This is a genomic window from Novosphingobium sp. PhB57 (genome assembly GCF_004342985.1).
Taxonomy (GTDB): Bacteria; Pseudomonadota; Alphaproteobacteria; order Sphingomonadales; family Sphingomonadaceae; genus Novosphingobium.
In genome coordinates this window covers 1-115343 of sequence record NZ_SMBO01000007.1, presented here as the reverse complement: position 1 = coordinate 115343, position 115343 = coordinate 1, and the positions used below count along the sequence as shown (strand labels likewise).

Below are 115343 nucleotides of genomic sequence, written 5' to 3'. Positions count from 1 at the left end.
CCTACACCTTCGACGGCAACTGGAAGATGCAGATGGAGAACGGCTGCGACGGCTATCACGTCAGCTCCGTTCACGAAAACTACCAGTCCACCATGGGCCGCCGCGCCGAGGGCGGCACCAAGGCGGTGGACGCCAACGGTTGGTCCAAGGCGCCCGCCAGCGGCGTCTACGGCTTCGAGCATGGGCACATCCTGCTCTGGACGCAGGTGATCAATCCGGAGGTCCGGCCGATCTGGAACCACAAGCCGGAACTCGACGCACGGTTGGGTGAGGATCGGGCGAAGTTCATCATCGAGCAGACGCGCAATCTGGCGCTCTATCCCAACGTGTTCCTGATGGACCAGTTCTCGACGCAGATCCGCGTCGTCCGCCCGATCGACGTGCACACCACCGAAGTGACGATCTACTGCTACGCCCCCAAGGGCGAGAGCGCCGAGGACCGCGCCCACCGCATCCGCCAGTACGAGGATTTCTTCAACGTCACCGGCATGGGCACGCCCGACGATCTGGAGGAGTTCCGCTCCTGCCAGAAGGCCTACGAAGGCGCGGGCGAGCTGTGGAATGACCTCAGCCGCGGCGCCACCCGCTGGATCCACGGCGCGGATGCAAACGCCAAGGCCATGGGCATGAACCCGCTGCTTTCCAGCGAGCGCAGCGAGGACGAGGGGCTGTTCGTCCGCCAGCACGAGTTCTGGGCGCAGATCATGCTCGACGGTCTGGCCAAGGACGCGGCCGATCAGCCGCCGATGATGGAGGCGGCGGAATGAGCACGCTCGATATGACCCGTGAGGCCCTTTCCTACCGCGACATCTGCGCCTTCCTCTACCGCGAGGCGCGCCTGCTGGACGATCGCCGGTTCGACGAGTGGCTGGAATGCTATTCGCCGCAAGTCGAATACTGGATGCCCGCCTGGACCGACGACGATGAACTGTGCTCTGACCCGCAGACCGAAATCTCGCTGATCTACTACGCCAATCGGCAGGGTCTGGAAGACCGCGTCTACCGCCTGAACACCGAGCGCTCCTCCGCCTCCACGCCCGAGCCGCGCTCGGCGCATTTCATCGGCAATGTCGAAGTGCTGGAGAGCCGGGAAGGGCAGGTGGACCTGCGCTACAACTGGCACACGCTCAGCCACCGCTACCAGCAGACGCAGCAGTTCTTCGGGACCACGTTCCTGACGCTGGATACTGCGGATGAGACGCCGTTGATCCTGAAGAAGAAGATCGTCCTGAAGGACGACTACATTCATCAGGTCATCGACATCTACCACGTCTGAGGAGGTGGATATGTCGGTTCACTCACTCTCTTCGCGATCGTCCTCCTCCCAACCTTCGTCATTGCGAGGAGGCGAAGCCGACGCGGCAATCCAGAGCGGCGCAAAACCGCCCCTGGATTGCTTCGCTACGCTCGCAATGACGAAGGGTGCGGTGTCATGATCTTCGCAGGACGTTTCGCAGGCAAAGTCATGGTCGTGACCGGCGCGGCGCAGGGCATCGGGGCCGGTGTCGCGGCCCGCGCCGCTGCCGAGGGCGCGAGCGTGGTTCTGGTCGACCGCGCCGAATTCGTGACCGAAGTCGAACAGGCCATCGTCGCCGAGGGCGGAAAAGCAATCTCCATCTGCTGCGACCTTGAGACCTACGAAGGCGCGGCGGTGGCGATGGCCAAGGCCGTGGAAGCTTTCGGTCGCATCGACATCCTCATCAACAATGTCGGCGGCGCGATCCGGATGCGGCCCTATGCCGAGTTCGAGCCTGCGCAGATCGACGCGGAAATCCGCCGCTCGCTGATGCCGACGCTCTATTGCTGCCACGCGGTGCTGCCGACCATGCTGGAGCAGGGCGCGGGCACGATCGTGAACTTGTCCTCCAACGCCACGCGCGGCATTCGCCGGGTGCCCTATTCGGCGGCGAAGGGCGGGATCAACGGCCTCACCCAGAGCCTTGCGATGGAATATGCGGAAAGCGGCATTCGTGTCGTGGCGACGGCACCGGGCGGCACCAGCGCTCCGCCCCGCCGTGTCGCCCGGAACGCCGAAGGCGACAGCGCGCAGGAGCAGGCGTGGATGGCCGAGGCGGTCGCGCAAGTGACCGATTCCGCCTTCCTGAAACGCTACGGAACCCTTGAGGAGCAGATCGCCCCGATCCTGTTCCTCGCCTCGGACGAGGCCAGCTACGTGACCGGCACCGTATTGCCCGTCGCGGGCGGCGACCTCGGTTAAGGAGACACGCGATGTCGAAAATCTACGACAGCCCCCGCAGCGCTCTCGATGGCCTGCTGTTCGACGGCATGACCATCATGTCCGGCGGGTTCGGCCTCTCGGGCAATCCCGAGAGCCTGATCCCCGAAGTGCGCGCGGCGGGTGTGAAGGACCTCACGGTCATTTCCAACAACGCGGGCGCGGACGGGTTCGGCCTGTGGATGCTGCTGGAAAGCCGCCAGATCCGGAAGATGATCTCCTCCTACGTGGGTGAGAACAAGCTGTTCGAAAGCCAGTACCTCTCGGGCGAACTCGAACTCGAACTGAACCCGCAGGGCACGCTGGCCGAGCGTATCCGCGCAGGCGGCGCGGGGATTCCGGCGTTCTACACCAAGACGGGCGTGGGCACCGTGGTCGCCGAAGGCAAACCGGTCGAGGTGTTCGAGGGCGAGGAATACGTGCGCGAAACCTGGCTGCGCGCGGACCTGTCGATCATCAAGGCCTGGCGCGCGGACGAGGAGGGCAACCTCCAGTTCCGCAAGACCGCGCGCAACTTCAACCCGAACATGGCGACGGCGGGCAAGGTCACCGTGGCCGAGGTCGAGGAAATCGTCCCCGCCGGCACCTTCGATCCCGACTGCATCCACACCCCCGGCATCTACGTCGACCGCGTGGTGCTTTCGACCATCAACGAGAAGCGCATCGAGAAGCGCACTATTCGGGAAAGGGAGGTCGCCTGACATGGCTTGGACCCGCGATGAAATGGCCGCCCGCGCCGCGAAGGAACTGCGCGATGGGTACTATGTGAACCTGGGCATCGGCATCCCGACGCTGGTGGCAAACCATGTGCCGACCGGCATCAAGGTCACGCTCCAGAGCGAGAACGGCATGCTGGGCATCGGCCCGTTCCCCTATGACGACGAAGTCGATCCCGACCTCATCAACGCCGGCAAGCAGACGATCACCGCGCTGCCCACTTCCAGCTTCTTCTCCAGCGCAGACAGCTTCGCGATGATCCGCGGCGGCCATATCGACATGGCCGTGCTGGGCGCGATGGAAGTCTCGGCCGAGGGCGATCTCGCCAACTGGACGATCCCGGGCAAGATGGTGAAGGGCATGGGCGGGGCGATGGACCTCGTCGCGGGCGTGAAGCGCGTGGTCGTGGTCATGGACCATGTCTCGAAGAATGGCGCGCCCAAGATCCTGCCGCAATGCAGCCTGCCGCTGACCGGCAAGGCCTGCGTGGACCTGATCGTCACCGACCTTGCCGTGATCGCCGTGGACCGCATTCGCGGCGGACTGACGCTGGTCGAACTCGCCCCCGGCGTCACCGAAGCGGAAGTCGCCGAGAAGACCGGTGCGCCGCTGGCCCTGCCGGAAGCGGCGTAAGACAGGACTGTTCCGTGCCTAGACTGATCGTCGTCGACCGTTCGGGAGACGAAACCGCCATCCATGCCGAAGAGGGCCGCTCCGTGATGGAAGCGATCCGCGACAACGGCTTCGATGAACTGCTGGCGCTCTGCGGGGGCTGCTGCTCCTGCGCCACCTGCCACGTCTTCGTCGACGAGGACTGGACCGCCGCGACCGGAGCCATGTCCGAGGATGAGAACGACCTGCTCGATTCCTCCGACCATCGCGGCGCCCGGTCGCGCCTGTCTTGCCAGATCGCCATGACCGCCGCGCTTGACGGGCTGCGTGTCGCCATCGCCCCGGAGGATTGACCCATGGCCTTCACTCACGTTCCCGGCGCCAGCCTCTACTGGAAGCGCGACGGCCGCGACCACGCGCCGGCACTGGTGCTGCTCAATTCCATCGGCACGGACATGGACTTGTGGGACGCGGTCCTGCCGCACTTGCAGGACCGTTTCGCGCTGCTGCGCATCGACACCCGCGGTCACGGCGCTTCGGTGGCGGAGCCGGGTGACTTTTCGATGGCACGACTGGCCGAAGACGTGCTGGCGGTGGCCGACGCCGCCGGGATCGCGCGCTTTTCGCTGGCGGGCGTGTCGCTGGGCGGCATGATCGGCATGGAGCTGGCCCTGCGCGCGCCGCAGCGGCTGGAAAAGCTGGCGCTCGTCTGCACTTCCGCCACAATGGACAGCGCCTCGTGGAACGACCGCATCGGCACCGTGCGCGCCGAAGGCATGGCCGCCATCGCCGACCTCGCCATGGGCCGCTTCCTCTCGGACGCCGCCGCGCCCGCACCGTTCGAAAGCGTGCGTCGCCAGCTCCTCGGTATGGACCCGCAAGGTTACGCCGGTTGCGGCGCGGCGATCCGCGACATGGACCTGGCCCCGCGCATCCCCGCCATCGTCGCGCCCACCCTGGTCGTCACCGGCACGCGCGACAGCTCCACGCCTTTCGCCGGGCACGGCGAGCACCTCGTCCAGAGCATTCCCGGCGCGGCGCATGTCTCGCTCGAAGCTGCTCATCTTGCCCCCCTGGAAGCGCCCGAGGCGCTGGCAGGGGCACTCGCCTCGTTCCTGGAAAGCTGAAGATCATGGCCGAAGCCTTCATCTGCGACGCCGTGCGCACCCCTATCGGCAAGCTGAACGGCTCGCTTGCCGCCGTGCGCGCCGACGACCTTGCCGCGCTGCCGCTCAAGGCGCTGATGGCGCGCAACCCGGATGCCGACTGGGGCGCGATAGACGATGTGATCCTGGGCTGCGCCAACCAGGCGGGCGAGGACAACCGCAACCTGGCGCGCATGGCCGTGCTGCTGGCCGGGATGCCCGAAGGCGTGCCCGGCGTGACCGTCAACCGGCTGTGCGCCTCGGGCCTCAATGCGCTGGGCATGGCGGCGCAGGCGATCCGCGGCGGCGATGCGGACTTTCTCATTGCCGGGGGCGCCGAGAGCATGACCCGGGCGCCCTATGTCATGGGCAAGGCCGGCAGCGCTTTCGGCCGCGACCAGAAGATCGAGGACACCACGCTGGGCTGGCGCTTCGTCAATCCGGCGATGAAGGCGGCTTACGGCGTCGACACGATGCCGCAGACCGGCGAGAACGTGGCCGAGCAGTGGCAGGTGAGCCGCGAGGAGCAGGACCGCTTCGCCCTCGCCAGCCAGGAAAAGGCCGCGCGCGCGCAGGCCGATGGCAGGTTCGCCGCCGAGATCGTTCCGGTATCGGTCCCGCAGCGCAAGGGCGATCCGGTGATCTTCGCGCAGGACGAGCACCTCCGCGCCACCAGCCTCGAAGCGCTGGCGAAGCTCAAGCCGGTAGTGAAGGCGGACGGCACCGTGACGGCGGGCAATGCCTCGGGCCTCAACGACGGCGCGGCGGCCATGCTGGTCGCCAGCGCGGAGGCGGCGAAACGCCACGGCCTCGTCCCGCGCGCCCGCGTGGTCGGCATGGCGGCCGCGGGCATCGCCCCGCGCATCATGGGTGCAGGCCCGATCGAGGCGGCGCGCAAGGTGCTGGCGCGTCATGCGCTGGGCGTGGACGACCTTGACGTGATCGAGCTGAACGAGGCTTTCGCCAGCCAGGCCATCGCCACCTTGCGCGATCTCGGCATCGATCCCGGCGACCCGCGCGTCAATCCCAACGGCGGCGCCATCGCACTGGGCCATCCCCTGGGGATGTCCGGCGCGCGTATCGCGCTTTCGGCGGTGGAGGAACTGCATCGCACCGGCGGCCGCTTGGCGCTGGCCTTCATGTGCATCGGCGTCGGGCAGGGCCTGGCCGTGCTGCTGGAGCGCGTGTGACCATGGCGGAGCGTGCAGACGTCGTTATCGTGGGAGCCGGGCACGGCGGTGCGCAATGCGCGATCGCCCTTCGCCAGAACGGTTTCGAGGGGACCATCACCGTCATTGGCCGCGAGCCGGAGCATCCTTACGAGCGGCCGCCGCTCTCCAAGGAATATTTCGCGCGGGAGAAGACCTTCGACCGTCTCTACATCCGCCCGCCGACGTTCTGGGCCGAGAAGGAGATCACCTTCAAGCTCGGCACCGAAGTGACCAAAGTCGATCCGGCGGCGCAGGAACTCGCGCTCTCGGACGGTGAGACTTACGGCTACGGCAAGCTGGTCTGGGCGACGGGCGGCGATCCGCGCCGGCTGTCGTGCTCGGGCGCGGATCTGGCCGGGGTCCATGCCGTGCGCACCCGCGAGGATTGCGACACGCTGATGGCCGAAATCGATGCGGGCACGAAGAACGTGGTCGTGATCGGCGGCGGCTACATCGGCCTCGAAGCGGCGGCAGTGCTCTCGAAGATGGGCCTCAAGGTCACGCTGCTGGAAGCGCTGCCGCGTGTGCTGGCGCGCGTGGCAGGGGAGCCGCTCTCGGAATTCTACCAAGACGAGCACCGGACGCACGGCGTCGATCTGCGCACGGGCGTCGCGGTCGATTGCCTGGTGGGCGATGGCCACAAGGTCACCGGCGTGCAGCTTGCCGGCGGCGAGGTCCTGGGCGCCGAGGCGGTGATCGTGGGCATCGGCATCGTCCCGGCGGTCGGGCCGCTGATCCTGGCCGGCGCGGCCGGAGCCAACGGCGTGGACGTGGACGAATATTGCCGCACTTCGCTGCCGGACATCTATGCCATCGGCGACTGCGCGGCTTTCGCCTGCGACTTTGCGGGCGCCACGGTGATGCGCGTGGAATCGGTGCAGAACGCCAACGACATGGCGACGTGCGTGGCCAAGGTGATCTGCGGCGATGCCAAGCCCTACAAGGCGTTTCCGTGGTTCTGGTCCAACCAGTACGACTTGCGGCTGCAGACGGCGGGCATCAACCTGGGCTTCGACCAGACGGTGATCCGCGGCAATCCCGAGGACCGCAGCTTCTCGGTGATCTACCTCAAGGAAGGCAAAGTCCTGGCGCTCGACTGCGTGAACGCGGTGAAGGACTACGTCCAGGGCCGCAAGCTGGTGGAAGCGGGCGCCTTGCCGAATGTGGACCGCCTTGCCGATGCGGGTGTGCCGCTCAAGGAACTGCTCGCCGGGTGAACGCCGCCGGGGCTACCGGGCGGCGCAGTCGGTGCCTGCCCGGGCCTGCCACTGGTAGGTGCCGGACACCGTTTCGCCGCGTGGCAGGTAGACGATGCGAAGCTGCTGCCCGCCGCGCTCGACCTCCAGCGTGACTTCGGCTTTCTGGTCGCCCTGGAGAGCGTCCTGCGGGAAGCGGTTGAGAATGCGGTCGCCGTTGCGCAATCCCGCCGCTTCGGCGTTGGAACCCGGCTTGAGCCCCGCCACGATCCGGTCCTTGGTGACGAGGATCAGCGGATCGAAGCCGAGATCGAAGCGTTTCATCGGGCGCGTCACGCGTTCGAAGCAGGGACCGAAGGCATCGGAAGGCGGCAAAACCGTGCCGCCTGCCAGCATGGCGTCGAAATCGGCCAGCCCCCGCGCGCCGAGTTCCTGGCCGAGCAGCCTCTTCCAGAGCGCCAGGTCCATAGGCCGGCCTGCGCGCCGCTCCGCCAGCATGTGGCGGACGAGATCGTCCAGCGAGCGCTTGCCCTGCGAGGCAGCGCGGATCTGCGCGTCCACCGAGGCGAAATAGAGCGAGCCGCGATCGTAAGGCAGCACGCGGATGCGCGTGTCCTTCCAGAAGCCTTCGGCGATCTGCGCGTTCGGCGTGGCGATCAGGGCATTGGTGTAATAGCGGCCCGCCGTGGAGTTGAGATCGTCAAGGAAGGCTTGCGAAGAGATCAGCCCGGCGCGGAAGGGCAGGATGCGCTGGTAGTGGACGGCCAGCCCTTCGCCGAACCAGGAAAGCCCCAGCCCGCCGGGCGCATCCATGGAATCGCCGAGCGAATTGATCCAGGCGTGCACCATCTCGTGCGCCAGCAGGCTTTCGAGATCGGCGATCGGGGTCTTTTCGCTGAACGTGAAGGCGAAGCTGTCGGTCAGGCCGATGCCGCTGCCGGGATTGACGTGGTTGGTCCGCGCGAAGACGCCGAAGCTGGCCGGGCGCTGGTCGAAGAACGTGCCGTAGAAGGCCTGGAGCCGGGCGGCCCAGTCCATCAGGTCCGGTCCGTTGAAGCCGAAGCGGCCCTGCCAGATGCCGAAGAACGTGCCCTTGGCATATGTGCCGACCTGCCCGGCCATGTAGTAGCCGCCGGCGATCTGGTCCGCCCGCAGGGGACGGCTGCTGCGGCTGTCGCCCACGCCGATGCTGGAAACGCCGCGCGCGTCCTTGCCGGCGCGCGCGAGGTCCCAGTGCACGACGAGGTCGCGCGGCAGGGTGTCGGCAGGGAGGACGAGGAAGGCGTTGCCCGCGCCGGACAGGCCGCCGTCGCTGGCACGCAGTTCGTACTGCGGCTTGGCCTGTTCCGGCTGCGCGGGATCGATCGCCAGCCGGTAGGAGACGGTGACGGCACCCTCGACCGGGCGCAGCGGTTTCCACGTCCGGTCCCGGTTGTCGCCGTCCCTGGCCGCGTCCCGCGCTTCCACGGGCAGGGCGCCCTTCGCATCGGAAAAGGCCAGCGCTTCCATATGGCCGGCAGACGTCTCGACGGTATTCGCGGTGAGGGCGATCGCGGCCAAGGCATCGCCTTGCGGCGGGGCCTCGAAACGGATCGCGACATCCATGCGGGTAAGCGCGCCCCGGGGATCGGCGACGGGCGCGAGGGTGATCGAGAGATCGGGCGCATCGTCTGCCCGCGCCGCCGCGAAAGGCGCCGATGCGATGAGGACGGCGGGAAGCGCGGCGATGAAGGCGATGCGATGCGAGGTCATGGCACGAGGCTAACAGTCCGTTCCGAAGGATAATGTGCAAAGAGCATGGCGCCGGCCCGCCGGCGCGCATGAAATATGCTCGTCGCTGCGATCGGCGGCGGGCTCCGCCTTGCGGTCAGCCCGGCAGCGAGGGCAGCGGCAGCCGGTGCGTGCACTTCAGTTCGGACAGGGTGGCGGTGGAACGCACATCCTCCACGCCGGGCAGGCGCAGCAGCGTGCGGAACGTGAAGTTCTGGTACCAGGCGATGTTCGGCGCGAGGACCTTGAGCATCACGTCCATCTCCCCGAACAGCGTATAGGCTTCCAGGATTTCCGGCGTGGCCTCCACCGCGTGGACGAAGCGGTCGCGGTCCTCGTCGGACAGGCGGGACATCTTGAGCTGGGCGAAGATGAACATGCTCTCGCCGAACTTCTCGCGGTCGAGAACGGCCACGGTATGGCGCACGTAGCCTTCTTCCTTCAGTCGCTGCATCCGGCGCCAGCAGGGCGATTGCGACAGCCCCACGCGGTCGGCGATTTCGCTGGAGGATTCCGAGGCGTCGATCTGGAGGCGATCGAGGATCTTCATGTCGAGCCGGTCAAGTTCGGCGGGCAAGATTATGCTCCCTGTTATGGTTTGTTGGTTTGAACATGCCACGCAAACCGGATCGAGCGCAATAAAGGCGGAGATATTTCCAGGCGCGGCGCTATCACTGATGCTCGACGCAAACCGATAATCGGCAACAGGGACGGGTCATTCTATGAAACGAGGCGAACTGGCGATCTTCGATGCGGAGGACGTGCGCGCGCTGCTCGACTATCCCTCTTGCATCGCGGTTGTTCGAGAGGCGATGAAGGCGCTGTCGCTGGGAGAAACCCGCCAGTTGCTGCGCACCATGATCCACATGGGAGAAGGGCGGACTTTCGGGCTGATGCCGGGGGCGCTGTCCGAACAGGGGATGTTCGGCGCCAAGCTCATCAGCGTCTTCGCGGAGCCCGACAATCCCGGCGTGCGCCGCCATCGCGGGGTGGTGACGCTGTTCGAACCCGTGGAAGGCCGCCCCGTCTGCGTGGCCGATGCCGAGGAGATCACGCATATCCGCACGGCCGCCGCCACCGCCGTCGCCACGGCGGCGCTGGCGCGGGACGATGCCGAAGTGCTGTTGCTGATGGGCACGGGCGGGCAGGTCCATTCGCACCTCGAAGCCCTGCCGTTGGTCCACCGCTTTTCGCGCATCCTGATCTGGGGACGCGATCCGGCCAGGGCGCAGGACGTGGTCGACGCCTGGAAGGACCGCTTGCCGGTGGAAGTGGCGCTGGACGCGCAAGCGGCGGCGGGCGAGGCGGACGTCATCTGCACGCTCACCGGTGCGCGCCAGCCGATCCTGCTGGGCGCCTGGCTGCGACCGGGCACGCACGTCAACGTCGTCGGCTCCAGCGGACCGGGGCCGGTGGAAGTGGACAATGCGCTGGTCGTCGCCTCCCGCTTCATTGCCGACAGCAAGGCGTCCGCCCGCGATGCCGCCGCCGAGTTCCTGGTGGCGAAAGAAGCCGGCCTGGTGGACGACGCGCATATCGTCGCGGAGATTGGCGAAGTCCTGCTGGGCCAGGTGGCCGGGCGCCGCAACGCCGAGGAAATCACCGTCTACAAGTCGCTCGGCCATGCGGTGCAGGACCTGGCATCGGCCGCCCATCTCTACGAAGCACACAGCCACAAGATCCACGGAACCCAGAACCGATGACGATGAGACCGACCGCCGGCCTGCGCTGCCTCGCCTGTTCCGCCCTGGCGCTTTCGGCCGCCGCGCTCCACGCCGAGACCCAGCGCTTCGCGGTGATCGACAATGGCGAGAACGTCGGTCATGTCTTGGCCGATATCGAGGGCAATACCGTCTCGATCGACCACGACGTCAAGAGCAACGGCCGCGGCCCGACGATGCACGAGACGATCGTGCTGGGCGCCCGGGGGCTGCCCACGAGCTGGACCCTGCAAGGCACGTCGACGTTCGGCAACAAGGTGGATGAGCAGTTCACGGCCAAAGGCAAGCGGCTTTCCTGGGTCGACACCACCGGCAAGGGCGCGATGGCGGCCAGGGTGCCCACGCTTTACGTGGCGCAGGAGGGCAGCCCGTTCTCGCTCGGCCTCTATGCCCGCGCGCTGCTGGCCGATGCCGACCATGTGCTCGCGGCGGCACCGGGGGGAACGCTCTCGCTGGAGGAAGAAGCGCCGGTCACGCTGGGCGGCACGGCCTATCGCGCGTTCCTGGTCAAGGGCATCGGACTGACGCCCAGCGCGATCCTGCTCGACGACAAGGGCGCGCTTGTCGCGGCCTATTCGCCCACGAACGCCACGGTGCGCGAGGACCTTTCCTCATTCGCCGGGGATCTGGCGAAGATCGCCGCCGTGCGTTCGGCCGAGCGCTTCGCCGCGATCCAGAAGAAGGTCGCGCACACGTTTACCGCACCGATCCGCATCCGCGACGTGCGCGTCTTCGACCCGGCGAGCGGCAAGATCGGCGATCCGGTCTCGGTGGTGGTCTTCGGGGATCGCATCGCCTCGGTGGAGCCGCTGGACAGCCCTGCCTCACCCGGCGAGGCGACCGTGGAGGGTGCGGGCCGCGTGGTCATTCCCGGCCTGCACGACATGCATGCCCACGTCTCGCTGCAGTCCGCCCTGCTCTACATCGCCTCGGGCGTGACCAGCGTGCGCGACATGGGCAACGAGAACGCCTTCCTGATCGACCTGACGCATCGCATCGATGCGGGCGAAGTGGCCGGGCCGCGCATCGTGCGCAACGGCTTCCTGGAAGGACGCAGCCCCTACAGTTCGCGCAACGGCTTCATCGCGGGCAGCGAGGCGGAAGCGCTGGACGCGGTGCGCTGGTACGGCGCGCGCGGCTATTGGCAGGTGAAGATCTACAACAGCTTCAATCCCGCATGGGTGCCCGGCGTGGTCCGGGAAGCGAAACGCCTGGGCATGGGCGTGACCGGGCACATCCCGGCCTTCACCAACGCCGATGCCATGATCGCGGCGGGTTATGACGAAGTGAGTCATATCAACCAGCTCATGCTGGGCTGGGTGCTCGATCCCAGGGAAGACACCCGCACGCCGCTGCGCCTCACGGCCATGCGCCGGACGGCAGGGCTGGACCTTGCCTCTCCGCGCGTCGCCGCCACGCTCGATACGATGCAGGCGAAGCACATCGCGCTCGACCCCACGGCGGTGACGCTGGAACTGCTGATGATGAGCCGCGACGGCAGGATCAGCCCGGCGGTGGCGGGCTATTTCGATCACTTGCCGGTGGGCGTGCAGCGCAATCGCCGCCAGGGCATCGCCCCGATCAAGACGCCCGAAGATGCCGCCGGTTACGACGGCGCCTTCGTGACGATCAAGGCGCTGCTGCTGGACATGTACAAGCGCGGCATCACGCTCCTGCCCGGAACCGACGACGGCACCGGCCTGTCGGTCCACCGCGAATTGCAGATCTATGCCGAGGCCGGGCTGCCCACAGCCGAAGTGCTGAAGATCGGCACGCTTGGCCCCGAGCGCTACATGCACCGCGACCAGTCCTACGGCTCGGTGGAGAAGGGCAAGTATGCCGACTTCGTGCTGCTGGACGGCAATCCGCTGGAAGACCTGTCGGCGATCCACCGCATGGCGATGGTGGTGAAGGGCGGGACGGTCTACTTCCCCTCGGAAATCTGGCGCGAGGTGGGGGTGAAGCCCTTTGCCGAGGCGCCCCGGATCGTGGCGCCCGTGGCCGAGGCGAAGCCGGTGGCGCTGACCAATGGATCGGGCGCCGAAGCCCACGAGGACCTCGCGTTCTGAGCCGGTAGAGGGCGCGGGCAGGGGGCGATCGGCCGCCTGCCCGCGCCTTCCTCAACGTCCCCGGCGCGCGAAATACCAGATCGCGCCGATGCCGCCCCAGACCAGCAGCAGCACGTAGGGCCGCCAGTCCGCCTCAAGGCCCACGGCGATCAGGCCGAGCGCGCAGACCGCGCCGGCCAGGCCCAGGACCACCATCGTCCGGCGCGCCGGCCTGAAGCCCGCGCCTTCGTGAAGCTGCGGGTGGCCATGGGCGACGCGGGCGGCGGAAAGGCAGATGCTGCCGTATTTCACCAGGTTCGGGATGTTCACGGCCAGGAACAGGAACGTCAGCTCCATCGGCATCAGCAGTCCCACGCAGCCGATGCCGAAGACGGCGAACAAGGCCATGTGCGGAACGTGCGAGCGGGGATGCACGCGGGCGATGATCCGCGGCAGCACGCCCGCCTCGGCCATGGCGAAGAGGCTGCGGCTGAACATCGTGAAGATCGCGTTGAGGCTGGTGCCGATCGCGGCGACGGCGGCCAGCATGATGACCGGCACGGCCAGGGGCCCCATGAAGCGTTTGGCCGTGTCGAGGATCGGCGCCTCGCTGCCGGCCAGGGCTTCCGGTCCGAGGACGGTGAGCGCCACGAAGGCGACGGCCACGTAGAGCACCGTGGCCGAGCCGATGGCGAGCGCGATGCCGGCCGGGATGTTACGCCGGCTGTTCGCCACTTCGCCGCCGGCTTCGGTCGCGGCTTCGATACCGAAGAACAGGCCCATCAGCAGCGGCGCGGCGGCGAGCGCGCCGTGGAAGCCCTTTGGCAGGAACGGTTCCAGCCGCGCCGGTTCCGACGCGGTGAAGCCGCCCCAGGCCACGAACAGGCCGAACAGCACGATCAGTGCGGCCACCATCGCGGTCTGCGCGCGGGCGGCGACATGGACGCCCACGAGGTTCGCCAGCAGCGCCAATACCAGCACCGCGAACATCGTCGGCTTGACCGGCAGCGGCACCAGCATCGAGACATAGCGCACCAGCACCAGCGCCAGCACGACCATGGCGCCCATGTTGGCGATGATGCGCATCCAGGCGATGAAGAAGCCCAGGGTGGGATGAAGATAGCGGGAAGGCCATACGAAGCTGGCGCCCGATACCGGATCGGCCGATCCGAGATAGGCATAGCTGACGGCGATCAGGTACATCGGCAGCGCCGCGATCACGACCGAGAGCAGCATGCCCGGCCCGGCCAGCCCGGTGGCGGGGGATACGGCGGAGAAGATCGACACGCCCACCGCCGTCCCCAGGCCGAGCGAGACGACGCCCCAGAGACCTATGCCCTTGCGCAGGGCCTGTTCGGCGTCGCTCACTTGCGCGCCTCCCCGCAGCCGTCGGCCGCGATGAATTCGGCAAGATCGGACTGGAACCGCGCGCGGCTGCCGTCATCGGAGTAGAAGACGTGCCCACCGACGTAGCGGGCGTTGCGATAGCGCTCGCGGGGCAGGCTGGACTGCGCGAAGAGGTAGTCGGCCGCGCCGATGGTGGTGGTGGTGTCGTAGATCCCGGTGCCGACGAACAGGCGCAGGCAGGCGTTGCTGGCGGCGTGGCGCTCCACGGTGGCCATGAACGGCCAGTCCGCGAAAGGCGAATCCTCGGCGCCGTAGCTCCAGCTTCCCTCGAAGCGCGCGATCACCTTGTAGGCATCGGCGCCCGGCGCCTTGAGCGTGCCGGCCAGATAGTCCTTCATCGCCTGGCCGAAAGCCTCGGAGATCGACGAGGACGGATCGCCGGGCATCATCGTCGTGACGTTGTCGGGCCGGTCGGCCAGGTAGCGCGCGTCGTAGCGGCCCATGACCTTGCCTTGCGCGCGCAGGAGTTCGACGCGGAAGCGCTCCTTGGAGATGCGCAAGTCGTTGGCGAGGTAGAATCCGGCGGGAATGCCGGTGAGTTCGGCCAGCCGCGCGGCCAGGCGTTCACGCTCGGCCTGCGGCAGGTCGCGGCCAAGGTAGAGCGCGGGCAGGTATTCCTCGCGGGCGAAGCGGGCGGCCTGCGCCGTCACGCTTTCGGGCGTGCAGGGGGCCTTCACCATGCCGTGATAGCAGGCGATGGCGGCCAGCGTCGGCAGCGACACCGCATACGTCACCACGTTGTCGGGCCGCTGCGAAGTCTCGATCATGTTGAGCGCCTGGCCCAGCAGGACCACCCCGCGCACGTTCTTCCCAAGGCCCTGCCGGTCCAGCGCATCGAGCATGGCCACAGCGCGGATCGTGCCGTAGCTCTCGCCCAGGATATAGACGGGTGCGCCCAGGCGGTCATGGCCGCGCAGCCATTGCCGCACGAGGTCGGCGGCGGCGTTGGCATCGCCCTCCACGGTGTTGTAGGGCGCCGCGGCTGCCCCTTCCGGGCGGCTGGAAAAGCCGGTTCCGGGCGGATCGATGAACACTACGTCGGCGAGGTCGTAGAGCTTTGCGGGGCCGGGGCCGCTGCCGCCGGGGCGGGCATCGCGGCTCGCCGGGTCCTGCGGGACATGGGCAAGCACGGGGCCGAGCAGCCCCATGTGCAGATAGGCGGCAGAGGCGCCGGGGCCGCCGTTGAAGGCGAAGATCACCGGCCTCTCGGCCGAACGGGCGACCTTGCGCGAATAGGAGAGGTAGCCGGCCGTGGCCGGGGAACTGTCCGCGCCGGCTGAAACAGGGACAAGTCCCAGCTCGGCGCGGACAGGATGCGCGGGATCGGGTTGCGATACCCGCGCATCGATGAGGACCCGTTCGGCCGGCGGCGCGGCCGCGAGCGTCGGAAGGGGTCCGGCAGACGCCGCTGACAGTGCGATCCCCGTCAGCACCGAAAGGCGCAGCGGAGACTTCTTTTTGCGACCGAAGGGCTGCGGCGGCGTGAACTTCATGGCGTTTCCAGCTGCTTGTTATGTTCCCGATAGGTGATGAGGCCGTCGGTCAGGGCCTGGAGCCCGTAATCGAGGCGCGACGGCTCCATGGCGAAGCCGAGGCGGACATGTCCGGGCGCGCCGAAATATTCCCCCGGCGCCACCAGTACGCCGCAGCGATCGGAAAGCCAGCCGGAGAAGCGCTCGGTATCCCCGATCCCGACAAGGCGGGGGAAGGCGATGCAGCCGCTTTCCGGCAGTTCGCCCTCGGCCAGGCCCTCGGCCAGCCAGTAGGCATGGTAGGATTCGATGATCGGCCGCGCCTTGGCCAGCACGGAGAACGTATTGTCCAGAAAGCGCGCGGGATGCTCGACGATGAGCGCGGACACTGCGTGGGCGAGGTTCGAGATCGCGAAGTCCACCTCCTGCGCCAGTTCGCGCACGGGATTGACCACGCTCTCGTCCCCGACGATCCAGCCGCAGCGCAAGGTGCTGAGACCGAAGATCTTCGTCAGGCTGTTGACCGAGACCAGCCGCGGCGAGGCGCCGAGCGAGGCGGCCGGGCGGATCCGCGTTCCGGCGTAAGGCGCATAGACTTCATCCACGACGACGAGGAGGTCGTGCCGCTCGGCGATCTCTCCCAGCGCGGCGATCGTGGCATCGTCCACCGCCATGCCCGAAGGGTTGTGCAGGTTGGAGATCACGATCATCCGCGTCTCCGGTCGCAGGCCGGCCTCGACCGCGCCCGGATCGATGGCGAAGCGCGGTGCCGGGCGCTCGAAGGTGTCCACTGCGATGCCGCTGGCCTGCGCCAGGTTGCCGAACAGTTCGAAGCTGGGGTTCTCCACCAGCACGCGGTCGCCCGGCGAAAGCAGCGCGCGGTAGATCAGGGACAGCGCCCCCGTGGCGCCGGTGGTCGTCAGCACCTGCTCCTCGCGCACGCCGTAGTCCCGCGCCAGCGCGGCCACGAGGTAGGGATTGCCCTTCACGAAAGTGCTGGCGTAGCGCGAGGTCATGCCCGCCTCGAAGCCTTCGAGCAGCACGTCGCGCAGCAGGTCGCGCGGCTCGGGGACGGAGCTTTCGAACAGGCTGACGAGGAGGCTGCGGGAATTGCTGTTCCGGATGATCGAGCGCCTGACCCATTGGGCGTAGGACTGCGAAGTCTGGTCGTCTGGGCGGGAAGCCATTGTCTCGTATCTGCCGGGTAATGCCGAGTGCGTCGGGTGGCGGCGGCGCCGGGAAGGGAATGTTCCCCGGCGCCGCCGGAACCCGTCACATCTTCAGCTTGGCGCCGATCCAGAATCGGCGGCCGAGGATGTCGCCATAGGCGATCTGCGGGTAGGAAGGTGCTTCGTCGGTGAAGTTGTCGATGCCGGCGCGGAAGGTGATCGCGCCCGCTTCGACTTGCGCCGAGATCGAGTGCGTCAGGTTGCTGTCCAGCATCGGGTTGGGGTTGGTTTCGATCGTGGCGTCATAGGCGGCACGGGTCTTGTCGAGGTAGTAGGCCTGGTAGCTCACCCGCACCGGACCCCTGGTCCAGTCCAGGTTGAAGCGGCCTTCCCAGGTGGGTTTCTCGTACGTGTTGTCGGTGCGGATATAGTTCTCGCCGGTGACCGAAGTGGTCAGCAGCGTGTTGTGCGTGGCGTTGACGCCGACGTGGAAGGCGCCGATCCGGCCGGGCTCGAAGGTGTAGTCGATGGCGTAGACTTCGCCGCGATACTTGACGATGCCGGCGTTGAAAGTGGTGGTGGTGCCGGCCAGGATCGTGCCGCCCGGGCTCACGCCGTCCGAGGCGGCAATGCGCGAGAACGCATTGCAAACCGCCGGATCGGGGGTGGTGTTGTCATAGCAGGCGGCCGTGAAGTCCTCGGTGGTGAAGGCCGAGAGACCGTCCTTGAGGTCGATCTCGATGCGGTCCGCACTGATCGTCAGGCCGGGGATGAACTTGGGCTGGAGCACGATACCGTACGTGAAGGTATCCGAGATCTCGTTGCGCAGGTTCGGGTTGCCGCCCGTGGTGATGGTGGCGCGCTCGAAGTTCTCGGCCGGGTCCTGGAACCGGGCGAGGCGTTCGGCGGGGCTGAGGCCCGCATTGGTGCCGTCGGCCTCTACGCCGTAGTTCGCGTTCGCGGTGAAGGCGGCCAGGCAGTTGGCGTAGCGTACCGACGGGTTGGCGCCGCTGTTGATGCGGTCGGCGTCGCAGGGGTCGTAGCCCACCGAACCGAGCGAGGTCGTCGTCGGCGCGAACAGCATCGCCAGGGTGGGCGCGCGGAAGTTGCGGCTGCGGCTGACGCGCAGGGTCACGCCGTCCACCGGCTGCCAGCGCAGGCCGAGATCCCAGACCTGCTCCTTGCCGGCGATCGAGTTGTCGACCAGGCGGCCCGCCGCGCTGGCTTCCAGCATGTGCACGATCGGCACGTTCATCGCGCTGTCGATCAGCGGGATCAGCAGTTCGCCGGAGAGTTCGTCGGTATTGTACCCGGCCGACTGCGCCATCTCCAGCGTGCCGCCGCCGAACAGGCCCTGCTGGTTGGCGGCGAGCGGGTTGTAGGAAACCTGCTCGTCGCGGTGCTCGTAGGCCAGGCTGAACTTCACCGTGCCGCCCGGCAGGCGGACCACGTCACCGCCGAGCGTGGCGAGGATGTCGGTCTGCTCGTTGCGATAGTCCAGTCCGGCGCGCACGCTTACGTACTTCTGCGCGGCCTTGGAGACATTGCCGTTGCCGAAGGGGTTGATCGGCGCGCAGGCCGCGTCGTCGTTAGTGGCATCGGCGTCGGCGTTGATGCCGCAGACGATCTGGCCTCCCGAGAGCACCGCGTCGATGGCGTTCGCGTACTTGGCGTTGTCCACTTCCCAGCGGCGCTGCGAACCGTCGACCCGGGCATAGCTGCCGGAAACCGACCAGTAGAAGTTGCGGCTTCCGGCCGAGAATTCACCGTCCACGCCGAGCAGGGCGCGATAGGTGTCGGTCTTGTAGCGCTGGAGATTGTCCGGCGTCAGGTCCTGGAAATACTTGGACAGGAACAGCGGCGCGCCGGCCGCGAAGGCCGGGCGGGCGGCGGAAAGCGCGGCCTTGGCCTGGTCGGTCAGGTAGGGGTTGTCGATCGTGAAGACCACCGGCCCCGCGTAAGTGCCGAAGTTCAGGATCGTGCGGCTCTGGCCCTGCGGGATCTCGGTGCCTTCGGTATGGGCATAGAGCAGTTCGGTGCGCAGGGTGATCGCGTCGGTCAGGTCGTAGTGCGCGATCAGGTTGCCGGTGAAGCGCTGGACGCCGGTGCGCAGCCCCGCCAGGTCGCGATAGGCGAAGCCCTGTCCGCCGCTGGAGAAGGGAATGCCCACGCTGGTACCGGGATCGTAGGGCACCACGTTGCCGCTGGAATCGAACTGCAGCGGCGTGCCGTTCGACTGGGTCAGGAAGCGCGTGAAGGGGGCGGGCGTGTTGAACAGCACGCCGTTCGAGTTGAATTCCCAGAAGTGCGCGTCGAGCAGTTCCTTGACCGAGGGAACGCCGTCGCTGGGGCCGGTATCGTCCGGGTTGCTCACCGTCAGGCGGCCCAGCGCCGAAAGCGGGCGCGCGGCGAACATCAGCGTAGGCGACTGGGCATAGTTCAGGTCGATGGCGACATTGCCGCGTCCGTCCGCGAAGTTCTTGCCTGCTGTGCCGCGCAGGCTGTAGGTGTGATAGTCCCCGCGCGAGGAAATGCCGTTCTGGCCATCGAGTTCGAGGCCTTCGAAGCTTTCCTTCAGCACGTAGTTGACCACGCCGGCGATGGCGTCCGATCCATAGACCGCCGCGCCGCCGCCCTGCACCACTTCCACCCGGTCCAGCAGGCCGAGCGGAATGATGTTGGCATCGACTTGCGCATCGCCCAGGCCCGAGGAGCTGGTCACCATGCGGCGGCCGTTGAGCAGGGTCAGCGTGCGACCGGCGCCAAGGCCGAAGAGGTTGGGGAATTGCTGGCCGGAGCCGCTGCCTTCGCCGCTGCCGTCCGCCTGGTTGAGCATGGGGCTGTTCGAAGTGAGCTGGTTCAGCGCTTCCGAGGCGCTGATATAGCCGCGATCCGCGATCGTCTGGCTGTCCACGACATTGAGCGGGGCGGTCTCGTCCGAGGCGTCGCGGCGAATGCGCGATCCGGTGACGACGATGTCCACGGCGGAGGCGCTGTCGTCGGCAGCCGGCGCGAGGTCCTGCGCGAAGGCCGGGGCGGCGAACAGCGCGGCGACGGCGGTGGAAACCATGAGCGCCGCCAGGCCGGCCCTCTCCATGCGTGACTGGATCATCGAACTACCCCTCATGTGCTCTATGCGTTTTTAATCCCTGAGCGAGAGACTAGCGCAGGCGGGCAGCGAGGGGGTTGCGTTGTGCGATGCGCGGGTGAGGCTGTTTGAATTGAAATTTCGCACCGAAGCGGAATCGCGAAATTTCTAGCCTCACTTTGCCGCGGGTTGTGAATTGCGGAAGAAGGCGGACAAGTCGCTGGCGAATTGCACCGCCTCTGCGGGTTCCTCGTACATCATGTGGCCGCCGCGATAGCAGTGCGCCGTGATCCGCTCCGCCAGGGCGGCGGGAAAATCGGCGGCGGCCTGCCGGTTGGCGGCGCAGCCGTTGAGCGAATCGTAAAGGCCGGTCGCCACCAGGACCCGCAGGGCAGGCGCCTTCTCCAGAGCGCGCTGGACCCAGGGCTGCGATGCGCTGGGCGGGCCTTCGCCGGCCATGGCGCGGGCGAGCGATTCTTTGGTGATGGGCGATTGGTCGTATTGCCAGTCGTTGCCTACCGGCAGCTCCGGAATGTCGATCCCGGCGTATTGGCCCTGCCGATAGCCCAGCGTCTGGCGGTAGAAGGCCAGGATTGCGGCATCGCCGGTCTTGTCGTCGGCCGGCGGCGCGGTGCGGCGCATGTCGAAGATGCCCAGCGTCTTGCCCTCCGATGCCAGCAGCCTGGTGCGGAAGTCCCGCGGCGATACCCAGAGCGTCTTCGCGTCGATCGCGGCCGGTGCAAGCCCGGTATAGCGCGCCAGGCCGGCTACCACGCGGGCGCGGTCGCCGGGGGCATCGGGATGGGCCAGGGCGGGATACCAGACTTCCCGCGCCCATTGCTCGGCAGCGGCAAGGGTCCTGGCCGGCTTTGCCGCCAGCGCCGGGTCGAGCTTGCCGAGGGCCAGCGCCGTTGCCGTGCGATTGGGCAGGGTCAGCGCGCGCATCAGCGCCCGGTCGCGTTCCGCGCCCATCGGTATCCCCCCGGAAACGAGCGCGATCCCGGCGACCGGCTGGCCCGCGTCGATCAGGGCTTCCGCCACGCCGGCCGCGCGCCAGGTGCCGAAACTTTCGCCGACGAGATAGACCGGCGCCTTCTCGCGCCCCCGGCTCTTGAGGAAGTTCAGGATGAACGCCGTCGTGGCGGAGAGGTCTCCGGTGGTCGAATAGAGGCTCTTGGCCGCACGTTCGGAAGCGGCCCGGCTGAAGCCCGTGCCGGCGGGATCGAGAAATACCAGGTCGGCCGCGGCCAGCGGGCTGCCGGGATTATCCGCCAGCGCCGCGCCCCTGAGCGTTCGCGGGCCGAGGGCATGGAACTGCAGCAGGCGCGAATCCGCGCCGGGCCCGCCGTTCCACACGAAGGCGATGGGCCGCGTTTCGGGGCTTGCGGCCTTTGCGAAGTAGGCAGTGTAGAACAAGTCGGCCTGCTTGCCGGTCTGGCGGTCGCCGATCTCCATGGTCCCGGCGCAGGCGGCATAGTCCATGCGGCCGAGCCGGGCCGAGGCACCGGATTCCGCAGGGGTGCAGACGCTGCCCGCCGGTTCGGCATGGGCCGGGATGCTGTTACCCAAGGCGGGGGTATTGGCCCCCAGTGTGGCGGCGATCAGGGCGGTGAAGATCCGTGCCGGGCGAGGCAGGCGGTTGGGCTTGGCAGGCATCTGGGACCTTTCACGGGGATCAGCTTCCCGCCGACCCTAGCCGAGTTGTGGAGGCAAGTTTATGCGCGAAGGGGGACGTCGCGCGATCACCTTCGGCACCCGCCCTTGACTGCCGATGCAGCAACGCCCGAAATGCGCAATTCTTATGCGCAAGCCTTTGCCTAGGATGCGTAAATGATCCAGCGATCCGATTCGCCCGCCGAAACCGCACTTTCCCGCCGCACCTTGCTGCGCGGCTCGGCGCTCCTGCCGCTGGCCCCGGCAATGGCGGGAGAGGCCCTTGCGGCCGCGCCTGCCGCGGCCGGTTCGCTTTCGCGGGCGGGCGACTTCGCGCCCATGGCCAAGGTCTACCTCGATTCCGGCACCATGCATCCGGTGCCTCTGCCGGCCAAGGCATCGGTGGACGCCTATTTCCGGACCCGCACGGAAATGCGCGAGTGGTCCAGCCACGATACCGAAGTCCGCATCAAGTCCGCCTTTGCCCGCCTCATCAACGCGGCCCCGGAAGATCTCGCGTTCGTCCAGAGCACGACCGCGGGAGAGCAATCGATCGTCGATGCGCTCGACCTGCCGGCCGCCAAAGGCAGCGTGGTGACTGATACGCTGCATTTCTTCGGCTCGTTCTGGCTTTACGACCAGCTTGGCAAGCAAGGCGTGGACGTGCGCTGGATCCGGCCGACGGACGGCCGGATCGATCCCGATGCCTACGAAAAGGCGATCGGTCCCGATACGAAGCTGGTCAGCCTCTCGCTCGTCTCCACTTACAACGGCTTCGAGCATGACCTGAAGCGCATTTGCGAGATCGCCCATGCCCGCGGCGCGCTGGTCTATGCCGACATCATCCATGCGGCGGGCACCGTGCCGATCGACGTCAGGGCCACCGGCGTCGATTTCGCGGCGACGGCCAGCTACAAGTGGCTCATGGGCGATTTCGGGCTGGGCTTCCTCTATGTCCGCCCGGACCGGCTGCCGCGCCTCAAGCGCAAGCGCTTCGGCTACTATCAGCTCGATGGCTTCAACCCGCACGTCTATCCCTACGACCAGCCCGGCGAGACCATCGCCGACATGACGCCGCGCAGCGACGTTGAAGGCCTGTTCGCCATGGGCACGCATTCGCACGCGGTGATGGCCCAGCTCGACTGGTCCCTGGCGAAGCTGCTGGAGCTGGGCGTGGACAATATCATGGCCCATCGCCAGCCCCTGCTGCGCCGCCTGCACGAGGCGCTGCCCGCCAAGGGTTACACGGTCGTCACGCCGCGCGACTGTCGCAGCCCCTTGCTCACATGCGTCCTGCCGGATGCACACAAGGCGCTGGCCGAGCCACTGAACCGGGCCGGGGTGGCGATCACGCTCAGCCGCAACCGGTTCCGCATCTGTCCTTCGTGGTTCAACACGATGGACGACATCGAACGCCTGATCGCCGCGCTGCCGGCTTCCTCCTGATCTGGAACCAGACCCCATGTCCGCCAAGAAGACCGTTTTCCTGCGTTCCAGCCTGCTAGCCCTGTCCGCGCTCCTGCCTGTGGCCGCGCTCCTGCCCGCGGGTCCGCTGCTGGCGCAGGACGAAAGCCTGCCGATGCCGCCGGTATTCCTCAAGGCCATGGAGCCGATGGTGGAGCGTCCTGCCGCCAGCGACAGGGTCGTGCTCACCCGCCACCAGGGGACCTTCGGCGGCCGAAAGCTGGGCTATGACGCGATCGTCACCGAAACGCCGGTGGCGAACGCCAAGGGGCAGACGGCGGCGGTGGTCGTCACTTACGCTTATGTCGCGCGCAATGCGGCCCATGCGAAGCACACCGGGGTGAGTGCGAAGCGGCCGGTGCTGTTCTTCTTCAATGGCGGCCCCGGCGCATCGTCCTCGCCGCTGCACCTCAACGCCTTCGGTCCGCGCCGGATCGTCGGCAAGGGCGATGCCGCGCGGCTGGACGACAATCCGCACAGCCTGCTCGACGTGGCCGACCTGGTGTTCATCGATCCGCCGGGCACCGGCGCCTCGATGCCGGTGAAGGGCGCCGACGCCACCAGCCTGTTCTCGGTCTCCGGCGATGCCGCCGCCGTGGCCGACGTGGTGCAGCGCTGGCGCCGGGCCAATGGCCGCACCGATGCGCCTTTCGCGATCGTGGGCGAAAGCTACGGCACCGCGCGGGCGCTGGCCATGCTCGATGCCGAAAGCAAGGCGAAGCTGCCGCTGCCCGACGGCGTGGCGCTGTTCTCGCTCTCGCTGGGCGACAACGACGGCCCCGTGATCTCCGACGTTTCGCTCCTGCCCACGCTCGCCGCGGTCGCCTGGTACCACCAGGCCGTCGACCGCAAGGGCAAGTCGGTGGCGGAGCACTTCGCCGAAGCCCGCGCCTTTGCGGAGAACGACTATGCCCGCGCCCTCATCGCCGGCGCGTCGCTGCCGGAGGCCGACCGGGCGAAAATCGCCGCACGCATCTCGGAACTGATCGGGATCCCCGCGGCGACGCTGGAAAAAGACGGGCTGCAGCTCGACCGGCAATCCTTCATGCTCGGCCTGCTTTCCGCCAAGGGCCTGCGCACCGGCCAGCTCGACGGCCGCGCGACGCGGGCCATTGCCGAATCCAACATGCACCCGCCCTTCGACGATCCTTCCATGACGCTGGGCGGGGAGACCGGCCATCTGATCGCCGATTACATCGGCAAGGACCTGGGCTATCCCTTGCCGAGCGCCTATCGCACGCTCAACCTGGGCATCAACTTCAAGTGGGACTGGGGCCGCGGCGAAGTCTATCGCACCGTGCGCTTCGCGCCCTTCCTGGCCAGGGCCATGGCCGACAAGCCGGACATGAAGCTGATGACGGTGGGCGGTTACTACGACATCACAACGCCGGTCGCGGCGGGGCAGTTCGCGCTCGACCATGCCGGGATCGGGCCGGATCGCCGCACCTCGAAGACTTATGCGGCGGGCCATTCGGTGTTCGAGGACGAAGGCGAACTGACTCGTTTTGCCGCGGACATGCGTGCCTGGGCCGGAACGCTGGGCCGCTGAACGTCCGGATGTGCCGGGCCGGGTGCGCTGAAGCGCCACACCGCGCCCGGCGCAGCGGATATCGTCAGAGCCCGAGTTCGCTGAGGCCGCGGTGCCCGTCCGGACGGCGCCCGAGCGGCCAGTGGAACAGGCGGTCGGCCGCGGCGATGGGGGCATCGTTGATGCAGGCCAGGCGCCTGCGCATCAGGCCATCGGCGTCGAACTCCCAGTTCTCGTTGCCATAGGAGCGGAACCAGTCGCCCCTGTCGTCGTGCCATTCGTAAGCGAAGCGCACGGCGATGCGGTTTTCGCGGAAGGCCCAGAGTTCCTTGATCAGCCGGTAGTCGCGCTCGCGCTGCCATTTGGCGGTGAGGAAAGCGACGATGGCCGGCCGTCCGTTCAGGAATTCGGCGCGATTGCGCCATGCGCTGTCAGGCGTATAGGCCAGCGCGACCCGGGCGGGGTCGCGGCTGTTCCAGCCATCCTCGGCCAGGCGTACTTTCTCGGCCGCGCTTTCGGCAGTGAACGGCGGCAGCGGCGGGCGCGGGTTTTCCATCATGCGTGTCCTTCTTCCAGGCGGCTGCGCAGGGCTGCGTTCTCCGCCTCCAGTTCGGCCATCCGCTCGTGAAACGGGCGGACCGCCTGTTCGATTTCCCGCTCGGTGAAGCGGGGCGTGATGTGCTGGGGGCAGTTCCAGTCGAACGCCGCCAGCCGCAACCGGAAGATCCGCTCCGGCCGCGCCTTGTAGCCGGGGTCCATGACGAGATCGGTCAGCGCCGCATCGGCGTCAAGCGAGAGCTTCTCGACATGGGCATAGATCTTCAGCCGCATGCGGCGCGGATAGTCCATCAGGATCAGGCAGGCCCGGTCGTTCGCGGCCAGGTTGCCGGTGCTGATGTACTGGCGGTTGCCGCGATAGTCGGCGAAGGCCAGCGTCCGTTCGTCCACCAGCTTGAGGAAGCCGGCGGGGCCGCCGCGATGCTGGACATAGGGCCAGCCATCCTCGGATACGGACCCCATGTAGAAGCTGTCGCGCGCGGCGATGAAGGCCGCCTCGTTCGCGGTGAAGCGGTCGAATTCGCGGTCTCCCTCGAAGTGGGCCCATTGCCGGTCGGCGCCCATTTCCGCCTGGGCCGCGCGAACGCTGGGCGTCATGGCGATATCCAGAAATCCGTAGGACATGGTCCATCTCCAAAGCGATGATGGGTGGGACAGGGTGCCGGGCGGGTGCCCGGCCCCTTGCGGCCCGGATCAGCGGGTCGCCACCTCACGGTCGAGGAAGCTGCGGATGAGCGGCGCCATCTCGTCCAGCTTGTCCTCGAGGGCGAAGTGCCCGGTGTCGAGGATGTGCATTTCGGCCTGGGGCAGATCGCGCAAGTAGGGATGAGCGCCGGATTCGGGGAAGATCGTGTCGTTCTTGCCCCAGACGATCAGCGTCGGCGGCCTGCGTTCGCGGAAGAACTGCTGGAACGCGGGATAGAGCGGCACATTGGTGCGGTAGTCGTAGAACAGGTCGAGCTGGATCTCGCGGTTGCCCGGCCGGTCGAGCAGGGCCTGGTCGTGGACCCAGTTGTCCGGGCTGATGCGGGTGACGTCGCGGACGCCGTCGGTGTACTGGAAGCGGGTGGCTTCGGGCGTCACCAGCCAGGCCTGCGCCTCGCGGTCCTCGGCCGATCCGCTCTGCCAGTAGGTCTTGATCGGGTCCCAGAACGCGCCGAGCCCCTCGTCATAGGCATTGCCGTTCTGCACGATCAGTCCGGTGACGCGCTCGGGGTGCTTCAGCGCCAGCCGGTAGCCCACGGGCGCCCCGTAATCCATGACATACATGGCATAGCGCGCGGCGCCGATCTGCTCCAGCAAGGCGTCGACCAGGTCGGCATAGTGGGCGAAGCTGTAGTCGAAGGCGGTGTGGTCCGGTGCGTCGCTCTGGCCGAAGCCGGGATAGTCCGGCGCGATCACGCGGTAGCCGTCCGCCAGTAGCGGGATCAGGTTGCGGAACATGTGCGAAGAGGTGGGGAAGCCGTGGAGCAGAAGCACCACCGGAGCGTCCGCCGGGCCGGCTTCGCGATAGGCCATCGTCAGGCCTTCGACCGTGGCGGTGCGGTAGTGGATGGCGGCGGAGGCCGCATTGTCGGAGGCGGCGGAGGCCGCATTGTCGGAGGCGGCGGAGGCCGCATTGTGGGCGGCGGCTTGGAACGTCTGGGGGAGCGGAGCGGGGATCAGGGGCTTGGTCATGTCTTCCACTTTCGTGAGAGCGGCCGAGCGAGCTGCGTCAGCCTCTGATGGAAGAAGTAGTTCTTATGCCCGATCTCGATAATCGGGTGTCTGCGGAAATCATTGTTCCTGTTTGAGGAATAATGGCCCCATCACTGCAACAAGCCGTTGCCGCGCAGGCGCTGGACGGCCAAGTCCACGAAAGCCCGCACTTTGGCGGTGGCATGCCGCCCCTCGGCATGGACGACGTGGATCGGCATCGGGCTTTCGGCATGATCGTCCAGCACGGACTGCAGGCGCCCCGCCGCCAGCGCCGGGCCGACCTGGTAGGACAGCACGCGGGTGATGCCCCAGCCCTGCTCGGCGGCGGCGATGGCGGCCTGGTTGGTATTGCACAGCAGCCGCGGGTGCACGGTCACGCGGGTCCGTCCGTCCGGGCCGAAGTGCCACTCCGGGGAGACCCAGGCGCCGGTCGGCACGATCACGCGGTGATCCGCGAGATCGGCTGGGGAGCGAGGCACGCCGTGCCGCTCGAAATAGGAAGGCGCGCCGCAGATCGTCCGCCGCACCCAGCCCACGCGCGTGGCGCTGAGGCCCGAGGCGGGGAGATGCCCGATCCGCACGGCGACATCGATCCCTTCCTCGACGATGTTGACGCCCCGGTCCACGAAGAGGCTGCGGCCGGTGACGCTTGGGAACATGTCGAGATATTCCAGCAGGATCGGCAGGACGTGCATCTGCCCGAACATGATCGGCCCGGTGACGATGAGCGTGCCGGTGGGATTGCCGTGCGATCCCGCCGCGGAAGCCTCCGCTTCGGCGATGTCGGCCAGGATGCGGCGGCAATCCTCGAAATAGCGCTGGCCGGCTTCGGTCATCTTCACCGATCGCGTCGTTCGCGCCAGCAGCCTGACCCCGATGTCCTCTTCCAGGCCCGACACCGCCCGCGTGACGGCCGGCGGGCTGAGATGCATCTGCCGGGCCGCCTCGACGAAACTCGCCGTTTCCGCCACCCGGACGAAGATCCTCATGGCTTGCCACCGGTCCAATTCCACATCCTTCAGCCATGCAACGCTGGGCGGACGATGCGCGGAACAGGGCCTGCCGGTCAACGCCTTGCGGCCTTCAGCCGATGTGTGCCGCTTGCATGGGCCGGTTTAATGCTATAGCCAATAGCTAAATCTTTGGGAGAATCCACGCCATGAAGTTCGAGCGCATCAATCCGCTGACCGGCGACGTCGCCTCCAGCGCAGAGGCCATGACGGCCGAACAGATGCCTGCGATCGCCGCCCGGGCCGGCGCTGCGCAGCCTGCCTGGGGCGCGCTGGGGCCGAATGCGCGCCGCGCGGTGCTGCTGCGGGCCGCCGATGCGCTGGAAGCGCGCAAGGAGGCGTTCGTCGATGCCATGATGGGCGAGATCGGCGCGACCGCGGGCTGGGCCATGTTCAACCTGACGCTGGCCGCCGGGATCGTGCGCGAGGCGGCCGCGCTGACCACCCAGATCACCGGCGAGATCATCCCCTCGGACAAGCCGGGCTGCCTGGCCATGGCGATCCGCGAGCCGGTGGGCGTGATTCTGGGCATTGCGCCGTGGAACGCCCCGATCATCCTGGGCGTGCGCGCGATCGCCGTGCCGCTGGCCTGCGGCAATGCCGTGATCCTCAAGGCCAGCGAGCAATGCCCGCGCACCCATGCCCTGATCATCGAGGCTTTCGCCGAGGCCGGCTTCCCCGAGGGCGTGGTCAACGTCGTCACCAATGCCCCGGCCCAGGCGGCCGAAGTGGTGGGCGCGCTGATCGATGCGCCCGCCGTGAAGCGCATCAACTTCACCGGCTCCACCGCGGTCGGCAAGATCATCGCCAAGCGCGCGGCCGAGCATCTCAAGCCCTGCCTGCTCGAACTGGGCGGCAAGGCGCCGTTCGTTGTGCTGCACGACGCCGACCTGGATGAGGCGGTCAAGGCCGCGGCATTCGGCGCCTTCATGAACCAGGGCCAGATCTGCATGTCGACCGAGCGGATCATCGTGGTCGATGTGGTGGCGGACGCCTTTGCGGAGAAGTTCGCCGCGAAAGTCTCCACCATGGCCACGGGCGACCCGCGCGAGGGCAAGACCCCGCTCGGCGCCGTGGTGGACCGCAAGACCGTGGACCACGTCAATGCGCTGATCGCCGATGCCGCCGACAAGGGCGCGCGCATCCTCACGGGCGGCGCGGCGGACAGCGTGCTCATGCCCGCGACCGTGGTGGACGGCGTGACTTCGGCGATGAACCTCTACCGCGACGAGAGCTTCGGCCCGGTCGTCGCCATGATCCGCGCGCGGGACGAGGACCACGCCGTCGAACTGGCCAACGACACCGAATACGGCCTTTCCGCCGCTGTCTTCACCCGCGACACCGCGCGCGGGCTGGGCGTCGCGCGGCGCATCCGATCCGGCATCTGCCACGTCAACGGCCCGACCGTGCATGACGAGGCGCAGATGCCCTTCGGCGGCGTCGGCGCCTCGGGCTATGGGCGCTTCGGCGGCCGGCAGGGCCTGGACAGCTTCACCGAGACCCGCTGGATCACGGTGGAAACGCAGCCGGGCCACTACCCGATCTGACGGAACCGAGAGCGGGGCAACCCGCTCTCCACTTCGGCGGCGCGCCCGCCGCCTATCGCCAGATGGCGTTGAGCGCGGGGAGCAAGTGGTCGCGGTGCTCGGCGGGCACGCGGTCCAGCAGCTTCTGCTCGAACGCCTCGATCACTTCACCGAGTTCCGTGACTTTTGCCGCCCCTTCGGGCGTAAGCATGATCGCCAGCGACTTGCCGTCCAGCGGCTCGCGGCGGATCCAGCCGGCCGCTTCCAGCCGGTTCAGCAGCGGCACCATGTTGGCGCGCTGGATGTCCAGCGTCTTGCCGATCTGGCTGCTGGTGAGGTCCGAACGGTCCTGGACCAGCAGCAGCACGGCAGCCTCGGTGATGCGGAAACCGCGATCGCCCAGCAGGTCGCCCAGTTCGCCCATCACGGCATTGGCGGCGCGGCGCAGCGCATAGCCCGGCAGTTGCCCCAGAAGATCGGTCATGGTCCCTCGTTGTTTATGCTATTGACGATAGCAATCGTGTTGCTATGCATGACAGCAATCAAGGAAAGAGGATAGCCATGCAAGACCGCGCTGAAACCGATACCGTTTCCTACACCGTCGAAAACCGCATCGCCTGGGTCTCGTTCAATCGCCCCGAGAAGCGCAATTGCATGAGCCCCAGCCTCAACCGGCGCATGAAGGAAGTGCTTGACGAGCTGGAATTCCGCGACGACGTGGGCGTCCTGGTCCTGACCGGAGAGGGCACCGCCTTCTCGGCCGGCATGGACCTCAAGGAATACTTCCGCGAAAACGAAGAGAAGGGCCTCGGCCATGTCCGCAAGGCCCAACGCGAAGCCTATGGCTGGTGGGAACGCCTGCGCTGGTACGAGAAGCCGACGATCGCGATGGTCAACGGCTGGTGCTTCGGCGGCGCTTACGGCCCGCTGTTCGGCTGCGACCTGGCGGTTGCCGCGGAAGACGCGCAGTTCGGCCTGTCCGAAATCAACTGGGGCATCCTGCCCGGCGGCGGCGCCAGCAAGATCATCGTCGAGCTGACCGGCTTCCGCAACGCCATGTACCACGCCATGATGGGCGAGAACATCGATGGCCGGAAGGCCGCCGAATGGGGCCTCGTCAACGAAGCGGTGCCGGCGGAGAAGCTGAAGGCACGCGTGACCGAAGTGGCCACGGTCCTGCTCGGCAAGAACCCCGTGGCCCTGCGCGGCACCAAGTGGGCGATCCGCCGGGTGAGCGAGATGACCTTCGACAATTCGATGGACTATCTCGTGCGCACGCAGGAAGCGGCGAACTTCTTCGATGGCGAGGGGCGCAAGGAAGCCACTCGTCAATTCATCGACGACAAGACGTACAAGCCCGGTCTCGGCGCCTACGATTTGAACAAGGCGCGCTGAGCGCCAGGCCCTGGGAGAGGCAGCGATGAACGAAAGAACCCTGCCGAGGGACGCGATCGCGCGTCTGCTGCGGCCGCGCTCGGTCGCGGTGGTGGGTGCAAGCGACAAGCCCGGGGCGCTCGGCGCCTCGGTGCTGGGCAATCTCGACCGCAACGCGTTCGCGGGGGCGGTCTATCCCATCAACCCCAAGCGCGAGACGATCGGTTTCCGCACCTGCCTTCCTTCCGTGGAGGCTCTGCCCGAAGGCGTCGACGTGGCGGTCCTGGCGATCCCGCAGGCGGGCGTGGTGGACGCCGTGCGCGGTCTGGCCGCACGCGGCTGCGGCGGCGCGATCATCTTCTCGGCAGGCTTTGCCGAGGGCGGTGAAGAGGGCAAGGCGCAGCAGGCGGAAATCGCCCGCATCGCCGCCGAGCACGGCATGGTGATCGAGGGGCCGAACTGCCTGGGCCTGGTCAACCATGTAGACGGCATACCGCTGACCTTCGTGGAGACCGATACGGTCGCCCCGGCGGGCCGCCGCGCGGTGGCGGTGGTGTCGCAATCGGGCGCGATGGCGGCCGTGCTCTGCACCACCTTCCAGGCGCGCGACCTGGCGATCAGCTATTCGGTTTCGACCGGCAACGAGGCCGCCAGCGGCGTCGAGGACTATGTCGACTGGCTGGTCGAGGATGACGACACCCAGGTCATCGCCATGATCGTGGAGCAGTTCCGCCGTCCCGCGCGTTTCCTGGCCGCGGCGCGCCGTGCCCGCGCGGCAGGCAAGCAGGTGGTGCTGCTGCACCCCGGCAAGTCCAGCGCTGCGCGTGAATCCGCCGCGACTCATACCGGGGCCATGGCGGGCGACTACAAGCTGATGCGCCGCAAGGTGGAGCGGGCCGGCGTGGTCTTCGCAGAAACGCTGGAAGAGCTGGGCGATATCTCCGAAGTGCTCCTGCGCGCGCCCGCGCTGGCGCAGGCGGAGCTGGCGGTGCTGGGCGAATCCGGCGCCTTCAAGGCGCTGACGCTCGATCTGGCGGAGGAGCTGGGCATTGCCCTTGCGCCACTGGGCGATGCGGATTCCCCGGCCCTGCGCGCCGCGCTGCCGCCTTTCGTGCCGGTCAGCAATCCACTCGACATCACGGCGCAGGGGTTGAGCCAGCCGGAGATATACACCCATACGCTGGCCGCTCTGCTGGACGATCCGCGCGTCGGCGGCGTGGTGGCAGGGATCATCCAGACCGATCCCGTGACGTGCGCCATCAAGGTGCCCGCGATCCTGGCCGCGCTGGAAGGCCGCACGATCGACAAGCCGCTGGTCTTCGCCGGACTGGACGAAGGCGCCCCGATCCCACCCGAGCATATCGCCGCGCTGCGGGCGCGGGGCATCCCCTGCTTCCCCAGCAACGAGCGGGCCTTCCGCGCGCTCGCGCGGCTGGGGGCGCTGGCGGCGCGCGACCTCAAGGCGGCAGAGACGGCCCCGATGCCGGTGCCGGGTCTGCGCGATCGCGAGGGCGTGATCGCCGAGTACCGCGCGAAGGAACTGCTGGCGCCGCTCGGCTTCGCGTTCCCGGCAGGGCGCTTCGCGGACAGCGCCGAGGCTGCCGTCTCGGCTGCCGATGCGGTGGGCTATCCGGTGGCGATGAAGGCCCAGGCGGCGGCGCTGGGGCACAAGAGCGACGCGGGCGGGGTGATCCTGGGGCTGGCGGATGCCGATGCGGTGGCCCAGGCCTGGACGCGCATCCATGCCAATGTCGGCGCCTACGATGCCGCGCTGGTGCTGGACGGCGTTCTCATCGAGAAGATGGGCGCACGCGGGCTGGAGATGATAGTCGGCGGTCGCAACGATCCCGAATGGGGTCCGGTGGTCCTGGCCGGGTTCGGCGGCGTGACGGCGGAAATCCTGCAGGACGTGCGCCTGTTCACGCCCGACATGACGCAGGAGCAGATCGCGGCGGAGCTGATGCAGCTTGAAAGCGCGCCGCTGCTGGCCGGCTATCGCGGATCGCCGGCGCTCGATGTACCGGCGCTGGCGCGGCTGGTAGCGCAAGTGGGCGCGATCCTGGCGGCAGAGCCCTCGCTGGCCGAGATCGACCTCAACCCGGTGATCCTGCATCCCGTCGGGCAGGGCGCGGTGGCGCTGGATGCGCTGATGCTCGTCAGTCCCGCCTGACGGGTCGAACAATCATCCGGTTCCGGCGAAGCGGCAGCAAAGCCTCCGCGCCGGAACCGGATCGCCCGGCGCTCGTTCCCCGGGCATGCTCCATCACGTTTCCCTCGGCACGTCCGACCTCGCCCGCGCCCGCGCCTTCTATGACCCGGTCATGCGCGAGCTGGGGCTGTCGCGGACCCTGGATGTCGATGAGGCGGTCGGCTACGGGGCGGGGATCACCGTGTTCAGCCTCAACCTCCCGGCAGACGGCGGCGCGGCGACGCCGGGCAACGGCGTCCATATCGCTTTCGAAGTGGAAGCGCGCGCGTCGGTGGAGGCGTTCTTCCGCGTGGCGATCGCCAGCGGCGGCAGCGCCGACGGGGCACCCGGACTGAGGCCGGAGTACGACCCTCACTACTATGCCGCCTTCGTGCGCGATCCCGACGGCAACAAGATCGAGGCGCTCACTTTCGCGGCGGCCTAGAGGCTTTCCCCGGGAACCGCGGCACCAGCATGCCCACGCGCAGCCGATAGCTCTCGTAGTCGTGGCCGAACAGATGCACCAGGTCGCGCTCCTCGTAGCGGATGGCGATCAGGATATAGGCCGAGATTCCCAGCGCCAGCAGCAGGTGGCCGCCGGTCATGGTCGGCGCGGCCCAGAAGGCCAGGAAGAAGCCCGAATAGAGCGGATGGCGCACGACGCGGTAGAACAGCGGCTGGCGCATGCGCGGGGCGGCGGGCGTTCTTCCGCGCGCGTGGCGGATGACCTGGCTCAGGCCGAAGAGTTCGAAGTGATCGATAAGGAACGTGCTCGTCAGCACGATCACCCAGCCCGCGGCGAACAGCGCCCAGACCAGCGCGCGGGGCGTCGGGCCGGAAAGATCCCAGACGATCGCGGGGATGGGGCGCCACAACAGGAACAGCACGATCAGCGCGAGGCTGGCAAAGAGCACGTATGTGCTGCGCTCGATCGGGGGCGGGACGATCCGGGTCCATCGCCGCTTGAAGCCCTGCCGCGCCATCACGCTGTGCTGGAGGCCGAACAGCGCGATCAGCGCCAGGTCGAGCACCACTGCCGCCGCGAGAGGAGCGCCCGGTCCGCGGTCCACCGTGAAGGGAAGACCCGGAACATTGCCGAGGAAGCCGATCAGATAGAGGAAGGTCGCCAGGAACAGTCCGTAGACGACCAGGGCGTAGACCAGAAAAGCTGCCTTGTGCATGGCGAGGTCCCAACGTCAGGGGCCAGCACCATGGCCCGGCAACAGGGCCCATCGTCAGGGTAACGGACCCTTTCTGCGCAGGCCGACGCTTGCAGGCCGGGCCTACGCGTGCAGGGCGGATTAGATCACTTCTGCGCGTGGAACTCAATATGTCCGAGGGGCCGAAAAGCGGGAGAGATGCGTTCCGGCCCCTTGCGGGCCTCAGCCGCCGCAGGCGTTCATCGGCATCGAGACATAGTCCAGCTTCACATCGGAGATGGCGATGGCGAACGGTCCGGTGGCGGACAGCACCAGCGGCGCGGTGAGGGCGTGCATGTCGGCGCCGCGGCTGGCGAAGCATTGCAGCGGGATGGCGAACGTGGTCCAGGTGCCCGGCGCCGCCTTGGCCAGCGTCTGCGTGAGCGGGACGCCCACCGTCTTGCCGCCGCTCTCCATGCCCAGCGTGACCGGGCCGGTGGGCTTGCCGTCCAGCCGGTACTGGATCACCAGGCTGATCTCTCCGTTGCTCTCGCGCGAGAGGTCGATGGGGCGGGGCGCGACGATGGCGACGCGGCCTGTTGCCGTGCCGCTTCCCGCCTTGCCGCCCGGCTCTCCCCAAGTGAACAGGCGGGCATCTTCCTGCGCGCGCCGGTCCACGCCGGTTTCCTTGACCAGCTGCGTGTCGAACTGCCAGCCCGGAGGAGTCCGCCCGGTGCCGTAGAACGTGCCGGGAGTCGCCTCGGTCATGCCTGCGGGGCGGGTTTCGTCCAGCTTGCCCACTTTGCCGGGGCGGGCATAGGAAAGGCCGTAGCCGAACGCGAACAGGGGATCGTAGCCCGGATCGCGGCGGTTCAGCACATATTGGTCGGGGCGCTTGGGCCAGGAGAAGCTGAGTTTGCCCTTGAAGTCGTGAGCGACCGCGCCGTCGGCCCTGGCGAACAGCACGTCGGCCACGCCGCCGCCCTCGCTGCCCGGCAGGAACGCCGCGACGAAGGCGTCCGAGGCGTTCAGCTCCGCATTCACCCATAGCGGCCGGCCGGACAGGAACACGGCAACGACCGGAATGCCCGCCGCCTTGAGGCGCTTCAGCATCGCCAGGTCCGGCTTGTCTCCGGGGCTGTATTCCAGGTTGGGAATGTCGCCCTTGAACTCGGCATAAGGGGTTTCGCCGAAGACCACGATCGCGGCGTCGGGCTTCTTCGCGAATGTGCCGTCCGGCGCGTAAGTCGCGGTGCCACCTGCAGCCTTCACGGTGTCCTCGATACCCTTCCAGATGGTGGTGGCATTGGGGAACGCGGAGTTGGGCAGGTCCGCGCCCTGCCAGGTGATCGACCAGCCGCCGGCCTGCTGGCTCACGCTGTCGGCGGCCTTGCCCGCCACCAGGATATTGGCGTTGGGCTTCAGCGGCAGCACGCCCTCGTTCTTGAGCAGGACCAGCGATTCCTGCACCGCCTGCCGCGCAATGGCCTTGTGGGCGGCGCTGGCGATCACGTCGAACTTGCCGGCCGCCACGCGGGACGAGGGGCGGCCGCGCTCGAACGTACCCGCGCGCAGCTTCACGCGCAGGATGCGGCGCACGGCATCGTCCAGGCGGGCCATGGGAATGGTGCCGTCCTTCGCCTCGCGCAGGGTATTGTCGTAAAGCTGCTTCCAGCCCGGCCCGGAATACATGAACATGTCCAGCCCGGCGTTGATCGCCTGGGGGCAATCCTCGTTGGTGCAGCCTTCGACCTGCCCATGGCTGTTCCAGTCGCCCACCACGAAGCCGTCGAAGCCCATGCGGTCCTTCAGCACGCCGGTGAGGAGCGACTTGTTGCCGCTCATCTTTTCGCCGTTCCAGCTGGAGAAGCTGGCCATGACCGACTGGGTGCCGGCCTCGATCGCGGCGGGATAGCCGCCGAGATGGACGTCACGCAGGACCTGTTCGGAAATCCGCGTGTCGCCCTGGTCCCGGCCGCCGGTGCCGCCGTCGCCCAAGAAATGCTTGGTGGTGGCGATCAGGTGGTTGGGAGCGAGGAAGTCCTTGGTACCGACTTTGCCTTGCACGCCTTCGATCATGGCGCCGGCATAGTCCGCCGCGATCTCCGGCTCTTCGCCATAGCTTTCGTACGTGCGGCCCCAGCGGTCGTCCTGCACGACGGCGAGCGTGGGCGCGAACGTCCAGTCGAGCCCGGCCGCCGCCGTTTCCAGCGCGGTCACTTCACCGATCTTGCGGATGAGATCGCGGTCCCTGGCGGCGCCAAGGCCGATGTTGTGCGGGAAAAGCGTGGCGCCGACGATGTTGTTGTTGCCGTGGACCGAATCCGTGCCCCAGATGATGGGAACCTTCGGACGAGAATCGCTGCGGGTCATCGAGGCATCGTAGAACTCGTCCGCCAGCTTCAGCCACTTGGCGGGCGAGGCATATTCGTCGTCATAAGGGCCGCTGTTGCCGCCGTTCAGCACCGAACCGATCTTGTAGGTGACGACGTCCGCGGGCTTGATCGAGCCGATGTCGACCTGGATGATCTGGCCGACCTTGTCTTCCAGGGACATCGCCTGGATCAGCGCATCGACGCGCTTTTCCACTTTGGGATCGCGCTTCGGCTGGGCGTTCACCTTGGGCCAGATCGCCGGATTGGCCACTGGGGAGGCTGCCTGAGCGGCGGCCTGAGGAGACGCAGATTGCGCGCCCGCCGCTCCGGTCAGCGCCAGGGCGAGGATCGACAGGGAAGCGGCTGGGAAACGGCGGGTCATGAGGTCTCCTGTGAGGGCGGGCGTCAGGATGGGGCTGTGGCGGCGCGCCGGCGGGAAGCCGGTGCCGCCGCCGGGGGTGTCAGGGCTTGGTCGTCACGGCCTGGCGGTCACCCGGTCGAGATTGGCGGCACCTTCGAGAGCGGCGTCACCGGCGAAGTGGCCGATGCGCAGGCGATAGGCGCCGGCATCGACGATCCAGCCGGGCGCGGCGTTGTCGAAACGGGCGATCACGCGCGGGTCGACGGTCAGCGAGACGTGGCGGGTCTCGCCGGGCTTGAGCCAGACCTTCTCGAACCCGGCCAGGCGATAGGCGCTCGTGCCTGCGGCGCTCTTCGCCTCGACATAGAGCTGCGGCACGTCGGCGCCTTCGCGCTTGCCGCTGTTGGTCACGTCGAAGGCGACGGTCAGCCTGGCGCCGCCGGACACCTTGAGGTTGGCGTAGCGGAAGCTGGTGTAGGTAAGGCCGAAGCCGAAGGGGAACAGCGGCTTTTCGTTCTTCGCGGCATACCAGCGGTAGCCGACATCGGCGCCCTCCGGGTAATCGACCGGGAAGGAGGCGACGCCGCCGCTCATGCCGTAGACGGTCTTGTCCCCGGCGCTGCGCCGCGCTTCGGCGGCGTGGAGTTCGGCCAGGCCGAGCGGCTGCGGGCGCGGGGCCTGATCGATGCCGACCGGGAACGTCATCGGCAGGCGGCCCGAAGGATCGACCGCGCCGAACAGGATATTGGCGATCGCCTCGCCCCCGCGCTGGCCGGGATACCAGGCCTGGAGAATGGCGGGTACGCGGCTGACCCAAGGCATGAGCACCGGGCCGCCGGCCTCGACCACCACCAGCGTCTTCTTGTTGGCGCCGGCGACGGCCTCGATCAGCGCGTCCTGGTTGTCGGGCAGGGCCATGCTCTCGGGGTCCTGCGCCTCGGTGCGCCAGGCCCAGGCGAAGACGAGCGCCATGTCCGCGCCCTTCGCCGCGGCGGCTGCCGCCTTGGGGTCGCTGCCGTCGACATACGTGACGCTGGCGCCCGGCGCGAGGGCCTGGATCGCTTTCAGCGGCGAGGAGGCATGCCAGGTGATCCGCGCGAAAGAGGCGGCGGCACCCTTGGTCAGGGGGATTTCGACCGGCGCGCCACCTACGGAGCGGACCTGCGAGGACCCGCCGCCCGAAAGCACGCCCACGTCCGCATGGGCGCCGATCAGCACAATCTTCTTCGCGGTCCTGGCGAGAGGCAGCAGGTCGCCCTGGTTCTTGAGCAGGACGATGCCTTCCTCGGCCGCGCGCTGGGCGACTTCGGCGTGAGCCGCATAGTCGATCTGCTGGGCGCTTTCGGGAACGGGATTGTCCATCAAGCCGCTGTCGATCACGCCGAACAGGATGCGGCGGACCATGTCGTCAAGGCGGGCCATCGGGATGCGCCCGGCCGTCACCGCTTCGGCGAACTTGGCGTCGAAGAACATCTGGTCGTCCAGTTCCTGGCCGGAATCCTGGTCGAGACCGTTGATCGCCGCCTTCTCGGTGGAATGGACCGCGCCCCAGTCGGACATGACCCAGCCCTTGTAGGCCCAGTCCTGCTTCAATACCTTGTTCAGCAGCCAGTCGTTCTCGCAGGCATAGTCGCCATTGACCTTGTTATAGGCGCACATGACGGAGGCGGGATTGCCGCTCTCGATGCCAAGCTGGAAGGCCAGCAGGTCGCTCTCGCGCAGTTCGGCGGTGCCGATCCGGGCATCGAGCACGGTGCGGCCGGTTTCCTGCGAGTTGAGCGCGAAGTGCTTGATGGTGGAGACGATGTGGTTGCTCTGCACGCCCTTGATGTGCTGGCCCACCATGACGCCGGCGAGCAGCGGGTCTTCGCCGAGATACTCGAAATTGCGGCCGTTCCAGGGGTCGCGGGTCAGGTTGACGCCGCCGGCCAGCAGCACGTTGAAGGTCTTGGCGCGGGCTTCGGCGCCGATCATCGCGCCGCCTTCATAAGCGAGCTTCGGGTTGAACGTGGCGGCGGTGGCGATGCTGGCCGGGAGCGCGGTGGCGACGTCGCCCTTGCGCTGCTCGATCTGGTTGGCAACGCCGAGACTGGCGTCGCTCTCCCGCAGGGTCGGGATGCCCAGGCGCGGAATGCCGGGAATATGGCCGGCAGAGGGGATCATCGCGATGGGCACCGCCGGCTTGGCCAGGGGCGGGAAGAAGCCGTGGACCAGCTGCAGCTTCTCTTCCAGCGTCATCTGCTTGACGAGGGCATCGGCGCGGGCCTGGGAGGACGGGGAGGTCGCGGCGGAAGCGGAGGCCCCAGCGCTCTGGGCAGGCGCGCTCCGGACAGGCGCGTTTTGAGCCAGCGCCGGTGCGCTCAGGCTGGCGCCGGCCATGAGGCCGGCGATCAGGGCAGTCTTGGTGGCAGAAATCATCGGAAAACCTTAATGGGCTGGGGGGCCGAGCGAGCGTGATAATGGTCGAGAAGGGCGCGGTGGTCCGGCAGGGCACCGCGGGCGCCGGCATGGGCGCTGCGGACGCGGGAGAAGACATCGCGCGCGGCGGCGCCACCGGGATAGCGGGCCGCTCCGCCGGAAAGGCTGGTTTCGAAGCCCATGCCGTAGAGGATGTAGTGGTAGCTTGGCGGCAGGAAGGTCTCGAGATCCACCACGAAGTCGAAGCGCGAGGGTGGGCGGTGGCGCCACTGCGCCAGCATGTCCTGCAAGGCTTCGGGGATGGAGGCCGGATCGGCATTGTCGCGCCAATAGGCGGTGTCGGTGCGCCGGGTGATGCAGTAGTGCAGCTTGAGGAAATGGACGATGCGCTCGAAGCGGGCCGCCATCAGCCGGTTGAAGCTGCGCGCGGCGGCGTCGCGGGCGGCGCGGCCGCCGGGAACGAGGAATTCGCCGATCATCTTGAGCGCGGCCTCGATCAGCATGATGCCGGTCGATTCCAGCGGCTCGAAGAAGCCGGCGGAAAGGCCCACGGCCACGCAGTTGCCGATCCACTGGGTCTCGCGGTAGCCGGTTTCGAAGCGCAGCTGGCGCGGGGTCAGGCTGTCGCCTTCGTTGCCGACATAGCGGCGCAGGGTCGCTTCCGCCTCTTCGTCCGAGCAATGGCGGCTGGAGTAGACATAGCCGATGCCGCGCCGTTCGCTGAGGCCGATGTCCCAGGTCCAGCCCGCCTCGTGCGCGGTGGCCAGAGTATAGGGCCGCACCGGCGCGCCGGGTTCGGCATAGGGCACCTGCATGGCCAGGGCGCGGTCGTTGAACAGGCTGCCGGCGCAGGAGGTGAAGCCCGCTCCCAGCGTCTGGCCGATCAGCAGCGAGCGGAAGCCCGAGCAATCCAGGAAGAAGTCGCCTTCCACGCGGCGGCCATCGGCCAGCACGAGCGCGGCGATATCGCCGTCGTCCGCACGCTCCACGGTGGCGACGGTTCCTTCGATGCGGTCGACACCGGCGGCGACGGATATGTCGCGCAAGTAATCGGCGAAGCGGGCCGCGTCGAAGTGGTAGGCATAGTTCATCGGGCCGGAGAAGTCGGGGTCTTCGACCCGCTTGGGACCGCGTCCGGCGCGGATCACCTGTTCCTGCACGGTGACGGCATCGGCCCAGGGCAGGCGCTGGCCGCTGTCATCGGCGATCCAGTGCGGCAGCAGCGCTTCGTCCTCGCCGCCCACGGGCAGGTTGAACGGATGGAAATAGCTGTCGGTGCCGGTGGCCCAGCCGTCGAACAGCACACCCTGCTTGAAGGTGGCGTCGGCACGGACCAGGAATTCCGCCTCGCTGATCCCCAGGCCCGCCAGTGTCGTGCGGATCGTGGGAAAAGTCCCTTCCCCCACGCCGATGATGCCGATCTCGCTGGATTCGACCAGCGTGACGTTCGGCAGCTTCAACGTGCGGGAAAGGTAGGCGGCGGCCAGCCAACCGGCCGTACCGCCGCCCAGGATGACGACGCGACCGGAGGAGGGATAGTCGGTCGTCATGTTCTTTCCTTTCAGCTCGCTATCAGAAGTTCGCGCTGGCGCGCACACCCCAGGTCCGCGGCGGCTGCAGGTTCGAGAGGAACACCGGATCGTAGCGCGGCGCGCCGAAGGCACCGGCACCGGTACGGATATGCCCGTTCTCGATGTTCTGGACGAAGGCTTCGACCGAGTACCTGCCGTCTGCCGGGCTGAACCGGAGCGAGGCGTCGGAACGGAAGTAGGCCTTCTGCTTGTCCCACGACGTGCCGTTGGTGCCGCGGTCGGGCATGTTGTCGGCCGGATCGTTGACGTTCACGAACGGATTGGCGTCGCCGTTGAAGTAGCTCAGCCAGCTCTTGGTTTCGTAATGGGTGGTGAAGCGCGGGGTGATCCGGGCTCCGCTCGCCAGTTCGAAATCATGCTCGTAGCTCAGCGTGGCCGAGAAGCGCGGCGCGTGGGCCAGTTCGTTGCCCTGCAGCTGCACGATGGAGGACGCCTTGCCACCGTCGTAGAGACGGCCGTCGACGCTTTCCAGATCGTCCAGCTTGGTCTTCTGCAGCGTAGCCGAGAAGTTCAGGCGGTCGTTGGCGGTGAAGGCGGCATTCATTTCCGCTTCCAGGCCGTAAGCCTTCGCGCCCTTGGCGTTCTGGGTCACGATCTGGCTGCGCACCACGTTGCCGGCATCGTCGCGGAAGGTGACGGCCTGGTTGACCTGGTATCCCTTGAAGTCGGAATAATAGGCCGCCAGGTTGAGCGTCACGGCCCGGTCGAGCAGGCGGGTCTTGAGGCCGACTTCGTAGTTGGTCAGGGTTTCCGGATCGGTCAGACCGGCATTGTCCTGGATGTTGCCCGACTTGAAGCCGGTGGAGATGCTGGCATAGCCCAGCGTGTCCTCGGCAAGATCGGCATCGACGCGGGCGAGGTAGGTCAGCTTGTCCCACTTGCCCTTCACGTCGTTGTTCGAGATCGAGAAGCCGGGCAGCAGGGCCACCAGTTCCGCGGCCGAAGCATCGGGATAGGCGCCGAAGATGCCGGTGGTGCAGGCGCCGCCGGGTGCCTTGTCGGCATCGGTGCAGCCGTCGCCCGAGAACGTGACGTTACGGCCGCCGATGTCCTGCTTCTTGTCCGAGGTGTAGCGCAGGCCGCCGGTCAGGCGCAGCCAGTCGGTGGCGTGCCACACGGTCTGGCCGAACACGGCGCGGCTGTCGATCTGGCGATTGGCCTGGATGAAGCTGCCCGCCCAGCTGAACGTACCGTCGCGGTAGCCGTTGCGCTGGTCGATGTCGAAGCGGATCTTGTTCTTCTCGTGGCTGTAGTAAGCGCCCAGGATCCAGTCGAGTTCGTTCTCGCCGCTCGACTTGAGCTGGAGTTCGTGGCTCTGGAAGTCATAGCGCGACGACAGCGTGGCGTTCTCGTTGAAGGCGCCGAGCGGCAGGTCGTTGCCGTCCGCATCCACCTGGCCGGTCGGGGGCAGGGCGCCCGCATCGGCATCGGTGCGGGTGCTGCCGCCGATGCGCGACCAGCCGGCGATGTAGCTGAGCTGGACGCCGTCCGTGATGTCGTAGTTCATCGTGCTGCGCACGGCGACCGAATAGCGGTCGGTGCTGGGCGCGGTGTCGCTCAGGGTGGACCAGCGCTTGGTGCCCGCGCGCGGGGTCTGGAGCAGGCCGATAACCGGCGCGCCGTTGTCGAGGAAGCCTTCCGCCGACAGGTTCCAGCTGAACTTCTCGCTCGGCTGCCAGAGCATCGAGACGCGGCCCGACTGCTGGTCGGCGGCATAGTACTTCTTGCCCGAAGTGACGAAGGCCGACTTGTTGATGCCGGCGATGTCAGGCGCGGCCTGGTAGTCGGCATAGCCGTCGTGGCGGTCGCTGACGAAAGCGACGCGGAAGGCCAGGGTGTCGGTGACGGGGATGTTGATCGCACCGCGCACGCCGAGACGGTCGTAGTTGCCGGCGGTCACTTCGACATTGCCGCTGAACTCACCGAGCTTGGGCTTGGCCGAGATCAGGCTGAGCGCGCCGACGGTGGCGTTGCGGCCAAACAGCGTGCCCTGCGGGCCGCGCAGCACTTCCACGCGTTCCATGTCGTACATCAGTACCGAGGCGCCCTGCGAGCGCGGCGAATAGATGCCGTCGATATAGATGGCGACTTCGGGGTCGGCCACTTCGGTATAGGCGCTGTCGTTGCCGATGCCGCGCAGGGTCAGCAGCACGGCCGACTGGTCGCCCTGCTGGTTGAACTGCAGCGAAGGCACGAAACGGGCCAGGTCGGTAACGTCCTTGACGCCGTTCTTGGTCAGCGTTTCCTGGCTGAAGGCCGAAATCGCGATCGGCGTCGACTGAAGAGTCGTTTCGCGGCGCGTGGCCGTGACGATGATGTCACCGTTGGAAGCAGCCGACGACGCCTGTTGCGCCGAATTCTGGGCAGGTGCTGCGGCATCCTGCGCGTGGGCTGCGGTGGAAATGGAAAATAGGCAAGCCGCGAGCGCTGTGCCCGCGACGAGATCGTGCCTCGTCATGTCATCCTCCCAGATGGTTTGTACCTTGTGAGCGGCTGATGGCCGCAATCTGACATCGATGTCAAGCGCATTTGAAAACGGTTCGGCAACGATTTGACATCGATGTCAGATTGTGGATTTCATGACACATCATTTCCGCGATCCGGCCCGTTTGCCTTCGCCTGCCGAGTGCCATAGATGTCCACCATGTCGCTTTCCCCCCCGATCAGCCGCACGTCCGAAGCGCAGGAATCGGTGACTCGCCGCCTGTTCTGGCTCTCCATCGGCGTGTTCTTCATCGGCGGGTTCCTGAGCGCTTCGGTCGGCCTCCTGGTGCCGCAGCTCAAGTCGGTGCTGGCGCTGGACTACAAGAGCGCGCTGCTGATCCAGCTGGCTTTCCACTCCAGCTACTTGCTGTTCGCCCTGCCGGCGGCGCTATCGGTGATTCGAATCGGATATATGCGGGCGATCGCGGCGGGACTGACCGTCATGGCGGCGGGCTGCCTGGCGCTGGTCCTCGCGCAGGGGATGCGGCAATTCCTGTTGGTGCTGGGAGCATTGCTGCTGCTTTCGGCCGGGCAGACGGTCCTGCAGATCGCGGCCAATACGGTGGTGACGGTGATCGGCCCGTCGCGGCGCTCGGCTTTCCGGCTCAACCTGCTGCAGGGTTTTAACTCCCTCGGCACCGTGCTTGGCCCGCTGGTGAGCGCGCCGTTCCTTCTGGCCGACATCGCCCCCGGCGCGCGCGTGGAGGTGACCGCGTCGATACCCTTCATCGCCATCGGGGCAGGGCTGGCGACGCTGGCCACGTTCTACATCGCGCACCGGGCATTGCTGGCCGACGCGCCGTCCGCCGCGGGCGACTATCTCCCGCGGGACTGGACCCGGCAGATCTTCGCCGTGCTCGGCGAGCGCCGGCTTCTCTGGGGTGTCTGTGCGATCTTCCTCTACGTGGGCGCGGAAGTGACGATCGGGACGCTGATGACGAACGTGCTGATGCTGCCGAACCGGCTGGCGCTGGAGCCGGTCAGTGCCGGGCGACTGGTCAGCCTCTACTGGGCGGGGGCCATGATCGGCCGTTTCGCCGGAGCCTGGCTGATGACCTGGATCGCCGAGGCCCGCTTGCTGGTCTACGCGGCCCTGGCGGCGATCATGCTGACGGTGGCCGCGGCCCTGCTGCCCGGCGCGGTTGGTGCCGGTGCCCTGATTGCTGTCGGTCTGTGCAACGCGATCATGTACCCGACCATCTACGCGCTCGCCATGCCGCGGGACAGCAGCAAGGCCCCGCTGGCCTCGATGTGGCTCTGCATGGCGGTGGTCGGCGGTGCGATCGTGCCGCTGCTTACCGGCATGGCGGCTGACGCGATCGGCCTGCTGCTGGCACTGCTGCTGCCGGCGGCCTGCTACGTGGGGATCGCCCTGTTCGCCGCCCTGTGCGTGCGCGGCGGGGAGGCAGCGTCTTGAGCATCGTCACGATCAAGGATGTCGCGGCCAAGGCCGGCGTCTCGCCCAAGACGGTGTCCCGCGTCATCAACGGCGAGGCCTATGTGCGGCCCGAGGTGCGGGAACTGGTGCAGAAAGTCGTGGCCGAACTCGACTATCGGCCCAATGCCTTTGCGCGCAGCCTGTCCAGCTCGCGTTCCTATTTGCTGGGCCTGTTCATCGACGATCCCGTCTCGGGCTATGCCACGGACGTTCAGCACGGAGCCTTGATCGGCTGCCGGCAGCGCAGCTACCACCTGGTGGTGGAGCCGGTCGATCTGACGGCGCCCGATTGGGAGGGCCAGGTTCGCGGCAGTATCGCGGCGCTGCGGCTCGACGGGGCGATCGTCGCCCCGCCGATCTGTGACGAAGCGGCGCTGATGGCCGTTTTCGCCGAGTCCGGCCTGCCCACCGTTCTTGTCGCGCCCAGCAGCGCCCCGCCGGCTTCGGGAACGGTGCGCATGGACGATCGCCGTGCAGCGCAGGAGATGACGGAATATCTGCTGGGCCTTGGCCATCGGCGGATCGGTTTCGTCCAGGGCCCGATCAGCCATAGCGCCTCGGCGCGGCGTGAAGAGGGCTTCCGCAAGGCCATGGCCGCGGCGGGCGTCACGGTCGATGAGGACTGCATCGTGCGCGGAGACTTCAGTTCGCGCACGGGCATGGAACTGGGTGAGCGCCTTCTGGCGCTGCCGGAACGCCCCACCGCGATATTCGCCTCGAACGACGACATGGCGCTCGGGGTGCTGATCACCGCGATGAAGCATGGCATTGCCGTGCCGGAAAGGCTCTCTGTCTGCGGCTTCGACGATGCGCCGTCTTCCCGGGCGGCCTGGCCGCAAGTCACGACCGTCCGCCAGCCCAAGGCGGAGATGGCGGCAGCGGCCGTCGATATTCTGGTGAACCCGCAGTTCCGGCAGAAAGCGGGGGACGAGCACGCGCATCTGATGCTGCCGCATGAACTCATCCTGCGTGGCAGCACGGGCCCGGCATAGTTGTGAGGCGCCGGTAAGCGGGGCGAAAATTGCCGGGCCAGGGGTCGCGAAATCGGAGCGCGTCAGAGCCTTCCAGTGGCCGGCCGCTCTCCCTGAGAGTGCGGGGCCGGGGATGTGCGCTCTCAGGCTGGATGGAACGGAGCCCAGGATCGATCTGGGCATTGCCGAGACCTTGCTACGACCGATCATCTACACATCCGGCACTTGAGAAAAACGGATGCAGTCCCGCGGGTCCGTTTTGCATGCGACCATGTCGCACCAGGATTCGTCGTGCCCATTCACGAGTCTGCGGTTTCGTGGCGGAGTCCTCTCGCGCCCACGGGATTTGCGGGCGATTTGCGCGCCAGTGATACTTCCACGCCGTGCTGCCGATACCGCGCATCCAGGGCCTTGCGAAGAATGCGCTGGGCGGGGCGGTCGTAGAAAGTGGTGGCGAGGGCGGCCACGCCCAGGATGACCGGAACCATCAGGTAGGCTTCGAACCCGGCATCGCTTCTTCCGGTCAATCTTTCGGAAAGGCCCGAATAGAGCGCCAGGAAGGGGACGTGCAGCCCGTAGACGGCGTAGGAAATCGTGCCGAGGAACCGGGCGCCCGGCACAATGCGCTGGCGGCCGGAGCATACTGCCAGCACCAGCGCGGCCGGCAGTGCCAGGGCCGTCATGGCAACCACCCAAGATACATCGCTCACTGGCAGGGCCAGCGCTGCCACAGTCACCATGATCGCGATCGTGGCAGCGCCTCGCCCCAGCACGGGCAGCCGATCACGCGCCGCGTGGATCAGGAGTCCGGTCAGGAAACCGAACGATACGCGCGCCATGCCGCCCGCCAGCGTCGGCCCGCTCCAGCCGAGATCCATTGTCCCGTGATGGCGCGCCAGCAGGCAGAGGCTGACCAGGCTGAGGATCGCGAGCAAAGCCAAAGTGCCGGGGCGTCTGGCGACCAGCCATGTCGCCCATATCAGGTTGATGACGATTTCGAAGAACAGCGACCAGAGGGGGCCGTTGATCGGAAAGACTTCCCAGCCCGTTGCCGATCCGCGCCACCATTTCGGAAGCAGCAGTCCATTGAGCAGGGCGCTTCCCAGGATCGTCGGCAGGTCGTCCGACCGGGAGGGCGCCGCGTACCAGCGGGTGAGCGCGTAAGTCGTCCCAAGGCAGACGCCGAGAACCACGATCGGCATCATCCGAGCCATGCGCCGCATGGCAAATTCGGCGAAGGTCATCTCGCCGGTGAGCCGCCGTCCATAGGCTTCCGCCAGGACGAAGCCGCTCAGCATGAAGAAGAAGTCGACCGCAAGGTAGCCGTTGGCAGCGACCACCGGCGCACCGATGCGCGTCCCGATGTGGAAGAGCAGGACGACAAGAGCCGCAATTCCGCGAAGTTCATCCAGGAGACCATATCGATCATGCGCGTTGGTCAACGCCGTCGCCGCGGTCATGAGGTTGCAGCTCCGCTCGGCAGAAGCGCCGCTTGATCCATCGAGGCAGCACTGAGCGATGCGGGAGGCTGCGCGGGCGACCCTTCCGGCACATGGCCCATTCCCCTTCGCTGTGCCTGGGCGATGGCAAGGGCGGCGGTGATGCCGAACCCGAACCCGGTCAAAGGCTCGAAGTTGGCGTCAGCGATCATCAACGATACGACGATCATCGGCACATAGGAAAACCGGAATGCCGACATGATGATTTCGGATTCCACGGTCCCGTATCGCGGGGATCGAAAGAACGATTGCGCCGCGAAGGCGTAGAACAGAATTCCGCCCAGTATTCCCGTTGCACTCAACACCGCGACGATGCTGCTGGAAGAGCGGGTGCTCCCCAGGCCAATCCCGAAGCCATGGCTGTCGAACAGGCTGGAAAGTGCGATCACCCGCCACATTCCGCGTTCTTCGTACGACAGGGAGGATGTCTTCTGCAGAACCATCCGGTCGATCAAGGCCAGTATCGGATCGAGCAAGCCCGGTTTGAACAGCAGCGCAAGGGTTATCGCGACCAGTATCGTGACGAGAACGGACAATTCGCCCATCAGGCCTTGCCTGTATACATGCGCGCCCCGACCTTGCGCATGGGCGCGTAGCAGCCATTCCAGTGCGGCCATCGCCGCGAACACTGCCAGCCCCACATAGGCGGCGGAAGACTTGGACTGCCAGCACAGGACGACCAGCAGGACGAGCAGTATGGGGCATATCCTGTCGCGCAACGTCTGGCTCAGGATTGCGCGCCGGTAGAAGTGCAAGGCGCAGAGGAATCCTAGGCAGTAATTTCCGAAGGCCGAGGCTTCCGGCATGAGGCCGACCACGCGCTTCGAGCCCAGCACTTCCACTTCGGTCGCGAGGGCGTAGGAAGCCGTCCGAAACGGCGTGAGCACCGCGGCGAGAGGCAGGTATTGGCTTGCGAAGTCGAGCAGTCCCGTCGCGATCAGCATTGCGGCGCCCAGGCAGATGGACTGGAGGGCATGCTGGCGCATCGCAGGATTCTGGAGCAGTCTGGCCATGGCAAAGACGGTGAAGACCGAGATGGTCATGTAGACCCATTGCGACAGGTTCTGCGTGGTTGGATGCAGCGGCACGGGCGTGCTCAGAACGCCGCGAACCGGCACGACGAGGATGTCTCCGGCGAACAGGTGCGGCATGAACAGCGTGGCGACACTGGCGACGATCCAGAAGGCGAAAAGGCACAGCAGCCGGTCCGGCAGGAGCGCCAGCGTGAGGAAAGACGAAGGCCCGCCGCGAGTGAGGAAGGTCTTGCCGATGATAATCAGCGCCACGATCGGTGTCGCTACGAATGTCAGGCCGCCGGTGAGGTTGGTCGGGATCGCGGCGCAGGCGCCGAAGGGCATCGTGGCGAAGAACAGGTAGAGCGCGAAAGGCGGCCGGCTGATGATGGCGCAACAGATGAGGAGCCAGAACAGGACGATGGGAAGGGCGTTCATGAGGCGACTGAAACTGACGCCAAGGTTCCACGCCCCGGTGCACTTCCTGAAGCATTGCTGGCTCTGGCGGGTATCAAGTCGATCTCCGGTAGCGTCGCCCTTGCGAGCGCGAACTGGTGTTACCTTAGTCGTGCAGAGGCCGATCTTGCAGCGCGAACATCTCCGAAATCGACGTAACGGCCCGCAGTTCAACAGGAAGCATGGCCATTATCGATCTTTGTTTCAGCAGAACGACCGTCAAATCGGCGAAAGGCGCAGTATCTATAAGTAACAATACGTGGTGGGTAAGGAACAGTCTGTCAGGAGAGATGTTCGGGCGGATAACCATGCACTTACATCGATTGGTACTGTCTGCGGCGCATCTGGAGCGAAACCATTCCACGAGGCCGTTTCATGACTATCGTTCTGGGTGCGCAAACCCATTTCAGCCAGGGTTGGAGCCCCTCTCTGCTCGATGCCGCAGCAACGCTTGGCGCCGAGGCCATTCGCGACAGCATTCCCTGGGGCGGCGTGGAGACGGCGGCCGGTCGCTACGACTTCACGGTGCCGCAGGCCGCCTGGCTCGATCGGGCGCTGGGACAGGGGCTCTTCGTCACGCTGACTTTCGCCCATGCCAATGCTCTCTATGACAAGGGTTTCACCGTCTACAGCGATGCGGGCCGGCAGGCATTTGCCGACTTCGTCGTCGCCACTCTGAAGCACTATCCCGGCGTAGGCGCGATCGAGATCGGCAACGAATACAATTCGAACTCGTTCGTTACCGGCCCGATCGCTACTGCTTCGGCCGCCGAGCGTGATGACTACTATGCCAAACTGGTCTCCGCAGTGGATACCGCGCTTGGCAAGGCCGGTATCGAGGTGGAAATGGTGGGCGGGGCAACCCATTCCATTCCGGTCGATTATTTTGCCGATCTCAAAGCGCTGGGGACGCTGGATCTTCTCGACGCGATATCGATCCACCCCTACACGACGCCGCCCGAACAGTTTGCCGACCAGATCGGCGTGCTGCGCGGCGTGATTGGCAATCGGATCGAGATCCGCGTTACCGAGTTCGGCGGCAATTTTGCCTCCCTGGATGAGGCGCCCGCCTATCTGGCCAAGATGCTCAGCGTCATGGGGGCGGCCGGGATCGAAAGCGCGAGTTGGTATGCCCTGGCGCGGCAATCCTATTTTCCGAACATGGAGTTGTGGAACACGGCTGCGGGGCAAGCCACGCCGGCCGGTGAGGCCTTCCAGTTCCTCGACGGCCTGTTGGCAGGCGCCCCGACGATCGCGCGAGTGGCCACCGATGATTTCACTTACTTCTATACCTTCGGAGATAATGCGGCGGTGCTCTGGGGGCAGACCGGCTCGGTTTCCCTGGCCCCGGAAGTTGCCGCCTACGATCTGGAGGGGAACCGCATCGCCCAATTCGATGGAAGGATTTCGGCAGATCAGCCGATCATCCTGAAGTCCGAAGGCGCGATCTCGGCCGCATCGGTGGCCTTTCATGCCGGGGCGCTCGTCGCGGACAGTTTCGACCAGTTCGACGTGACCAACAGGGATGCCGCCGGCGCCGGTTTCGAAGGCCCCTGGTCCTACTTCACCCGGTCGGGAACGGGGCAGACGACGGCTCTCCAGACCATGGGCGGAGGCTTGAAAAGCGGGGAACCCTGGACGCCCTACCTGGGATCGCAATGGCTCCGCCCGCTGGAGGTCAATGCGACCAGCGTGACGCCCGTGGACTTTTCCGGCGGGACCAGTGCCGCCTCGCGCTATGCCGTCCTGGAGCGATATACGTCTCCCGTGGCCGGTCTCTTCACGATCAAGGGCGACTACGACGTGGGCGACCAGTCCAAGGATGGCATCTATCTCACCGTGACCGTCAATGATCTGCAGACCCTGCAGCAGCACGTCTACGATCCGGCCCACGGCAATCGCTATAGCTTCAGTCTCGACCATGTCAGGCTAGCGGCGGGCGACCGGGTGGAGTTCACAGTATCGTCGGGTGCCAATGCGACCGGCGACGCCACTGCGCGGCATATCCAGATATTCTCCGAGGCGCCGGCGCTCGCGGCGATGGCCGAGGTTCCTGCTGCGGACTGGAGCAATGCCAAGGCAGGCGTTCGGCTGGATCTGGCGGCGGCGAGTGCGGTGGTCGATGGCAGGAAAGTCGCCGTGAGCGCGTCCGACGCGATTGGCTCCAGCTACAACGACATCCTTTCGGGGGATGCTCACGGCAACCACCTGGAGGGCGGCGCGGGAGACGACCGTCTGCTGGGGCTCGATGGGGATGACGTCCTGATCGGCGGAAGCGGCGCGGATCGTCTGGACGGCGGGCACGGGGCGGATCGCATGGAGGGCGGAAGCGGGGACGACACGTATTATGTCGACAACGTTCGGGAACAGGTTGTCGAGCACATCGCGGGAGACGGCGTCGATACGGTCCGTTCCGATGTGGACTTCGTTCTGGGCGACTGGATCGAGCATCTCTATCTGACCGGCACCGATGATATCGACGGAACCGGAAATGCGCTGCCGAACATCATCTATGGCAATGACGGTGCCAATGTGATCTCGGGCGGTGGCGGCGCGGACAAGTTGCAGGGCGGAGCAGGGGCGGACGTGTTCCTGTTCGACGTGCTGGAATCCGGCCGAAACGCCGATGTCATCCTGGATTTCACCCATGGCGTGGACCGCATCGCCATCGACCGGGATGCCTTCCCAGGCATCGCTGGCTGGTCGGCGGGCGTTGTGGAGGGCTTTGGAATCGGAAATCAGGCGACGAGACCCGACATGCACCTGTTCTACGATCCCGCGATCGGCATGCTCTACTACGATGCGGACGGCGACGGTGCGGCCTCTGCAGTTGCCTTGGCCAGTCTGCGCGGAAAGCCGATGATCGATGCGACCGATGTCATCCTTTTCTGATCCGCGCCGCCCGGCGGCGACCGACGGCCTTGCGGAGGCCAGGATGCACCGGACTGCCGCCGTGCCGGAGGGGGCAGTGCATCGATCTTCGCCCTGGGCGGCAGCGCATCGCGGACGGGATCCCGGCGAAAGCGCGCGCCTCTGTCGTTCGACGGCAGCACTGGAGCATGTCTTTGCAAGCGAGGGGCCGCGGCGACCGATGCTGGGGCTGGCGGTGGCGGCAAGTCTTTCCGCCTTGGCCTGGGGCTGCCTGCTGACGCTCCTGATCTGAGGTTCAGGTCTGGATTTCACTGCCGTGGTGTCAGGCGGTGTCTCCAAGGCATACTGCGTTCCTGTCCTAGCCTTGAACTGCCCATCCGCGCTTGGACAACGCCGAGATACGGTCGCCGTTGGGCGACATTCGCGCGCGCCGCGCGCCCCGGCCTATGGACACGAAGAACCGGAGAAGGATGGGCCTTCTCCGGTGCTTGTCGTGTGCCTTGGGTGTCAGGCGACGAGAATGTCCGCATCGACGAGGTGGACGTCGTAGAGCATTACCGAAGTGCTGCCGTAGGTCAGGATGGTATTGTCTCCAAAGAACGAGATCGAATATCCGGCACCGTCCGTCAGCTGGACTTTGTCGATGCCCTGTTCGAAATCGAACACTTTGTCCGACCCATCGTCCTTGTCGAACTGGAAGATGTCGGAGCCGGTTACGGACGGGTCGTTGGGGTCGTCGCCATAGAGCACGTCGTTGTCGGCACCACCCTGGATGATGTCGTCTCCGGCGCCGCCATAAAGGCGATCGTCGCCGCCGCCGCCGTGGAGCGTATCGTTGCCGTCGCCGCCGCGCAGCTTATCCGGCGAACCCTGGCCCCAGAGAATGTCGTCACCCTCGTCACCATAGAGATTGTCGCTGTTCGCGCCGCCCTGGATGATGTCGTTGCCGCCATTGCCGTGCACGGTATCGTTGCCCTGGCCGGACAGGATTTCGTCATTGGCCGAAGTGCCCGACAGGATATCACCAATCGAAGATCCATCAATTATTGCCACGGGATGTTCCTTCCGAAAATCGTTGAGTCATGAATCGCGATAATTCGACGACGATTGTGCCGGCTTCCCGATTATCTCTTCAGCAAATCACGCCCACTCAAGAGACTTGGCGAAGTTCCCCTGTTGCCCAATTCCCGTTTGGTGGATCTGGAACAGCAATTCGACCTACTCTCTATCGTGCCAGACGAATACTCCGTATCGCGAGGGAGTGGCAATAGAATAAATCATCATGGCGTCGCTGATGGTGCAGTATTAATTCGTTGCGGAGCTAATACTAAGTATAATTGCTTGGATCATGCTGTGCCTGACAATCTGGAAATAGGCCTGTTCAAGCGCTTGGGTGAGGCGATACAGCTTTCGGCCTGTCCGATACGGACGAGGATTGTTCTGCGGAAACGGAAAAAAGGCCCCGATCGGTCGGGGCCTTTTCCTTGGCTGCATCCAGCCGGAGCGTCGGGGCGATGCCGCGAGAGGGCAGCCGGATTCTCAGGCCCAGAGCAGGCCGGCGTCAGTGTCGGCCATGTGCAGGCCGTCCATGCCGGTGCCTTTCAGGCGGGCCAGGAGATGGTCTCCGGCCTCGTCATGCATCTCGAGATAAGTGCTGCCGGCGCTGGTGACGATGTCGAACGTGGCACTGTTCCCGGCGCCGGTGATGAGGATCCGGTCGCCGTCGGCGGCATTGAAGTCGTAGATCGTATCCATGGCCGAAAGGTCGGCGGCGTCGAACACGAATGTGTCCGCGCCGGCTTCGCCATAGATACGATCCGCGCCGGTGCCGCCGAAGATCCAGTCGTTGCCCGCGCCGCCCATGATCGTGTCCACGCCGCCGTCTCCGTAGAGGTAGTCGTGCCCATCGTCGCCGTAGATCGTGTCGTCGCCGTTGCCGCCGTGAATGCCGTCATCGCCGGCCATGCCGCGCAGCTTGTCGGCGCCGTCCAGCCCGTCGATCCGCTCGCCTGCCGCGGTTCCCGTCAGGCGGTCGTCGGCGGCCGTGCCGTTGAGGCTGGCGGCATAGACGTGATCGGCGTCGCCATAAGGGCTGGTCGCGGCATGCTCCGTCGGCGTGCCGGAAGCGGGGGTTTCGACGGTGACGCCGGAGCCGCCGCCCGCAGGCTCGGACGGAACTTGCGAGACGGGCTGCCCGGCCGAGACGCCGCCTGCGGCCAGCAGCTTGGCCAACTGATCGTAGGAATAGGTCCCGTCCGAGAAGGTGAAGCTTTCCACGTTGCACACGCTCGACACTTCGCCCGCCTTGGCGGAGATCAGCAGCGCGCCCGAGGCGGCCAGCGATCCGGCGATCTTGGACACCGCGCAGTTCAGCACCAGGCTGTCCACGCCTTGTCCGCCGTCGATCCTGTCGTTGCCGAAGCTGAAATAGATCACGTCGTTGCCACGCCCGGCGTTCAGGGTGTTCGCGGCACTGCTGCCGATCAGCGTATCGTTGCCGTCACCCGTGTAGAGGTTTTCGATCGTGTTCGCCGTCAGCGAGAGCGTGACGCCGGCGATCGAGCTTGCCTTGGCCGCCGTCAGGTCGACGACGGAGTTCGTCGTCACGGCTGCGGCGTTGATCGTGTCGATTCCGCCATTCACATCCTGCAGGACGCTGCGGTGGGCTAGATCGTCACCCTGATAGAGCACGCCGAATTCGTTGGTGTAGATATACGTGTCGTTCTTCGAGACGGCTGCGTCGCCCATCAGGGTCAGGGTGGCGCCCTTGAACTTTCCGCTGAGCGGCACGCCGGTCTTTTCCGTGGCCGCGGGATCGCGGTTGTAGATGTCCACCTTCCAGGTGCCGGCGGAATCCTCGCCCATCGATGCGACCGAGCTGAAGGTGAAATTGCGGATGCTGCCCACGCGCGTCTCGGTGGGAAGGTCGTAGACGAGACGGACCTGGGTGCCGTCCGGCGATGTCAGATAGACGTCGATGTCGCCGGAATTCAGCCAGTTGAGGTCGATCGAGAGCTGCACGTGCTCAAGGTTGACGGCGTCGGTGATCGGAATGTCCAGCGAGATGTGGTCGTTTGAACCGGCCACCAGCGTCTGCGCCGAGGCGACGGTCTTGCTGACGCTGGCCATGTTCGCGAAAGTCTGCTGCTGGTCCCAGGTCTCGGCCAGGCGGACGGCGTCGTGGACGTTGAGGAAGCCGTAGCCGAAGGCGTCGCTGAAGTGCAGGCCGCCGCCGTTGAAGTTGTCGGCGCCGTTGGTGCGCCAGCCGTCGCCGAAGTTGGCGCTGTCGCTCAGGCCGACGCGATGTGCGGAATAGGCCAGGATTTCCTGTACGTCGCGAAAGCCCAGGTTGGGGTTCGCCTGGAGCATGAGGCCGACCGCGGCCGAGACCGCAGGCGCGGCGAACGAGGTTCCGTTCACGCTTTCGTAGCGGTCGTTCAGGGTGGTTGTCATCACATCGCGCCCAGCAGCGGATACCAGTAGGTTGGCGCCCAGGCTGGTGAAGGAAGAGGGGCTGCCGTCACTGTCGACCGCGCCCACGGCAATCGCGTAAGGCGAGTTCTGGAAGTTGTGATAGTTGGAGATGCCGGTCGTCCCGGCATTGCCCGCCGCGAAGACTACGGAGGTGCCCAGGCCGCCGCGACCTTCGGAAACGGCGTGGACCAGCGCGGCCTTGTATTCGGGATTGACCGCGAAATTGTCGGCAAAGTTCTCGACGAAGCTCCAGCTGTTGTTGGCAACGTCGACCGCCGCGGACTTTTCTAGGGCCGCCGCGATCTGGCCGGCGGCGTTGGCAGCGGCATAGTCGACGCCGTAGCCGACAAGAGTGGCGCCCGAGGCTATGCCCACGGTGCCCACGCTGTTGCCGGCCTCGGCTGCGATCACGCCCGCGACAAGCGTGCCATGCGATGCAGGAAGCGCGGTGGCGCTGATTGCGACATTATCCGTGCCGGACGCGAAATTAAAGTCGAGCGCGGTATCGTAGGCCTTCTTCAGATCGGTGTGGCGAAAGTCGATCTGGGTGTCGATCACGCCAATCTTCACGCCTGCGCCATTGTAGTCCTTCCAGACGGAATAGGTATCGATGCTCAGTTTCGAGCGGGTTGATCCGTCAAGATACCACTGCTGCTTTTCAAGAAGATCGCCGTAATACGGGGTGAGACTTGCGGCGCCTGAAACAGAATTGCTATTGATCTTGGTGCTCATGGCTCGAAACTCGCTATTGTCCAAATAGGTTCGATGAAATTCGGACCTGAATGGATCGGAATGGGGTGTTCAGCGAGGAGCGTTTTTGCGGAATAAAACTAATCACGGGCTTCTTGGTGCAGTAAATTGAAATTAGGTTTCGCCAGTGCTGTATCTGTACGATTTGTTTCTACTGTTTAGGTATTATTCCGGGTAATTTAGAATCGATAAGCCGGTCGCCGCGGTTTTCTTCAATGGGGACAGGCGATTGGCAGTACCGCGAGAAAGCTGGCGTTAACCATCGGGCCGGCTGGCCGCCGATTTTGGTGCTTCCGGCAAGGAATTCGAGACGCAAATCTACGCAGAATTCCGCGGCGCTCGGGACTAAGGAGTTGGACTTAGGCGAACAGATTTTTTCAGTCCGCGGCGTTTGCGGGCCCTGCGAAATGAGCGAGCCTTGATATGAGTGTGGAATGTCCGGGATCGCCCGAAAAGGTGGATGCTCTCGTCCCAGGCTTGGCCAACTCCGGCTAGGAGAGGTGATCGAGGAGCTTTATGCGCGTCAGGTCCTTCGGACGGCCGAACCTCTGAAACATCCCGCGAAGTTCCTGCAACTCCGGTACGAAAATCGTGATGGCGCCGATGGTTACGGCGCGGCGGGTGGAGGGGAGCATGGGTCGCCACACTCCATCCAGATCGCGCAAGACGAAGTTTGCCATGAATTCGGCAACCAGTGGGCAGGCTTCCCATCGGCCAAAGATTTCGGATCGGAAGCGTGGGTGGTTCGATTGAGGCTCCTGCGCGATGCCGATTCGGGCGAACAGGCGCTTGGCATCCTCGATACTGAGCATGACATCCACGTCCGAGACAGTGATTGGCTGCGCTCCATGGATCGCTGCAGCCGCGCCGGAAATGATCCACCAGGGGTCGCGAGCGTCCGCCAAGATCGATCCCACGGCGACAATGGTTTCGTGAAGTGGATCGGGCAGTGTCATTCCCTAACGGTTGCCCGATCGCACTGCCGGCTGCAAGCGAACGATAATGGCGGTGCGGGGGCGTGTTCCGCTGCTTTCAGGGCTTCGCCGATGCCGTCTGAACCTTGTCGTAAGTCCATCGCGGTTCCGGAACAACCGTTGGCCTGGGGTCCTGAAACAAGTTCAGGATGACGAGGCGGGCCAGCGCTTCAACCAGTGCTCCGTCGCGGGGCCTAGGGCGGTTGCAATGTTTGAGCCCCTTGGACAAGGCTTGTGATCCGGCCCTGTCCGCAGTGTTTCGGGCATACTGCCGCGCTGCATGGCCGAAAGCGCCTGTCGTGCGCTAGAATCAAGGTTTCATCGCATGATCGGCAGCTTTTGTCCTGTGCTGGGTCGGCCTGAAGGACAGGCCGCAGGATCGAACACACTGATGCGGTATCGGGTGGCGCTGTCTCGCGCTGTACCATTCCACCCGATCGAGAATGTCAGGTTCCGATCAGCCTGGGCCTGAACCTGCCTATCGAACAGGGAATGGGGCGCTTGCTGGATAAGCGATACCTGCCCGTCATTTCCCGAGAATGAAATTGCCGTACCGGCCGCACCGGGATTTGCCGCCGTGAATTCGCCAACGATGTGCAGAGTCCGGGTATGGGCAGACCTATATTCCAGCAGCAATTCTGCTCCGGGACCTGGCAAAGCGAGGTCGGCCGCGAGCCGCGGAAGCGCGGCGTCTTTTCTACCGAGATAGGGCGTCCAGGGCACGCCGTCGTTCTGCTGACCGGGCATGGTGGCAAGGGGCACCCTTCCCGTGGCCGTCTGCGCGTAAGCCGTGAAGTCAGGCGGAGCACGGGATGGCCGGACGGGGTCATCGGGAAATGTGAAGCCCAGAAAGCTGTCGGCAACAAGGGGAGAGCAATCGAGGCTCACGTTCTCGCCAAGGACCAATGGCTTGCGGCCCCGGAGTATCAGAACCCGGGTTTCGTCGAGCCTGAGATCCGCGTTATTGATCCGAGTGCCCGTGGCGTCGAGAGCCGTCACGGCGACCGGGTCCAGCCGGATGGCGCGCGGCGCTCCCCAGACCACCCAGAGATTCGGACCGAAAGCGTGGATGAATGTGAAGGGATCGGGGCTGAGATTGCGCGCTGGCGTCGACACGAGCTGCTCAGTCACGAACTGAAACGCGCGGCCTGCCGTGGTTGGTGTTCCGTCCCGGCGCAGTAGCGGGACGAAACCGTCTTCCCGCTCTCCCAGCGGATACCAGTCCATTTCGGCCGCGCCCAGCGACGCAAGGGTCGCGTAGGCACGCACGAGTTCATCCGGCGCCGTCTGCGGATTTTGGCTTCCGAATTCCGTGATGTGGAGGGGCTGTTTCCGCAAGGCGCTCTGGCGCCGAAGCACGCCGATCTGCGCCGGCAACTGGTCGATCGGCGTCGTATAAGGATGGAGCGCCAGACCTTGCAGGTAGGCTGCACCGGGGGCGTCCAGCAGCGACCAGAGAAACCCGCCCGGCAGCGAGTGTACCGATCCGCCGATCACGCGAACTCGGGCATGGGCCGACCTCACGCCCTCGGCGGCGCTGCCCACCATGGCCAGATGGTAGGCCCTTCTGCCTGCAAGATCGGCGTTCTTCACCGGCCCGTTTACGAAGTTGGCGCCGTTGATCTCGTTGCCGACCTCGATAGTGTCGATCGCCGGATAGCGTCTCACCAGTTCAGACACGAAGCGGCTGAAGGCCGCCAGAGCTTCGGGCGAATGGGGCGTCTGTCCGCCGTCATAGAGTGGGTTGCCCCAATTGAGCGTTACAGTCAGCCGGGCGCCGCCGGCGGCCAGTCGCTCGGGAAACCGGGTCATCGGCGTCTCGAAAGTATATTGCCCCTTGGTCTTCTCGACATCCGCCCAGCGAATGCTGTCGCGCCAGTTCGTCAGGGGAAGAGCCAGTGCGGCCGAGAACATCGCCTCGTTCCAGCCCTGCGAGAAGTTCGAGGCCGCTCCGAGCCGCATCGGTGCAACAGGGGAGGCCTGCTCCGGCCAAGTGATTCCCCGGGGCCTAGTGGTCAGCGCGCCTATCTCGATACGGTGACGCACTGGCCGGAGAGGCGCCTGCCAAGCGGCAACCAAAGCTGCCATCGCGGCCAAGGCAAGGGCAGCAAACCTCAAGATCATGCTCTCATCACGGCCTGAACGATTTCGGCATGGAGCATGGCGACGCCTGCGCGTGCCCGCTCCATGACGGTCGCGTGCGCCTCTGCTTCAATGCCGCAGGCCATCGCCCTGCCGAGCAGCGCGCCAGCGGTTTGAGGAGAGGTGTCGAACGGATCGATCAGCCAATCGCCGCGCGCAACGGATTGGACGAAGGAATCGAGTTTCGGATCCCATTGCAGCGCCACGAAGGGGACGCGGTACGAATAGGACGCAATAACGGCATGCATTCGGAACGCGACTAGGCCCTGGAAGCCGCCGATCAGGATTGCAAGTTCGGCGGGTGTTTCGGGTTGGGCATGGGAAAATCTCTCGGACCACGTGCTGGACTGGAGCGCCGCCCGGACGCGGAGCGCGCAAGCACGGTCTTCGGGGCTCCCGTTGGTGAATAACCTGACCTCATGCCCGGCGATGGCGAGTTCCTGCGCAAGATCGCAGTACCAGCGCTCCAAGCCGCCGGTCTCAACCGGCTGGCTGGAGTGGTAGCGTACGGCGACGGGGCTGGTGATATTGAGCCCTATGACGCTTCGGCCCGTCCGGGTCGGCAGTTCTTTCATTCCCGATTCGTATCGATAGGATGCAAGCAAGCCGGGATCGGGGACCACCAAAGCCGGCAAGCCGTGAGCCTCCCCGAATTCGGCGTTCCACAGCAGGCGAGAGCGTTCGTCTCGCAGGAAAACCCCGCGTAGCACGCCTCGTTCCAGCGCCCGACTCATGCGTGCATGGCCCTCTCGGCTCCAACCAGAGGACATGCCGCAGCCATAGATGAAGGCGGGCAGGCCGCGTTGCTCTGCGGTCCGTATGGCCAGCGCGATCTTTGTCGGAAAATTGAGGTCGAGATCGACGATCAGATTGCCGCCACCGATGACCACGCATTCCGCGCCGAGCAGCGCGGCACTATAATGCGGTTGCCATCGGCGGCGCGACTGGATGGCGAGCGGCAGACGCACGGAAAGCTGCCTGACGGGAGGGGGCAGCATGTGCAGCGCCCGGATCAGCGCGCCGCGTTGCGCCGGGCCGGGGCCATACGCTTTTCGTCCTGCCAGATCGACCGAGCGGGTGTCGGCATGGGCGCCGCAATCGATCAGGGCCTGTTCGAGGCATTCTGAAAGCAGGCCGTCGCCCAGGTTCGGGCTGTACTTTACGTTGAAGATCCTCACGCGGAGCGGATTGCTCCGCGCGCCGTCCTGTGATGGATTGAAGTCCCGCGGGACGCCCGGAAATTCCTGCGCGGCAATTGAATAGGTCATCGCTGCAAGGTCCTCATGCGGCCCGCTCCGAAGGGCGGGCGGCGGCTTGTGCCATGCCGAGATGGCGCGAAACTTGCGCGATCACGCCGGTGGAGGTGGGGAGGTATTCGAAGCGACCCTGACGGCCTACGGTAATGACACCGGTTTGAGCGACCCGTTCCAGCACCGCGTCGACCGTTTTTCGGGCGCCGATGCGGTAGAGCGGATAGCAGCTCTCGACATGGTCGTGGCCCTCCAGGCGCAGGCCTCGGGCGAGGCCTAGTTGCTCTGCATGGGAGCGAAATGCCTCGAAGGTGGATTGCGGATCGTGCGCGGATCCGGGTGCCAGTGTGGTTTCAACCGAGAAGTAAGGCCTCGCGATGGCGGGGTCGGGATAGAGACGCGAATAGATCGTGGCGCGCTTCCATGCGCCATCGGCGTGAAAGTTGAAAAGGACGTTTCCGGTATCGGGCCTTAGCCAGTCGGCGGAAACGTAGAGCGTGGTCATGTCGAGGCTGTTGAGGTTCGAAGACTGTGAGAAGAGAGCGCGGTGGAGCGTATCGAGGGGCACTGTACTGACGACGACCCCGGCCGTGCGAGTGCTGCGATCGGTTTGAACCTTGAAGATGGGACCCTCCTTGAGGAGGGACAACAGGCGTTCGCCGAATGCAAAGGTTGCGCCGCGAGAAACGAGATGCCGAACTATGGGATCGAACAGTGCGTCGAAGCCCTGGCGCGGTCTGACGCGCATCGGCCAGTGTTGTGCGGAGTGGTGCGACTTTTGGGAGAAAATCGCGCGCGCTGCGCTGCGGGCAAGGTTGCTCGTGCGCGAGAAACGTTCGATGATCGCCATGCGGCGGAAGAAGAACTCTTCGTCTATCTCGCTGGGGCAAACGTGGTGAAACCGAGTGACATAATGCTCCAGCCCGGTATCGGCGAAGAAACGACTGCCCAATCGCTTGCGGCACAGCGTGTCGAGGGAGCCGTCCGGCGTCAGACGAAGGCGTGAGGCGAGGAGATCCAGCCCTGAGGCTGCCAGGCGCGGTGCGGATTGACGGAGCAGGTCACGCGGCTCGATCGGATAGAGCAGCACCGATCCGTCGGGCGCGACCCGGCGCTGAATGCTTGAGACTTTCGGGCAGAGTTCCCGCAGCGATGGGGCGAGGTCGAAGATCCGGGCGGTTTCTTCGTAGAATATGCTGCCGACGTCGAAAGTATAGGCCCCGATCTGTCGGCTGCGGTGTGTGCCGCCGGCGCGATTCTGCTGATCGAGAACCAGAACGTCATGACCGGCATCCAACAAGTGTGTGGCGGCGGCAAGGCCCGCGACGCCTGCTCCCAGGACGATGACGGTTTCCGCTGGTGCCGGGAGCGGGCGGTCGCTCACAGGGAGGTCGCGGCTGTGCAATCGACGCTATGGCGGGGCCGGACGGGTCCATCCGTCAAGATGATGGGAATGTGCCCAAGACAATTATCGAGGGTGGGAGGCAGGGGAACGTTCAGTCGCGATCTCATTGTTCCCTCACGTTTGCTGGACTACGCTACAGTAGCGATGCGGTTCAGTTATACTGTTTCGATCCATCGCCGCAATTCGATCAGAAACCGTTTTGGCGGAGTAGATCGGTATTGGATGCTTCTCCAAAAAGAGCGATTTACTGAAGTTGGTCGGCTCTATACGTCGAGTGGGGAAGGATTGGCGTCCGTCTGAATCGGTCGCCGATATGGTGAGGGGAATGGGAAACGCATGGCGATTGCAATAAAGCGGAAGCGCAGCCTCAGAGTGGAAGCGGTCGGCGCCTCTGGCGAAGAGACTTGGATTGGGGTGCTCGACAGTAACTTCTTTCCGGTCGACGGAATCTAAGTATGGTTGGTTGAAAAGGTCAGTATTCGGAAATGTAACGTCGTGTGCCGCGCAAGTTGCCCGGACGTTGCCGGCGATTCTATCCCGGATGCGGGTCTTGGGCCACTTCTCGCGAGGTCTGGAGGGCTGCGTAGAGGGGCCTCGGCGGTTCGAGCGGGCGGGGCGGGCGCGAGTGGGCAGGCATGGCGGCTGGCACCGGCAAGCCGCCGTCTGCAAGCTAGCGTTCGAACGTTGTCGCCTGCGAGTGCGCGTCAGCAGGTTAGCGTCCGCGTAATGGCTCACGCGGCGGGCGCGGTTTGCGGGTGGCAGGTCGCGAGGCATGGAAAGCTGCGGGGCAGGTCGCCGACGGTTCGGGGCGCGGTGCGAGCAAGCGTGCACGGCGTGGCGGCGGCAAGCTCACGCGCACAGGATTTTGGCCGCGGGGGTCGCGTTCCGGACGGCTGGTTGTGAAACCTGGCAGGCTACGGAGGAAGGTGCGGACAGTTTGGATGCAGGGCCGGCGCTGGCGGGCGTCTACCGCGGTTGGCTCCAGAAGGCATGTGTCTGGAAGTCGGCGCTCGCAAGTGCACGTCTGCGGGCTAACGGCCGCCAGATCATAGTCGCGGCGGTCGCGGTTTGCGTGCACGGCGGCGGGGATCGGGAGGCAGGGAGGGTTACGGCAACCAGAGAACGTCGCACGATGCAGAACTGAGGGCAGCTATCGTAGGGAGGCACGCGGCCCGGCAGGGTTTGTGCCTGCCGGGCCTGGCGTTTTACTCCGGCTGGTTGGCCGGCTTGGCGGGTTCCGTCTTCGCTGCAGTGTTGCGCGGGGCGGAGGACGTCTTGGTTGCGCCCGACTTGGCGGTGCCGGTCGATGCGGACTTGCTGCGCTTGGGCTTGGCAGGTGCTGCAGGCTTCTTTGCGGCATCCGCGGGATCGCCCGCAGGGGCTGCAACTTTCGCCGCGGGCTTGGCGGCGGCTGGGGCTGCCGGTTGAGCGGCCGGCGCAGTGGTCGCTCCGGTTTCAGCCGGCTTGGCTGCCGAAGCAGCAGTGGCGGCGGGCTTGGCGCTCTTCGGCTTGGCTGGCGCGGCCTTCTTGGCCGCGTCAGGCTTGGCGGCGGTCTTGGCGGCAGCAGGCTTGCCCGGCTTCGATGCCGACTTGGCAGCGGGCTTTGCTGCCGGGGTGGTGGTGGCCGGAGCTTCTGCCGTCTTGGCCGCCTGGGGAGCGGTGCCGTTCTGCGGTTCCCGGGCGAAGCGCTTCTTGCCGCCGCGCGCTGCGGGCGACTTGCTCGCGCTGTCACCCGTGGCCGATGACTTGGCCTTTACTGCCGGAGCCTTGGCTGCGGGCGAAGCCTTTGGCGCTGCCGGAGCAGAGGGGGCGGCCTTCGCTTCGGGAGCGGGCTTGGCGGGCGAGGTTGCGGTTGCCGCAGTGTCGCGCTTGGCGGCACCGGGGCGACCGCCCAGGCCCATGCGCTGGGCGACGGCGCGGCGATGCTCGGAATAGGCCGGGGCGACCATCGGGTAGTCCGCCGCAAGGCTATAGCGCGTGCGGTATTCGGCCGGGGTCATGCCGTTATTGGCCAGGTGGCGCTTCAGGCTCTTGTAGGGCTTGCCGTCGATCAGGCTGAGGATGTGCTCCTTGGAAGCCAGGCTGTCTTCGACAGACACGGCCGGCTTGTGGACTGCTTCGCCATCGGCAGCCGACTGGCCGGCAAGGGCCGAACGGGTCTGCTCGATCAGGGCGGCCAGTTCGTTGCTGGGCACGCTGTTGTTGGCGACATAAGCGCTCAGCAGTTCAACTGTCAGACGCGTGAGGTCGGGCTGTTCGCTATCGGGCATCACATGCTCCCTTGGAGTTTTGCGAGGAGGATCCTGTAACGCTGTCCTCGCACGATTGACGTAAATAAACAGGAAATCCTTTGCGGGCCAATAGTCAATTTGGAGGGATGCCAGTTGCGGCCCATCCTGACGGCGTTTGGCACAGTGTGCGCGGTCGAATACTATGGTGTCACCGGTTCCGTCGCACCGCTTGCTGCAGTGCAACAGGTCCGGCGCCTTGGCCCCGTGCAGACATAGGGCCCGCCCTAGGTCGTCGGTGCCGCGGCATAGAGTTCGATCTGCGAATGCAGTCCTCCTGTCGAGGATTGACCGACCCAGATGTCGAACAGTCCGGGTTCGGCGATCCGGGCGTTGCCGGCGCCGACGAACTCCAAGTCCTTGCGCGCTAATGGGAAACGTACGGTCTTGCTGTCGCCGGGATCCAGTGTCACGCGCTCCATGCCCTTGAGTTCGCGGATCGGGCGGGTGCGGCTGGCGACGCGGTCGCGCATGTAGAGCTGGACGACTTCGCTGCCCCGTCTACTGCCCTTGTTGGTGATCCTTACCGAGATGTCGACAGTCTCGTCCCAGCGCATGGCGGTGTCCGAAAGCTTGAGGTTCTCCAGCACGAATTCGCTATAGCTGAGGCCGTGTCCAAAGGGGAAACGCGCGCTGTTGTCGGTGGTGGTGTAGCGGGCGCGATATTCGGTGCGGTTGTCGACGACCGGGCGGCCGGTGGACTTGCGGTCGTAGAAGAACGGTTCCTGGCCCGATTCCCAGGGGAAGCTGACCGGCAGTTTGCCCGAGGGATTGACCTTGCCGAACAGCACGTCGGCCACGGCATGGCCGGTCTCGGAACCGAGGAACCAGGTCGCCAGAATGGCCTGGGCATTGGCGACCCCGTCGTGAAGCGCCAGCGCGCGGCCGTGGCGCAGCAGGACGACGACCGGCTTGCCGGTCGCGGTCACGGCATCCGCCAGGGCCTGCTGGGCGGCGGGAATTTCGATGGTTGTGCGAGATTGCGCTTCGCCTGACATGGTCTGCGATTCGCCCAGCGCGAGCAGGACGACGTCTGCCGCCTTGGCCGCGTCCACGGCCTTGGCGATGCCGCCGTCCATCGCATTCTCGATGCCGCAGCCCGGCGTGATCGTCAGCCTGGCCGGGTCTGCCAGCGCCGCGCGCAGACCGCTGGCGATGTCCACGCCCTTGCCCGGGTCCCCGTAGAACGCCCAGGGGCCGTAGACATTGTCCTTGTCCTCTCCGAACGGTCCGATCAGGGCGATCTTCTGGCCTTGCGCAGGGTCCAGCGGCAATAAGCCGCTGTTCTTGAGCAGGACGATGGAGCGTCCGGCAGTCTCTCGCGCCAGTTCGCGATGGGCGGGCGTGGCGATGTGAGTGCGTTCCACCTCCTCGTCCAGCGAGCGCCAGGGGTTGTCGAACAGGCCCATGGCCATTTTCACATAGAGGATGCGCCGCACGGCCACGTCCACCGTGCCCATCGGCACGGCGCCGCTCTTCACCAGATCGGGCAGGTAGCGCACGTAGAGCCCGCTCTGCATCGACATGTCGACGCCTGCCAGCACGGCAAGGCGCGCGGCGTCGCGTTCGTCTTCGGCATAGCCGTGCGCGATCAGTTCCTCGTCGGCAGTATAGTCAGAGAAGACGAAGCCGCGGAACTCCATCTCGCCGCGCAGGATGTCGGTGAGCAGGGCGCGGTCGGCAGTGGCGGGCACCCCGTTGATCTCGCTGAAGGCGGCCATGGTGGTGAGCGCGCCAGCGGCGAAGGCGGCGGAGAAGGGCGGCAAGTGGGTTTCGCGCAGCGTTTCGTCGCTGATGTCCACGCTGCCGTATTCCAGGCCGCCCGCGACGGCGCCGTAAGCGGCGAAGTGCTTGGGGCAGGCGAGGAGCGAGTCGGCGCGGCGCAAGTCGCGGCCCTGGAAGCCGCGTATCCTGGCCGCGGTCAGCAGCGCGGTCAGCGTGACGTCCTCGCCCGATCCTTCGACCACGCGGCCCCAGCGCTGGTCGCGCGCGACATCGGCCATGGGCGCGAAGGTGAGGTGCAGGCCGGCGGCGGTGGCTTCCACGGCCATGGCGCGGGCACTCCGCTCGGCCAGGGCAGGGTCGAACGTGGAGGCTTCGGCGAGGGGTACCGGGAAGATCGTCTTGAGCCCGTGGATCACGTCGCCGGCGAAAAGCAGGGGTATGCCGAGGCGGCTTTGCTTGACGGCAAGTTCCTGGGCGCGGCGGGCGCCGGCCACGCCGATGCCGTTGAACAGGCAGCCCACGCGGCCCTTGCGGATCTCTTCCGAGAGGCGCTTCTCGTCCTGGATCCCGGCTTGCGGATTGGGCGGGTTGAAGGGGCGGAAGGCGTCGGCAAGGCAGGTCATCTGCCCCGCCTTTTCCTCGATCGTCATGCGCGCGATCAGCGCGTCCACGCGGCTGACCTCGTCGGCGGCGAACGTGATGCGCGGCAGGCCGAGGGCGGCGGCGCCTCCAAGGATGCCAGAAAGGACGGCGCGGCGATGAATGGTCATGGAAACGAGAACAGGATCCGAGTGATGCAAACGATGCCCCCGGAACGCGGCTAGAGATATTATTGTTGCACTGCGGCACAAAAGCGACCGGCCGGGTGTCGCGTGGGACAACCGGCCGGTCGTGGTTCCGTCTGGCCGGGAAGGCCGGGGACGCTGAGGTCAGGCGGGGCTGGCGATCATGACCGCGGGCCGGGCCTTCGGCGCTTCCGGGGCCATTCCCGGGATGGCGTCGTCCACGGTGACGGGCTGGCCGCTCTTGATGAGGGCGATGGCCTCGCCCCGGTTCTCCACGGCGGGCGGCGAACCGCGAAGCGGCATGCCGGCGGTCTCGCGCACGGTGAGCATCGTCAGGATGCCGATCGCGGCGGCGCCCATCAGGTAATAGGCCGGGACCAGCGGATCGCCGGTGCGGCTGACCAGCCAGGCGGTGACCAGCGGCGTGGTGCCGCCGAACAGCGAGACCGAGAGGTTGAAGGCGATCGACAGGCCGCTGTAGCGCACGGGGGTGTAGAACAGCGCGGGCAGGGTGGAGGGCATCGAACTGGTAAAGCAGACCAGCGCCACGCCCAGCGTCATCAGGCCGAGGAAGATCAGCCAATCGTTGCCGCTGCCGATCAGCAGCATGCTGGGGATCGACAGGACCATCAGCGCCACGCAGGCGCCGATGATCATCGGCCGGCGACCGAGGCGGTCGCTGAACAGGCCGCCGACGACATTGAGCGGCATCATCACCAGCATGACCAGGATGATTAGCAGCAGGCCCTTGCTCTCGGCATAGCCCATCGTCACCGTCAGGTAGTTGGGCATATAGGTCAGCAGCATGTAGTCGGTCACGTTGAAGACGAGGACCAGTCCCACGCACTTCAGAAGCTGGCGCCAGTGCAGGCGGAACATGTCCGACAGGCCGGGGCGGTCCGCCTCGCGGGCGTCGACCTGCTCGCTATAGGCCTGGAATGCCGGGGTCTCCTCCAGCTTGAGGCGCATGTAGAGCCCCAGCAGGCCGAGCGGGCCGGCGACCAGGAAGGGCACGCGCCAGCCCCAGGACAGCATGTCCGCATCGCTGAGCGACATCTGCAAGGCCGTGACCGTGCCGGCGCCGGCGATATAGCCGCCGAGCGTACCGAATTCGAGCCAGCTGCCCATCAGGCCGCGCTTCTGGTCGGTCGAATATTCGGCGATGAAGGTGGCGGCGCCGCCATATTCGCCGCCCGTCGAGAAGCCCTGGACGAGCCGGGCCAGCAGCAGCAGGGCCGGTGCCGCCAGGCCGATCCGGTCATAGGAGGGAATGAGGCCGATGGCGAAAGTGCCGGCCGCCATCATCACCATGGTCAGGGCCAGGATCTTGTGGCGCCCGTAGCGATCTCCGAGCGGGCCGAACACGAGGCCGCCAAGCGGGCGCACGAGGAAGGCCGCCGCGAAAGTCGCCAGAGTGGCGATGAGCTGAACTGTGGGGTTGCCCGAGGGAAAGAAGACATGGCCGAGCGTGACGGCGATGTAGCCGTAGACGCCGAAATCGAACCATTCCATGGCGTTGCCGAGCGCGGCAGCGCCGACCGCGCGCTTCAGCAGCGAGCGGTCTACCAGGGTAATGTCGTCAATGGCCATTTCACGGCGGGATTTGAACCAGCCGAATTGCGCATGTTGCGCAGCGGCGCCAGATTGCGCATTTCGCGCAACAGGATCGTGCATGTCTGTCTCCGTTCACGCCCGGGCAGGCGCAACGAAGCGGCACCACGATCACCAGGCGAGAGAACGGCCGCAAGGCGGCCGTAAAGGGATGCGATGCCGACAGGGCATCAAGCGGGGGAGGCGCCCCCATAGACAGGTTTGCGGAAAAAGGGGCTGCTAATGGCCGAACCGTGCCTCTGCGGCGATGAGTCGAAAATACGCACGACTGAGTCGGCGGCGATTGTGCATCGCCGCCGACCAGGTTTTCGTCAGTTCAAAAGGGATCAGAACTGGAAGTTGACGGATGCCGAGAAAGTGCGCGGAGCACCGATATAGGCATAAGTCGTCGCGGTATTGGTGATGCCCGCGTCGTCGAAGGCACCGTAGTAGAACTTGTCGAACAAGTTGGTGACGTTGACTTGTACGAAGGTCTTGTCGTTCAGGCCCAGGAAGCCGAGGTTGAGCCGTGCGTCGAGGTTGACGACGGTATAGGCCGGGACCTTGGCAGCCCAGAGCTGGTTGCCCGAACTGTCGACCACGGCGGCGTTGAGGCTGTTGTAGTAGCGCGATCCGGTCTTCTTGACTTCCACGCCCAGCGATGCGGGGCCGGCATTGCCTTCCACGCGGCCGCCAAAGCTGTAGTGCGGCACGCCGCCTTCCATCTTGCCGGCGGTTTCCGCGTAGCTGGAAGCGCCGGTCTGCACGTCGTCGCGGATGCTCGACCAGAGGTAGGAGCCGAACAGATAGGCCGAGACGTGCTTGTCGGGACGGAACGAGACGCTGCCGTCGATGCCATAGCGGTCCACGGTGCCGAGGTTGGTGTACGTGGAGGTCTGGGTGTCCGGGTTGTAGGCCGAGGACAGGCGGTTGGAGAAGATCGTGTACCAGCCCGCGACCGATGCCTGGAACATGCCCGAACGGTAGCGCAGGCCGAGGTCGAAGTTGTCGGTCGTTTCCGGCTTGGGATCGGCCGAGCCGTCCGAATAGTAGAAGGCGTTGGTGTAGAGGTTGTCCGTGCCCGGGACCTGCAGGCCCTTGGAATAGTTGGCGTTCATCGACAGGGCCGGGGTGAAGTCGTACGTGAAGCCCACGTTCGGCAGCACGCGGCTATAGTCGAACACCTTGTTCTGCGGCGCTGCATAGGTCGTGGTCAGGCTGGCCTCGTAGGCGGCCAGGCTGTCCGCATCGGCAAGGCAGTTGACCGAGCCGCTGTTGCTGTAGGTCACGCAGTTCTGCGTCAGGTTGCGGCGGAAGAACGGCACGCGCAGGCCGCCGACGACGTGGAGCGAGTTGTTGACGAAATCGCCCGAGTATTCGCCCGAGACCTGATGCAGGATCGCGTAGGACAAGCGGTCGCGCTTCTGCAGGACGTTGCCGTTCACGTCGGTCAGCGCATCGTCGGTGTTGAAGTAGTTCGATGCGAAGCCGTTCGAGTCCAGGTAGCCCAGCTCGCCGGTCTGGTGGTGGCGGCCGCGATCGTAAGTATAGGCCACGCGGACACGCTGGTTGTCCGAAAGGTCGTAGCGCAGCGAGGCGATCACGCCGATGCGGTAGGTTTCGGTCTGGCTGGGCGCGGAAAGGCGTACCGTGTCCAGCGTATCGCCGTCTCCGTTGAGGTCTACGCCGCCGAAGTAGGGGGTGCCGCCGATATAGCCGCTGGCGATCGTGCTGCTGTAGCTGCCTTCCTTGGCCGCCACGGTGCCGCCGCCGTTGGCGGAAGTATACTGGAGATAGGGATCGACCGTCAGGGTCAGCTTGTCGCTGAGGGTGAAGCGCGAATTGATGCGGATGTTCGCGGTCTTAGACGGGTTGTAGCGATATTCCCAGGCCGATCCACAGGAACTGGCGGCATCGGCCACGCCTTCGGTGCCGGCCGGGATGGTGCAGCGCGCGACGGTATAGGCGTCACGCTCGTCGGCATTGGTGGGGATGCCGCTGGTGTTGGTCAGGGCCCAGTCAGAGGCCATGGTGTTGTGATTGACGTTGTAGTGGCCCGAGATCGCGATGAAATCGCCGTTGCTGCCCAGCGGCTGGTAGAGCTTGGCGTTGAACTGCGTCTTGTCGATCTGGCCGATGCCGCCGTAGAGCGCGTCGTACGTGTCCTTGGAGGCCGAGAACCAGGCGCGGGTGCCGGACGAATTGAGATCGCCGGTGTTGACCATGCCGAACACGCGCATCTTGCCGTAATCGCCGACGGTGCCGACCATGCGGGCGCCGAATTCGTGGCTGGGGTCGATGGAGCGGTAATTGACGGTGGAACCGGAGGCCGAGGCAGTCGGCGAATCGACATCGGTCGTGCCAAGGTTGACGTTGACCTGCTCGATCAGTTCGGGATCGAGCTGTTGATTGGTATAGAGTGCATAGTTGCCGGTATCGTTCAGCGGAATACCGTCGAAGGTCTGCGAGATGCGGCTGTCATCGAAGCCGCGGATCATCAGGCTGCCGCCCGAGGAGCCGTAGCCGTCGTAGCTCTGGAAGTTCACGCCGGGGATCAGGTTGATGATCTCGTCGATCGACTGGCCCGGCGTCTCGCGGCCGATCACGTCCTTGGTCAGGACCTGCTTGGCCTTGGGCGTGTTCGGAATCTCGATTCCGGCAATGTCGTTCTGGGTGCGGCCGGTGACGACGATTTCCGACTTCTCGAAATCGAGCGAACCGGTGGACTGGGCGCGGGCCGGGGCGGAACCGAGCACGCAAGCAACCGCGAAGCTCGCCGCGGAGGCGGCGAGAACGGAACGTTTCTGCATTGGATTTACGACCTCATTGGTTCCCCCTGAAGGGGGCATCATGGCTTCAGCATGCGTCTCCGGGCCTCGGGAAGCACAATCGTCCGCCAACGGTCGTCTTCGGGCAGCCAGGGCGTCGCTGCTGCCGAAGCCTTAATCGGTTTTATGTGACAGTGTCGAGACAGTTACCGTAGAGTTGAACTGACGAAGATACCAAACTCTATTTGGTGAGGACTTTATGAAACGGCGTAAATCCACATTTCAATCGGATTTCAACTCTGTTGCATCGACTTGATACAGTCGTGACCAATTGTATCGGCGTCGTCAATCGCGAACGACTTCGCCTTCACCGCGAATCGATGTCGCCGGAATGCGGATTTCGGCGATCAATCCGCCGCCGTCGCGGTTGCGCAGGCCGATCGCGGCGCCGAACGTACCGACCTGGGCCTGGGCGATCGCCAGGCCGATACCGGTGCCGTTGCCCTTGCTGGACGACAGGCGGCGGAAGGGCTGGAACGCCAGTGCCAGTTCGTCCTCGGGCAGGCCCGGCCCCCGGTCCGCCACGCGGATCACGAGGTCCGCCCCCTCGCGGTGGCAGCTCAATTCCGCACTGCCGCCGTACTTGAGCGCATTGTCCACGAGGTTGCCGAGCGCGCGCGCCAGGGCATGGGGCTTGACCCGCGCTTCGACATCGCAGCCCTGGCTGAAGACCACGCGGTGCCCGAACTCGGCGGCGTCCTCCGCCGTGCTGGAGAGGATGGAATCGATGTCCAGCACCGACCAGGGTTCGCGGATCTCGCTGCTGCGGGCAAGGTCCAGCCCGTCGCGCACCATCTGCTGGGTCACTTGCAGGTCGGCGACGAGCCGGTCGCGCAAGGCTTCGTCCTCCACTTGCTCCAGCCGCAGGCGCAGCCGGGTGAGCGGGGTCTGGAGATCGTGCGTGACGGAGGCCAGGATCTGCGTGCGTTCGCGCAGGCCTTCGCGCACGCGCTCCTGCGCGAGGTTGAAGGTCTCCAGTGCGGCGCGCACTTCGCTGGGGCCCTTGACCGGGATCGGCTCGAACTCGCCGACCAGCGAGAAGGCGCGGGCGGCGCGTTCCATGCGGCGCAGCGGCGTGGTCGCCAGGCTGGCCGCGAGCAGGCCCAGCAATGCCCCGGCGACGATGATGAGTTCGATATAGGGCGGCCCGACGCGGTGCCGGTTCCAGCTGCGGTCGGGCCAGAGGTCGACGACATAGTCCAGCTTGCGGTCCCCGGCATCGACGCGGATGAACCAGCAGTCCGGCAGCGGGTCGGTGTTCATGCCCGCCGCGTGAGGATAGCGCGTCAGCTGGGCGAAGCATTCGCCGTTCAGCAGCGGCATGACCTGGGCGGGACGGCCGAGGCGCTCGGATAGGCGGCGCGAGAATGTCGGGTCCGGTGCGGTCATGCGCCATGCGGGATTGGCATCGTGCGCCCCCAGGATCACGCCGCGTGACAACAGGTTGGCGGTCCTTAGAGGCTGCCGCTCGAAGCGGTGAGCGATGTCTTCGGCGCTGTCGAGCGCGGCATCGACCTGGTCCCTGCGGAACGTATAGTGGCCCAGGCCGTCGGAGGCCTGCAGCGCCAGGATCGCCGAGGCCGCCATGCCCAGTGAGAGCACCAGCGTCAGGCGCCCGGCCAGCGAGCGCGGATAGTCGCGCAGGCGTTTCAGGAAGCCGGGTTTGACAGGTTCGGCGCTCGTCATTCGAAGGCGATGGGTCCAGGCAGGACGTAGCCTTCGCTGCGCACCGTCAGGATCAGTTCGTCGCCGCCCGGCTCGCTGGCCAGCTTGTGGCGCAGGCGGCTGATCTGGATGTCTATCGAGCGGTCGAAGGCGACGGTGGCGCTGCGCTCGGGCAGCAGTTCCTCACGCGAGAGCACCTGGTTCGGCGCTTCGATGAAGCGTGAGAGCAGGCGGTATTCGGCGGAGGAGAGCATGACCAGCCGGTCGTCGTGAGTGACCAGGCGGCGCTGGTGCAGGTCCAGCCGCCACGGGCCGAGGCGCGCGAAACGGGCGACGCGGGGGCGCTGGCCGCCCTGTCCCGCCGCGCCGTCGAACACGCGCGAGCGGCGCAGGAGATTGCGCACGCGGGCCAGCAGCTCGCGCGGTTCGAAAGGCTTGGTGAGATAGTCGTCCGCGCCGAGTTCCAGGCCGAGCACGCGGTCGATCGGGCCTTCGCGCGCGGTGACCATCATGATCGCGCCCTGATGTCCGGCGGCGCGCAAGTCGCGGCAGATGTCCAGCCCGTCGCCGTCCGGCAGGTTGAGGTCCAGGATCAGCAGGTCCACCGGATCGCCCTGGAGGCAGGTGCGCAGTTCGGCCACCGAGCCGACCGAATCCACGCGCTGCGGCTCGCGCGAAAGCTGCGCGGCGATGAGTTCGCGAATGTCGGGATCGTCCTCGAGGACGATGATGCGGCCTTCCGGCGCATCGCTCTGCGGGATCATGAATGAAGCCATAAACGCGCTGCCCGGTGAAGTCTGCCCTGGTGATACACGATGAAACAATAGGCTACCGCTAGCAACTTGACGATACGCGCTGTTGATTGCCGTTCCGTGCTGCGGCGCACAATTGCAGGACCAAAGCTGCAAACGTGCACAGGAGCCCCCCGCTTGCGCCCTTCGTTCAAACATTTCGCCATGGCCCCGATGCTATCCATGGCCGCGCTTTCGCTGGCGACGCTGAGCCTTGGCGGGTGCGGCCAGCAGCAGGCCATGCCGCAGCAGGACGTCGAAGTGGGCGTGGTGACGCTGCGGGCCGAGCCGGTGACGGTCTCCACCACGCTGTCGGGCCGCACCGCTGCGACGACGGTGGCGGAAGTGCGCCCGCAAGTGGACGGGGTGATCCAGTCGCGCCTGTTCGAGGAGGGCTCGCTGGTCCACGCCGGACAGCCGCTCTACCAGATCGATTCGCGGCTCTATCGCGCGTCGCTGGATACCTCGCGCGCGCAGCTGGAGAACGCGCAGGCCACGCTCTACAGCGCCGAGGCCAAGGCGAAGCGCTATCGCACGCTCGGAGACAGCGAGGCGGTGAGCGGACAGGACCGGGACGAGACGATCGCCGCCGCCCGCGCCGCGCAGGCCGCCGTGCACCAGTACCAGGCTACGAGCCGCAGCGCCGCGGTGAACCTGGAATTCACCCGCGTGCTGGCCCCGATCACGGGGCGCATCGGGCGCTCCTCGGTAACCAAGGGCGCGCTCGTCACGGCCAGCCAGACCGACGCGATGGCGACGATCCAGCAGCTCGATCCGATCTTCGTGGATATCACCCAGTCCTCGGCCGACCTGCTGCGCCTGCGCAGCGCGCTCGCCAAGGGCAGCATGATGCCGGCCAGCGCGAAAGTCTCGCTGACGCTGGAGGACGGCACGAAATACCCGGGTGAGGGGACCATCGAGTTCAGCGAGGTCAATGTCGATCCCCAGGCCGGAACGGTGACCCTGCGCGCCCGCTTCCCCAACCCGGACGGCCTGCTGCTGCCCGGAATGTTCGTGAACGTCGCCGCGCCGCAGGGCGTGGTGCAGAACGGAGTGCTCGCGCCGCAGCAGGGCATTTCGCGCGATGCCAAGGGCAACGGCACGGCGCTCGTCGTCGATGCCTCGGGCAAAGTGGAGCAGCGCAAGGTCGTGACGGGCCAGGCGATCGGCGACAAGTGGCTGATCGCCAGCGGGCTGAAGGCGGGCGACCGCCTGATCGTGGAGGGCACCGACAAGGCCCGCGCCGGGGCCAAGGTCAAGGCCGTCACCGTGAAGCTGGGCGACTGATCCGATGAACCTCAGCCGCTATTTCGTCGACCGGCCGATCTTCGCCTGGGTCATCGCCATCATCGTCATGATGGCCGGCGTCGCCGGCATCATGAGCCTTCCCGTCGCGCAATATCCCGATGTCGCGCCGCCCTCCGTCACCGTCAGCGCCACTTATCCGGGCGCTTCGGCGCAGACGCTGGAGAATTCGGTCACCCAGGTGATCGAACAGCAGCTGACCGGCATCGACAACCTGCTCTACTTCTCGTCGAGTTCGGACAGTTCCGGCTCCGCTTCCGTCACCGCGACTTTCGCCAAGGGCACCGACCCGGACGTGGCGCAAGTGCAGGTGCAGAACAAGGTGCAGCAGGCCAATTCGCGCCTGCCCACCCAGGTCCAGCAGCAGGGCCTCACCGTCACCAAGTCGGGGTCGGACATGCTGCTGGTGGTCGGCCTCTACGACGAGAGCGACAAGACCACTGACAGCGACGTGGCCGACTATCTCGTCTCGAATTTCCAGGACGATCTCGCCCGCGTCAACGGCGTGGGCGGGGTGCGCGTGTTCGGCGCGCAATATGCCATGCGCATCTGGCTCGACCCGGCCAGGCTGGCGGCGCGGCAATTGATCCCCTCGGACGTCACCAGCGCGATCTCGTCGCAGAACGTGGACCTTTCCGCCGGCCAGCTCGGCGCCGAGCCGCTGGCCAAGGGGCAGATGCTGAACGCCGTCGTCAAGGCGAAGTCGCGCCTGCAGACGCCCGAGCAGTTCCGCGACATCGTGGTGAAGACGCTGACGGACGGCTCCGTCGTGCGCCTTTCCGATGTGGCGCGGGTGGAGCTGGGACAGGAGAGCTATTCGACTTCGGCCCGCCTCAACGGCCATCCGGCTTCGGGCATCGGCATCGAACTGGCCTCCGGCGCGGACGCGCTCAAGACCGTGGCCGCGGTGAAGGCGCGTGTCGACGAACTCGCGCAGGGCCTGCCTAGCGGCTACAAGATCGCCTACGCCCGCGACACCAGCGACTTCGTGAAGCTTTCGATCAAGGAAGTGATCGAGACGCTGGTGATCGCCATCGTGCTCGTCGTCCTGGTGATGTACGCCTTCCTCCAGAGCTGGCGCGCCACGCTGGTGCCGGCCATTGCCGTGCCGGTCGTGCTCATGGGCACCTTCGGCATCCTGGCGGTGCTGGGCTATTCGATCAACACGCTGACCCTGTTCGCCATGGTGCTGGCCATCGGCCTCCTCGTCGACGACGCCATCGTCGTAGTCGAGAATGTCGAGCGCCTGATGCACGAGGACGGCCTCAGCCCCTATCGCGCCACTGTCCGCTCGATGGAGGAGATCGGCTCCGCGCTGGTCGGCATCGCGCTGGTGCTTTCGGCGGTGCTGTTGCCGATGGCGTTCTTCGGCGGCTCGACGGGTGTGATCTATCGCCAGTTCTCGGTCACCATCGTCTCGGCCATGGCGCTTTCGGTGCTGACCGCGCTGATCCTCTCGCCCGCGCTCTGCTCCACTTTGCTGAAACCGCGCGAACATGAAGATCACGCGCAGGTACCCGCCACGGGCCTGCGCGGCGCGGTGCAACGGGGCCAGAAGCGGATCGACGGCTGGTTCGGCGGCTTCAATCGCTGGTTCGACCGCATGACCGGCCGCTATGTCGACACGACCGAGAAGCTGATCGCCCGCCGCCGCGTGTGGCTGGTGGTCTACGGACTGGTGATCGTCGCGCTCGTGGTGGTCTTCACACGCCTGCCCACCGGCTTTCTTCCGACCGAGGATCAGGGCCAGGTCATGGTCGTCTACCAGCTTCCCGCCGGCGCGACCTCCGAGCGGACCGACAAGGTGCGCGAACAGATCGAGGCGGCCTTCGCCTCCGAAGGCGACAACGTGCCGCTGCGCTTCACCATCGGCGGCTTCAGCTTCAACGGAGCGGGCCAGAACGCGGGCATGGGCTTTGCCAGCCTTGCGCCGTTCGACGAGCGCAAGGATTCCAGCAAGAGCGCCGCGGCGATCAGCGGACGGATCATGGCCAAGCTGGGCAAGATCCGCGATGCGCAGGTCTTCGTGATGACGCCGCCTTCGATCCAGGGGCTGGGCCAATCGAACGGGTTCTCGTTCCAGTTGCTCAATTCCACCAACATGGACCGAGCCAAGTTCGTCGCCCTGCGCGACAAGCTGATCGCGGCGGCCAACCAGGATCCCAAGCTCTCGCAAGTCCGCGCCTCCACCCTGCCGGATACGCCGCAGTTCGACATCCACTACGATGACGCCAAGCTCTCCGTCCTCGGCCTTTCGGTGGACAATGCCACTGACACCCTGAGCACGGCCTGGGGCGGCACATACGTCAACGACTTCATCGACCGTGGCCGCGTGAAGAAAGTCTACGTCCAGGGCGAGGCTACCGCGCGCATGCTGCCGAGCGACCTCGACAAGTGGTTCGTCCGCTCGACATCGGGCACCAATGGCGACGGCACGAGCAAGATGGTGCCGTTCTCCGCCTTCACGACGATGGGTTGGGAAACCGGACCGAACAGCCTCTCTCGCTTCAATGGCCGCTCGTCCTACACGATCCAGGGCGATGCCGGGTCGGGCTACAGCTCGGGCGATGCGATGAAGGAGATGGTCGCGCTGCAGCAGAAGATCGCGCCGGGCACGAGCTATGCCTGGAGCGACCTGTCCTACCAGCAGAACCAGTCGAGCGGGCAGGCGGTCTACCTCTATGCCCTGTCGATCGCGGTGGTGTTCCTGTGCCTTGCCGCGCTTTACGAAAGCTGGTCGGTGCCGCTGGCGGTGCTGCTGGTGATCCCGCTCGGCGTGATCGGTGCGGTGATCGCGGTGGCCGCGCGCGGGCTGGAGAACGACATCTACTTCCAGGTCGGCCTGCTCACCACCATCGGCCTTGCCGCCAAGAACGCGATCCTGATCGTCGAGTTCGCGGAAATGTCCTGGCGCGACGGCAAGGACATGCTCCACGCCGCGCTGGAAGCGGCCCGCGTGCGCCTGCGACCGATCATGATGACCTCCATCGCCTTCATGGCCGGCGTCGTCCCGCTCGCCATCGCCAGCGGGGCAGGCGCGCAAGGCCGCATCGCCATCGGCACTGCCGTGCTGGGCGGCATGCTGACCGCGACGGCGCTGGCGATCTTCTACGTGCCGATGTTCTTCGTCGTCGTTGCCAAGCTCTTCCACCGAGGCGGCAAGGACGACGCTGCCCGGGACCTGCGGCCTGCATCGCATGCCGAAGTCCTGGGCACCCCATCCGAAGGAGAGGCCTGAGCCTCCCCTCTCTCCCCATTCACCGGCGCGGAACAGTCGCACCCTCCCGCGCCGGTGAAGCCCGGAGCCCCATCAGGTCGGGGCTCCGGGCACCTTCATCGAGGAACCAGTCGATGCGTCGCACCCTGATACCGCTCCTTGTCGCCGCCACGGCCCTTGCCGGCTGCAACATGGCGCCCAAGTACGTCCAGCCCGAAGCGGCCGCGCCTGCGCAGTGGCCGCAAGGCGCGGCCTATGCCCCTGCCGAAGCGGGCGAGGCGGGCATGCCCTGGCGCACGCTCCTTGCCGATCCGCGCCTGCAATCGGTGATCGAGCGGGCGCTTGCGAACAACCAGAACCTCCAGGCCAGCCTGGCCAATGTCGCTTCGGCGCGGGCGCAGTACCATGTCGAGCGGTCGTACCAGTTGCCGACCCTGGCCGGCACGGCCAGCGCGACCGGCACGCGCGGGCTCCGGTCCTCGCAGGGCGATACCCAGACCTACAGTGCCAATGCCGGCTTCAGCGCCTTCGAACTCGACTTGTTCGGGCGCCTCAAGAACCAGAGCCGCGAAGCGCTGGAGACCTATCTCTCGACCGAGTCCGGCTATCGCTCCGCCAGGCTGACGCTCGTGGCCAATGTGGCGACGGCCTATGTCACGCTCGCCTCCGACCGCGATCTGCTGACCTTGGCTCAGGAGACGCGCGCCAGCGGCCAGCGCTCGGTGGACCTGACGCAGAGCCTGCTGAAATCGGGGCTTGCGGCGGCCGGAGACCTGGCCTCGGCGCAGACGGTGCTGGAGCAGGCCAACTCCGACGTCGCTTCGCAGACGACGCTGGTGGCGCAGGACCGCAATGCGCTGGAGCTGTTGGTGGGCGGGTCGGTGGAGGATGCTCTGCTGCCCGCCTCGCTGGCCGAACTGGACGCGCGCATCGGCCAGGTTCCTGCCGGCCTTTCCTCCGAAGTCCTGCTGCGCCGCCCGGACGTGGTGGAAGCCGAGCATCAGCTGAAGGGGGCCTATGCGCAGATCGGGGCGGCCCGCGCGGCGTTCTTCCCGACGATCTCGCTGACTTCCGCGCTCGGCCTGGCCAGCACGGCGCTGGGGGATCTCTTCACCGGCGGCGCGCTCGGCGCCAGCGGCACGGCAAGCGCGAGCCTGCCGATCCTGGGCGGCACCAACAAGGGCAACCTCGAATATGCCAAGGCGCAGCGCGAATATTACCTCGCCACGTATCGCGCGGCGGTGCAGTCCGCCTTCAAGGATGTCGCCGACGCGCTCGCCCGGCGCGGCACCATCACCGAGCAGCGCGCCGCGCAGGACCGGCTGGTGACGGCGGCGGAGAGGAGCTACCGCCTGGCAGACGCGCAGTACCGGGCGGGGACGGATACTTATCTCGATGCGCTGGTCGCCCAGCGGTCGCTCTACGCCTATCGCCAGACCCGGATCGCGACGATCCTGGCGGACCTCACCAACCGGATCACCGTCTACAGCGCGGTGGGCGCGGACGATACGCTGGCAGGGCCGGTGAGCGCTGCCACCTAGGGCCCGACCCTAAGCGACCGCGGCGGCGCGTCTCGGGCCGTGCGCGGTCAGGCAGGAGACGACGCTTGCGCCCATGCAGGCGATGGCCAGCATTTCGGGAACGGTCGGCAGCCGGGCTTCCCAGAGGAAGGCGTAGAGCAAGGCGAAAGCGGTCTCGAACAGGATCATCTGGCCGACCATGGTCAGCGGCAGCAGGCGGCTCATGGTGTTCCACAAGGCATTGCCCACGACCGAGGCGAACAGCGCGACCGCGCCGGACACCGCCAGGAACCGGTACCATGCCGCCGCATCGTGCGCGGCCGGTTCGAGCAGGAGCGCGAGCGGCACCAGCACCACTGCCTGCAGTCCGGTGACGATGCCCAGCAGCAGACTCCAGTCGTGGGCGGAGACATGCTCCAGCCGCACCAGCCAGCGGCTGTTGATGATGGCGAACGTCGCCCAGGACGCCAGCGCGCCCACCGCGCAAAGCAGCCCGATCAGCGGCATGATACCGGCCTGGGCATGGCTGCTCGCCAGGGTCTGCCAGCCGATGCAGCCGATCGCGCCGATGCCGAGCAGCAGCGAGGGCGCCAGCCGCGCCAGCGAAGGCGCGCTGGCATCGCGGCTGCCGACGATGGTGACGACGACCGGGATGAAGCCGATGATGAGCGACGTCACCGCGATCCCCGCCATCTGTACCGCGCTCGACAGCAGGATGTAGTAGAGCGTGTTGCCCAGCAGGCTGAGCCAGGCCAGCGCGATCCACTCGGTACGGCCGAGATGACGCACCAGCATCGGCCACCTGGGCACCAGCAGCGCCGCCGCGATCAGGCCATAGGCAAGATAGCGCCCGGCGGCGAGGTAGAGCGGGCCGAAGTCTCCCGCCAGTTCCGGCGCGAGGAAGACCAGCCCCCAGACCGCGCCGGCCGCTGCGCCGAACCCTACTCCGACAATCGTGTTCCGCGCGTCCGACACTGCTGACTCCGTCCAGAAAGGCGGCAGGTTGCAACGGTTGCCCGCGGGGGTCTTGTCCCCGTCTACGCCGGTTTTGACCGAGGCTCCGGCCCGGTCTCGCCCTGCGTCTCTGGCGGGCTCTCCGCGATCGCATCCTGCATCTGGCGGCGATAGGCCGCCGGCGGCAGCCCCGTGGCCTTGCGCAGGGCGCGCGTCAAGGCGCTCTGGTCGGAATAGCCGAAGCGATAGGCCAGTTCGGCGATGGAGCGATGCCCCGCGGCCAGCGCCTCGCGCACCCGCTTCAGGCGCAAGTCGGAAAGCCAGGCGCGCGGCGTGGTGTCCAGTTCCTGGCGGAACAGCTCGTGAAGGCGGCTGACGCCGACACCGGCATGGCGGCCCATCGCCGCGGCCGTCCAGTCCCGGCCCGGCTCGGCCTCCAGGGCCGCGAGCAGGGCGGCCAGCCGCAGGCGAGAGCGCGGCATGCCGCCTGCCAGCGTATCGAGGAACAGCGGTGCCCAGCGATCCACCATGGCCTGTGTCGTTTCCGCCGAGGCATCCTGCTGCGCGGCCATCAGCGCCATGAAGTCCACCAGCTTGCCCGCGGCAGGCGAGAGCGCGGTGTAGGGGCGCCGGATCAGCTCCTCGCGCAGGCGCGGGGCCAGCGCCTCGGGGTCGAGGTCGAGAATGAACGAACGGTTCGGCACCGCGCTCACCTGGTCGTGGAGCGTGTCGCTTTCGACGAAGGCCATGTCCCCGCGCAGGATCGCCGCGCCGCGCGTACCGATCTCCATCGACAGCGCGCCTTCCAGCGGCAGCACGATCTGCGCGAAGCCGTGCCGATCGGTCGTGCTGTCCGGGCCGTAGCTGCGCATGTCCAGGGAAAGGGTCGGTGGCGGCGCCATGCCCCCGTCTACCACCGATCGCCGCCCCGGCGACAGACAGTTTCGCTATCGGGACTGGCGGGCGGCTGGCGGGCGGGGCGCTGGCCGTGCGCAGGAACTGGCAGGTGCAAGGGTTGAAACCGGCTGGCAAGGTCGTGTAAGGGGCCGCCATTCGCAAGGAGCCCGGTGAGAATCCGGGTGGCTATTCCGGCCGCCGATCCGCCGGACAATCTCGCATGACTTCCTTCATTCAGCACCGGCACTGCCGGCGTCATGCGCAATTGCGGACTTTTTCCATGTCCAATGCTCTCACCCGCTATCGGCGGCAGTGGTTCAGCGACGCCCCGACGGCGCGCCGCGACGTGCTTGCGGGGATCGTCGTCGCCCTCGCGCTCATTCCCGAGGCCATCGGCTTCTCCATCATCGCCGGGGTCGACCCGCGCGTCGGCCTCTATGCCTCGGTGGCGATCGCCATCGTGATCTCCATCACCGGCGGCCGCCCGGCAATGATCTCGGCCGCGACGGCCGCGGTGGCCGTGCTCATCGGCCCGCTGGTGCGCGATCACGGCCTCGAATATCTCTTCGCGGCAACGATCCTCATGGGCCTGTTCCAGATCGTCGCGGGCCTGTTGCGGCTCGACCTGGTGATGCAGTTCGTCTCGCGCTCGGTAATTACCGGCTTCGTCAACGCGCTGGCGATCCTGATCTTCATGGCGCAGCTGCCCCAGCTGACCCATGTGGGCTGGGAAACTTACGCCATGGTCCTGGGCGGGTTGGCGATCATCTACCTGTTCCCGCGCCTGACCCGGGCCGTGCCGTCGCCGCTGGTGGCGATCCTGGTGCTTTCGGCCATCGGCATCGCCATGGGCCTGCCCGTGCACACGGTGGGCGACATGGGCCGCCTGCCCGAGGGCCTGCCGAGCTTCGCGCTGCCGCAGGTTCCGCTGACGCTGGACACCTTGCGCATCATCCTGCCCTATTCGCTGACGATGGCCGCCGTCGGCCTGCTGGAATCGCTGCTGACCTCGCAGATCGTCGACGACATGACCGATACCGACAGCGACAAGCGCCGCGAATGCGCGGGCCAGGGAAGCGCCAATATCGTGGCCGCCCTGTTCGGCGGCATGGGCGGCTGCGCCATGATCGGCCAGTCGGTGATCAATGTCAGCTCGGGCGGACGCGGACGGCTTTCGACGTTCGTGGCCGGCGCCTTCCTGCTGTTCCTCCTGGCGGTGCTCGGCCCCTGGGTCGGCCGCATTCCCATGCCGGCGCTGGTCGCGGTGATGGTAATGGTCTCGATCGGCACGTTCAGCTGGGCCTCGATCGCCAACTTGCGCCGCCATCCGCCGACATCCTCGGCGGTCATGCTGGTGACGGTCGTGGTCGTCGTCGCCACGCGCGACCTGTCACTGGGCGTGCTGGCGGGGGTCCTGCTTTCGGGCGTGTTCTTTGCGGGCAAAGTGCAGCGCATGTTTGCGGTGGAGCGGGCGCTTTCCGCCGATGGCACGCATGCCACGTACCGCGTCACCGGGCAGATATTCTTCGCCTCGGTCCAGCGCTTCACCCGCGCGTTCCAGTCCGAGAGCGAGGCCTCGCACGTCCTTATCGACGTTTCGGCCGCGCATTTCTGGGACATCTCGGGCGTCGGCGCGCTGGACAAGGTGGTCGCCCGCCTTCGCAGGGAAGGCCGCAGCGTGGAGATCGACGGCTACAACCGGGCCAGCGCCGATATCGTCGACCGATTCGCCCTGCATGACAAGACCGGCTTCGAGACCGGCGCGACGCCGCATTGACGATGAAGCTCCGGGACTGCCTCGCGCCGTCCCGGAGCGCGTGGCACCGTTCAGCCGGTGCCTGCCGTATCGCTTCCCGTGCGGATCAGAAGTGGCCCGAGCAATAGGCCAGCAGCAGGATGATGGGGATCGGAACGCCGATCAGCCAGAGAAGTCCCGAACGCATGGTTTTTCCTTTCCAATTGTTCGGGAAACAATCCACGGAAGCAGCCGCGGTTCCCGTCAGGACGCGGCCGGGGCACCCTCTTCGGCGGGCTGGAACTGCATCGGACCGCGCATCCCGAGACGCTCCGAGACGATCGTGGGCACCAGGGCCTGCCCCGCCACGTTGACCGCCGTGCGGCCCATGTCCAGGATCGGGTCGATCGCCAGCAGCAGCCCCACGCCCTCCAGCGGCAGGCGCAAGGTGGAGAGCGTGAGCGTCAGCATGACGACGGCGCCGGTCAGGCCGGCCGTGGCGGCCGATCCGATCACCGAGACGAAGACGATCAGCGCATAGTCGGAAAGTTGCAGCGGCACGCCGTAGAACTGGGCCACGAAGATCGCCGAGATCGCGGGATAGATCGCCGCGCAGCCGTCCATCTTGGTGGTCGAGCCCAGCGGTACGGCGAAAGCGGCATAGGAGCGCGGCACGCCGAGGCGCTCCGTCACTTCCTCGGTCACCGGCATGGTGCCCACCGAGGAGCGCGAGAGGAAGCCGATCTGGATGGCCGGCCAGGCTACCGAGAAGAACCGGATCGGGTTGATGCCGTGAATCAGCAGCAGGATCGGGTAGACGGCCAGCAGGACGATCGCGAGGCCGATGTAGACCGCGCCGGCAAAGGCGCCGAGCGCCGAAAGAGCATCCCATCCATAGCTCACCACGGCATTGGCGATCAGCGCGGCGGAGCCCAGTGGGGTCAGCGCGATGAGCCAGCGCAGCATCTGGCGCAGCACGAGGTTGGCGGACGTCATGAAGGTCAGGAACGGTTCCGCCTTGTCACCGATGCGCACGGCAGCGGCGCCCACCGCCACGGCCGCGATGATGATCTGCAGGACGTTGAACGAAACGGCGGTTTCCGGGCCGTCCGCCTCGATGGTGGTCGATGCGGTGATGCCCAGGTAATTGGCGGGGACCAATCCTTTCAGGAAGTCCAGCCAGCCGCCCACCGCCTTGGGGACTTGCGCGGCGCCGGCATCGACGCTGGCGTGAAGGCCGGGCTGGATCGTCAGGCCCAGGGCTATGCCGATGAGCACGGCGATCAACGCGGTGATCGCGAACCACAGCAGGGTCTCGCCCACCAGCTTCACCGCATTGTCGAGCCCGCGCAGCGCCGCGACGGAGGCGATGATGGCGGTGAAGACCAGCGGCGGCACCAGAGTGCGCAGCAGCTGGACGAAGATCTGGGCGATCGTGTGGAATGTCTCGCTCGCACCGCTGGCCAGCGCACTGTCGGCACCCAGTTGCCGGACCACCAGTCCCGCGCCGAGGCCGACGACCATGCCCAGCATGACCTGAGTCCCGAAACCGGGAAGCCATAACCGTTGGGAGCGCGGGGAATTCGACATTCGCTTACTTTCGTTACCGGCTTGCCGCCACTGGCCTGCTTCGCCGGTGCGGGCCATCGGCGGTGCTGGCCGGAAGGCCCGGGCCGCAGCCCATTTCGTCGCTTGCGGCGCATCCTGCAAGGGCAGGCGGCCGCAAACTGTCGATCCGGGCGCTCGCACACTGCCCCTTCAATGTCAACTTAATCGGTAGACAATACGTCCGATCCGGCGTTCTCCGCCTCCATGCCGCGCGGCCATAACGTAAAGATAGACTTCCATAACTTTATGGTTTGGAATACTATAGCAATAACAAAGCAATAAGCGATTGCCCTTGCGCAATTCAAATTGGTCGAGAGCGTGATGGAGTGCCAATGCGCGACGCTTCCAATCCGTGCAGTCACCAGACCGGCAAAGCATTGATTGCGCGCTGTTCCTGCTTTCCTGAACCGGAAGGCCGGATCGCGCGTGTCCTGACCGTTTCTGTTCGCCTTTTTCCGCGCTGCGCGATTCTGAATCGCATGTGAAATCAAAGCAAGGAGGTGCCGAATGCGGGGCACGAAGTACGACGCCAGGAAGCACGACGCCAATATGCCGACAAGGGCATGGCTCTTCCTGCTGGGGGTGGTGGTCGTGGCCGCCGGGCTCTTCTTCACGATCGGCGGCGCGAAGCTCGTCAGTCTGGGGGGCAGCCTCTACTTCGTACTGGCCGGCCTCGCGCTGATGGTCTCGGGCGTGCTCATCGCGCGCCGCCGGCCGATCGGTGCACTGCTGTTCGGCGCAGTCTTCCTGCTGACGGTTCCCTGGGCGCTCTGGGAAGTGGGCTTCTCGTTCTGGCCGCTGATCTCACGCCTCCTGGCCATGGCCGTCGGCGCGACGGTGGTTGCGGTCTCCTATCCGCTGCTGCGCCGCGCTGCCGGGCTGGCTCCGGCGTGGAAACCCGCGCTGGGCGTGGCGGCGGTCGTCGGGCTTGCCTCGGCCGCGGGTTTTGCGGGCATGTTCGTGCCCCATGCGACCGTTGCCTTCTCGGGTCCGGAAGGCGCTCTGGTCCCGGTCGATCCCGCGCATGAGCAGAAGAACTGGGAAGCCTATGGCAACACCAGCGGCGGCAGCCGCTTCGCCGCGCTGGACCAGATCACCCGCGACAACGTGAAAAACCTCAAGGTCGCCTGGACCTACCGCACCGGCGACGTGGCCGTGAGCGACGGCAATGGCGCCGAGGACCAGGATACCCCGCTTCAGGTAGGCGATACCGTCTATATCTGCACGCCGCACAACAACGTCATCGCGCTCGACGCCGATACCGGGCGCGAGAAGTGGAAGGCGCGGATCGATGCGCGCGCTTCCGTCTGGAACCGCTGCCGCGGCCTGGCCTATTTCGATGCCAGGGCACCCCTTCAGCAGCCGGCGATGCCCGGATCGAGCCCGGTGACCGCCGTTACCGTGCCTGAGGGCGCGCCGTGCCAGCGCCGCATCCTGATGAACACCATCAATGCCGAACTGATCGCGCTCGATGCCGAGACCGGCAAGTTCTGCCCGGACTTCGGCAACGGCGGCCGCGTCGACCTCAAGGCCGGGCTCGGCGATGCGCCGGACCCGCAATATCAGCTGACCTCGGCGCCGACCCTGGCCGGCACTACCGTGGTCGTCGGCGGCCGCGTGGCGGACAACGTGCAGGTCGATATGCCGGGCGGCGTGATGCGCGGCTTCGACGTGGTCACCGGCCAGCTGCGCTGGGCCTTCGATCCCGGTAACCCGGGGATCACCGGCATGCCCGCACCGGGCCAGACCTATACCCGCTCCACCCCCAATGTCTGGGCGGCGATGTCCTACGATCCGGCGTCGAACACCGTGTTCATGCCGGTGGGCAGTTCCTCGGTCGATCTCTACGGCGTTCCCCGGAGATCGCTGGATCACCGGTACGGCGCCTCGATGCTGGCGCTCGATGCCACGACCGGCAAGGAGAAGTGGCACTTCCAGACCGTCCGCAACGACCTCTGGGACTTCGACCTGCCGATGCAGCCCAGCTTCATCGACTTCGCGGCCAAGGACGGGCGGACGGTCCCGGCGCTGGTCTTCGGCACCAAGGCCGGCCAGCTCTACGTGCTCGACCGCGCGACCGGCAAGCCGCTGACCGAAGTGGCCGACGTCGCGGTCAAGGCCGCGGATATTCCCAACGAGCCTTACGCGCTCACCCAGCCGCGTTCGGTGGGCATGCCGCAGATCGGCGTGGGCCCGCTGACCGAGGCGGACATGTGGGGCGCCACGCCTTTCGACCAGCTCCTTTGCCGCATCGCCTTCAAGGGCATGCGCTACGAAGGGCTCTACACCGCGCCGGGCACCGACAAGTCGCTCAGCTTCCCGGGATCGCTGGGCGGGATGAACTGGGGCGGGCTTTCGACCGACCCGACCACGGGCACGATCTTCGCCAACGACATGCGCCTGGGCCTCTGGGTGCGCATGGTCGCCCAGACCAAGGCGCAGGCGGGCAAGGCCGGCGCCGCGGGCGAGGCGATCAACACCGGCATGGGCAGCGTGCCGCTGAAGGGCACGCCCTATTCGGTGGTGAAGGACCGCTTCCTCTCCGCGCTGGGCGTTCCCTGCCAGGCCCCGCCCTTCGGCACGCTGACGGCGATCGACATGAAGACCCGCAAAGTGAAGTGGCAGGTCCCGGTCGGCACCGTGCGCGATACCGGCCCCATGGGCATCAAGATGGGCCTGCCGATCCCGATCGGCCTGCCGACCCTGGGCGGAACTCTGGCCACGCAGGGCGGCCTGGTCTTCATCGCCGGTACCCAGGACTACTACTTGCGCGCCTTCAACGCGGCGAACGGCAAGGAAGTCTGGAAGGCCCGTCTGCCCGTCGGCAGCCAGGGCGGGCCGATGAGCTACAAGTCGCCGCGGACGGGCAAGCAATATGTCGTCATCACCGCAGGCGGTGCGCGTCAGTCGCCCGACCGCGGGGACTACGTGATCGCTTATACCCTCAAGTAGCGGCTGGGGGCGGCGCCGGTCGTCGCCCCATATTCCTTCAAACGAAAGCAAGCCCGCGTCACGCAGGACGGCGGGGAGGAGGGGGCCTTGGCCCGACGCATCCAGACCTTGATTCGCCGTGCCGCCCGGACCACCGGGTTCGGGCTGCTTCTCGCCGCGCCGCTGGTCGCGCTTCCCGCTCATGCGGATGAGCCGGAAGCGCCGCAAACCGCCGGGCCGGTCGAACCCCCGGCCGCCGCCGAAAAGCCGGTCCCGCCGCCCGCCGGGCGCGAGACCCTCACGGGGGACTGGGGCGGCTTGCGCACCCGGTTGAAGCAGTCGGGCGTGACCTTTCGCGGCGACTACGTCTCGGAGACATTCTCGGCCGTGGATGGCGGAGAGCGCCGCGGCACCACGTACGTCCAGCAAGTCCGCATGGGTACGGATCTCGACATGGAGCGCCTGGCCGGCTGGCAGGGCGCCACCGTGCACCTGACCGTGAACGACCGGCGCGGCGTGGGCCTCTCTTCGGACTACGTGGGCAATCGCCTGCCGATCCAGGAGGCGGCCGGCGGCTATTACGCGCGCCTGACAGAGGCCAGCATCGAGCAGAGCCTGATGGGCGGCAAGCTCGACCTGCGGCTCGGCTATTTCGCCATGGGCAACGATCTGGGCGGCATGCCGATCGGCTGCAATTTCGTGAACGCGGCCTTCTGCGCCCATCCGCTTTCGATGTCCGGCGACAGCGGCTGGTACAACTACCCCAATGCCCGCTGGGGCGCGGCCTTGCGCTATCGGTTGCGGCCGGACCTGATCGTGCGCACCGGGCTCTACCAGGTGAACCCGCGCCTCAACGATCAGGACAATGCCTGGAACCCCTTCGCCGGCGGCACCATCGGCGTGCTCCTGCCGCTGGAGTTCGAATACGATCCCGGCGCGGCGAAAGGCAGCCGCGTCCTTCCCGGGCACTACAAGGTGGGCGGCTATTACGATACGTCTCGCGTCACCCGGCAGGGCGGCGGCGGCACCGTGAAAGGGCGCTACGGCTTCTATATCCTGGCGGACCAGATGATCTGGCGCGAGGGTGGGGGGCGGAGCGGCAGCAGCCGCGGCCTCTCGGTCTTCGGGCAGTTCACGGCCAATCCGCAGATCTCGGCGCAGATCACCCGCTGGTACGCGGGCGGACTGGTCAAGACCGGGACGTTCGCGGGCCGCGATGCCGACACCGTGGGGCTGGGCTTCACCCACGCCGTGGTCGATCCGCGCCTGCGCCGCCTTCATGTCGATACGGCGCCGGTGCCGGGCAGCTATGCCTCGCTGCCGGCAGGGGAAACGGCCATCGAACTGAGCTACGGCTTCCAGGCGAACCGCTGGCTGGTGGTGCGTCCGGACGTGCAGTACATTCTCGACCCGGGCGCGTTCAGCTTCCGCTCCACGGCGAATGCGCTCGCGCTCGGCTGTCAGGTGAGGATGCAGTTCTAGGCTTTCGGGCGGCCGCCTTTTCGCCGCGTGCGATGAAATCGATTCCTTGAGCGTTGGGCAGTGGATCGTCTGTCCGTCCCGCCACGTTCCACTATCAGCCGATGCAGAGCGCGCCCCCGCACCCCGGCCGGGGCCGGTCTCGGCATAGCAGAACGACACCAAGGAGAGCATCGATGAATCGGCGTGATTCGAACTTCGGCGGCCAGCAGTCCGGTGGTTACCGCAACGAAGACTCCGACTGGGAAACTCCCCGCCAGGCCAACCAGTGGCAAAGCGAATCCCCTCGCCAGACCGGCGGCTGGGGTAACGACGAAGACCAGCAGACCCGCTATTCCGAAGAGACGCGCCGCCGCCGCGCCACGTCCGCGGAGGACCTGGAAGGCCGCTATCGCAGCGATCCCCGCGACGAGTCCGGCTATCGAGCCGCTGGCCGCGACGGGGCGGGCTATCGAGAGGGCGGGCGAGCCGGCGGACGCTATGGTCGCGAGCGCGGCTACGGCGAACGCGCCTATGGCGACGACTACAGTCGGCGCGGCGGTGACCAGTCCTATCGCTTTTCGGGCGACCGCGGCGCGTATCCCAGCCGCGAATACGATGCCAGCGGCGGCAACGACTTCGCTAGCTTCACCAGCGAGGACTACGGCGGACGGGACTTTTCTGCCCGGCGCGGCGGTGGGGGCGGACTGAGCCCGAGCTTCAGCTACCGCCCGACGTTCGACACGTTCGGCCGCGGATATTTCGGCAGCCGCGGCTATGGCGAACAGGAAAGCGAAAGCCGCAGCCCGCGCGATTACGGCGAGTGGCGCGAATATGGCGAGGAACGCGGCTTCTTCGCGAAGGCCGGTGACGAGATCGCCAGCTGGTTCGGCGACGAAGAGGCCGCCCGCCGCCGCGAGGACGACCATCGCGGTCGCGGTCCTTCGGACTATACCCGATCCGACGAGCGGATCCGCGAGGATGTGAACGACCGCCTGACGCAGGACTGGCGTGTGGATGCCACCAATATCCGCGTCGTCGCCAAGGACGGCGAGATCACGCTGGACGGCACCGTGGGCAGCCGCAACGCCAAGCGCCGTGCGGAAGACCTTGCCGATGACGTCACCGGCGTGAAGCACGTCCAGAACAACTTGCGCGTCACCGGCGGCACGAACTGGACGGACACCGGCCAGGGGGCTTCGGTTCCCGGCTCGGCACGGACAGGTGCCACGGCCACGGGTTCGACCGCAACTGGTTCGACGACGACTGGTTCGAGCGCGAGCGGGCTAACCCCCACTTCGGGTTCGAGCACCACAGGTAGCTCTTCGTAAGCGATCACGACCGCTTGCGAAGGTTGGCCGCGGAGTTCCCCAGGGAACTCCGCGGCCTTTCCTTTGGGCCTGTGGGATGTGCGGCGGGCGTGGGAGGATCAGAGCCAGCGGGTATGGCGGAACCACGCATAGAGCGTGGCGCAGAGCACAGCGATCACGGTCAGCACCCCGAAATAGCCGTAGCGCATGTGCAATTCGGGCATGTTCTCGAAGTTCATGCCGTAGATGCCCGCAATCGCGGTGGGGACAGCCAGGATGGCGGCCCAGGCGGCGAGTTGGCGAGTGATCGTGCCCTGGCGCTGCGATTCCAGCAGGTGGCTCACTTCGAACACCGTCGTCAGCACTTCGCGCAGGCTGGCGACCATGGAATCGACGCGGCGCACATGATCGAAGACATCCGCGAAGTAGGGCCGCACCGCCGCATCCAGATAGGGCACGTCGAGGTGGACGAGCTTGCTGCTCACTTCCGCCATCGGCCCCAGCACGCGCTGGAACCGGATCAGTTCGCGGCGCAGGCCGAACAGGCGCATCACGTCCTCGCGGTCGAGGAAGGCGTCGAGCGCGCGCTTCTCGATCTCCAGCACGTTTTCCTCGATGGTCTCGACGATGGGGAGGTAGCCATCGACGATGAAGTCGAGAATGGCGTGAAGGACGTAGTCGACGCCATTGGAGAGCAGGGTGGGCGCGGCCTCCAGCTGGGCGCGCAGCTCGGTATGGGCCCGCGCGGAACCGTGGCGGACCGAGATCACATGGTGCTTGCCCACGAACACCGAGGTTTCCCCATAGACGATCTCGTCGCCTTCGAGGTGAGCGGTGCGGGCGATGACGAAGAGCTGGTCGCCATAGATATCGACTTTGGGCAACTGGTGCGCCTTCAGCGCATCCTCGACGGCCAGGGGATGGAGGCCGTAGGTCTTCTGGACCGCGCGCAGTTCGGCTTCGGTCGGCTCATGCAGGCCGATCCAGACGAAGTCCTCGCCCTGGCCCTGGGGCCGGTCCTGGATCGGCGGGCAGTTTTCGAGCGAGACCGGCTCGGCGGGGTGGCCCTGGCGATAGAGGCGGGCGGCAATGACGGACATCGGGGCGTTTTTCCGGAATTCTGGTGACTTCGCCGATTACGATAGCGGCGGGGGGAAGGCATGTCCTGCCTTATCGAATGCCGTCCGCGGCGGCGTCCCGGCGCAGGGGAGCCGTGGGCGGGACGGGCCTGCCCATGTTCGGAACCCGCTTGCGCCTCAACGCATTTCCCGCTGCCGTTCGGTATGCTGGCGCGCGGCGCTGCCCTTGCCGTCGGCGATGAGCGACTGGAGATCCAGCAGCGCGCGGCCGGTGGCCATGCCGCCGTTGCAGGCGATGTAGCGCGGCTCCCAGAGGGGGGCGAACTTCTCCTTGTAGTTCCGCAGGCCTTCGAAGCCATAGAAGGCCTCGCCGTGGCGGAACAGCATCCCGGCGGCCCGCGCCCAGGTCGGCGCGAGGCGGCGGGCCTCGATGCCGGAGAGCGGCGCAAGGCCGAGGTTGAACCAGGCGTAGCCTTCCTGCCGGCCCCAGAGCATGAGACGGGTGAACAGGAAGTCCATGCAGCCATAAGGTACCTCGGCGCGGTGGCGCATGAGGTCGACCGAGAGTTCCTGCCGCCCCGCCGTCTTCCAGAGATTGGCGAAAGCGACGATCCGGCCCGCGCAGCGGACCACGGCCACGTCGCAGCGGGCGATATAGGCCGCATCGAAGCGGCCGACGCTGAAGGCTTTCTCGCGCTGGCCTTTCGCGCGCAGCCACTCGTCCGAAACCGCGCCAAGCTCGGCCATGAGGCCTGGCACGCGGGCGACGGGGACGATGGCGAATTCGGCGCCCTCGCGCTCGGCGCGGCGCATGGCATGGCGCAGCGGCCGGGCGGCAGGGCCTTCGAGGCCGAAGCGGGTGAGGTCCACGCGGGCTTCCTCGCCGTATTTCATCAGCTGCAGGCCCATGTCGATGGCGATGGGCAGGACTTCGGGCGTGACCTGGTAGAGCAGGACGCGGCCCTGGTTGGCGTCCGCCCGCTCGCGCAGGCGCCAGAGCAGTTCGGGCCAGTCCGCCGGATCGCCCACGGGGTCTCCCATGACGATCCAGGAATGGCCCTGGACCTGGTACATCAGCATGCTGCGATTGTCGGGACCGGCCAGGAACAGCTTGTCCCCGGTGAGCGCCAGCATCGATTCCGAGCGGGTGGCATGGCGGAGTGCGGCGTCGACGTCGACCGCGACTTCATCCGGCAGGCGTGCCCGGCGCGAGGGGCGCAGGAAGGCGAGCAGGACCGAGGCGCACATCAGCACCGCGACGGCGAAGCTGGTGCGCAGATAGCGCGAAGCGTCGCCGGACCAGGCGAACTTCCACCAGAGGCTGCCGCGATAGGCGGGGAAAGTCTGGGCGAAGTAACCGATGACGATGGCCAGCGCGATCGTGGCGACCATCGCCAGGATCCAGTTGGCGCTCATCACGTCGGCCGTCAGCGCGGTCCGCCGCCAGAAGCCCTTGCGCGCCAGTTGCAGGATACCGGCCACCGCCAGCAGGGTGAGCGCTTCCTCCCAGTCCAGGCCCTTGATCAGCGAGAAGGCGGCCCCGGCCAGCAGCAGCGCGCGGGTGAGCAGAAAGGCCGCGTCCAGCCGGCGATAGAGCGCGGGGGCCAGCAGCAGCAGCAGCGTGCCCACCAGGCTGGCGGCGATCTGCGAGGCTTCCACGAAAGGCAGCGGCACGATGCCGCGGATGTCGGCCATGCGCTCGGGCAAGGCGGGGGTCGCGCCGGAGAGCAGCAGGATGGCGCCGCCCAGGAACACCAGCAGCGCCAGCGCGCGCGGGGCCAGGCTGACCATCATCGTCTCCCCCGCCTTCAGCGCCAGCACCGCGGGGCGGCGCCAGCGGGCATGTTCGTGGCGGACCAGCAGGACCATCGCGAAGGCCAGCGGCAGGAGATAGTAGACAATGCGGTAGACCAGCAGCGCGGCCACCAGTTCTCCCGCCGGGATCTGCGGGCAGAGCGCGACTACGGTGGCTTCGAACACGCCGAGGCCGCCGGGAACGTGGCTCACCAGCGCGATGACGATGGCCAGGACGTAAGCGAGCAGCAGCGGCGGATAGAGCGCGATCGGCGCGTGAGGGAGCAGGACGTAGAGCGTGCCGCAGGCGGCGGCGATGTCCGCCAGGGCCACCAGGGTCATCCGTGCGATCGCTGCCGGGGGCGGCAGGTGCCAGCGCCGGGCTGTCAGCGCGCCGGCCGACAGCAGTACGAGCAGCCCGGCACCCACGGCATGCTGGACGCCCAGCGGAAGGACGTGCTCGGCCACGACCAATGGCCGGCGATGGACCAGCAGGGCCAGCGCGCCGGAGGCCAGCACACCGGTCCAGAACGTGATCCCTGCAATGGCGGTGACGCGGGCGACTTCGCCGGTGCCCAGGCCTTTGGTGCCGTAGATGCGCAGGCGCGCGGCGGCGCCGGTCAAAAGGCCGAAGCCGAGGTTGTGGCTGAGGGTATAGCTGGTGAACGAAGCCAGCGCGGCCGTGCGATAGGGCAGCGGCCGGCCGATGGTGCGCAGGGCCATGACATCGTAGACGGTGAGCAGCAGGTAGCTCGCCCCGGTCAGCCCCAGTGCGGCGGCGAAGCGCCATGCGGGGATGGCGCGCGCGGTGCGGACCAGCGCTTGCAGGTTCAGCGACATGGCCAGCCGGTGCAGGCAGATCGCCGCCAGCGCCAGCACGAAAGCGGCCACGGCGAGCTGCGCGGGGATCGCCAGGCGGCGGGCCAGCGGCTGGAGGTGGGCGAAGCGGCGTCCGAGCGCCTGCAGGGTGCCGCCCGCGCTCATGACCGGCGTGTCCATGTCTGCGACTTGCAGATCAACCCGTGCAGGATGCAGCCACTGATCTTGAGGTGCGCCGGATCGGGCTGGCGAATGCGGGAGAAGAAGCTCTCGCCCATGTCCGGCACGAAGACCTGCCCCTGCCAGCCGCCGTCTTCCTCGCGGTGGTAGTCGCGCAGGAGCTGGGTGCCGACGAGATGGCCGACGCCGGCATCCGTGGCATCGGCCACCGCCGCGCCGCCGACCCAGGTGACCGTGCCGCACAGCATCGCCCCGCAAGGCGCGACCGAGACTTCCACGTCGCCGCGGGGATTGAGCCAGCGGCCGTAGGGGCTGATGGTATTGACCGGCCGGGCCGGGGCAGTGGCGGCCAGCGCGCCGATCAGCAGCGGCGCGAGCACCGGCAGGAAAGCGCGCAGGCGGGGACGCGGCAGGGTGCGCTGCAGAGCGCTCCGCAAGGCGCGGGTGAACGAAGTCATGGGGCGATCTCCGCGCCGCTCGTGAGGCGCTTGGCGAATATGCGACCGGGGCCGAAATGCGCGGCCAGGGCGCCGCGGATCGCAGCGAACAGGCGGTCGGCATCTTTGTCGAGGTAATGGTCGCCGGGCAGGACGATCTGCGTCAGGCGCGGCAGGTGAAGCAGCGGGCAGAGGCTGTCCGGCTCGTCGCGGCCATGGATACAGACGACGGGAACCCAATCCAGCTTCATGGCGCTGGGCAGGGCAGGCGCGTCGGGCGGCGTGCGGTCCAGCCATTCGAGCGGCGAGACGCGCAGGAACACGGTGCGCGTGGGCACCGTCAGCACCACCATCGCGACATGGCGCCGCACGTCGGCGGGAAGATGCTCCAGCCCAACATGAACCATGTCGGAGCCGAACGACTGGCCGAGCACGATCACGCGGTCGGCATGGCCCAGCGTCATGGCGCGGTGGATGGCCTCGGCCAGCATGGCGGAAACCTCGGCGGGCGTGCGGCGGACCTTGAAGTAGGTGAGCGAATTGACCGAGACGGTGGCCAGGCCGTGATCCGCGAGGCGGGTGGCCAGTTGCCCGCCCAGCCCGGCGCGCGGCCCCATGTCGCCCGAGAGCAGGACGGCGGCATAGCGCTCGCCCTTGACCGTGCCGGCGCTTGCTGCCGGCAGGTCCGCGAAAGGGCTGGCGTTCCAGGCGCCGAGCCATCCGAGCCAGGCGGCCAGCACGGCCGCGGCGACGATGACCACCGCGGCCAGCCAGGCGGCGCGGCGCCGCGACCGACGGGGTGCTGTTCCTCTCATGCTGCCAGCCTTTTTCATGCTGCCGGTCTGGGCGCGCGGACCTTGCCGCAGCGTGGAGCAAACATGGACTTTCCTTAATGTGACTCCGGCACGCCGTGCTGCGATAATGCAGGGCAAGGGTGTAGCTTGCGGTCAGTCTCGTACTGGCGCCGAGGATCGTGCCGCTTCATGTTCGTTTCGCCCATCTCCCCTTTCCTTGCCGGCAGGCCCGGCTGCATGTCCTGCTGTGACCGAGCGGCTTTGGGCCAGGCGGCTTCCGGCCAAGCGGCTTTGGGCCAAGCGGCTTTGGGCCAGGAGGCTTTCGCGTGAGCGAGGCGCAGGACCTGGGCAGTCGCCGCAGGACGCGGATACTCAGCCTGTTGCCGATGCTGGGCGCGCTGCTGGCCGTGACCGGCGCGCTGACCTGGGGCGACATCTGGGCGCAGCGGCACTTCGGCCTGATCGGCCAGACCCTGCCCCATCCCCATGGCACGCTTTCGGCCGAGGGCTGGCGGCAGGTGCTGGACTTCACCGCGGACCCGGTGCCGGGGCCGCAGCCGGGGCTGGTCGTCACCAGCGTGCGGTCGCGCGGCTATGCCGAGAAGGCGGGGCTGGCGGTGGGTGACTGGATCGAAAGCGCCGACGGCCACGAACCGCCGAGCCTGCAGGCCCTCGCCGAGGAGTTGTCTGAGCGCGGACAACGGCCTATTCACCTGAAGGTAGTGCACCAGGGCGCGGTCCGCACGATCGATCTTGCCCGGGAGCCGGAGCCGCAAGGGCTCTGAACCGCGATGTGAAGGGGCCGGGCGAAGAAATGGGTCACAAGCTGCTGGTCGTCGAGGACGACGACGCCACGGCGACCTATATCGCCAAGGGCATGGCCGAGGAGGGCTTCGTGGTCGATCGGGCCGCGAACGGGCGCGATGCGCTGTTCCTGGCCAGCGACGGGACTTACGATGCCATCGTGCTGGACCGCATGATCCCGCAGATGGACGGCATGTCGGTACTGGGCGCCCTGCGCGCAGGCGGGATCGAGACGCCGGTGATCGTGCTGTCGGCCCTGGGATCGACCGATGACCGCGTGGCGGGGCTCACCTCCGGCGCGGACGACTATCTCACCAAGCCTTTCGCCTTTGCGGAACTGCTCGCCCGGGTGCGCCTGCTGGTGAAGCGCAGCGGCGGGCAGGCGGCGGTTGAAACCCGGCTGGCCTGCGGCGATCTGGAAATGGATCTGCTGGCCCGCAAGGTGCGGCGCGGCAGCCGCGCCATCGATCTCCAGCCGCGCGAATTCCGCCTGCTCGAATACTTCCTGCGCCATGTCGACGAAGTGGTGACGCGCACCATGCTGCTGGAGGCGGTGTGGGACTATCACTTCGATCCCGGCACCAATGTCATCGACGTGCATGTCAGCCGCTTGCGCCGCAAGCTGGATGAGGACGGTGCGGCCCCGCTGCTGCACACCGTGCGCGGGGCGGGGTACCGCCTGGGACTGGCGGCTTGACGGGCGGCCTGACGGGCGGCGGGGTCGCGCCCGCGCGCCTGCCGCGCTTCCTGCGCTCGACGACGTTCCGCCTTTTCGTTCCGGTCGTGCTGTTCCAGCTCGTCGCCACCGGCGGGGTGCTGACTTTCGTATGGATCGCCGGTCAGCAGAGCGTGCGGGACGAGCAGCGGGCGCTGGTCCAGGAACTGCGCGACGACTTGCTGGACACTTATCAGGACGGCGGATCGGCGGCGCTCCAGGCGAATGTCGAGCGGCGGCTGCGCAGCGAGGGCCGCCGTGCGCCGGTCCTGCTCCTGGCCGACCGCGACGGGCGCAGCCTGGTGGGCAATCTTTCGGCCCTGCCGCCGCCCGATCCCGAGGCGGGCGGCCAGTTCGAGACCGTGCTCTACCGGAGCGACAGCGCCCAGCCGCTGAACATGGCGCTATCCGAGACGCGGCTTGCGGACGGCACGATCCTGCTGGCCGGAATCGAGATCGGGCGCGACCTCAAGCTGCAGCACAGTTTCGAGCAGGCGCTGTTCGCGGCGCTGTTCCTGGCCCTGCCGCTGGCGATGCTGGTGGCGGTCCTGACCTCGCGGCTGGTGGGCCAGCGCGTCCACGACATGGCGCAGACCGCGCACCGGGTGGGCAGCGGCGCTTTCGACGCCCGCGTGACGCTGGACGGTTCGGGCGACGCTTTCGACGAGCTTGCCGGCGAGATCAACGCCATGCTCGCGCGGATCGAGACGCTGGTGGGCGAGCTGCGCGTGGTGGCGGAAGGGTTGGCGCACGACTTGCGCTCGCCCGTCACGCGGCTGCGCGCGGTGCTGGAACAGGCGGCGCTGGAGGCGCGCGATCCCGCAGCCGAGGCTGCCATGCAGCGCGCCTTGACCGAGGCGGATACGCTCACCCGCATTCTCACCACCGCGCTCCAGATCGGCCGTGCGGAAGCCGGTATCGGCCGCGAGCGCTTCGAGCAGACGGAAGCGGGCGATTTCCTCGGCGATCTCGCGGCGCTCTACGAGCCTTATGCCGAGGACGCGGGCTTCGTGCTGCGGGCCGAGGTGCCGGTGGGGCTCACCGTGCTGCTCCACCGCGAATTGATGAGCCAGGCGCTCGGCAACCTGGTCGACAATGCCGTCAAATATGCCGAAGGCGGCAGCACCATCGCGCTCTTTGCCCGGCGGCGCGAGGGACAGGTCGTGCTGGGCGTGCGCGACGATGGGCCGGGGATCCCGGAAGCGCGGCGCGAGGCGGCCTTGCAGCGTTTCGGCAGGCTCGATCCCAGCCGCGCGGTCGCCGGCTCGGGGCTTGGGCTGGCGCTGGTCGAGGCCGTGGCGAAGCTGCATGGCGGGCGCGTCGAACTGGCGGAAACGCCGGGCGGTGGGCTGGAGGTCCGGCTCGGCATTCCGGCCTGACGCCGATCTCCGCGCCCTTCAGACCGTTTCCAGTTCGCGCTCCCGTGCCGGCGTTGCCGGGCCGCCGCCCGGCGTCGCGGTGACGCGGCCGGTGCGCTCCAGCTTGCCCCAGCCGATGCCCTTGCCGGCGAAAGCGGCGCTTACCGCGCGGATCACCACGCTATACATGAGCTGGCGGTAGACGAAGCGCTGCGCCAGCAGCAGCAGCGGCCGGAAGCGCTCGCGGCGGGTGTCGAGCCGGTAGGCGATCCAGCCGCAGGCGAGGTCCACCAAGGTGAAGGCCAGCCAATAGGCGCCCATGCGCAGCACGTCGGTCTGGGTCTGGGCCCAGCCGTGCTGCGAGACGCGCAAGGCGGTGCCGGCGATCGAGATCAGCAGGGCAAGGTCGATGGCGGGCGAGATCACCGCGAAGACGATCTGGAACAGCCAGGCCTGCGGCATGCCGATGAAGGCGAGGCCGGAAGGACGGCCTTTGGCCAGGGTGCCGCGGTGCTTCCAGAGGCACTGAAGCGTGCCGAACGACCAGCGGAAGCGCTGCTTGGACAGCGCGCGGAAGCTCTCCGGCGCTTCGGTCCAGGCCACGGCGTCTTCGTCGTAGGCGATCTTCCAGCCCTTGCGCTGGATGGCGATGGTGAGGTCCTGATCCTCCGCCAAAGTGTCCTCGGGATAGCCGCCGACATCGTCGAGCGCTTCGCGGCGCCAGGCGCCGACCGCGCCGGGCACGACCATGATCGCGTCCAGCCGGGTCAGCGCGCGGCGCTCCAGGTTCTGCGCGGTGACATATTCCACGCCCTGCCAGCGGGTGACGAGATTCACGCGGTTGCCCACTTTGGCATTGCCCGCGACCGCGCCGATGGCGGGATCGGCGAACCAGCGCACCAGGCGCGAGATCGTCTCGCGTTCGAACTGGGTATCGGCATCGAGCGCCACGATCACGCCGCCGCGCGCATCCTTCAGCGCCCGGTTGAGCGCCGCGGCCTTGCCGCCGTTGACCAGGGTGAGCAGTTCGACGCGGGGATTGCTGGCGAAAGCCTCGCGGACGATGGCGCTCGTCCGGTCCTTCGATCCATCGTCGGCGACGATGATCTGGAGCTGGCGATAGTCGCTTTCGAGCACGCGCCGCACCGAGGCCTCGATCACGCGCTCCTCGTTGAAGGCGGGAATGATGACGGTGACGAGCGGATCGCAAGTGTCCTCCGGCGCGGCCATCGGCTGCGGACGGCGCAGCAGGCTTGCCAGCGAGGCGAGGCCGATCGAGCGCAGCACGCCCAGCGAGATCGCGAAGAAGAACGTCCAGTTGAGCGCCACCAGGATCGCCGCCAGCGCGCCGAACAGCGCCACGTCGGCGCGAACGGCGGCCAGGTCCACGCCGTCGACCTTGGGCATCACCGCATCGTGCGAAAGGCCGGCAAGCGTGGAGACGGGCACGAACGTGTAGCCGTCCTGCTTCAGGCGCTCGATGATGACGGGCAGCGCCGCCACGGTCTGCGAACGGTCGCCGCCGCCGTCATGCAGCAGGATGACGTTCTCCGAACGGTCGGGCGAGGCGGATTCCACCTGCGCGATCGTGCTGTCGATCACATGCTGCACGCCGGGGCGCTTCCAGTCGTCCGGATCGACGTGGAGGCCGACCACCGTATAGCCGCGGGCGTGGGCGATGGCCGCCGGCACCAGTTCGTCGGCGGTGGTGGGCTCCGCGTCTCCGAAATAGGGCGCGCGGAACAGGCGCGTGGAGCGGCCGGTGGTGGCCTCTACCAGGCGCTGCGTGGCGTTGAGTTCCAGGCCGATGCCGGTCGCGGCTTCCTCGGCCATGTTCGGGTGCGTGTAGCTGTGGTTGCCGATCTCGTCGCCGTCGTCGGCGATGCGCTTGATGAGGTCGCGGTTGGTCAGCGCGTTTTCGCCCACGACGAAGAACGTGCCGGGGACGTGGTACTGTTCGAGGATCGAGAGGATGCGCGGCGTCCAGGTGGCGTCCGGGCCGTCGTCGAAGGTAAGGGCGACTTTCTTCGGCAGGGCGCCGATCCGGTGGACGACGTAAGGCGTGGGCAGGCGGGTGTAGCTTTCCGCCGAGATCATGCCGGTGGCCGCATCGAAATCGACCGTGCGGCTGCCTTCCTGCGGGGTGGCGGTCACGTCGAGGATCTCGCCCTGGCCTTCCACGTCGACATTGGCGGCCTGGACAAGGCGGGTGAGGTTCGGCCGCGTGCCGGTGCGCCAGGCCTTGACCGTGTTCCAGAAGCCGGGATCTTCGGAGCCGAGGCGCCAGAGCGCGATGTCGCCCACGCCCAGGCGCGAGAGGACCTGCATCTCGTTCCAGGTCGCGGCCGCATCCAGCATCCACACGTCGTGGCGGTGATCCTGGCCGTCCTGCGGATCGTCATAGGAATAGCCGGCATTGCCGCTCATGGCGTCGTACTGCGGCGGCGCGCCGCTGTCGTGCGCGTCGAGCCAGGCTTCCTCCACCGTCATGCTGTCGGCTTTGCCGTCGTGCCAGTTGTAGGCGTATTCGCCCAGAGCGACGATCGCCTTGCCGCGCGGCAGTCCGGCCAGGGCATGGGAGACCTTCTGCGCGAACCACGGGTTCGAGGCGATCGGGCCGGGCGTGCCGCCCTGCCAGTGCTCGTCATAGGCCATCAGCACCAGCCGGTCGGCGACTTGCCCGAAGGCGCGCATCGACCATTCGGGATTGTCGATCGGCATGGTGACCGAGACGATCCGGTGCTTCGGCGCCAGAACCGCGCGCAGTTCGCTCAGGAAGAGGCGCAAGTTGGGCAGGCTGGCGCTGGGCATGGTTTCGAAATCGACCATGACGCCGGCGGCCGAGGTCCGGTCGAGATAGGCGGCGACTTGCGTTTCCAGCGCGCGGCGGCGGACCGGGCGGGCGAGCAGGGCGGCGGTGGCATCGCCCTGCCAGTCACCGTCGACGGTGTTCTGGAGCACCGGCACCACCAGCGGGCGGTGGAGCGCGGAGGAAAGGATGTGCTTCAGGCGCGCATCGTCGTCGACCTTGAGAGCGCCGGTCGCGTCTACGGAGAGGGTTGCCGGGGCCACCCAGTCCAGCCGATCGATATGGCGTTCCAGCGACGTGGCGCTGTCGTCGCTCCAGGGCGTGTAGAAGCCCACCGTGATCGGCTTTGCACCGGGCGTCGGGGTCTGGACGGCGGCCTTGCCGAACAGGAACTTGCGTGCGCTGCGGGTGAGGTGGCCGATCTGCGCGCGGAACGGCAGGGGGGAGGCATGTTCGTAAGCGATGGGCAGCGGCGGCGGGGCCGGTACGCTGGCCACGGTCGTCGCGAAGACGACGCAGGCGGCGATCGCCAGCAGCAGCGCCAGGAACGACAGGCGGCGGACCCGGACGCGCCGGTTTCCGGTGGGGTCGAAGAAAACAGGTGCTGCCACGGCGTGCCTCACGAAGTTCCGGGCGGCGTGGGGGAACGCCGCCCGGAGGCTCATTGGTCTTCTGGAAGGTGCGGCCCGGGAACCAGAGGCAATGACGAGGGTGCGAATGTCAAATTCGGTTCCCGGACCGCATGGCCGTTCTAACCCCGGCGGCATGGAGCCGGCGTGGAGGCAAGGTTACAAAAGATTCATGTTGCGGCGAGAAGGGGGCCAGCGCTCCCGGACCGCGTCCGGGAGCGCTGGCGGATCAGAACCGCTTCTTCTCGGTGACGTCGAGCTGGACGACGCGGCCGTCGTGGATGGTCAGGGCGATCTGGCCGTAGCGCAAGTCCTGCAGGGCCTCGCGGACTTTTGCGAGGCTTTCCTCGAGATTGCGCTCGGACTGGCTGTCGCGGGTCATCAGGCTTCCTCCGCCAGTGCAAAGGTCCGGGCCCGGCGTGCGGCGATGGCGACCGTCTGGCCGATCCCGGGCGGCGGCTCATGGGCATCCACGTCGATCTCGACGATCGTCTCGCTACCGTGGAGCCGTCCTTCGACGCGCCAGGCTCCGCCTTTGCGGAATACGTTGTCCACCAGCAGCTGCCCTTCGCCCCGGCCGCTGGCCGCGGTGACGATCTCGATGTCGTGCGGGCGGATGTGGCGGCCGTCGGGCAGGCGGTTGGTTTCGCCCACGAAGTGCGAGACGAAAGCGGTGGCGGGCTCCATGTAGACTTGCTCGGGCGTGCCGATCTGGTCGATCCGGCCGTGATCCATCACCACCACGCGGTCGGCGAGTTCGAGCGCCTCTTCCTGGTCGTGCGTGACGAAGATCGAGGTGAGCCCCATCTGCTTGTGCAAGTCGCGCAGCCAGCGGCGAAGGTCCTTGCGGACTTTGGCATCGAGTGCGCCGAACGGCTCATCCAGGAGCAGCAGGCTCGGTTCGATGGCCAGCGCGCGGGCGAGCGCCACGCGCTGGCGCTGGCCGCCGGAAAGCTGGCCGGGATAACGGTCGCCCAGCCCTTCCAGCTGGACCACGCGCAGCAGTTCCTGCGCGCGTTCCTTGATCTCCGCCTTGGCGGGGCGCAGCCTGGCCTTGCGCACGCTGAGGCCGAAGGCGATGTTGTCGGCCACGGTCATGTGGCGGAACAGCGCATATTGCTGGAACACGAAGCCGACATTGCGCTTGCCCACGGGAATGTCGGAAACGTCCTGCCCGTCGAAGTAGACATGGCCCTCGTCCTGGAACTCCAGGCCGGCGATGATGCGCAGCAGGGTCGTCTTGCCGGAGCCGGAGGGGCCAAGCAGGGCGATGAACTCGCCCGGCTGGATCTCCAGGTCGATGCCGTGAAGCGCCGGGTAGTTGCCGAAACGCTTGGTGATGTTCTGGACGCGGATCAATGGCTTGCTCCCGAGTGAAGGTCGAAGCGCCATTCGAGCACGCTCTTGAGGACGAGCGTGACGAGGGCGAGGGCGGCCAGCAGCGAGGCGACCGCGAAGGCTCCGACGAAATCGTATTCGTTGTAGAGGATCTCGACATGCAGCGGCATGGTGTTGGTCTCGCCGCGAATATGGCCGGAAACGACCGAGACCGCGCCGAACTCGCCCATGGCGCGGGCATTGCAGAGCAGCACGCCGTAGAGCAGGCCCCAGCGGATGTTCGGCAGGGTCACATGCCAGAAGGTCTGCCAGCCGTTCGCGCCCAGCGAGAGCGCGGCTTCCTCGTCGTCCTTGCCCTGCTCCATCATCAGCGGGATCAACTCGCGCGCGACGAAGGGGAAGGTGATGAACACGGTGGCGAGGATGATGCCGGGCACGGCGAAGATGATCTTGACGCCGTGCGCCGAAAGCCAGGGCCCCAGCAGGCCCTGCGCCCCGAACAGCAGCACGAAGATCAGGCCCGAGACCACCGGGGAGACCGAGAAGGGCAGGTCGATCAGCGTCAGCAGCAGGTTCTTGCCGGGGAAGCTGAACTTGGTGATTGCCCAGCTTGCGGCAAGGCCGAAGACCATGTTGAGCGGCACGCTGATCGCCGCGATGATGAGCGTCAGCCGGATCGCCGAGAAGGCGTCGGGGTTGGTCACCGCGTCCAGGAAGGGACGGATGCCCTGCTTCAGCGCTTCGCTGAACACCGCGACCAGCGGCAGCATCAGGAAGAAGGCCAGGAAAGTGAGGGCAAGGCCGATCAGCAGGACCTGTGCGGTCCGGCTCTCGGTGCCGGGAGCGTGCCGCCTCATGCGCCGAGCCTCCTGCGACGGATCGACTGGAGCGCGTTGAGCGTGAAGAGTACCGCGAAGGACACCAGCATCATGACCATGGCGATGGCCGTGGCGCCGTCGTAATTGTACTGTTCGAGCTGGGTGACGATCAGCAGCGGGGCGATCTCCGTGCGGCCGGGCATGTTGCCCGAGATGAAGATCACCGAGCCATATTCGCCCACGCCGCGCGCGAAGGCCAGCGCGAAGCCGGTGAAGAGCGCGGGCAGGATCGCCGGGAAGATCACGCGGGCGAAGGTCTGCGCCCGGTTCGCGCCCAGGGTCGCGGCGGCTTCCTCCACGTCCTTGCCCAGGTCGGCCAGCACCGGCTCCACCGAGCGGACCACGAAGGGCAGGCCGATGAAGATCAGCGCCACGGTGATGCCGATCGGCGTGAAGGCCACCTTGATGCCCAGCGGATCGAGGTACTGGCCGACCCAGCCGCTGGGCGCGTAAAGCGCGGTCAGGGCAATGCCGGCAACGGCGGTGGGCAGGGCGAAGGGCAGGTCCACCAGCGCGCTCACCACCCGCTTGCCGGGAAATTCGTAGCGCACCAGCACCCAGGCCACGAGCAGGCCGAAGACGGCGTTGACGAAGGCCGCGGCGATGGCGGTGCCGAAGCTCAGGCGATAGGCGGTGAGGGCGCGGGAGGAAAAGCCCACGTCCACGAAAGCGTGCCAGCCCATGCCGGCCGACTTCAGGAACAGCGTGGAAAGCGGGATCAGCACGATCAGGGAAAGCCAGGCCAGGCTGAACCCGAAGGTCAGCCCGAAGCCGGGCAACACGGAGGGCGCACGCCAGCTGGCCTTGCGCGTCGTCATGGATGGCATCTGCAGTGGCCTGCTCGATTTCTGGCGCGAAAGGCGCGGTTTACTTCTTGGTGTAGATGCGGTCGAACACGCCGCCGTCGTCGAAGAAGGTCTTCTGCGCCTTGGTCCAGCCGCCGAAGTCCTTGTCGATGGTGACGAGGTTCAGCTTCGGGAACTGCCCGGCGAACTGTTCCGCGATCTTGGGGTCGCTCGGCCGGTAGAAGTTGCGTGCGATCGCGACCTGGGCCTCGGGTGTGTAGAGATATTCGAGGTAGGCCTTGGAAACCGCTTCGGTACCGTGCTTCTTCGCATTGTTCGCGATCACGGCGACCGGCGGCTCCGCCAGGACCGAGATCGAGGGGACGACGATCTGGAACTTGCCGGCGCCGAGCTTCTTTTCGGCCAGCAGCGCCTCGTTCTCCCAGGCCAGCAGGACGTCGCCGATGCCGCGTTCGACGAAAGTGGTCGTGGCGCCGCGCGCACCGCTGTCAAGCACCGGAACTTGCGCGAAGAGGCGCTTCGTATACGTCTCGGCGGCGGCATCCGATCCGCCCGCCTTGCGGCCATAGGCCCAGGCGGCCAGGAAGTTCCAGCGCGCGCCGCCGCTGGTCTTGGGATTGGGCGTGATGACCTGCACGCCCGGCTTCACCAGGTCGGCCCAGTCGTGGATGCCCTTGGGATTGCCCTTGCGGACCAGGAACACGATGGTGGAGGTATAAGGCGCGCTGTTGTCGGGCAGGGCCTTCTGCCAGTCGGCCGGGAGCAGCTTGGCCTTGTCCGCGATCACGTCGATGTCATAGGCCAGCGCCAGGGTGGCGACGTCTGCTTCCAATCCGTCGATGATGGCGCGGCTCTGCTTGCCCGATCCGCCGTGGCTCATGCGGAAGGTCACATCCTGGCCGGACTTCTTCTTCCAGTAGGCGGCGAAGGCCGGGTTCACGGCCTGGTAGAGTTCGCGGGTGGGGTCATAGGAGACATTGGTGATCTCCACCGCATTGCCCGACTTGCCGCCGGAGCAGCCCGCCAGAGAGGCTGCCAGTGCCGTTGCGGCGGCCACCGAAATAAACAGGCGGCGATTGAGGGTTCCGGCTTTCATCGTGTCATGTCTCCCGTCAGAAGGCGCATTGCCTAAACTCAATCGATTTGGTTGACATTAAATATGTATTTGCAGGGTGGCAAGTCCACCTTTTGGCCGATGCCGAACTCCGCGGTTTCCCAAGGGTTCGGCGGCCCCGCCAGCGCCGAAGCGCTCGAAAAGAGCGCCCTTCGGTGCGTTTCCATAGGGACGGCATCCGTCCCGGGCCCTACCCAAAGGGAGCAGCGCCCCATCGTGCTGCAAAGCCCCGCACCCTTCAACTGCGAGAAAACCCGGGTGCCGCCGCGACCGATTCAGCCGAGCTGGATGCCCTCGATGGTGATGCGGTGCATTTCGCGGCGATGGCCGTGATAATCGTTGTAGGCGTAGTGCCAGGTGGCACGGTTGTCCCAGAAGGCGATCGAACCTTCCCGCCAGTGGAAATCCTCCTGGAATTCCGGACGGCGGCAATGGGCATAGAGTTCTTCGAGCAAGCCGCGCGAGTTCTCTTCGGACAGGCCCTGGATGTGCAGTGTGAAGCTGGGGTTCACGTAGACTGCGCGCTTGCCGCTGAGGGGGTGCGTGATGATGACCGGATGCACCGGGTCGTCCAGCAGGTCCGCAGCGCCGGCATTGCCGATTCGGCCGTCCCGCCGGGTGTCCTGCGCGGCCTCGTAAGCGCCGGCCCTGCTTCCGAAGACATGGCGTGCGGAATGGACGGCATGGCGCCCCTCCACTTGCGCCTTGAGCCGCGGCGGCAAGGCGTCATAGGCGGCGTACATCGAGGCGAAGGCCGTGGATCCGCCTTGCGGCGGCAGTTCGCGGGCCACCAGGATCGAGCCCAGCGCGGGGGCGAAGTCGTAGGAATGGTCGGTGTGCCAGCCGCCGCCGATATTGTGCTGCTGGTCCGGTTCCTTCACCACCAGCGCGATTTCGGGATAGACCGAATGGGCGGTGAAGAAGCGGTTGATGTTGATCGCGCCCCAATGGCGGGCGAAGTCGATATGCTGCTGTTCGGTGATGGACTGGTCGCGGAAAAAGACCACGCCATGTTCGGCAAAAGCCGCGCGCATCGCCGAAAGATCGTCTTCCGCCAGCGGACGGGCGAGGTCGATCCCGAGGATTTCGGCGCCGACGCGCCCATGCTTGCGGATTTCAATCGGCATTGTACGAACTCCTGACCGGATATTCTCAACTTATTTGATTGAGTTTACCCGGTCAAGCCGTCCCCGCCGTCCCCCGGCAAGCGTTTCGCCGCAGTTCAGGCCCATCCGGTCGGGCTGCGGAGCGGGAAGCTCAGTAGTTCACATATACCGGATTGGTCATGAAGAGCCGCTGCGCTCCGTCGCGCAGTTCGAAACGGATCCAGTGGCGCTGGCCGTCCGAGGTCCACTTGAGCGGCAGGGCCTGCCGCGCTTCGGTCAGGCTCTCGGCCGAGAGTTCCGCCGCAGGCTGGCCGTCGACCAGGCCCACGAGCTTGCGGCCTTTCGCGCCCGTGATGGTGAGCGCCAGTTCCAGGGTCTGGCCGGCAGGCAGCGCGAAGGCATCCCCGACCGTTCCTGCACGGGCGCCGCAGCGCGCCGAGAGATCGAAGCCGAGGCCCGGTTTGCCGGTCATGTCGATCATGACGTGGCCTGCCTTCACGGCATCGAGAATGGCGCGTTCGGACAGTTCCGGCGCCCGCACCAGCGTGGTCGGGAAGCCGACGCCGAGGCGGCCGAGATCGACGTCATGGTTGTCGCTGCCGCCGATCGCGGTGATGCGGCGGCCCTGGGCGAGCTGCTTTTCCCAGATCGCCACATCGCCCCCGGCGTCCCCGCCGCCAAGCTGCTTCCAGAGGTTGCCGCTGTTCATCACTTCCATGGCGTCGGTGGCGGCGTAAGTCGCCTCGGGGGCGGACCAGCCGCAGCCGCGGCAGCGGAAGTCGGTGGGCGATCCCGGATGGTTGATCGAGAACAAACCGCCCGCGGCATGGGCGCGCTCGATCATGGTCGCCATGTCGGGCATGGATTTCTCGCCGAGGCGGTGGTCGATATATTCGGTGGTGCCGAAGACGTTGGCGTGGCCCTGCTCGGTGGTCATTTCGCGGCCGGGGATCAGCAGGATATCGTCGTAGAAGGGCTGGAGTTCGCGCATCGAGCCATAAAGCGCGACATTGTTGTGATCGGTGATCGCCGCGAAATCGAGATGGGCGGCCAGCGCGGCATCCACGGTGCGGTAGAGCGGGCAGGGCACGCTGCGCCCGCGGCGGCTGGTGCAGAAGCCGTCGCTATGGCCGGTGTGAAGATGGAAGTCGCCGCGATACCACTTGTCGGCCACTTCCAGCGGCTCGGGCGAGAAGGTCGAGACGGCTGGCACTTCGCCCGGCCGCCAGAACCAGATGCGGGCGGTATAGCGCGAGGTCACCCCTTCGCCGATATAGGACACGCCCAGATCGAGCGACCAGCGCCGCCCGCCGACCGGCCCGGCGATGAAAGAGGGCGTGGCGTTGTTCTCGTCGATCACGACGGTGTGCTTGTTGCTGCCGCTCCAGCCGCGGAATGTCTTGCCGTCGAACAGGCCGAGGTTGATCACGGTCTTCCCGTCCGGGCGGGTATATTCGTACGCCACGCCGATGCGGGTAACGCCTCCGGGGACGTCGAACGAGACCGGGACGTTGCGCTGGTAGTCCGAACGGTCGACCGTGCCGGTCAGCACGAGGTCCGGCTTCTCATGCCCTTTTGCCAGAGGCACCTTGTCCCATTCCGGCAGGTCCTGCGCGATTGCCTGGTGCGACCCGAGGGCAGAAGCGAGAAGGAGGGCGAGCGAGGCGAGGCGGGAAAAGGTCTTGGGCATGTCGATTGTCCCCGGAGGTGAGGGTTCCGGCGGGCGCGGCCAGGGCGCCCGCCGGGAGGGAGAGGGCGGAGAGGCCGATCAGAACCTGAACGTCACCGCGCCGCGCACGCTGCGGCCGAAGATCGAGCGCGCGATGTAGACGAGGTCGCCCACTTCCTCGTTGTCGATCGAGCCGGCGCGGGGATTGCCCTCGGTCAGGCCGATCGTGTTGGTGAGGTTGTTGACGTAGAGGTTGAAGGTCAGCCGGTCGTTGACGTCGAACTTGGCGTTCAGGTCCACCGTCGAATAGGCGGGCAGGCTGATCTGGTTCGCCACTTCGGCATAACGCTGGCCGTAGTAGGCGAAGTCCGCCTCCACGCGCAGGCGGTTGTCCATCAGGTTGACGCCCGGAGTGATGCGGAAGCTGTGCTTCGGCACGCGGATCAGGCGGTTCTTGGAATAGTCGACGACCTGGCCGCTGGAATTGGTGTAGACGAAGTCGGTGAAGCGCGCGTCCTGCCAGGTCCAGTTGGCGTGAATGTCGAACCACTTCGCGGGGCGCCAGGTGGCTTCCAGCTCGGTGCCCCAGGTCTTGGTGTCTCCGTAGACCGTGTTGAGCACATATTGCCCGGCCGCGTTCTGGCGATAGTCGCTGATCTCGTAGCTCTTGTAGATCGAGTTGAAGCCGGTGAGATAGACGTCGAACGTGGGCGAGGCGTACTTCAGGCCGACCTCGTAGAAGTCCATCTTCTGCGTGACCGGGCTGGCCGCCGCATTGCCGAGGAAGCTGGAGACGCTGGGCAGGCGGAACGTGGAGGTGAAGCGGGCGAAGGCGCCCATGCGCGGCTGGAGCTGGTAGTTCGCGCCCAGCGTCCAGGCCATGTGATCGTACTTGCGCGAGAACGGCGCGAACACGCCCGAGCCGACCAGCACCGCGTCGTCGGCGGCGGTGGCGGACTGGCCGAGGTTGATCGTGCTCTTGCCTTCCACCTGGCCGCTGGTCTTGATCTGCTCCCAGCGAATGCCGCCATCGACGCGCAGGCGGTCGGTCAGCTTCCATTCGTCGCTGGCGTAGACGGCGATGGTGTCCGACTTGCCGAAGGCGTTGTTGAATTCCGAGCCGTAGCTGGCGATGCCGTCATTGGTGAACTGGTAGAGCGTGTTGCCGGCCGCATCGCGCAGTACGGCGTCGAGCAGGGCGGCATTGTCCTTCACGTCGGTGAAGATCGCCGCCGAGTTCGAATGGTAGGTTTCCTTGACGTGGGCATAGTAGAAGCCCAGCGCCAGGTCGTGGTGGCCGGCCAGTTCGAAGTCCTGCAGGAAGCGGGTGTCGGAAACGAACTCGTCTTCGGGAATGGTGAAGGAACGGGCGAGGTTGAGCAGGGCCAGGCCGTTGCCGTTGGCATTGGCCAGGTCCATCGGGCCGCTGCCGTTGGTATAGTTGAAGCCCAGCGTCTGGCCGGCGGCCGTGTCGACGTACTTGCCATAAGTCGAGGACAGCAGGTCGGCGGCCGAGGCGACCGTGCGCGGGGTGATCGAGTTGCGCTTGGTGTAGCTGTCGCGGTAGCGCATCTTGTGCTCGACGCGCAGGCTGTCGGTCAGTTCGTAGTCGAACTCGCCGGTCAGCTGGGTGAGCTTGATGGTGGTGCCGATGCCGTTGTCGAACTTTTCCACGCCGTCCGGCGTCAGGAAGTCGAAATAGCGGGTTTCCTTGCCGGCGATGATGTCGCGCTTGGCGTTGAAGCCGGGCACGCCCACTGGATCGCCGTTGCCGTCGTTGACGAAGGGCGTGACCATGGCGTTGCCGATGCGCTCGTCGATGCGCTTGACGCCCAGCATGAGCGAGCCGCGCTCGAACTCGCGCGAGATCGTGGCGCGGATCTGGCCGCCTTCGTCCTGGCGGTAGCCGGTGTGGCGCTGGCCGTCCGACAGGCGGTAATAGCCGCCGACCAGGAAGCGCCAGTCGCTGTTGCCGATCGGGCCGCCGACCCAGCCGTCCACGCGGTGCGAATTGTAGTCGGCCACTTCGTAACGGACCGAACCTTCCAGATGGTCGCCGCCGCGCCGGGTGATGAAGTTCACGACCGCGCCGGGGGCGTTCGAATAGAAGATCGACGACGGACCGCCGCGCACCACTTCGATGCCCTGGATGGTCTGGTCCATGCGCAGGGCCTGGTCGCCGTTCAGCCAGCCGAGGCCGGCGTCGTGCTGGATGGTGATGCCGTCTTCCAGCAGCGAGAGCGCGGAGAAGCCGTCGGTCGGGATGCCGCGCACGCGGATATTGCCGCTGGCCTCGCCGGAGGAACTTTCGATCCAGAAGCCGGGCACGTTCTTCAGCGCCTCGCCCACGCCGATGGGCGCCTTCATCTGCAGTTCGGCTTCGGATATCGTCGAGATGGCGTAGCTCGCCTCGACCTTCTTCTGCGCACTGCCGGCGCGCGCGGTGACGATGATGTCGTCACCCGATCCGGCGGCGGGGTTGGGCGCGGCTTCGTCGGCATGGGCGATGCCCGAAGCGCAGGCGAAGACGGCCATCGCGCAGGCCGAGGCCTGCACGCGGAAACGGGACTTGAACATGGATGCGACCCCTGTATTTGCTGTGCGGGCCGCATATGGTAGCTATAATTATCATTTTTATGACACCACGCGGCATTTGCGGTGTCCGGAGCACGAATTGGATCCTGACAAACCCCCTTACCGCAGGCCCATGCAGGAGCGATCGCGCAAGACATTCAATGCCTTGCTCGATTCCGCCGCGCATCTGCTGGGGGAGGTGGGCATCGAGCGCATCTCGACGAACCAGATCTGCGAACGCGCCGGAATGACCCCGCCCGCGTTCTATCGCTATTTCGACGACAAATATGCGATTCTCCATGCCCTGGCCGAGCGTTTCATGGAGCGGCAGAACGTGGCGCTACAGGCCTGGCTGGACAATTACCGCGAGGCCGGGCTCGACGTGATCGAGGGCAAGGTGGTCGAACTGATCCGCACCATGCATGAGATCACGGCCAGCGAGCCGGGCGCCTTGTGGATCATGCGGGCGCTGCGGGCGATCCCGAGCCTCACGCCGATCCGCCTGTTCTCGCACAACTTCGTCTCGGACCTGCTGACGGACATGTACATGCCCTATCTCGCGCATGTTCCGCGTGAACTGGTGCTGCGGCGCACCCGCATGTCGGTGGAGATCGCCTATTCGCTGGACGAGATGCTGAAGGAAAAGGAAATGGACGCAGAAGCGCTGTTCGCCGATGCCGGCCATGTCTTCAGCGCCATGTTCCATTATCCCGAATATGCGCGGCCCGGGCACAAAGGCCCGGATTGATCGCGGTTTCGCAGCTGCAGTTGGCCGCCGCCCTCAGGCTTCGGCGCTGTCGAAGACATATCCGAACGAACGCACGGTGCGCGGCAGGTGCGGCACCTGCATCGAGCGCAGCTTGCGGCGCAGGCGGCTGACCCAGGAGTCCACGGTCCGCTCGTCGCAGACCTCCACGCTCTTGCCCAGCACGCCGATCAGTTCGCCGCGCGTGAACACCCGGTTGGGATTGCGCGCGAAGTGATTGAGCAGGCGCTGCTCATTCGATTGCAGCGGCACGACCAGACCCCGGTACCGGGTGAGATGCGAATCGGGCTGGATCATCAGCTCGCCGATCTGGATCGCCGGGGTTTCCTTGCGCGCGGCCGCGGCAGGCTGGTAGATTCGCAGGCGCTGCACGAGCGCATGCGGGGTGAGGGGCGCGATCAGGTAGTCGTCCGCCCCCGCGTCCAGCGCGCGGGCCTGGGCGCGCGGATCGGCCTCCGGCAGGATCATCGTCATGTGGAGGGGATGGTCGTTGATGCGGTCGCGCAGCAGCCCGCAGAGCTGAAGTCCCGACATTTCCGGCAGAAGCCAGTCCACGAAGATCCAGGTCGGGGCCCTGGCGGGCCGCGCGCAGAGTTCGGTTGCGTTCATCACCGCCGCCTCGAAGGAGAGGAAGTTGTCACGAACGGCGCTGACATGGGCAAGGTCGCCCGAGGTCAGCACGATGTCGCCAGATTTGATCATGGTATCCTGCAGTTTCGATACGAATGATCCGGCCACATAGTGCCGTGATCGCCGCCATGCACATGTCAAATTTGTCATGTTCGCCCGGCCGCGTGTCGCCATAATTGCGTCAAGAAAATTACAAGAAAGCAACACGGATGTGACGCGGGTCGCGCCTAGTCAGCCTCCCTGTCGCCCCGCCGGGCGGGCCCCTTGCCGCGACTGCAAGGAGGAAGACCAAGCATTTCAGGGAGTTTTCGCATGATTCGCCACGCCATCCGTCTGGCGGCCACTTGCAGCATCGTCGCGTTGAGCCAGGCGCCGGTAGCCGCTTTCGCCGATGAAGCCGCAACAATCGCTCCCGCTGCCGACAGCGCCGCCGCGGCCGACAGCGACGGCTCGGTGCCGATCATCGTCACCGCCACCAAGCGCGAGACCGACCTCCAGAAGACTCCGATCGCCATCGCCGTCATCGGCAGTGCGGATATCGAGAAGCAGCACGTCCAGAGCCTGATCGACCTGGCCAGCGGTACCGTGCCCTCGCTGCGCGTCGCCACGTTCGAAGCGCGCCAGTCGGCCCTTACCGTCGGCATCCGCGGCATCGTGCCGTTCGACGCCAACCAGACCGCGCGCGACCAGGGCGTGGGCGTCTACCTCGACGGCGTCTACCTCGGCCGCCAGCAGGGCCTGAACGCCGCGCTGTTCGATGTGCAGCGCATCGAAGTGCTGCGCGGACCGCAGGGCACGCTGTTCGGCCGCAACACCGAAGGCGGCGCGCTCTCGATCGTCACCAAGGCGCCCACCGGAGAATTCGGCGGCCGTGTTTCGGCGGGCCTCGGCAACTATGGCCAGCGCGACGGCGAAGCGCACATCGACTTCCCCGAGTTCCACAACATCTCGGTCAAGGTAGACGGCGTCTACCAGCACCAGGACGCCACGGTGAAGAACCCGCTCGCGGGGCAGACCGGCTGGAACTACTACGACCGCGTCGGCGTCCGCATCCAGGCCCAGTGGAAGCCGTTCGAAGGGCTGACGGCGAACATCTCGTACGACAAGTCGCGTGACGACAACACGCCGATGTACAGCCAGCTCATCAACTACAACCCGAACAACCTGACGGTCGCCACGCTGGCGGATATCGCCAGCCAGGGCGGCAAGCTGAAGGCCGGGCAGATCGCCCCGCTTTCCCCGCTCGTCCAGGTCAGCGGCGACAAGCGCATGAAGACCGCGGACATCGGCGTGCCGCAGCAGCCCAGCGTCGACCGCACGCAGGGGGTGATGGGCAACCTCAGCTACGACCTCAATCCGAACCTGACGCTGCGCTCGATCACCGCCTGGCGGGACGTCCACACCGACCAGTACGACAACTCGGGCGGCGCTCACCGCACCGTGTTCCTGCCGAACGCCAAGTTCAGCCGCTACTCGCTCTCGTTCCTCGACCAGAACCAGTTCAGCCAGGAACTCCAGCTGGTCGGCAGCCTGCCGCACCTCGATTTCGTGGCCGGTGCCTACTATTACAACGAGCACGCCAGCGAGAACGCCGCCACTCCCAGCTCCAACCAGTGGAACGCGGACGGCTCCGGCTACACCGTGCTGAGCCCCAGCGTGTCGGGCGTTGTGAGTTCGTCCAACCAGGGCTGGGACGACAGTTCGCTGTTCCTCCAGCGCGACAGCCACGCCAAGGCCCAGAGCCTGGCCGCCTTCGCGCAGGCCACGTATACGCCTGCCGGGCTTGACCAGGTCCACCTGACCGCCGGCGGCCGCTTCACGCACGACAAGCGCGACGGCGTGCTCGATATCGTCAACGGCGCGGCTTACGATTACACCTTCCGCTACCGCAAGGACCGCTTCGACCCGATGGTCACGCTGGCCTATGACGCCACGCAGGACGTGAACCTCTACGCCAAGTACTCCACCGGCTACCGGGCCGGCGGCGCCAACGACCGCTCGCAGACTTTCGACGCCTTCGGCCCGGAAACGGTGAAGTCCTATGAAGTCGGCGCCAAGATGATGTTCCTGGATCGCAAGGTTCGCCTGAACCTGGCCGGTTACATCATGGACCGCGATGGCACCCAGGTGGACTTCGACAACGTCAACACCGATCCCACCAGCCCTTACTTCAACCTGCACACGCAGGAGACGCTGAATGCGCCGGGCACCACCAAGATCCGCGGCGTCGAGGCGGAACTGAACGTCCACCCCACGCACAATCTCACGTTCGGCGCCTCTTATGCCTATACCTATACGCGTGTGCCGCGGACGCTGAATCCGTTCCTCAGTACGGCCGACAACCCGGTCTACCAGAACGTCTTCATCGTCTACACGCCGAAGAATGCCGCTTCGGTCTTCGCGGACTACACGGTGCCGGTGGGCAGCGGCGACGAAAGCGTCCAGGTCCATCTCGACGCCGCCTATGCCGATGCGCAGTACAGCTTCGAGGACGAAGACGTTAAGGCGCAGAGCAGCTTCATCGTGAATGGCCGCATCGCCCTTGCCGACATCCCGATGTCCGACAACGGCACCAAGCTGACGGTCTCGGTCTGGAGCCGCAACCTCCTCAACGAGACGCACATCTACCGCCTGTCCTACGCCAATGCGAACACGCTGGGCGCTTATGGCAACTTCAATCCGCCGCGCACTTTCGGCGTGGAGGGCACCGTCAACTTCTGACGTTTCACCGTTTCGGCAGGCCTCTCCCTGTGGCCTGCCGGCAGGTTCCTGCCTGCATTCCTGCACGCGGCGCGGCTCCGGCCACGCCGCGTGTCGTTTTTCTGGTCACCCCGGCGGGTGTGGAAAACTTTTCAGGAAAAAGGGTTTGACCGAATCGCGGGTGGCACTTAGAGGGCCTCTCACCGCAGCGGACCACACGGTCTTGCAGCGGTCGCCAGCAGAGACGGACAGCTTGTTCCCCCATCGCAAGAAAGCGGGGAGCGCTAGTTGTCCGGCTTTACTGTTCGGCGGGTTCCGCGAGGGACCGGTTCTT

At 66.6% G+C, this 115343-nt stretch carries 82 protein-coding genes and 1 other annotated feature (1 of these 83 running past the window's edge); of the genes, 34 read left to right on the top strand and 48 right to left on the bottom strand.

What is annotated here, in order from left to right; genetic code table 11:
- From EDF58_RS20375 to EDF58_RS20335, 9 genes are all read left to right on the top strand, one after another.
- Positions 1–767 carry the 3' portion of a Rieske 2Fe-2S domain-containing protein gene (locus tag EDF58_RS20375; protein WP_132268914.1) on the top strand. It extends 592 nt beyond the left edge of the window, so the window shows 767 of its 1359 coding nt (coding positions 593–1359); its start codon lies beyond the left edge, outside the window; it ends in the stop codon at positions 765–767.
- Positions 764–1276, top strand: a complete 513-nt coding sequence (benB, locus tag EDF58_RS20370) for a benzoate 1,2-dioxygenase small subunit (protein WP_132268912.1) — start codon at positions 764–766, stop codon at positions 1274–1276. Before EDF58_RS20375 ends, benB begins: the two co-directional genes overlap by 4 nt.
- 156 nt (positions 1277–1432) lie before the next feature.
- On the top strand, positions 1433–2218 hold the full coding sequence (gene benD, locus EDF58_RS20365) for a benzoate diol dehydrogenase BenD (RefSeq protein ID WP_132268910.1): 786 nt from the start codon (positions 1433–1435) through the stop codon (positions 2216–2218).
- Positions 2219–2229: 11 nt separating this feature from the next.
- Complete coding sequence (locus EDF58_RS20360; protein WP_132268909.1) at positions 2230–2937, top strand: CoA transferase subunit A; 708 nt, start codon at positions 2230–2232, stop codon at positions 2935–2937.
- 1 nt (position 2938) lies between these two features.
- Positions 2939–3586, top strand: coding sequence for a 3-oxoacid CoA-transferase subunit B (locus tag EDF58_RS20355; RefSeq protein WP_132268907.1), 648 nt, complete (start codon positions 2939–2941; stop codon positions 3584–3586).
- A gap of 14 nt (positions 3587–3600) precedes the next feature.
- Positions 3601–3918 carry a 2Fe-2S iron-sulfur cluster-binding protein gene (locus tag EDF58_RS20350; RefSeq protein ID WP_132268905.1) on the top strand — a complete coding sequence of 106 codons (318 nt, stop codon included), beginning with the start codon at positions 3601–3603 and terminating at the stop codon, positions 3916–3918.
- Between the two features lie 3 nt (positions 3919–3921).
- Positions 3922–4692 (top strand): 3-oxoadipate enol-lactonase, encoded by a 771-nt coding sequence (pcaD, locus tag EDF58_RS20345; protein WP_132268904.1) that lies wholly within the window; start codon positions 3922–3924, stop codon positions 4690–4692.
- Between the two features lie 5 nt (positions 4693–4697).
- The gene (pcaF, locus tag EDF58_RS20340) at positions 4698–5900 is read left to right on the top strand and encodes a 3-oxoadipyl-CoA thiolase (RefSeq protein WP_132268902.1); all 1203 of its coding nucleotides are present in this window, start codon (positions 4698–4700) and stop codon (positions 5898–5900) included.
- 2 nt (positions 5901–5902) lie between these two features.
- On the top strand, positions 5903–7138 hold the full coding sequence (locus EDF58_RS20335; protein WP_132268900.1) for an FAD-dependent oxidoreductase: 1236 nt from the start codon (positions 5903–5905) through the stop codon (positions 7136–7138).
- Positions 7139–7150: 12 nt separating this feature from the next.
- Here the strand turns inward: EDF58_RS20335 and EDF58_RS20330 are convergent, their stop codons facing one another.
- Entirely contained in the window at positions 7151–8869 is a 1719-nt protein-coding gene (locus EDF58_RS20330) for a peptidase M61 (protein ID WP_132268898.1), read from the bottom strand.
- A gap of 115 nt (positions 8870–8984) precedes the next feature.
- The gene (locus EDF58_RS20325; RefSeq protein WP_243654400.1) at positions 8985–9464 is read right to left on the bottom strand and encodes an Lrp/AsnC family transcriptional regulator; all 480 of its coding nucleotides are present in this window, start codon (positions 9462–9464) and stop codon (positions 8985–8987) included.
- 145 nt (positions 9465–9609) lie between these two features.
- Here EDF58_RS20325 and EDF58_RS20320 point away from each other — a divergent pair, with 145 nt between their 5' ends.
- Together EDF58_RS20320 and EDF58_RS20315 are read left to right on the top strand one after the other, a co-directional pair.
- Complete coding sequence (locus EDF58_RS20320; RefSeq protein ID WP_132268896.1) at positions 9610–10590, top strand: ornithine cyclodeaminase family protein; 981 nt, start codon at positions 9610–9612, stop codon at positions 10588–10590.
- Entirely contained in the window at positions 10587–12677 is a 2091-nt protein-coding gene (locus EDF58_RS20315) for an amidohydrolase family protein (RefSeq protein ID WP_243654399.1), read from the top strand. The genes EDF58_RS20320 and EDF58_RS20315 overlap by 4 nt, the downstream gene beginning before the upstream one ends.
- Positions 12678–12728: 51 nt before the next feature.
- Here the strand turns inward: EDF58_RS20315 and EDF58_RS20310 are convergent, their stop codons facing one another.
- The 5 genes from EDF58_RS20310 to EDF58_RS20290 form a co-directional block, all read right to left on the bottom strand.
- Complete coding sequence (locus EDF58_RS20310) at positions 12729–14024, bottom strand: amino acid permease (RefSeq protein ID WP_132268894.1); 1296 nt, start codon at positions 14022–14024, stop codon at positions 12729–12731.
- The gene (locus EDF58_RS20305; RefSeq protein WP_132268893.1) at positions 14021–15556 is read right to left on the bottom strand and encodes a septum formation initiator; all 1536 of its coding nucleotides are present in this window, start codon (positions 15554–15556) and stop codon (positions 14021–14023) included. Before EDF58_RS20305 ends, EDF58_RS20310 begins: the two co-directional genes overlap by 4 nt.
- Positions 15553–16722 carry a pyridoxal phosphate-dependent aminotransferase gene (locus EDF58_RS20300; protein ID WP_132268891.1) on the bottom strand — a complete coding sequence of 390 codons (1170 nt, stop codon included), beginning with the start codon at positions 16720–16722 and terminating at the stop codon, positions 15553–15555. The genes EDF58_RS20305 and EDF58_RS20300 overlap by 4 nt, the downstream gene beginning before the upstream one ends.
- A gap of 85 nt (positions 16723–16807) precedes the next feature.
- Entirely contained in the window at positions 16808–19816 is a 3009-nt protein-coding gene (locus EDF58_RS20295) for a TonB-dependent receptor (protein ID WP_132268890.1), read from the bottom strand.
- Between the two features lie 150 nt (positions 19817–19966).
- Positions 19967–21448 (bottom strand): peptidase S10, encoded by a 1482-nt coding sequence (locus EDF58_RS20290; RefSeq protein WP_132268888.1) that lies wholly within the window; start codon positions 21446–21448, stop codon positions 19967–19969.
- 174 nt (positions 21449–21622) lie between these two features.
- Here EDF58_RS20290 and EDF58_RS20285 point away from each other — a divergent pair, with 174 nt between their 5' ends.
- Both EDF58_RS20285 and EDF58_RS20280 read left to right on the top strand, forming a co-directional pair.
- Positions 21623–22891, top strand: a complete 1269-nt coding sequence (locus EDF58_RS20285) for an aminotransferase class V-fold PLP-dependent enzyme (RefSeq protein ID WP_132268886.1) — start codon at positions 21623–21625, stop codon at positions 22889–22891.
- 16 nt (positions 22892–22907) lie between these two features.
- Positions 22908–24458, top strand: a complete 1551-nt coding sequence (locus EDF58_RS20280) for a peptidase S10 (protein ID WP_132268885.1) — start codon at positions 22908–22910, stop codon at positions 24456–24458.
- A gap of 64 nt (positions 24459–24522) precedes the next feature.
- Here EDF58_RS20280 and EDF58_RS20275 read toward each other — a convergent pair whose 3' ends face one another.
- From EDF58_RS20275 to EDF58_RS20260, 4 genes are all read right to left on the bottom strand, one after another.
- Positions 24523–24993 (bottom strand): nuclear transport factor 2 family protein, encoded by a 471-nt coding sequence (locus EDF58_RS20275; RefSeq protein WP_132268883.1) that lies wholly within the window; start codon positions 24991–24993, stop codon positions 24523–24525.
- Entirely contained in the window at positions 24993–25619 is a 627-nt protein-coding gene (locus EDF58_RS20270) for a pyridoxamine 5'-phosphate oxidase family protein (RefSeq protein WP_132268881.1), read from the bottom strand. The genes EDF58_RS20275 and EDF58_RS20270 overlap by 1 nt, the downstream gene beginning before the upstream one ends.
- 69 nt (positions 25620–25688) lie before the next feature.
- Positions 25689–26672, bottom strand: coding sequence for an alpha/beta hydrolase (locus tag EDF58_RS20265; protein ID WP_132268880.1), 984 nt, complete (start codon positions 26670–26672; stop codon positions 25689–25691).
- A gap of 131 nt (positions 26673–26803) precedes the next feature.
- Positions 26804–27682, bottom strand: a complete 879-nt coding sequence (locus tag EDF58_RS20260) for a LysR family transcriptional regulator (RefSeq protein WP_243654398.1) — start codon at positions 27680–27682, stop codon at positions 26804–26806.
- Between the two features lie 170 nt (positions 27683–27852).
- On the opposite strand from EDF58_RS20260, the gene EDF58_RS20255 reads away from it, so the two are divergent.
- Positions 27853–29250, top strand: coding sequence for an aldehyde dehydrogenase (locus EDF58_RS20255; protein WP_132268876.1), 1398 nt, complete (start codon positions 27853–27855; stop codon positions 29248–29250).
- A gap of 52 nt (positions 29251–29302) precedes the next feature.
- Here EDF58_RS20255 and EDF58_RS20250 read toward each other — a convergent pair whose 3' ends face one another.
- Complete coding sequence (locus EDF58_RS20250; RefSeq protein WP_132268875.1) at positions 29303–29713, bottom strand: MarR family transcriptional regulator; 411 nt, start codon at positions 29711–29713, stop codon at positions 29303–29305.
- Positions 29714–29790: 77 nt separating this feature from the next.
- On the opposite strand from EDF58_RS20250, the gene EDF58_RS20245 reads away from it, so the two are divergent.
- From EDF58_RS20245 to EDF58_RS20235, 3 genes are all read left to right on the top strand, one after another.
- Complete coding sequence (locus EDF58_RS20245) at positions 29791–30624, top strand: p-hydroxycinnamoyl CoA hydratase/lyase (RefSeq protein WP_132268873.1); 834 nt, start codon at positions 29791–29793, stop codon at positions 30622–30624.
- A gap of 25 nt (positions 30625–30649) precedes the next feature.
- Positions 30650–32773: an acetate--CoA ligase family protein gene (locus EDF58_RS20240; protein ID WP_132268872.1), complete on the top strand. Its 2124-nt coding sequence runs from the start codon at positions 30650–30652 to the stop codon at positions 32771–32773.
- An 85-nt stretch (positions 32774–32858) separates the two neighbouring features.
- Positions 32859–33236, top strand: a complete 378-nt coding sequence (locus tag EDF58_RS20235; protein ID WP_132268870.1) for a VOC family protein — start codon at positions 32859–32861, stop codon at positions 33234–33236.
- Here EDF58_RS20235 and mddA read toward each other — a convergent pair.
- From mddA to EDF58_RS20210, 5 genes are all read right to left on the bottom strand, one after another.
- Positions 33217–33972 (bottom strand): methanethiol S-methyltransferase, encoded by a 756-nt coding sequence (mddA, locus tag EDF58_RS20230; RefSeq protein WP_132268869.1) that lies wholly within the window; start codon positions 33970–33972, stop codon positions 33217–33219. The genes EDF58_RS20235 and mddA overlap by 20 nt on opposite strands.
- Before the next feature lie 201 nt (positions 33973–34173).
- On the bottom strand, positions 34174–36687 hold the full coding sequence (locus tag EDF58_RS20225; protein ID WP_132268867.1) for an exo 1,3/1,4-beta-D-glucan glucohydrolase: 2514 nt from the start codon (positions 36685–36687) through the stop codon (positions 34174–34176).
- Between the two features lie 93 nt (positions 36688–36780).
- Positions 36781–39084: a glycoside hydrolase family 3 protein gene (locus EDF58_RS20220; protein WP_207913070.1), complete on the bottom strand. Its 2304-nt coding sequence runs from the start codon at positions 39082–39084 to the stop codon at positions 36781–36783.
- On the bottom strand, positions 39081–40634 hold the full coding sequence (locus EDF58_RS20215) for a tryptophan halogenase family protein (RefSeq protein WP_132268866.1): 1554 nt from the start codon (positions 40632–40634) through the stop codon (positions 39081–39083). Before EDF58_RS20215 ends, EDF58_RS20220 begins: the two co-directional genes overlap by 4 nt.
- 22 nt (positions 40635–40656) lie before the next feature.
- The gene (locus EDF58_RS20210; protein WP_132268864.1) at positions 40657–43134 is read right to left on the bottom strand and encodes a TonB-dependent receptor; all 2478 of its coding nucleotides are present in this window, start codon (positions 43132–43134) and stop codon (positions 40657–40659) included.
- Between the two features lie 177 nt (positions 43135–43311).
- On the opposite strand from EDF58_RS20210, the gene EDF58_RS20205 reads away from it, so the two are divergent.
- Complete coding sequence (locus EDF58_RS20205; protein WP_132268863.1) at positions 43312–44577, top strand: MFS transporter; 1266 nt, start codon at positions 43312–43314, stop codon at positions 44575–44577.
- The gene (locus tag EDF58_RS20200) at positions 44574–45590 is read left to right on the top strand and encodes a LacI family DNA-binding transcriptional regulator (RefSeq protein WP_132268861.1); all 1017 of its coding nucleotides are present in this window, start codon (positions 44574–44576) and stop codon (positions 45588–45590) included. Before EDF58_RS20205 ends, EDF58_RS20200 begins: the two co-directional genes overlap by 4 nt.
- A gap of 278 nt (positions 45591–45868) precedes the next feature.
- Here the strand turns inward: EDF58_RS20200 and EDF58_RS20195 are convergent, their stop codons facing one another.
- The gene (locus EDF58_RS20195; protein WP_132268860.1) at positions 45869–47029 is read right to left on the bottom strand and encodes an acyltransferase; all 1161 of its coding nucleotides are present in this window, start codon (positions 47027–47029) and stop codon (positions 45869–45871) included.
- Positions 47026–48711 carry a hypothetical protein gene (locus tag EDF58_RS20190; protein WP_207913068.1) on the bottom strand — a complete coding sequence of 562 codons (1686 nt, stop codon included), beginning with the start codon at positions 48709–48711 and terminating at the stop codon, positions 47026–47028. Before EDF58_RS20190 ends, EDF58_RS20195 begins: the two co-directional genes overlap by 4 nt.
- 201 nt (positions 48712–48912) lie before the next feature.
- On the opposite strand from EDF58_RS20190, the gene EDF58_RS20185 reads away from it, so the two are divergent.
- Positions 48913–51429, top strand: coding sequence for a calcium-binding protein (locus EDF58_RS20185; RefSeq protein ID WP_132268858.1), 2517 nt, complete (start codon positions 48913–48915; stop codon positions 51427–51429).
- A 43-nt stretch (positions 51430–51472) separates the two neighbouring features.
- Positions 51473–51700: a hypothetical protein gene (locus EDF58_RS20180; RefSeq protein WP_132268857.1), complete on the top strand. Its 228-nt coding sequence runs from the start codon at positions 51473–51475 to the stop codon at positions 51698–51700.
- A gap of 215 nt (positions 51701–51915) precedes the next feature.
- Here the strand turns inward: EDF58_RS20180 and EDF58_RS20175 are convergent, their stop codons facing one another.
- The 12 genes from EDF58_RS20175 to EDF58_RS20120 all read right to left on the bottom strand — a co-directional run bounded on the left by EDF58_RS20175 (position 51916) and on the right by EDF58_RS20120 (position 73048).
- Positions 51916–52461, bottom strand: a complete 546-nt coding sequence (locus EDF58_RS20175; protein ID WP_132268855.1) for a calcium-binding protein — start codon at positions 52459–52461, stop codon at positions 51916–51918.
- A 486-nt stretch (positions 52462–52947) separates the two neighbouring features.
- Positions 52948–55614 (bottom strand): S8 family serine peptidase, encoded by a 2667-nt coding sequence (locus EDF58_RS20170; RefSeq protein ID WP_132268853.1) that lies wholly within the window; start codon positions 55612–55614, stop codon positions 52948–52950.
- Between the two features lie 509 nt (positions 55615–56123).
- Positions 56124–56588: a hypothetical protein gene (locus EDF58_RS20165; protein WP_132268852.1), complete on the bottom strand. Its 465-nt coding sequence runs from the start codon at positions 56586–56588 to the stop codon at positions 56124–56126.
- A 336-nt stretch (positions 56589–56924) separates the two neighbouring features.
- Positions 56925–58568, bottom strand: coding sequence for a hypothetical protein (locus EDF58_RS20160; RefSeq protein WP_132268850.1), 1644 nt, complete (start codon positions 58566–58568; stop codon positions 56925–56927).
- Positions 58569–58726: 158 nt separating this feature from the next.
- On the bottom strand, positions 58727–60016 hold the full coding sequence (locus EDF58_RS20155; protein WP_132268849.1) for a polysaccharide pyruvyl transferase family protein: 1290 nt from the start codon (positions 60014–60016) through the stop codon (positions 58727–58729).
- 13 nt (positions 60017–60029) lie between these two features.
- Positions 60030–61403: an FAD-dependent oxidoreductase gene (locus EDF58_RS20150; RefSeq protein ID WP_243654397.1), complete on the bottom strand. Its 1374-nt coding sequence runs from the start codon at positions 61401–61403 to the stop codon at positions 60030–60032.
- A 1205-nt stretch (positions 61404–62608) separates the two neighbouring features.
- On the bottom strand, positions 62609–63673 hold the full coding sequence (locus tag EDF58_RS26665; RefSeq protein WP_132268847.1) for a MucR family transcriptional regulator: 1065 nt from the start codon (positions 63671–63673) through the stop codon (positions 62609–62611).
- 245 nt (positions 63674–63918) lie between these two features.
- The gene (locus tag EDF58_RS20140; RefSeq protein ID WP_132268846.1) at positions 63919–66186 is read right to left on the bottom strand and encodes a glycoside hydrolase family 3 N-terminal domain-containing protein; all 2268 of its coding nucleotides are present in this window, start codon (positions 66184–66186) and stop codon (positions 63919–63921) included.
- Between the two features lie 159 nt (positions 66187–66345).
- Positions 66346–67875, bottom strand: a complete 1530-nt coding sequence (gene proP / locus EDF58_RS20135; RefSeq protein WP_132268844.1) for a glycine betaine/L-proline transporter ProP — start codon at positions 67873–67875, stop codon at positions 66346–66348.
- A 263-nt stretch (positions 67876–68138) separates the two neighbouring features.
- On the bottom strand, positions 68139–70601 hold the full coding sequence (locus tag EDF58_RS20130; RefSeq protein WP_132268842.1) for a TonB-dependent receptor: 2463 nt from the start codon (positions 70599–70601) through the stop codon (positions 68139–68141).
- A gap of 303 nt (positions 70602–70904) precedes the next feature.
- The gene (locus tag EDF58_RS20125; RefSeq protein ID WP_132268841.1) at positions 70905–72305 is read right to left on the bottom strand and encodes an ATP-binding protein; all 1401 of its coding nucleotides are present in this window, start codon (positions 72303–72305) and stop codon (positions 70905–70907) included.
- Positions 72302–73048: a response regulator transcription factor gene (locus EDF58_RS20120; protein ID WP_132268970.1), complete on the bottom strand. Its 747-nt coding sequence runs from the start codon at positions 73046–73048 to the stop codon at positions 72302–72304. The genes EDF58_RS20125 and EDF58_RS20120 overlap by 4 nt, the downstream gene beginning before the upstream one ends.
- Before the next feature lie 192 nt (positions 73049–73240).
- Between EDF58_RS20120 and EDF58_RS20115 the strand changes: the two genes are divergently transcribed.
- From EDF58_RS20115 to EDF58_RS20105, 3 genes are all read left to right on the top strand, one after another.
- Positions 73241–74362: an efflux RND transporter periplasmic adaptor subunit gene (locus EDF58_RS20115; RefSeq protein WP_132268839.1), complete on the top strand. Its 1122-nt coding sequence runs from the start codon at positions 73241–73243 to the stop codon at positions 74360–74362.
- 4 nt (positions 74363–74366) lie between these two features.
- Positions 74367–77618, top strand: coding sequence for an efflux RND transporter permease subunit (locus tag EDF58_RS20110; RefSeq protein ID WP_132268838.1), 3252 nt, complete (start codon positions 74367–74369; stop codon positions 77616–77618).
- 113 nt (positions 77619–77731) lie between these two features.
- Complete coding sequence (locus tag EDF58_RS20105; RefSeq protein ID WP_132268836.1) at positions 77732–79138, top strand: efflux transporter outer membrane subunit; 1407 nt, start codon at positions 77732–77734, stop codon at positions 79136–79138.
- Between the two features lie 9 nt (positions 79139–79147).
- Here EDF58_RS20105 and EDF58_RS20100 read toward each other — a convergent pair whose 3' ends face one another.
- Positions 79148–80092, bottom strand: coding sequence for a DMT family transporter (locus EDF58_RS20100; protein WP_132268835.1), 945 nt, complete (start codon positions 80090–80092; stop codon positions 79148–79150).
- Positions 80093–80154: 62 nt separating this feature from the next.
- Positions 80155–80973: an AraC family transcriptional regulator gene (locus EDF58_RS20095; RefSeq protein WP_132268833.1), complete on the bottom strand. Its 819-nt coding sequence runs from the start codon at positions 80971–80973 to the stop codon at positions 80155–80157.
- Positions 80974–81127: 154 nt separating this feature from the next.
- Positions 81128–81184: a sequence feature (sul1 is cis-regulatory element that is thought to sense ions involved in sulfur or methionine metabolism; They are found in Alphaproteobacteria), on the top strand.
- A gap of 64 nt (positions 81185–81248) precedes the next feature.
- Here EDF58_RS20095 and EDF58_RS20090 point away from each other — a divergent pair.
- The gene (locus EDF58_RS20090; RefSeq protein WP_132268832.1) at positions 81249–82745 is read left to right on the top strand and encodes a SulP family inorganic anion transporter; all 1497 of its coding nucleotides are present in this window, start codon (positions 81249–81251) and stop codon (positions 82743–82745) included.
- A 222-nt stretch (positions 82746–82967) separates the two neighbouring features.
- Here the strand turns inward: EDF58_RS20090 and EDF58_RS20085 are convergent, their stop codons facing one another.
- A complete protein-coding gene (locus EDF58_RS20085) occupies positions 82968–84293 on the bottom strand; it encodes a dicarboxylate/amino acid:cation symporter (protein WP_132268830.1) in 1326 nt (441 codons plus the stop codon).
- A 350-nt stretch (positions 84294–84643) separates the two neighbouring features.
- Here EDF58_RS20085 and EDF58_RS25945 point away from each other — a divergent pair, with 350 nt between their 5' ends.
- The 4 genes from EDF58_RS25945 to EDF58_RS20070 all read left to right on the top strand — a co-directional run bounded on the left by EDF58_RS25945 (position 84644) and on the right by EDF58_RS20070 (position 90031).
- The gene (locus EDF58_RS25945) at positions 84644–84796 is read left to right on the top strand and encodes a hypothetical protein (protein WP_165921496.1); all 153 of its coding nucleotides are present in this window, start codon (positions 84644–84646) and stop codon (positions 84794–84796) included.
- Between the two features lie 22 nt (positions 84797–84818).
- Entirely contained in the window at positions 84819–87263 is a 2445-nt protein-coding gene (locus EDF58_RS20080; RefSeq protein WP_132268829.1) for a glucose/quinate/shikimate family membrane-bound PQQ-dependent dehydrogenase, read from the top strand.
- Positions 87264–87350: 87 nt separating this feature from the next.
- On the top strand, positions 87351–88724 hold the full coding sequence (locus EDF58_RS20075) for a carbohydrate porin (RefSeq protein ID WP_243654396.1): 1374 nt from the start codon (positions 87351–87353) through the stop codon (positions 88722–88724).
- Positions 88725–88897: 173 nt separating this feature from the next.
- Positions 88898–90031, top strand: coding sequence for a BON domain-containing protein (locus EDF58_RS20070; RefSeq protein ID WP_132268827.1), 1134 nt, complete (start codon positions 88898–88900; stop codon positions 90029–90031).
- A 98-nt stretch (positions 90032–90129) separates the two neighbouring features.
- On the opposite strand, the gene EDF58_RS20065 is transcribed toward EDF58_RS20070, so the two are convergent.
- From EDF58_RS20065 to EDF58_RS20050, 4 genes are all read right to left on the bottom strand, one after another.
- A complete protein-coding gene (locus tag EDF58_RS20065) occupies positions 90130–91110 on the bottom strand; it encodes a magnesium and cobalt transport protein CorA (RefSeq protein ID WP_132268825.1) in 981 nt (326 codons plus the stop codon).
- 156 nt (positions 91111–91266) lie between these two features.
- Entirely contained in the window at positions 91267–93882 is a 2616-nt protein-coding gene (gene mprF, locus EDF58_RS20060) for a bifunctional lysylphosphatidylglycerol flippase/synthetase MprF (RefSeq protein WP_243654395.1), read from the bottom strand.
- Positions 93864–94340, bottom strand: a complete 477-nt coding sequence (locus EDF58_RS20055) for a DUF2147 domain-containing protein (protein WP_132268824.1) — start codon at positions 94338–94340, stop codon at positions 93864–93866. The genes mprF and EDF58_RS20055 overlap by 19 nt, the downstream gene beginning before the upstream one ends.
- Entirely contained in the window at positions 94337–95134 is a 798-nt protein-coding gene (locus tag EDF58_RS20050; RefSeq protein WP_132268822.1) for an AcvB/VirJ family lysyl-phosphatidylglycerol hydrolase, read from the bottom strand. The genes EDF58_RS20055 and EDF58_RS20050 overlap by 4 nt, the downstream gene beginning before the upstream one ends.
- Before the next feature lie 305 nt (positions 95135–95439).
- Between EDF58_RS20050 and EDF58_RS20045 the strand changes: the two genes are divergently transcribed.
- Genes EDF58_RS20045 through EDF58_RS20035 form a run of 3 tightly spaced genes read left to right on the top strand, consistent with a single transcriptional unit; the run spans position 95440 to position 98011 of the window.
- Positions 95440–95898 (top strand): PDZ domain-containing protein, encoded by a 459-nt coding sequence (locus EDF58_RS20045; RefSeq protein ID WP_132268820.1) that lies wholly within the window; start codon positions 95440–95442, stop codon positions 95896–95898.
- A gap of 29 nt (positions 95899–95927) precedes the next feature.
- Positions 95928–96614 (top strand): response regulator transcription factor, encoded by a 687-nt coding sequence (locus EDF58_RS20040; RefSeq protein ID WP_132268819.1) that lies wholly within the window; start codon positions 95928–95930, stop codon positions 96612–96614.
- Positions 96611–98011 (top strand): ATP-binding protein, encoded by a 1401-nt coding sequence (locus EDF58_RS20035; RefSeq protein WP_132268817.1) that lies wholly within the window; start codon positions 96611–96613, stop codon positions 98009–98011. The genes EDF58_RS20040 and EDF58_RS20035 overlap by 4 nt, the downstream gene beginning before the upstream one ends.
- Before the next feature lie 18 nt (positions 98012–98029).
- Here the strand turns inward: EDF58_RS20035 and EDF58_RS20030 are convergent, their stop codons facing one another.
- The 9 genes from EDF58_RS20030 to EDF58_RS19990 all read right to left on the bottom strand — a co-directional run bounded on the left by EDF58_RS20030 (position 98030) and on the right by EDF58_RS19990 (position 110916).
- The gene (locus tag EDF58_RS20030; RefSeq protein ID WP_132268815.1) at positions 98030–101410 is read right to left on the bottom strand and encodes a glycosyltransferase; all 3381 of its coding nucleotides are present in this window, start codon (positions 101408–101410) and stop codon (positions 98030–98032) included.
- A gap of 247 nt (positions 101411–101657) precedes the next feature.
- Complete coding sequence (locus EDF58_RS20025; protein WP_132268813.1) at positions 101658–101810, bottom strand: YezD family protein; 153 nt, start codon at positions 101808–101810, stop codon at positions 101658–101660.
- Positions 101810–102820, bottom strand: coding sequence for a sulfate ABC transporter ATP-binding protein (locus EDF58_RS20020; RefSeq protein ID WP_132268812.1), 1011 nt, complete (start codon positions 102818–102820; stop codon positions 101810–101812). Before EDF58_RS20020 ends, EDF58_RS20025 begins: the two co-directional genes overlap by 1 nt.
- Positions 102784–103623 carry a sulfate ABC transporter permease subunit CysW gene (gene cysW / locus EDF58_RS20015; RefSeq protein ID WP_132268810.1) on the bottom strand — a complete coding sequence of 280 codons (840 nt, stop codon included), beginning with the start codon at positions 103621–103623 and terminating at the stop codon, positions 102784–102786. The genes EDF58_RS20020 and cysW overlap by 37 nt, the downstream gene beginning before the upstream one ends.
- Positions 103620–104462 (bottom strand): sulfate ABC transporter permease subunit CysT, encoded by an 843-nt coding sequence (cysT, locus tag EDF58_RS20010; RefSeq protein ID WP_243654393.1) that lies wholly within the window; start codon positions 104460–104462, stop codon positions 103620–103622. Before cysT ends, cysW begins: the two co-directional genes overlap by 4 nt.
- A 49-nt stretch (positions 104463–104511) precedes the next feature.
- On the bottom strand, positions 104512–105546 hold the full coding sequence (locus EDF58_RS20005) for a sulfate ABC transporter substrate-binding protein (RefSeq protein WP_132268807.1): 1035 nt from the start codon (positions 105544–105546) through the stop codon (positions 104512–104514).
- Positions 105547–105839: 293 nt separating this feature from the next.
- The gene (locus EDF58_RS20000; RefSeq protein WP_132268805.1) at positions 105840–106691 is read right to left on the bottom strand and encodes a TauD/TfdA family dioxygenase; all 852 of its coding nucleotides are present in this window, start codon (positions 106689–106691) and stop codon (positions 105840–105842) included.
- Between the two features lie 130 nt (positions 106692–106821).
- Positions 106822–108360 carry a CehA/McbA family metallohydrolase gene (locus tag EDF58_RS19995; RefSeq protein WP_132268804.1) on the bottom strand — a complete coding sequence of 513 codons (1539 nt, stop codon included), beginning with the start codon at positions 108358–108360 and terminating at the stop codon, positions 106822–106824.
- Positions 108361–108438: 78 nt separating this feature from the next.
- Positions 108439–110916 carry a TonB-dependent receptor gene (locus EDF58_RS19990; RefSeq protein WP_132268802.1) on the bottom strand — a complete coding sequence of 826 codons (2478 nt, stop codon included), beginning with the start codon at positions 110914–110916 and terminating at the stop codon, positions 108439–108441.
- A 97-nt stretch (positions 110917–111013) separates the two neighbouring features.
- Between EDF58_RS19990 and EDF58_RS19985 the strand changes: the two genes are divergently transcribed.
- Positions 111014–111661 carry a TetR/AcrR family transcriptional regulator gene (locus EDF58_RS19985; protein ID WP_243654392.1) on the top strand — a complete coding sequence of 216 codons (648 nt, stop codon included), beginning with the start codon at positions 111014–111016 and terminating at the stop codon, positions 111659–111661.
- Positions 111662–111694: 33 nt separating this feature from the next.
- On the opposite strand, the gene EDF58_RS19980 is transcribed toward EDF58_RS19985, so the two are convergent.
- Positions 111695–112381 carry a response regulator transcription factor gene (locus EDF58_RS19980; protein ID WP_165921495.1) on the bottom strand — a complete coding sequence of 229 codons (687 nt, stop codon included), beginning with the start codon at positions 112379–112381 and terminating at the stop codon, positions 111695–111697.
- 240 nt (positions 112382–112621) lie between these two features.
- Here EDF58_RS19980 and EDF58_RS19975 point away from each other — a divergent pair, with 240 nt between their 5' ends.
- On the top strand, positions 112622–115030 hold the full coding sequence (locus EDF58_RS19975; protein WP_132268796.1) for a TonB-dependent receptor: 2409 nt from the start codon (positions 112622–112624) through the stop codon (positions 115028–115030).
- Positions 115031–115343 lie beyond the last annotated feature (313 nt).

Coding starts and splice junctions, on each gene's coding strand:
- EDF58_RS20025 (WP_132268813.1), bottom strand. CDS start 101,810: ATGACCCGCGACAGCCAGTCCGAGCGCAATCTCGAGGAAAGCCTCGCA.
- EDF58_RS20195 (WP_132268860.1), bottom strand. CDS start 47,029: ATGACCGCGGCGACGGCGTTGACCAACGCGCATGATCGATATGGTCTC.
- EDF58_RS20360 (WP_132268909.1), top strand. CDS start 2,230: ATGTCGAAAATCTACGACAGCCCCCGCAGCGCTCTCGATGGCCTGCTG.
- EDF58_RS20120 (WP_132268970.1), bottom strand. CDS start 73,048: ATGATCCCGCAGAGCGATGCGCCGGAAGGCCGCATCATCGTCCTCGAG.
- EDF58_RS20170 (WP_132268853.1), bottom strand. CDS start 55,614: ATGAGCACCAAGATCAATAGCAATTCTGTTTCAGGCGCCGCAAGTCTC.
- EDF58_RS20295 (WP_132268890.1), bottom strand. CDS start 19,816: ATGATCCAGTCACGCATGGAGAGGGCCGGCCTGGCGGCGCTCATGGTT.
- EDF58_RS20055 (WP_132268824.1), bottom strand. CDS start 94,340: ATGACTTCGTTCACCCGCGCCTTGCGGAGCGCTCTGCAGCGCACCCTG.
- EDF58_RS20260 (WP_243654398.1), bottom strand. CDS start 27,682: ATGAGGATCTTCGTCCGGGTGGCGGAAACGGCGAGTTTCGTCGAGGCG.
- EDF58_RS20185 (WP_132268858.1), top strand. CDS start 48,913: ATGACTATCGTTCTGGGTGCGCAAACCCATTTCAGCCAGGGTTGGAGC.
- EDF58_RS20320 (WP_132268896.1), top strand. CDS start 9,610: ATGAAACGAGGCGAACTGGCGATCTTCGATGCGGAGGACGTGCGCGCG.
- EDF58_RS19995 (WP_132268804.1), bottom strand. CDS start 108,360: ATGCCCAAGACCTTTTCCCGCCTCGCCTCGCTCGCCCTCCTTCTCGCT.
- EDF58_RS20155 (WP_132268849.1), bottom strand. CDS start 60,016: ATGACCTATTCAATTGCCGCGCAGGAATTTCCGGGCGTCCCGCGGGAC.
- EDF58_RS20270 (WP_132268881.1), bottom strand. CDS start 25,619: ATGTCCTACGGATTTCTGGATATCGCCATGACGCCCAGCGTTCGCGCG.
- EDF58_RS20280 (WP_132268885.1), top strand. CDS start 22,908: ATGTCCGCCAAGAAGACCGTTTTCCTGCGTTCCAGCCTGCTAGCCCTG.
- EDF58_RS20285 (WP_132268886.1), top strand. CDS start 21,623: ATGATCCAGCGATCCGATTCGCCCGCCGAAACCGCACTTTCCCGCCGC.
- EDF58_RS20160 (WP_132268850.1), bottom strand. CDS start 58,568: ATGCGGCTCGGAGCGGCCTCGAACTTCTCGCAGGGCTGGAACGAGGCG.
- EDF58_RS20210 (WP_132268864.1), bottom strand. CDS start 43,134: ATGACGAGGCACGATCTCGTCGCGGGCACAGCGCTCGCGGCTTGCCTA.
- EDF58_RS20355 (WP_132268907.1), top strand. CDS start 2,939: ATGGCTTGGACCCGCGATGAAATGGCCGCCCGCGCCGCGAAGGAACTG.
- EDF58_RS25945 (WP_165921496.1), top strand. CDS start 84,644: ATGCGCGACGCTTCCAATCCGTGCAGTCACCAGACCGGCAAAGCATTG.
- EDF58_RS20215 (WP_132268866.1), bottom strand. CDS start 40,634: ATGACGACCGACTATCCCTCCTCCGGTCGCGTCGTCATCCTGGGCGGC.
- EDF58_RS20115 (WP_132268839.1), top strand. CDS start 73,241: ATGGCCCCGATGCTATCCATGGCCGCGCTTTCGCTGGCGACGCTGAGC.
- pcaD (WP_132268904.1), top strand. CDS start 3,922: ATGGCCTTCACTCACGTTCCCGGCGCCAGCCTCTACTGGAAGCGCGAC.
- EDF58_RS20130 (WP_132268842.1), bottom strand. CDS start 70,601: ATGCAGAAACGTTCCGTTCTCGCCGCCTCCGCGGCGAGCTTCGCGGTT.
- EDF58_RS20220 (WP_207913070.1), bottom strand. CDS start 39,084: ATGATTTCTGCCACCAAGACTGCCCTGATCGCCGGCCTCATGGCCGGC.
- proP (WP_132268844.1), bottom strand. CDS start 67,875: ATGCACGATCCTGTTGCGCGAAATGCGCAATCTGGCGCCGCTGCGCAA.
- EDF58_RS20245 (WP_132268873.1), top strand. CDS start 29,791: ATGCAAGACCGCGCTGAAACCGATACCGTTTCCTACACCGTCGAAAAC.
- EDF58_RS20255 (WP_132268876.1), top strand. CDS start 27,853: ATGAAGTTCGAGCGCATCAATCCGCTGACCGGCGACGTCGCCTCCAGC.
- EDF58_RS20050 (WP_132268822.1), bottom strand. CDS start 95,134: ATGAGAGGAACAGCACCCCGTCGGTCGCGGCGCCGCGCCGCCTGGCTG.
- EDF58_RS20205 (WP_132268863.1), top strand. CDS start 43,312: ATGTCCACCATGTCGCTTTCCCCCCCGATCAGCCGCACGTCCGAAGCG.
- EDF58_RS20335 (WP_132268900.1), top strand. CDS start 5,903: ATGGCGGAGCGTGCAGACGTCGTTATCGTGGGAGCCGGGCACGGCGGT.
- EDF58_RS26665 (WP_132268847.1), bottom strand. CDS start 63,673: ATGCCCGATAGCGAACAGCCCGACCTCACGCGTCTGACAGTTGAACTG.
- EDF58_RS20305 (WP_132268893.1), bottom strand. CDS start 15,556: ATGAAGTTCACGCCGCCGCAGCCCTTCGGTCGCAAAAAGAAGTCTCCG.
- EDF58_RS20090 (WP_132268832.1), top strand. CDS start 81,249: ATGTCCAATGCTCTCACCCGCTATCGGCGGCAGTGGTTCAGCGACGCC.
- EDF58_RS20065 (WP_132268825.1), bottom strand. CDS start 91,110: ATGTCCGTCATTGCCGCCCGCCTCTATCGCCAGGGCCACCCCGCCGAG.
- EDF58_RS19980 (WP_165921495.1), bottom strand. CDS start 112,381: ATGATCAAATCTGGCGACATCGTGCTGACCTCGGGCGACCTTGCCCAT.
- EDF58_RS20300 (WP_132268891.1), bottom strand. CDS start 16,722: ATGGCTTCCCGCCCAGACGACCAGACTTCGCAGTCCTACGCCCAATGG.
- EDF58_RS19975 (WP_132268796.1), top strand. CDS start 112,622: ATGATTCGCCACGCCATCCGTCTGGCGGCCACTTGCAGCATCGTCGCG.
- EDF58_RS20330 (WP_132268898.1), bottom strand. CDS start 8,869: ATGACCTCGCATCGCATCGCCTTCATCGCCGCGCTTCCCGCCGTCCTC.
- EDF58_RS20165 (WP_132268852.1), bottom strand. CDS start 56,588: ATGACACTGCCCGATCCACTTCACGAAACCATTGTCGCCGTGGGATCG.
- cysT (WP_243654393.1), bottom strand. CDS start 104,462: ATGACGACGCGCAAGGCCAGCTGGCGTGCGCCCTCCGTGTTGCCCGGC.
- mprF (WP_243654395.1), bottom strand. CDS start 93,882: ATGGACACGCCGGTCATGAGCGCGGGCGGCACCCTGCAGGCGCTCGGA.
- EDF58_RS20275 (WP_132268883.1), bottom strand. CDS start 24,993: ATGGAAAACCCGCGCCCGCCGCTGCCGCCGTTCACTGCCGAAAGCGCG.
- EDF58_RS20235 (WP_132268870.1), top strand. CDS start 32,859: ATGCTCCATCACGTTTCCCTCGGCACGTCCGACCTCGCCCGCGCCCGC.
- EDF58_RS20005 (WP_132268807.1), bottom strand. CDS start 105,546: ATGAAAGCCGGAACCCTCAATCGCCGCCTGTTTATTTCGGTGGCCGCC.
- EDF58_RS20125 (WP_132268841.1), bottom strand. CDS start 72,305: ATGACGAGCGCCGAACCTGTCAAACCCGGCTTCCTGAAACGCCTGCGC.
- pcaF (WP_132268902.1), top strand. CDS start 4,698: ATGGCCGAAGCCTTCATCTGCGACGCCGTGCGCACCCCTATCGGCAAG.
- EDF58_RS20110 (WP_132268838.1), top strand. CDS start 74,367: ATGAACCTCAGCCGCTATTTCGTCGACCGGCCGATCTTCGCCTGGGTC.
- EDF58_RS20265 (WP_132268880.1), bottom strand. CDS start 26,672: ATGACCAAGCCCCTGATCCCCGCTCCGCTCCCCCAGACGTTCCAAGCC.
- EDF58_RS19990 (WP_132268802.1), bottom strand. CDS start 110,916: ATGTTCAAGTCCCGTTTCCGCGTGCAGGCCTCGGCCTGCGCGATGGCC.
- EDF58_RS20095 (WP_132268833.1), bottom strand. CDS start 80,973: ATGGCGCCGCCACCGACCCTTTCCCTGGACATGCGCAGCTACGGCCCG.
- EDF58_RS20315 (WP_243654399.1), top strand. CDS start 10,587: ATGACGATGAGACCGACCGCCGGCCTGCGCTGCCTCGCCTGTTCCGCC.
- EDF58_RS20140 (WP_132268846.1), bottom strand. CDS start 66,186: ATGACCATTCATCGCCGCGCCGTCCTTTCTGGCATCCTTGGAGGCGCC.
- EDF58_RS20225 (WP_132268867.1), bottom strand. CDS start 36,687: ATGACCCGCCGTTTCCCAGCCGCTTCCCTGTCGATCCTCGCCCTGGCG.
- EDF58_RS20180 (WP_132268857.1), top strand. CDS start 51,473: ATGCACCGGACTGCCGCCGTGCCGGAGGGGGCAGTGCATCGATCTTCG.
- EDF58_RS20000 (WP_132268805.1), bottom strand. CDS start 106,691: ATGCCGATTGAAATCCGCAAGCATGGGCGCGTCGGCGCCGAAATCCTC.
- EDF58_RS20085 (WP_132268830.1), bottom strand. CDS start 84,293: ATGTCGAATTCCCCGCGCTCCCAACGGTTATGGCTTCCCGGTTTCGGG.
- EDF58_RS20040 (WP_132268819.1), top strand. CDS start 95,928: ATGGGTCACAAGCTGCTGGTCGTCGAGGACGACGACGCCACGGCGACC.
- EDF58_RS20250 (WP_132268875.1), bottom strand. CDS start 29,713: ATGACCGATCTTCTGGGGCAACTGCCGGGCTATGCGCTGCGCCGCGCC.
- benD (WP_132268910.1), top strand. CDS start 1,433: ATGATCTTCGCAGGACGTTTCGCAGGCAAAGTCATGGTCGTGACCGGC.
- EDF58_RS20020 (WP_132268812.1), bottom strand. CDS start 102,820: ATGGCGCTTCGACCTTCACTCGGGAGCAAGCCATTGATCCGCGTCCAG.
- EDF58_RS20070 (WP_132268827.1), top strand. CDS start 88,898: ATGAATCGGCGTGATTCGAACTTCGGCGGCCAGCAGTCCGGTGGTTAC.
- mddA (WP_132268869.1), bottom strand. CDS start 33,972: ATGCACAAGGCAGCTTTTCTGGTCTACGCCCTGGTCGTCTACGGACTG.
- cysW (WP_132268810.1), bottom strand. CDS start 103,623: ATGAGGCGGCACGCTCCCGGCACCGAGAGCCGGACCGCACAGGTCCTG.
- EDF58_RS20290 (WP_132268888.1), bottom strand. CDS start 21,448: ATGCCTGCCAAGCCCAACCGCCTGCCTCGCCCGGCACGGATCTTCACC.
- EDF58_RS20105 (WP_132268836.1), top strand. CDS start 77,732: ATGCGTCGCACCCTGATACCGCTCCTTGTCGCCGCCACGGCCCTTGCC.
- EDF58_RS20080 (WP_132268829.1), top strand. CDS start 84,819: ATGCGGGGCACGAAGTACGACGCCAGGAAGCACGACGCCAATATGCCG.
- EDF58_RS20240 (WP_132268872.1), top strand. CDS start 30,650: ATGAACGAAAGAACCCTGCCGAGGGACGCGATCGCGCGTCTGCTGCGG.
- benB (WP_132268912.1), top strand. CDS start 764: ATGAGCACGCTCGATATGACCCGTGAGGCCCTTTCCTACCGCGACATC.